Origin of the sequence: Rhodococcus sp. PML026 (assembly GCF_000963615.1) — a bacterium.
Taxonomy (GTDB): Bacteria; Actinomycetota; Actinomycetes; order Mycobacteriales; family Mycobacteriaceae; genus Rhodococcoides; species Rhodococcoides fascians.
In genome coordinates, this window is sequence record NZ_KQ031375.1 from 815,623 (window position 1) to 898,660 (window position 83,038).

80 protein-coding genes (1 of these 80 cut by a window edge) are annotated in these 83,038 nt (G+C 65.4%); 31 read left to right on the forward strand and 49 right to left on the reverse strand.

Annotated features, from left to right (window positions below; translation table 11 throughout):
• The 3 genes from nirB to VF34_RS19300 all read right to left on the reverse strand — a co-directional run.
• Positions 1-699, reverse strand: partial view of a nitrite reductase large subunit NirB gene (nirB, locus tag VF34_RS19290; protein ID WP_032366317.1) — the start only. The gene continues 1,797 nt to the left of window position 1, outside the view; the window shows 699 of its 2,496 coding nt (coding positions 1-699); the start codon lies at positions 697-699; its stop codon lies off the left edge, out of view.
• A 59-nt stretch (positions 700-758) separates the two neighbouring features.
• Positions 759-2,162 (reverse strand): nitrate/nitrite transporter, encoded by a 1,404-nt coding sequence (locus VF34_RS19295; RefSeq protein ID WP_032372878.1) that lies wholly within the window; start codon positions 2,160-2,162, stop codon positions 759-761.
• Positions 2,163-2,386: 224 nt separating this feature from the next.
• Positions 2,387-3,628 (reverse strand): MFS transporter, encoded by a 1,242-nt coding sequence (locus VF34_RS19300; RefSeq protein WP_027496539.1) that lies wholly within the window; start codon positions 3,626-3,628, stop codon positions 2,387-2,389.
• A 98-nt stretch (positions 3,629-3,726) separates the two neighbouring features.
• Between VF34_RS19300 and VF34_RS19305 the strand changes: the two genes are divergently transcribed.
• Entirely contained in the window at positions 3,727-4,419 is a 693-nt protein-coding gene (locus VF34_RS19305) for a FadR/GntR family transcriptional regulator (RefSeq protein WP_032372686.1), read from the forward strand.
• On the opposite strand, the gene VF34_RS19310 is transcribed toward VF34_RS19305, so the two are convergent.
• From VF34_RS19310 to VF34_RS19320, 3 genes are all read right to left on the reverse strand, one after another.
• Positions 4,409-5,263 (reverse strand): TIGR02569 family protein, encoded by an 855-nt coding sequence (locus VF34_RS19310; RefSeq protein WP_027496537.1) that lies wholly within the window; start codon positions 5,261-5,263, stop codon positions 4,409-4,411. The genes VF34_RS19305 and VF34_RS19310 overlap by 11 nt on opposite strands.
• Positions 5,264-5,331: 68 nt before the next feature.
• Positions 5,332-6,498: an adenylyltransferase/sulfurtransferase MoeZ gene (gene moeZ, locus VF34_RS19315; protein ID WP_080732074.1), complete on the reverse strand. Its 1,167-nt coding sequence runs from the start codon at positions 6,496-6,498 to the stop codon at positions 5,332-5,334.
• A gap of 76 nt (positions 6,499-6,574) precedes the next feature.
• Positions 6,575-7,603, reverse strand: coding sequence for a DUF3152 domain-containing protein (locus tag VF34_RS19320; RefSeq protein WP_370878773.1), 1,029 nt, complete (start codon positions 7,601-7,603; stop codon positions 6,575-6,577).
• A gap of 336 nt (positions 7,604-7,939) precedes the next feature.
• Here VF34_RS19320 and VF34_RS19325 point away from each other — a divergent pair, with 336 nt between their 5' ends.
• The gene (locus VF34_RS19325; protein ID WP_027496534.1) at positions 7,940-8,593 is read left to right on the forward strand and encodes an HTH-type transcriptional activator FasR; all 654 of its coding nucleotides are present in this window, start codon (positions 7,940-7,942) and stop codon (positions 8,591-8,593) included.
• 83 nt (positions 8,594-8,676) lie between these two features.
• Here VF34_RS19325 and VF34_RS19330 read toward each other — a convergent pair whose 3' ends face one another.
• Together VF34_RS19330 and VF34_RS19335 are read right to left on the reverse strand one after the other, a co-directional pair.
• On the reverse strand, positions 8,677-8,904 hold the full coding sequence (locus tag VF34_RS19330; protein ID WP_027496533.1) for a DUF3107 domain-containing protein: 228 nt from the start codon (positions 8,902-8,904) through the stop codon (positions 8,677-8,679).
• Between the two features lie 137 nt (positions 8,905-9,041).
• Positions 9,042-9,776, reverse strand: a complete 735-nt coding sequence (locus VF34_RS19335; RefSeq protein ID WP_032366312.1) for a ferritin-like fold-containing protein — start codon at positions 9,774-9,776, stop codon at positions 9,042-9,044.
• 413 nt (positions 9,777-10,189) lie between these two features.
• Here VF34_RS19335 and VF34_RS19340 point away from each other — a divergent pair, with 413 nt between their 5' ends.
• Both VF34_RS19340 and VF34_RS19345 read left to right on the forward strand, forming a co-directional pair.
• Positions 10,190-11,746 (forward strand): DEAD/DEAH box helicase, encoded by a 1,557-nt coding sequence (locus VF34_RS19340; RefSeq protein ID WP_230595127.1) that lies wholly within the window; start codon positions 10,190-10,192, stop codon positions 11,744-11,746.
• A 9-nt stretch (positions 11,747-11,755) separates the two neighbouring features.
• On the forward strand, positions 11,756-13,009 hold the full coding sequence (locus VF34_RS19345; protein WP_032372688.1) for an Rv3212 family protein: 1,254 nt from the start codon (positions 11,756-11,758) through the stop codon (positions 13,007-13,009).
• A 23-nt stretch (positions 13,010-13,032) separates the two neighbouring features.
• Here VF34_RS19345 and VF34_RS19350 read toward each other — a convergent pair whose 3' ends face one another.
• Entirely contained in the window at positions 13,033-13,827 is a 795-nt protein-coding gene (locus VF34_RS19350; RefSeq protein ID WP_027496529.1) for a ParA family protein, read from the reverse strand.
• Between the two features lie 56 nt (positions 13,828-13,883).
• Positions 13,884-15,350 carry a DHA2 family efflux MFS transporter permease subunit gene (locus tag VF34_RS19355; protein ID WP_032372689.1) on the reverse strand — a complete coding sequence of 489 codons (1,467 nt, stop codon included), beginning with the start codon at positions 15,348-15,350 and terminating at the stop codon, positions 13,884-13,886.
• A 196-nt stretch (positions 15,351-15,546) separates the two neighbouring features.
• Here VF34_RS19355 and VF34_RS19360 point away from each other — a divergent pair, with 196 nt between their 5' ends.
• Together VF34_RS19360 and VF34_RS19365 are read left to right on the forward strand one after the other, a co-directional pair.
• Positions 15,547-16,206 carry an acid phosphatase gene (locus tag VF34_RS19360; RefSeq protein WP_155288783.1) on the forward strand — a complete coding sequence of 220 codons (660 nt, stop codon included), beginning with the start codon at positions 15,547-15,549 and terminating at the stop codon, positions 16,204-16,206.
• Positions 16,203-16,679 carry a GNAT family N-acetyltransferase gene (locus VF34_RS19365; protein WP_032372690.1) on the forward strand — a complete coding sequence of 159 codons (477 nt, stop codon included), beginning with the start codon at positions 16,203-16,205 and terminating at the stop codon, positions 16,677-16,679. Before VF34_RS19360 ends, VF34_RS19365 begins: the two co-directional genes overlap by 4 nt.
• Here VF34_RS19365 and VF34_RS19370 read toward each other — a convergent pair.
• Positions 16,676-17,107, reverse strand: a complete 432-nt coding sequence (locus VF34_RS19370; protein ID WP_027496526.1) for a hypothetical protein — start codon at positions 17,105-17,107, stop codon at positions 16,676-16,678. The two genes, VF34_RS19365 and VF34_RS19370, sit on opposite strands and share 4 nt — an antisense overlap.
• 157 nt (positions 17,108-17,264) lie before the next feature.
• Between VF34_RS19370 and VF34_RS19375 the strand changes: the two genes are divergently transcribed.
• Together VF34_RS19375 and VF34_RS24765 are read left to right on the forward strand one after the other, a co-directional pair.
• Positions 17,265-18,218, forward strand: a complete 954-nt coding sequence (locus tag VF34_RS19375; RefSeq protein WP_032372691.1) for a diacylglycerol/lipid kinase family protein — start codon at positions 17,265-17,267, stop codon at positions 18,216-18,218.
• Between the two features lie 266 nt (positions 18,219-18,484).
• Entirely contained in the window at positions 18,485-18,739 is a 255-nt protein-coding gene (locus tag VF34_RS24765) for a WhiB family transcriptional regulator (RefSeq protein ID WP_032366305.1), read from the forward strand.
• Between the two features lie 151 nt (positions 18,740-18,890).
• On the opposite strand, the gene VF34_RS19385 is transcribed toward VF34_RS24765, so the two are convergent.
• Complete coding sequence (locus VF34_RS19385; RefSeq protein ID WP_027496524.1) at positions 18,891-20,369, reverse strand: sensor histidine kinase; 1,479 nt, start codon at positions 20,367-20,369, stop codon at positions 18,891-18,893.
• A gap of 21 nt (positions 20,370-20,390) precedes the next feature.
• Positions 20,391-20,606 carry a biotin/lipoyl-binding carrier protein gene (locus VF34_RS19390; RefSeq protein ID WP_027496523.1) on the reverse strand — a complete coding sequence of 72 codons (216 nt, stop codon included), beginning with the start codon at positions 20,604-20,606 and terminating at the stop codon, positions 20,391-20,393.
• Between the two features lie 119 nt (positions 20,607-20,725).
• Here VF34_RS19390 and VF34_RS25900 point away from each other — a divergent pair, with 119 nt between their 5' ends.
• The gene (locus tag VF34_RS25900; protein ID WP_370878772.1) at positions 20,726-20,800 is read left to right on the forward strand and encodes a 50S ribosomal protein bL37; all 75 of its coding nucleotides are present in this window, start codon (positions 20,726-20,728) and stop codon (positions 20,798-20,800) included.
• Between the two features lie 69 nt (positions 20,801-20,869).
• On the opposite strand, the gene rsrA is transcribed toward VF34_RS25900, so the two are convergent.
• Complete coding sequence (gene rsrA / locus VF34_RS19395) at positions 20,870-21,157, reverse strand: mycothiol system anti-sigma-R factor (protein ID WP_027496522.1); 288 nt, start codon at positions 21,155-21,157, stop codon at positions 20,870-20,872.
• A gap of 44 nt (positions 21,158-21,201) precedes the next feature.
• Positions 21,202-21,978 carry a sigma-70 family RNA polymerase sigma factor gene (locus VF34_RS19400; protein WP_027496521.1) on the reverse strand — a complete coding sequence of 259 codons (777 nt, stop codon included), beginning with the start codon at positions 21,976-21,978 and terminating at the stop codon, positions 21,202-21,204.
• 91 nt (positions 21,979-22,069) lie between these two features.
• On the opposite strand from VF34_RS19400, the gene ybaK reads away from it, so the two are divergent.
• The 3 genes from ybaK to rsgA are packed head-to-tail and all read left to right on the forward strand — an operon-like array spanning position 22,070 to position 24,870.
• Complete coding sequence (gene ybaK / locus VF34_RS19405) at positions 22,070-22,561, forward strand: Cys-tRNA(Pro) deacylase (protein WP_032372692.1); 492 nt, start codon at positions 22,070-22,072, stop codon at positions 22,559-22,561.
• A 6-nt stretch (positions 22,562-22,567) separates the two neighbouring features.
• Positions 22,568-23,884 (forward strand): 3-phosphoshikimate 1-carboxyvinyltransferase, encoded by a 1,317-nt coding sequence (gene aroA, locus VF34_RS19410; protein ID WP_032372693.1) that lies wholly within the window; start codon positions 22,568-22,570, stop codon positions 23,882-23,884.
• Positions 23,836-24,870, forward strand: a complete 1,035-nt coding sequence (gene rsgA, locus VF34_RS19415) for a ribosome small subunit-dependent GTPase A (RefSeq protein ID WP_176458534.1) — start codon at positions 23,836-23,838, stop codon at positions 24,868-24,870. The genes aroA and rsgA overlap by 49 nt, the downstream gene beginning before the upstream one ends.
• Before the next feature lie 48 nt (positions 24,871-24,918).
• Here the strand turns inward: rsgA and VF34_RS19420 are convergent, their stop codons facing one another.
• From VF34_RS19420 to VF34_RS19440, 5 genes are all read right to left on the reverse strand, one after another.
• Positions 24,919-26,169, reverse strand: a complete 1,251-nt coding sequence (locus tag VF34_RS19420) for a fatty acid desaturase family protein (protein WP_032372694.1) — start codon at positions 26,167-26,169, stop codon at positions 24,919-24,921.
• Positions 26,170-26,298: 129 nt separating this feature from the next.
• Entirely contained in the window at positions 26,299-27,594 is a 1,296-nt protein-coding gene (locus tag VF34_RS19425) for a fatty acid desaturase family protein (protein WP_027496516.1), read from the reverse strand.
• A 108-nt stretch (positions 27,595-27,702) separates the two neighbouring features.
• Positions 27,703-28,818, reverse strand: a complete 1,116-nt coding sequence (locus VF34_RS19430) for a ferredoxin reductase (protein WP_027496515.1) — start codon at positions 28,816-28,818, stop codon at positions 27,703-27,705.
• A 138-nt stretch (positions 28,819-28,956) separates the two neighbouring features.
• The gene (locus VF34_RS19435; RefSeq protein WP_032366300.1) at positions 28,957-29,481 is read right to left on the reverse strand and encodes a DUF6912 family protein; all 525 of its coding nucleotides are present in this window, start codon (positions 29,479-29,481) and stop codon (positions 28,957-28,959) included.
• An 11-nt stretch (positions 29,482-29,492) separates the two neighbouring features.
• Positions 29,493-30,938, reverse strand: coding sequence for a WS/DGAT/MGAT family O-acyltransferase (locus VF34_RS19440; RefSeq protein ID WP_032401426.1), 1,446 nt, complete (start codon positions 30,936-30,938; stop codon positions 29,493-29,495).
• A 174-nt stretch (positions 30,939-31,112) separates the two neighbouring features.
• Here VF34_RS19440 and VF34_RS25045 point away from each other — a divergent pair, with 174 nt between their 5' ends.
• Positions 31,113-31,709, forward strand: coding sequence for an Rv3235 family protein (locus VF34_RS25045; protein ID WP_141215098.1), 597 nt, complete (start codon positions 31,113-31,115; stop codon positions 31,707-31,709).
• Positions 31,710-31,754: 45 nt separating this feature from the next.
• Here VF34_RS25045 and secA read toward each other — a convergent pair whose 3' ends face one another.
• From secA to VF34_RS19515, 14 genes are all read right to left on the reverse strand, one after another.
• On the reverse strand, positions 31,755-34,658 hold the full coding sequence (gene secA, locus VF34_RS19450) for a preprotein translocase subunit SecA (protein ID WP_032372695.1): 2,904 nt from the start codon (positions 34,656-34,658) through the stop codon (positions 31,755-31,757).
• 320 nt (positions 34,659-34,978) lie between these two features.
• The gene (gene hpf / locus VF34_RS19455) at positions 34,979-35,647 is read right to left on the reverse strand and encodes a ribosome hibernation-promoting factor, HPF/YfiA family (RefSeq protein WP_027496511.1); all 669 of its coding nucleotides are present in this window, start codon (positions 35,645-35,647) and stop codon (positions 34,979-34,981) included.
• Positions 35,648-35,880: 233 nt separating this feature from the next.
• Positions 35,881-36,564: a ComF family protein gene (locus VF34_RS19460; protein WP_027496510.1), complete on the reverse strand. Its 684-nt coding sequence runs from the start codon at positions 36,562-36,564 to the stop codon at positions 35,881-35,883.
• Positions 36,565-36,605: 41 nt separating this feature from the next.
• The gene (lpqB, locus tag VF34_RS19465) at positions 36,606-38,387 is read right to left on the reverse strand and encodes an MtrAB system accessory lipoprotein LpqB (RefSeq protein WP_371828215.1); all 1,782 of its coding nucleotides are present in this window, start codon (positions 38,385-38,387) and stop codon (positions 36,606-36,608) included.
• Entirely contained in the window at positions 38,384-40,066 is a 1,683-nt protein-coding gene (gene mtrB / locus VF34_RS19470) for an MtrAB system histidine kinase MtrB (RefSeq protein WP_032366296.1), read from the reverse strand. The genes lpqB and mtrB overlap by 4 nt, the downstream gene beginning before the upstream one ends.
• Positions 40,063-40,740, reverse strand: a complete 678-nt coding sequence (gene mtrA, locus VF34_RS19475; RefSeq protein ID WP_027496508.1) for an MtrAB system response regulator MtrA — start codon at positions 40,738-40,740, stop codon at positions 40,063-40,065. Before mtrA ends, mtrB begins: the two co-directional genes overlap by 4 nt.
• Positions 40,741-40,744: 4 nt before the next feature.
• Complete coding sequence (locus VF34_RS19480; protein WP_032372696.1) at positions 40,745-41,410, reverse strand: dTMP kinase; 666 nt, start codon at positions 41,408-41,410, stop codon at positions 40,745-40,747.
• Between the two features lie 17 nt (positions 41,411-41,427).
• Entirely contained in the window at positions 41,428-42,912 is a 1,485-nt protein-coding gene (ahcY, locus tag VF34_RS19485; protein ID WP_027496506.1) for an adenosylhomocysteinase, read from the reverse strand.
• A 120-nt stretch (positions 42,913-43,032) separates the two neighbouring features.
• A complete protein-coding gene (locus VF34_RS19490; RefSeq protein WP_080729302.1) occupies positions 43,033-44,136 on the reverse strand; it encodes an alkane 1-monooxygenase in 1,104 nt (367 codons plus the stop codon).
• 299 nt (positions 44,137-44,435) lie between these two features.
• The gene (locus VF34_RS19495; protein ID WP_027496504.1) at positions 44,436-45,947 is read right to left on the reverse strand and encodes an amino acid permease; all 1,512 of its coding nucleotides are present in this window, start codon (positions 45,945-45,947) and stop codon (positions 44,436-44,438) included.
• Between the two features lie 137 nt (positions 45,948-46,084).
• Positions 46,085-47,320 (reverse strand): mannose-6-phosphate isomerase, class I, encoded by a 1,236-nt coding sequence (gene manA / locus VF34_RS19500; RefSeq protein ID WP_027496503.1) that lies wholly within the window; start codon positions 47,318-47,320, stop codon positions 46,085-46,087.
• Positions 47,320-48,462: a hypothetical protein gene (locus tag VF34_RS19505; RefSeq protein WP_032372697.1), complete on the reverse strand. Its 1,143-nt coding sequence runs from the start codon at positions 48,460-48,462 to the stop codon at positions 47,320-47,322. Before VF34_RS19505 ends, manA begins: the two co-directional genes overlap by 1 nt.
• Positions 48,463-48,533: 71 nt before the next feature.
• A complete protein-coding gene (locus VF34_RS19510; RefSeq protein ID WP_032372883.1) occupies positions 48,534-49,916 on the reverse strand; it encodes a phosphomannomutase/phosphoglucomutase in 1,383 nt (460 codons plus the stop codon).
• A gap of 205 nt (positions 49,917-50,121) precedes the next feature.
• Positions 50,122-50,532, reverse strand: a complete 411-nt coding sequence (locus VF34_RS19515) for a DUF3499 domain-containing protein (RefSeq protein WP_027496500.1) — start codon at positions 50,530-50,532, stop codon at positions 50,122-50,124.
• A 72-nt stretch (positions 50,533-50,604) separates the two neighbouring features.
• Between VF34_RS19515 and VF34_RS19520 the strand changes: the two genes are divergently transcribed.
• A complete protein-coding gene (locus VF34_RS19520; protein WP_027496499.1) occupies positions 50,605-51,090 on the forward strand; it encodes a metallopeptidase family protein in 486 nt (161 codons plus the stop codon).
• Between the two features lie 43 nt (positions 51,091-51,133).
• Here the strand turns inward: VF34_RS19520 and VF34_RS19525 are convergent, their stop codons facing one another.
• Positions 51,134-51,367, reverse strand: coding sequence for a WhiB family transcriptional regulator (locus tag VF34_RS19525; RefSeq protein WP_027496498.1), 234 nt, complete (start codon positions 51,365-51,367; stop codon positions 51,134-51,136).
• Between the two features lie 778 nt (positions 51,368-52,145).
• Here VF34_RS19525 and cofD point away from each other — a divergent pair.
• The 3 genes from cofD to VF34_RS19540 are packed head-to-tail and all read left to right on the forward strand — an operon-like array spanning position 52,146 to position 55,066.
• The gene (gene cofD / locus VF34_RS19530; protein WP_032372698.1) at positions 52,146-53,135 is read left to right on the forward strand and encodes a 2-phospho-L-lactate transferase; all 990 of its coding nucleotides are present in this window, start codon (positions 52,146-52,148) and stop codon (positions 53,133-53,135) included.
• A 23-nt stretch (positions 53,136-53,158) separates the two neighbouring features.
• Positions 53,159-54,511 (forward strand): coenzyme F420-0:L-glutamate ligase, encoded by a 1,353-nt coding sequence (locus VF34_RS19535; RefSeq protein WP_045841970.1) that lies wholly within the window; start codon positions 53,159-53,161, stop codon positions 54,509-54,511.
• 6 nt (positions 54,512-54,517) lie between these two features.
• A complete protein-coding gene (locus tag VF34_RS19540; protein WP_027496495.1) occupies positions 54,518-55,066 on the forward strand; it encodes an NUDIX hydrolase in 549 nt (182 codons plus the stop codon).
• 40 nt (positions 55,067-55,106) lie between these two features.
• On the opposite strand, the gene VF34_RS19545 is transcribed toward VF34_RS19540, so the two are convergent.
• The 4 genes from VF34_RS19545 to VF34_RS19560 form a co-directional block, all read right to left on the reverse strand.
• Complete coding sequence (locus tag VF34_RS19545; protein WP_027496494.1) at positions 55,107-56,201, reverse strand: mannose-1-phosphate guanylyltransferase; 1,095 nt, start codon at positions 56,199-56,201, stop codon at positions 55,107-55,109.
• Entirely contained in the window at positions 56,191-57,102 is a 912-nt protein-coding gene (locus VF34_RS19550) for a glycosyltransferase family 2 protein (protein ID WP_027496493.1), read from the reverse strand. The genes VF34_RS19545 and VF34_RS19550 overlap by 11 nt, the downstream gene beginning before the upstream one ends.
• A gap of 38 nt (positions 57,103-57,140) precedes the next feature.
• Positions 57,141-57,992, reverse strand: a complete 852-nt coding sequence (gene rfbD, locus VF34_RS19555; protein ID WP_032372886.1) for a dTDP-4-dehydrorhamnose reductase — start codon at positions 57,990-57,992, stop codon at positions 57,141-57,143.
• A 143-nt stretch (positions 57,993-58,135) separates the two neighbouring features.
• Entirely contained in the window at positions 58,136-58,276 is a 141-nt protein-coding gene (locus VF34_RS19560) for a hypothetical protein (RefSeq protein WP_155288785.1), read from the reverse strand.
• Between the two features lie 195 nt (positions 58,277-58,471).
• On the opposite strand from VF34_RS19560, the gene VF34_RS19565 reads away from it, so the two are divergent.
• Both VF34_RS19565 and VF34_RS19570 read left to right on the forward strand, forming a co-directional pair.
• On the forward strand, positions 58,472-59,902 hold the full coding sequence (locus VF34_RS19565) for an LCP family protein (protein ID WP_032372700.1): 1,431 nt from the start codon (positions 58,472-58,474) through the stop codon (positions 59,900-59,902).
• A gap of 55 nt (positions 59,903-59,957) precedes the next feature.
• The gene (locus VF34_RS19570) at positions 59,958-60,668 is read left to right on the forward strand and encodes a TIGR03089 family protein (RefSeq protein ID WP_032372701.1); all 711 of its coding nucleotides are present in this window, start codon (positions 59,958-59,960) and stop codon (positions 60,666-60,668) included.
• A gap of 9 nt (positions 60,669-60,677) precedes the next feature.
• Here VF34_RS19570 and VF34_RS19575 read toward each other — a convergent pair whose 3' ends face one another.
• The 3 genes from VF34_RS19575 to VF34_RS19585 are packed head-to-tail and all read right to left on the reverse strand — an operon-like array spanning position 60,678 to position 62,822.
• Complete coding sequence (locus VF34_RS19575; RefSeq protein WP_032372702.1) at positions 60,678-61,067, reverse strand: hypothetical protein; 390 nt, start codon at positions 61,065-61,067, stop codon at positions 60,678-60,680.
• Positions 61,064-61,576, reverse strand: a complete 513-nt coding sequence (purE, locus tag VF34_RS19580; RefSeq protein WP_027496487.1) for a 5-(carboxyamino)imidazole ribonucleotide mutase — start codon at positions 61,574-61,576, stop codon at positions 61,064-61,066. Before purE ends, VF34_RS19575 begins: the two co-directional genes overlap by 4 nt.
• On the reverse strand, positions 61,569-62,822 hold the full coding sequence (locus VF34_RS19585; RefSeq protein WP_027496486.1) for a 5-(carboxyamino)imidazole ribonucleotide synthase: 1,254 nt from the start codon (positions 62,820-62,822) through the stop codon (positions 61,569-61,571). Before VF34_RS19585 ends, purE begins: the two co-directional genes overlap by 8 nt.
• Positions 62,823-62,989: 167 nt before the next feature.
• On the opposite strand from VF34_RS19585, the gene VF34_RS19590 reads away from it, so the two are divergent.
• Positions 62,990-63,544: a GtrA family protein gene (locus tag VF34_RS19590; protein WP_032366285.1), complete on the forward strand. Its 555-nt coding sequence runs from the start codon at positions 62,990-62,992 to the stop codon at positions 63,542-63,544.
• A gap of 12 nt (positions 63,545-63,556) precedes the next feature.
• On the opposite strand, the gene VF34_RS19595 is transcribed toward VF34_RS19590, so the two are convergent.
• From VF34_RS19595 to VF34_RS19610, 4 genes are read right to left on the reverse strand one after another with little or no spacing between them, the layout of a single operon-like run.
• Complete coding sequence (locus tag VF34_RS19595) at positions 63,557-64,876, reverse strand: sensor histidine kinase (protein WP_027496485.1); 1,320 nt, start codon at positions 64,874-64,876, stop codon at positions 63,557-63,559.
• A 6-nt stretch (positions 64,877-64,882) separates the two neighbouring features.
• Positions 64,883-65,563, reverse strand: a complete 681-nt coding sequence (locus tag VF34_RS19600; RefSeq protein WP_027496484.1) for a response regulator transcription factor — start codon at positions 65,561-65,563, stop codon at positions 64,883-64,885.
• A gap of 39 nt (positions 65,564-65,602) precedes the next feature.
• Positions 65,603-66,202, reverse strand: coding sequence for a PH domain-containing protein (locus tag VF34_RS19605; protein WP_032372887.1), 600 nt, complete (start codon positions 66,200-66,202; stop codon positions 65,603-65,605).
• A 47-nt stretch (positions 66,203-66,249) separates the two neighbouring features.
• Positions 66,250-67,086 (reverse strand): biotin--[acetyl-CoA-carboxylase] ligase, encoded by an 837-nt coding sequence (locus tag VF34_RS19610; protein ID WP_032372888.1) that lies wholly within the window; start codon positions 67,084-67,086, stop codon positions 66,250-66,252.
• 95 nt (positions 67,087-67,181) lie between these two features.
• Between VF34_RS19610 and VF34_RS19615 the strand changes: the two genes are divergently transcribed.
• Genes VF34_RS19615 through VF34_RS19625 form a run of 3 tightly spaced genes read left to right on the forward strand, consistent with a single transcriptional unit; the run spans position 67,182 to position 69,792 of the window.
• The gene (locus tag VF34_RS19615) at positions 67,182-68,822 is read left to right on the forward strand and encodes an acyl-CoA carboxylase subunit beta (protein ID WP_032372703.1); all 1,641 of its coding nucleotides are present in this window, start codon (positions 67,182-67,184) and stop codon (positions 68,820-68,822) included.
• Positions 68,823-68,842: 20 nt separating this feature from the next.
• The gene (locus tag VF34_RS19620) at positions 68,843-69,112 is read left to right on the forward strand and encodes an acyl-CoA carboxylase epsilon subunit (protein ID WP_032372704.1); all 270 of its coding nucleotides are present in this window, start codon (positions 68,843-68,845) and stop codon (positions 69,110-69,112) included.
• A gap of 2 nt (positions 69,113-69,114) precedes the next feature.
• Positions 69,115-69,792 carry a Maf family protein gene (locus VF34_RS19625; protein WP_045841971.1) on the forward strand — a complete coding sequence of 226 codons (678 nt, stop codon included), beginning with the start codon at positions 69,115-69,117 and terminating at the stop codon, positions 69,790-69,792.
• A gap of 15 nt (positions 69,793-69,807) precedes the next feature.
• On the opposite strand, the gene VF34_RS19630 is transcribed toward VF34_RS19625, so the two are convergent.
• Both VF34_RS19630 and VF34_RS19635 read right to left on the reverse strand, forming a co-directional pair.
• Positions 69,808-70,251 carry a flavodoxin domain-containing protein gene (locus tag VF34_RS19630; protein WP_027496480.1) on the reverse strand — a complete coding sequence of 148 codons (444 nt, stop codon included), beginning with the start codon at positions 70,249-70,251 and terminating at the stop codon, positions 69,808-69,810.
• A gap of 115 nt (positions 70,252-70,366) precedes the next feature.
• A complete protein-coding gene (locus VF34_RS19635; protein ID WP_032372891.1) occupies positions 70,367-71,740 on the reverse strand; it encodes a hypothetical protein in 1,374 nt (457 codons plus the stop codon).
• A 142-nt stretch (positions 71,741-71,882) separates the two neighbouring features.
• Here VF34_RS19635 and VF34_RS19640 point away from each other — a divergent pair, with 142 nt between their 5' ends.
• Positions 71,883-73,160: a glycosyltransferase gene (locus VF34_RS19640; RefSeq protein WP_032372705.1), complete on the forward strand. Its 1,278-nt coding sequence runs from the start codon at positions 71,883-71,885 to the stop codon at positions 73,158-73,160.
• A 5-nt stretch (positions 73,161-73,165) separates the two neighbouring features.
• Here the strand turns inward: VF34_RS19640 and VF34_RS19645 are convergent, their stop codons facing one another.
• Positions 73,166-74,512: a hypothetical protein gene (locus VF34_RS19645; protein WP_052061691.1), complete on the reverse strand. Its 1,347-nt coding sequence runs from the start codon at positions 74,510-74,512 to the stop codon at positions 73,166-73,168.
• Positions 74,513-75,062: 550 nt separating this feature from the next.
• Here VF34_RS19645 and VF34_RS19650 point away from each other — a divergent pair.
• From VF34_RS19650 to VF34_RS19680, 7 genes are all read left to right on the forward strand, one after another.
• Positions 75,063-76,511 carry a condensation domain-containing protein gene (locus VF34_RS19650; RefSeq protein WP_032372707.1) on the forward strand — a complete coding sequence of 483 codons (1,449 nt, stop codon included), beginning with the start codon at positions 75,063-75,065 and terminating at the stop codon, positions 76,509-76,511.
• A gap of 118 nt (positions 76,512-76,629) precedes the next feature.
• A complete protein-coding gene (locus VF34_RS19655) occupies positions 76,630-78,084 on the forward strand; it encodes a condensation domain-containing protein (RefSeq protein ID WP_032372708.1) in 1,455 nt (484 codons plus the stop codon).
• On the forward strand, positions 78,062-79,435 hold the full coding sequence (locus VF34_RS19660; protein ID WP_045841892.1) for a condensation domain-containing protein: 1,374 nt from the start codon (positions 78,062-78,064) through the stop codon (positions 79,433-79,435). Before VF34_RS19655 ends, VF34_RS19660 begins: the two co-directional genes overlap by 23 nt.
• A gap of 157 nt (positions 79,436-79,592) precedes the next feature.
• Positions 79,593-80,462 (forward strand): sulfurtransferase, encoded by an 870-nt coding sequence (locus VF34_RS19665; protein ID WP_371828127.1) that lies wholly within the window; start codon positions 79,593-79,595, stop codon positions 80,460-80,462.
• The gene (locus VF34_RS19670; RefSeq protein ID WP_027496472.1) at positions 80,459-80,872 is read left to right on the forward strand and encodes a SufE family protein; all 414 of its coding nucleotides are present in this window, start codon (positions 80,459-80,461) and stop codon (positions 80,870-80,872) included. The genes VF34_RS19665 and VF34_RS19670 overlap by 4 nt, the downstream gene beginning before the upstream one ends.
• 134 nt (positions 80,873-81,006) lie before the next feature.
• Positions 81,007-82,476: a condensation domain-containing protein gene (locus VF34_RS19675; RefSeq protein WP_032372711.1), complete on the forward strand. Its 1,470-nt coding sequence runs from the start codon at positions 81,007-81,009 to the stop codon at positions 82,474-82,476.
• A gap of 127 nt (positions 82,477-82,603) precedes the next feature.
• Positions 82,604-83,038 (forward strand): biotin carboxylase N-terminal domain-containing protein (locus tag VF34_RS19680; protein WP_331386608.1); only part of this gene is annotated, 435 nt, incomplete at its 3' end.

The following is an 83,038-nucleotide window of genomic DNA, read 5'->3' on the forward strand; positions in this document are numbered from 1 at the left end:
GTCGATCGTATCGCCGTTGCTCAGCTCGACCGTCAATCCGGCGCTGTCGTTCTCGGTGATCGACGACGTGCCCACTCCCACATGCACGTTCAACCCCAGATCGGTGACGAGGCGGGCCAGTAGCGCACCGCCGCCTTCGTCCACCTGAAGCGGCATCAATCGCGGCGCGAACTCGATGACGTGCGGCGTCATGCCCATCTTCTTCAACGCGTTCGCCGCTTCGAGGCCGAGCAGGCCGCCACCGACGACCACGCCCACGGCTCCCGGTCCAGCGGCGTCGGCGCGTGCACGGATCCTGTCCAGGTCGTCGAGGGTGCGGTAGACGAAGCACGCGGGCAGGTCGTGTCCGGCGATCGGCGGGACGAACGGGTAGGAGCCGGTGGCGAGGACCAGCGCGTCGTATTCCACGGTGTCGCCGGCCGAGGTGACGACGGTTCGGTGGTCACGGTCGACGCGTTCGGCCCGCACCCCGGTACGCATCTCGACGAGGGAGTCGCCCGGATAGTCGTTGCCCGCCAACGCAAGTTCCTTGTGGTCCCAGGCACCGACGTAGGACGACAGACCCACCCGGTCGTACGCAGGCAGAGCTTCCTCGCACAGGATCGTGATCTTCCACTCGGCACCCTCGTCGCGCGCCCGCAGCGCCTCGACGAACCTGTGCCCTACCATTCCGTGCCCTACCACTACCGCGTTCTTCATTGCGGGTCCTTCCGATTTCGTTGCCGTGCAGAGTGTTTTGAGTGCGCCTACACCGAGCGTCAGACGGCTACCGGTGCGTCGGCGTCGGCGGAATTTGTCCTGCGCAGGTAGATCGCCCACGTGACGATCGCGCAGACCACGTAGAAGCCGAGAAACACCCAGAACGCTGTGGTTGCCGACTTCGCACTACCGGAGTACGACGCCCGCAGCACCAAGTTGATGGCGACACCGCCGAGTGCGCCGATGGCACCGGCGATCCCGATCAGTGCGCCGGACATCTTGCGGGACCAGTGCTGCTGTTCCTCGACCGTCATGCCCTGCAGTGCAACAGATTTCGCAGCGAAGATCGCGGGAATCATCTTGTACACCGACCCGTTGCCGAGGCCCGAGAGCAAGAAGAGTGCGATGAATCCGATGACGAAGAGGACCATCACAGTGCCGCTGGCCGCCCCGGGCGTCGAGTCGTCCCAGGTGCTGGCCGCTACCAGAATTCCGGTGGAGAACGTCATGGCCACGAACGTGTACAGGGTGATCTTTCCGCCGCCGATCTTGTCGGCGAGCTTGCCGCCGAACGGACGCGACAGCGACCCCAGCAGTGGCCCGAGGAACGCGATCTGTGCAGCGTGCAGCGAGGCCTGGGCCTGCTGAGCCGCCGTGGCGGGTGCCCCGTCGGTCAATCCGGCCAGGAAGTTGATCTGGAGTACCTGCCCGAATGCGAAGCTGAAGCCGATGAACGATCCGAACGTACCGATGTAGAGGAAGGCGATCCACCATGCGTCGGAGAACTTCAACACGTCGATCATGGAGCGGCCGTTGGTCTTCTGGTTGTCGAGGTTGTCCATGTACAGCGCGGCACCGACGGCGGCGATCGCGATGAACACCAGGTACACGGCGCAGACGATCTCGGGTGCGGTGTTGCCGATGGTAGCGATGACCAGCAGACCGATGAGCTGGATGACCGGTACGCCGATGTTGCCTCCGCCGGCGTTCAGTCCGAGGGCCCATCCCTTTTCGCGCTGCGGATAGAAGGCGTTGATGTTCGTCATCGACGAGGCGAAGTTACCGCCGCCGACTCCGGCGAACGCCGCCACGATGATGTACGTGGTGTACGAGGCCGGGTTCAACATGAAGTACATCGTCAACAGCGTGGGAATCAACAACACCAGAGCGCTGAAGATGGTCCAGTTGCGCCCGCCGAATTTCGCCGTGGCGAACGTGTACGGAATACGCAGGACAGCACCGACGAGAGTGGGGACTGCCACCAGGAAGAATTTGCCCGCGGCATCGATGCCGTAAACCGACAACGGCATGAACAGCACCATCACCGACCAGATCGACCAGATCGAGAAGCCGACGTGTTCGGCGACGACCGACCAGATCAGGTTTCGTTTGGCGATCTGCTTACCGCCGCCTTCCCACGCCTGCACGTCCTCGGAATTCCAATGCGCGATCCGGTGATTCACCGAGACGGGAACGGTCCCGGGCGGAACGGGTGCGGTGGCAGCAGAGCCGGTTTCGGCTGAAGCGCTGCGAGAAAGGCTGGTCACGTATGGCCTCCTGGTTCGGTGAGTGACACCAAGATAGGAAAGCCATGTTGCAGCGGCGCTGCGTGCGGTGACCCGCTGATTAACTCGTTCTCACCCGCTCGTCGGCGCGTACGTGAGATCGAACGCGTCGACGAGCCGGGTCACCAGGAGTCTTCGAGCATCCGAGGTCGACAGCACAGATAGCCGCCGACCAGCAGAATCACAACGCATCCGGTGAGCAGCGTCAGCGGCAATCCCCAACCGCCGGACACGGTGTGCAGGAAGCCGAACAGTATCGGTCCGGTGGCCGACACCACGTAGCCCAGCCCCTGGGTGAAGCCCGAGAGCGAGGATGAGCCCACCGCGGTGCGGGTCCTGAGATTGATCAGCGTCAGCGACATCGGAAAGGTCATCGTGCCGAGGCCGATCAGGCACACCCAGATCACCGTTCCGGCGGCAGGCGAGAAGTGCAAGCCGGAGAACCCACAGAGGTAGCACACCGCGGCGACCAGGACGAGGCCGAACGGATTTCGCAGTTTTGCGCAGAGGGTCGGCGTGGCCAGCGACGTGACCAGGCCCATCGCTCCGAACGCGGCGACCGAGGCTCCGGCCAACCCCTCGCCGATACCCGAGTCGATCAACAGCGTCGGCAGCCACGTCAACATCGAATACGTGATCAGCGACGTCATCGCGAACATCATCACCATTCCCCACGCGAGCGAGGATCGATGGATGCGGCCGCCGGATCGGGTGTGCACGGCCGCCGAACCGGCCTCGGCAGAGACGTCCTTCTCGTCGCGACCACGTCGGGCGATCACGACACCGAGCCACGGCAATGCTGCGGCAACACCGACGATCGCCCAGACCCCGATGGAGAGCCGCCACCCGTGGGCATCGGCGACCGGAACCGCGAGCAGCGGCGGAATCATGGTGCTGATCTGGAGTGCACAGATGTAGATGGTGCTGACCACTGCGAGTCGATCCGAGAAGTACCGCTTGACCAGAGGTGGGATGACGACGTTTCCGATACCCATGCCGGCGAGGGCGATCGCGGACAGCGCCAGCAACGACGCCGTGTTCGGCGCGAATGCCCGGGTGGCCATCCCGATCGTGGTCAACGCCATGGCGAGCAGGGCGGCGCGCTCGAGACCGGTGCGCTTGGCGAGAAGCGGTGTCGCCAACCCGAACACGGCGAACATCGCCGGTGGCAGCATCCCGACGACGCCGATGACGGCATCCCCGAACTGCAGATCCGTTGCGATCCTGCCGAACAGAGGGCTGATGGACGTCACGGCGGCGCGCAGCGTCAGCGCAGAAAGAACGATGGCGGCGAACACCAGCAGTCGGCCGCGAACGAGTGATGTACCGGTCTGGGTGGTCTCGGAAACGGTAGGCGCACTCACCGCGTAATCATAGGATGACCGGATCATCGGGTGCAACGCAGTATCATCGTCGGCGCAGCACCCCGAGCACTGCACCGCCCCCAGAACGAGGAGCCTCCGTGCGCCAGGTCCACCGATCGAGCCTGATCACCCAGGTCACTGCAGCCCTGCGCGACGAGATCACGTCGAAACGATGGCCGGTCGGCAGCAGAATTCCCACCGAACCGGAGCTGTGCGAGATGACCGGCACCGGGCGAAACACGGTTCGTGAGGCCGTTCAGGCACTCGTCCACGCCGGCATGGTCGAGCGACGGCAGGGGTCGGGAACGTTCGTCATGACCTGCTCGGACCTCGGCGGCACCCTGGGCAAGTACTTCTCGGACGCCCGTTATCGCGACGTCACCGAGCTCCGGGAAACTCTCGAGGTGACCGCAGCAGCATTGGCTGCGGATCGACGCGACGAGCACGACATCCGAGAGATGAACGACGCCCTCGAGAACCGCAATGTCGCCTGGTCGAGCGGCGACGTGCCGTTGGCCGACGCCGTACGAATCGACGCGCGCCTGCATCGGAGCATCGTCGCCGCCAGCCACAACGCGATCTACCTGGAGTTCTACGACTCGTTGCTACCGGTGATCCACGAGACGATCAGAGAACACGCCACCGCTCACGACGACGACTACGTCGCCGAGCACACAGCCCTCGTCGACGCGATCGTGGACGGTGATTCGGCCCGGGCAATCGCCTCCGCCCGGTCGCTGTTCCGCGAACTCTCCGCCGCTCCGGGCCACGCGCCCGAACCTACAGAATGAGACGCACCAGATCTGCCGTGCGCGCGAGGCCGGGAAATGCCTCCGACGTCGACCGCGGATGAAGTGCGTGCACAGCCAGACGAAACATCAACGCGCGCAACAGCATCTGCGGCCATTCCGGTAGATCGTCCCACCGGCCCACCAGACCGTCGTCGGCGTCTCCCCACGAGAGCGCGTCCACCACGGCGACGCCGGCAGCCCACGACGCCGGACGCCAGTACGGGGTGATATCGCTGATCCCCGGAGCATCGCTGCCGGAGAACAACACCGTCCCGAACAGGTCGCCGTGTACCAATTGGTCCGGCGATTCGACGGGCTTACGCAGTGTCGCAAGCTGTTTGACCAATTCGAGGCTGCTCTTGCCGTCACTCGACGACGGCTCCGGCGCACCCGCACCGCGAGCGGTCCGTAGCGGAACGGCCTCCCAGGCGGCCCGGTCGGCCGCGACGAACACGTCGACGTCGGCCCACGGGGCGACGGGTGGCTGCACCAAGAAGCGGGGACGTTCCAACTGCGCGGTCGCTGCGTGCAACCGCATGGACAACGAGACCACTTCGTCGTGGCGAGGCTCGGGTTCGCCTGCGACGAACGTATCTGCACGCCAACCGGACACGACGTATCGACCATCGGTCGAGCGCACCGGTCGAGCGAGGCGCACACCGTCCACAGTCAGTGTTTCTCGCACCTTCGCAGACCAGGCTGCGCGAGCGTGATCGGCGACGGGCGAGAGCACGACGTCACCCAGACGCCACCCTCCGTCCCAGTCCGCACCCAGTGGCGCAGGTTCGACATCGCGCAGCCCGAACGTAGAGATCACGTGCTGAGGAGGTTCGACAGAGCTCACGAACGCCACGGTACCGCCGATCGGGCAGAGCTCTGCGGACGACGCGCGCATGCGGCCCAGCCGCCACGTCAGTAGATGGGCAGGCCGGGCTCGATCTGCTTGGCCCACTCCACGATTCCGCCGTCGAGATGGGTTGCGTCGGTGAAACCGGCACCGACGAGAGCGTCGAGAACCTCCGCGGACCTGATGCCGGTTTTGCAGTACAGAACGATCGGTACCTGCTGTGGCAGTTCGGCCAACGCCGCCCCGGACAGAATTCGCCCGCGCGGTATCAGCCGAGCGCCCTCGATCCGCACGATGTCCCACTCCACCGGCTCACGCACGTCGATCAAGGCGACCTCGCGTCCGGAATCCAACATCGCCCGTAGCTGCTCGGGGCTGATCGAGGCGTCGTCGGATTCGACGGCCGGCACCACCCCGCAGAAGGCGTCGTAATCGATCAGTTCCGTGATCGGGGTTCGGTGCGGATCACGGGCCAGTCCGACGGTTCGGTAGCTCATGGCCAACGCGTCGTAGATCATCAGCCGTCCCAGCAGCGTCTCGCCTATTCCGGTGATCAACTTGATGGCTTCCGTCACCATCACCGACCCGATCGAGGCGCAGAGCACGCCCAGGACGCCACCCTCGGCGCAAGAGGGCACCATTCCCGGCGGCGGAGCCTCGGGGTACAGATCTCGATAGTTGATCCCGACGCCGCCCGGAGCTGCATCCCAGAACACCGAGACCTGCCCCTCGAACCGGTAGATCGAACCCCACACGTACGGGATACCGACCAGTGCGGCCGCGTCGTTGACGAGGTATCGGGTGGCGAAGTTGTCGGTGCCGTCGAGAACGAGATCGTAATCGCCGAAGATATCGATCGCGTTGGACGAGTCGAGGCGGACCCTGTGCAGCACCACCGTGACGCCGTCGTTGAGTTCGAGGATCGAGTCCCGTGCGCTGTCGGCCTTCGGTCGTCCGACGTCGGACCGCCCATGGATGACTTGTCGCTGGAGGTTGGACAGCTCGACGTCGTCGAATTCCACGATGCCCAGAGTTCCGATGCCGGCGGCCGCGAGGTACAGCAGCGCAGGCGAACCCAGTCCGCCGGCTCCGACCACGAGCACGCGGGCGTTCCGCAACCGCTTCTGGCCGTCCGTTCCGACGTCCGGAATGATCAGGTGACGGCTGTACCTGGCAACCTCCTCGGAGGTCAGTTCACCGGTGGCTTCGACCAGTGGCGGTAGGTGGACCACGCTCAGCGACTCTCCTCGACTCGACGGGGCGACCACATAACTGCGTTCGCCGCCTTCGAATCTAATCCGCGATTGCTCACCCGCGTGGATAGGGCCACGGGTTGAACCGGCAGGTCTTGCCGTCCATGGGCACGACGCCCTCGGGGTCGAGCCGCGCGATGTCGTCGTTGGCCGTTCCGAACGTCTGCTGCATCATCACCGGTGCCAGCCCGCCGTCGGTTTCGCACGGCTGATGCTGCTGGTAGCCGATGGCGTGCCCGACCTCGTGGTTGATCTGATATTGACGGTACGAACCGATGTCTCCCTGGAAGGAGATCGCTCCGCGTACCCATCTGGGTTCGTTGAGCACGACCCGTTCGATGCCGGGGTTGTAGCAGGACACCTCGAGTTGGATGTCGTATCCACACGCCTGCCGAATGGACATCTGCGACGTCAGGGAAATCCGGAAATCCGGGTCACCCTGATCGATACGGCGGAACGCGAAACGCGGGTCGTTGGTCCAGCTCTTGGGGTTGGCCAACGTCTGATCCACCAGACGGCCGAACGACTCGTCGCCGCCGAAACCGACGGTGTCCACACCGTCCTCGACCTCGACGGTGTAGGTGAACACCCGCTCGGTTCCCTGGCCGACCTGCTCGGTGCTCCCGGCGACGGTGTGCCAGGTGCCTGCCCCCTGCACCGCGAACGGTCCACCGTCGGGCAGCTCACCGGACGAGATCGTTTCCGCGAAATTGCCGTCGGCCTGCGGCGGGACCCCGATGATTCCGGTTCCGGACGTATCGGAGCTCAGCGTGCCGAACCCTGGGTCCTGCGAGGTGCCCTGAGAGGCGGTGCCGACAACCGGGTCACCGGCCCGAACGGCATCGACGACCACGAGCGCGGTGACGGCGATCAGAATCGGTACCGCGTACGCCCGCCAGCCGTAGGTGGCGGCGAACTTTCCCAACTTGGTCTGTTTACGCACGTCACGCTCGGGGCGGCGACTGCGGTCCTTGACCTCGCGCTGCGTCGGGTCCCACTGCGCGCGCAAGGGCTGATGCGACCCACGACCACCCACGCCTCGTGGAAGATCGTCCGACCGCTCGTCGAACCCGCCGGACTGCACACCGCCGCGAATTCGCGGCTCGCCTCGGTCAGTCACTCGCTCACGATCTCACAATCCTGCTCGCTCGCCGCTCGGCACGCCGATACCGGGGACGGATCTATCGGGCTCTCGGTACGACAAACATCGTACAAACAAACCATCCGATGTGATTCGAGATCGACCGTTTCCGACAAGGATCCCCCAGGATCCCAGCGGTGCCGACGGCCACGAGTATCGTTGCCCGTGATCTGCGCTACGAGCGGTCCGAACCGAAGGCCACCCGCCGAAAGTTCACGCCGGACCGCACGTTGTCGAACCAAGACGAGCGCAGCTGTCGACGCGATGGGAACATATTTGATGACAGATCTCGACGACCGGAGGTCCTCCGACCGTCCGGCCACCACCGGCAACCGCCGCAGCGCCAGGCTGCCGCGTGATGCCCGTCGGGCGCAACTGCTGGCTGCTGCGAGCGAAATCTTCGTAACCCGCGGCTATCACGCGTCGGGAATGGACGAGATCGCCGAATGCGCCGGAGTCAGCAAGCCGGTTCTCTACCAGCACTTCCCCGGCAAACTCGAGCTGTACCTGGCGGTACTGCAGAGCTACGTCGACACCCTCATCGCCGGGGTTCGTCAGGCTCTGCGTTCGACGACGGACAACAAGCAACGCGTCCGCGCCGCGGTTCTGGCGTTCTACGATTTCGTCGACACCGACACCCAGGGTTTCCGTCTGGTCTTCGAGTCGGATCTGATGGGTGACCCTCAGGTCAACGCCCGCGTGGAGCAGGCGACCGAAGCATGCGTCGACGCCGTCTTCGACCTGGTCGCCCACGATTCCGGACTCGATCCGTACCGAGCACGAGTGCTGGCCGTCGGCCTAGTCGGTGCCAGCCAGTTCACCGCGCGCTACTGGCTCGAAGCAGATCGGCCGATCTCCAAGGAAGACGCCGTCGACACCACGGTCTCACTGGCCTGGGGCGGCTTGTCGCACGTTCCGCTGCAGTCTCCGTAACCAGCCGGTCGGGCATCCCTCCCACATACGCCACACGCCCCTCGTTCGAGTAGAACGAGGGGCGTGTGGTGTTACCGGCCGTCTCAGGTGGTTGCGAACCCGACCTTGCGAGGATCGGACGGGCCGATCTCGACGTACGACACCTTGGCGGTCTGGATCAAGAACTTGCGTCCCTTCTCGTCCTCCAACGACAGCACTCCGTCCTTACCTGCGAAGGCGGTCGATACGAGCGCTTCGACCTCGGCCGGGGACTGCGCACTGTTCACGACGAGCTCACGGGAACTCTCCGACACACCGATCTTGACCTCCACGGTCAACCTCCGAACTCTCGACAACTGACGCTGTTCTCGCCAGGCTAGTGCAGCCCGCGTGCCGCAGCCGCTTCCAGGCCTGTGCTGTCAGCGAACACCGGCGGGGACCCGCCCCGCCCGGTGCCCGATCGAGCCGATCAGTCCAACCCGAGCGAGGACATCCGTTCGGCATGCTGCTCCTGCATGCGATCGAACAGAGCGACGACCCCGTTGAGGTCGCCCGACGCGGTGATGACGAGATCGGTCAGCGACTCGCGCTGCGCGAGCACGAACTGGGCCTGCGTGATCGCCTCGCCGAGCAGTCGACGCCCCCACAACATCAGGCGTGCCTTGTCCTGGGAGCTCGCCCGGACCCGTTCGGACACCTCGTGGACGACGAACTCCGAGTGCCCGGTCTCGGCAAGGACATCGCGGACGATCTCCGCGACGTCGGGGGCGAGGCTGTGCGCGATCTGCCGGTAGAAATCAGCGGCGATTCCGTCACCCACGTATGCCTTGACCAACGACTCCAACCAGGTCGACGGCGTGGTGGAGGCGTGGTACTCGTCCAGAGCCCGCACGAACGGATCCATCGACGAATACACGTCGAGGCCACGGTTGGACAAAGCCTGTTCCAACGTCTCGAAGTGACTCATCTCGGCGGCGGCCATACTCGCCAGCGCCACCCGGCCTTCCATGGACGGAGCCATTCGAGCGTCCTCCGCCAACCGGTAGAACGCAGAGATCTCGCCGTAGGCGAGCACGGCGAACAAGTCGGGAACGCCCGGGTGATCGTGTGCGATCGCGGGCTCCCCTCTGTCCGGATCGCTCGACCCGACGAGGGCGGTGGATGCAACTGCGGGCGACGACGACTCCGACGAATGGGCTCCCATTCCACGAATCGTAGACCCGTGTCCGACGCCCCGTCGCGGGGCGCGTCACACCTGCCGCGACCCGTCGACCGTGGAGAATCGGGCCGGGCAAGCTACCATGGTGTCGATCGTTGCTCGCGGACCTGTCACACGGACCGAAAGCCGATGCGGCGATCATCGATAATGTGTGCGCACCTGATCCGGGTCGCCTCTAGAGCTTCGCCGCAGCGAACGTCACAGTTCGCGGCCGCGCTGAGGCTGACGGCGACATCACATCGGATTGAGGGCATCGACTTCGGCCGGCAATAGGCCTGTGCCCTTCCTTGTGCGTACGTTCGACCACGAGGAAGGCCAGTCCCCTGAGCAAGATAGTCGTAGACCAAGAATCCGAGACCGGCGACACCACCCTGTCGGCCCAACTGGACGACACGCATGTGCCACCGACGTTCGCCGAGTTGAACGTCGACGCCGACATCGTTCGCGCACTTGCCGACATGGGTATCGAGCGCACCTTCGCCATCCAGGAGCTCACTCTTCCGCTGGCCATCGCGGGCGACGACCTCATCGGGCAGGCCAGGACCGGAATGGGCAAGACCTTCGGTTTCGGCGTGCCCCTTCTGCATCGTCTCGCCACGGAGAATTCCGGAACGACCCCGCTCGACGGCACGCCACGCGCGCTGATCATCGTGCCGACCCGTGAGCTGTGTGTTCAGGTCAGCTCCGACCTCGAGAATGCATCGAAGTACCTCAGCGGCGCGAACGGCCCGGTGAAGGTTCTTTCCATCTACGGCGGTCGCCCGTACGAAGCTCAGATCAGCGCGCTCCAGAACGGCGTCGACGTCGTCGTCGGCACCCCCGGCCGTCTACTCGACCTCGCCAAGCAGAACCACCTGATCCTCGGCAAGGTCGGCGTCCTGGTTCTCGACGAGGCCGACGAGATGCTCGACCTCGGGTTCCTTCCCGACATCGAACGCATCCTGGGCATGGTCCCCGACAAGCGTCAGACGATGCTGTTCTCCGCGACGATGCCCGGCCCGATCATCACGCTGGCGCGCACGTTCCTGACGCAGCCGACGCACATCCGGGCCGAAGAGGCTGAGTCCTCCGCCGTGCACGATCGCACCGCCCAGCACGTCTACCGGGCGCATGCACTCGACAAGGTCGAGATGGTCGCCAAGGTCCTCAAGGCGGAAGGCCGCGGCGCGACGATGGTGTTCACCCGCACCAAGCGCACCGCGCAGAAGGTCTCCGACGAGCTCGCCGAGCGTGGCTACTCGGTCGGCGCGGTCCACGGAGATCTCGGGCAGGTCCAACGCGAGAAGGCTCTCAAGGCGTTCCGCACCGGCAAGATCGACGTGCTGATCGCCACCGACGTCGCGGCCCGGGGTATCGACATCGACGACGTCACCCACGTCATCAACTACCAGTGCCCCGAGGACGAGAAGACCTACGTCCACCGCATCGGCCGTACCGGCCGTGCAGGGCGCACCGGTATCGCCGTCACCCTCGTCGACTGGGACGATATCCCGCGCTGGCAGCTGATCGACAAGGCCCTGAATCTGGGTATGCCGGATCCGGTCGAGACCTACTCGAGCTCGCCGCATCTGTTCGCCGAGCTCGATATCCCCACCGATGCGACCGGCACCGTACGCAAGGCGGCACCCGCGCGAGCCGCGGAGCAGGCCGCTGACAAGGCCCCCGACACCGAGTCCGCAGCACCGTCGGCAGAGGCGTCCGCACCGAGCAAGCCGCGCCGCTCACGCAGCCGCCGTCGCACCCGCGCGGGACAGGACGGGGACCAGGCCTCGACCTCGACCGACTCGGTCAACGCCTCCGCATCGACCGCGAATCCTGTTGCAGCACAGTCGGATTCGACCGATTCGTCGACACCGGAAGCGTCGACCAAGACCGCTCCTCGTCGCCGACGCCGTCGCCGCACGAGCGGATCGTCCGCCGAGACCGGGCCGTCGACGGCGAGCGCGTCGGAGTAATCTCCAGCCGTGCTGGCTCCAGAACGTAGGTCGAGAACCGATCTCGTCGTCGCGGCAGTCATCGCGGTGACGGTGGTCGTGGCCGCGAGCGTCGCCTGGCTCACGGGTGACGCTCGGGGCACCACCTCTGTCACGGCCGACAATCCACTCGCGCCGTCCGAGGCGGCCGCCTCCGTGCCCGCCGCCCTGTCCGAGTTGTGGCGGGCACCGAGTTCGGCGACGGATTCGGCGCATACGCCGGTTCCGGTCGTGACCGGTTCGGCAGTCGTGACCGCCGATGGCGGTTCGGTCGTCGGCCACGACCCCCGTTCCGGCGACCCGGCGTGGTCGTACTCGCGAGACCTACCCCTGTGCTCGGTGATCGCCTCCTGGAACACTGCCGTCTCGGTCTACCGCGACGACCGCGGTTGCTCGCAGGTGACCACGCTCGACGGATCGACCGGCGTCCGCACAGCACAGCGCACGTCCGACGCAGACGACTCGGTGTACCTCTCTTCCGACGGCACCTACGTGACCTCGCGAGGTGACACTCGGATGGAACTGTGGCGCTCGGACATGGTGCGCACACTCGAATACGGGCGCGTCGATGCTCCGGTCAACCCGGGTACTCAGCCGAGAACCGGATGCACGCTCCTGTCCACCACGTCGTCCAATTCGCGGACGGCAGTGCTCGAACAGTGCCCGGGTGAGCCGGCCGCACGACTGTCTCTGCTCAACCCTGCCCCCAAGGATGCGAGCGAACCCGAGGAGTACGGATCCTCGGTGGTCCCGGATCTCGTCACCTCGGGGCAGGAGCCGACATCCGGACGCGTGCTGGCTCTGACGGGAAGCCTTGTCGCGCTGTATGTTCCGTCCGCAAAGGGTGTCCCTGCGCGCATCGCGCTCTACGACGACACCGCCACGGCCGTCTCCGAGTTCGCTCTCCCCGCGGGCCTCGGCCCAGCATCCGCACCGCCCGCCTCGCCGGCAGCGAAACAGGGTTCGGTGTTCACCTGGTTCACCGGCTCGGGAGTCCAGGCACTGAACTCCACCGACCTGACTCCGGCGTGGTCCATGCCCGGGGCCCTCGGCAGCGGTGCCGTCATGGCCGGCAGGCTACTGGTTCCCGTGCCCGACGCGATCGCGGTGGTCGAGCTCGCCACCGGCACGGTGATTGCCGAGATTCCGATCGATCGCGGCGACTACGACGGACCGGTGCAGACCTCCGTGATCGGCGATGTCGTCGTCGAGCAGCGCGGTTCCGACCTGGTCGCGCTGGGTTGATCGAGGACGGCCGATTGGAGGAGCTACTCCGCGGGGTCGTACGTCTTCAGTTCCGCTGTGCCCTCCCAGTGGGCCAACAAGTTCTCGGCCAGCTCGCGATACGCCTGCGCGCCCTTGTTCTTTCGCCCCGACAGCACCGTTGCGCCGGATGCACTCGCCTCCGCGAAACGCACCGTCCTGGGGATCGGCGGAGCGAGGACCGGCAGCGAGTACCGGTCGGAAACATCGCCGAGCACGTCACGGCTGTGGGTGGTACGGGCATCGAACAGGGTGGGCAGTGCACCCAGCAGTGCGAGGTCGGGGTTGGTGATCTGCTGCACCTCGGACACCGTCCGCAGTAGTTGTCCGACGCCGCGGTGAGCGAGCGTCTCACACTGGAGCGGGACCAGAACCGATTGCGCTGCCGTGAGACCGTTCAGCGTGAGAACACCGAGCGAGGGTGGGCAATCGATGACGACCACGTCGAAATCCTGCAGAATCGGTGCCAGAGCACGCTTGAGTGCGAACTCGCGACCGGCGCGCATGAGCAACAGCGCCTCCGCACCCGCGAGGTCGATCGTGGCGGGCAACAGCACGATCCCCTCCGCCGTCTCGATCAGCACGTCCTCGACCTGTGCGTCCCCGGTCAATACCTCGTGCACCGACGAGTCGAGCTTGTCCGGGTTGTGACCGAGCGAGAACGTCAGGCATCCCTGCGGGTCGAGATCGACCACCAGAACGCGTCGGTCGAGTGCGTGCAGCGCGGCTGCCAGCGAGGCGACCGTAGTGGTCTTGGCCACGCCGCCCTTCTGATTCGCTACCGCAAGAATTGTCGTCACGCCCTGATCCTTGCCTAGATTCGCCGCTCGAGCGAGGTTTGTCGGTTCCGGGCGCGTCAGTGCATCACGATCGGCGGCGCGGATTCCTGAGAAACGTGCTTGGTTCGGGGCAGGAAGAACGCGGGCACGAACGTGATGACGATGAGCACCAACGCGACCATGAAGGTGGTCCCGAACGCGCGCGCCGAGATGTCGAATGCTTCGAGCTGGCTCGAGGCCGTCAGCGCCGGCTTCTGCTGCGCGGTCAACACCACCGACATCAACGCGGTTCCGATCGATCCGGCGGCCTGCTGGACGATGTTCATCAATGTCGAACCGCGAGCGACTGTTTCGTTCGTCAACGTCTGCAGCGCAGCAGTCATGATGGGCATCATCGTCGAGCCGAGCCCCAGCCCCATGACGAACAAGGCTCCGATCAACAACGTGTACGACGTGCTGGTGCCGACCTGGGTGAACACCGCCATGCCTGCAGTGATCAGGACCATGCCCATCAGCACGATTCGTCCTGGACCGGTCTTGTCCGCGATCACTCCGGCGATCGGCATGGCTATCATCGCGCCGATACCCTGCGGTGCGAGAAGCAGCCCGGCCGACAGTGTGGACTCGCCGCGGAGCAGGAAGTAGCTGGGAAACAGCAACCCTGCGCCCATGAACGCGACCATGAAGAAGGTGGTCGTGATGACCGCGACGGTGAGTGAGCGGTTCCGGAAGAGCCTCAGGTCGATCAACGGATGCTCGACGCGCAGAGCGTGGAAGACGAACAACACGATCAGCACCAGGCCCACGATGACCGGAACCAGCACCTTGACGGCCAGCACGGTCTCGGTTTCGACGACCGACGACGCACCGTAGAGAAACAGGGCCAGACCGGGCGAGAGCATCAGCATGCCGCGGAAGTCGAACGATTCCGACGGGGTCGGATTGTCTCGCGGAAAGATCACGATTGCGGCGATCAGCGCGAGAATGCCGATCGGCAAGTTGATGAGGAAGATCCAGTGCCAGCTCGCGGCCTCGATCAGCCAACCGCCGAGGATGGGGCCCGCGATGGGCCCGATCAGCATCGGCACACCGAGCACGGCCATCACGCGGCCGATCCGTTCGGGGCCGGCGGCACGCGTCATGATCGTCATGCCCAGGGGCATCAACATGCCTCCGCCGAGGCCCTGCAGTACGCGGAACACGATCAACGACGTGATGTCCCAGGCGAAACTGCACAGCACCGAACCGAGAACGAACAGCACCAGTGCCGTGATGTAGAGACGCTTGGTGCCGAAACGGTCCGCAGCCCAGCCCGTCAACGGGATGACGGTGGCCAAGGCGAGGGTGTAACCGGTCATCGTCCAGGCCGCGTTGGCATACGTGGTCTCGAACACGTCGGTGAACGTCCTCAAGGCCACGCTGACGACGGTGACGTCGAGAATCGACATGATCGCGCCGAGAACGACGACACCGGCGATCTTCAGCAACGCTCCGTCGAGCTTCTCCGGGGCACCGGAGGGCGCGGGCTTCTGCAAGTCGGTCATTGTTCTCCAGATCGATGAGAAGAGCTACGAGGTCAATGCAGTGAGCACACTGACGGACAGGACTGCGTTGCCTGCGACGGTGAAGATCCAGAAGAGAATAACCGTCCGGTAGGTCTGGACTCAATCGCGTTTTCGGACACATCCACCGGTTCGGTATGACGAAGCCCACACCCGACCGGCAGGCATGATCGAGTGCATGACCAACCACGGAGCCGTCGAGGCCGGCCGAGTCGTTCTGCTCCGTCACGGGGAAACCGAATGGGCCCTCGCGGGTAAGCACACCGGAAACACCGATGTTCCACTCACCGCCCACGGTGAGCAGCAGGCAGTCGAGGCCGGCTCACTGCTGACTCTGCTGAAACTGCGCGACCCGGTGGTCATCAGCAGCCCGCGCGAACGGGCCCGTCGAACAGCCGATCTCGCGGGGCTCGAGGTCGATCGAACATGGGATGCGCTGTCGGAATGGGACTACGGCGACTACGAGGGCATCACGTCGTCGGAGATCCACGAGACAGTGCCGCACTGGACCGTCTGGACGCACCCGTGCCCGGGCGGAGAGTCGATCGGTGACATCGCTGTTCGCGTCGAACTGGTGTTGTCCGTTGTTCTTCCACTGCTCGAAGGCCGGGACGTGGTGCTGGTGGGACACGGCCATTTCTCGCGAGCACTGATCGCCGGCTGGACGGAAGCGTCCATCACCGAAGGGAAGCGCTTCGCATTGTCCCCGGCCGCCTACTCACTGCTCGGTTTCGAGCACTCCTTTCGACAGCTCATCGCCCACAATGTTCACCCCTCGATTCTCTCTGCAGCCACCGATCGCTCGATCGGCACCGACCCGACCGGAGGTCCACGATGATCCGCCGCGCCACCGAAGACGATGTATCCGCCATCTGCGGGTTGGTCCACGAACTGGCGGAGTACGAGAAGGCGTCCTCGTTGTGCACGGTCCGAGACGACCACCTTCGGTCGGCTCTGTTCGGTGAGAATCCGTCGGTGTTCGCGCACGTCGCCGAGCACGACGGCGTGGTGGTGGGGTGCGCTCTGTGGTTCTTGAACTTCTCCACCTGGGACGGGGTCAACGGAATCTATCTGGAGGACCTCTACGTGCAGCCGGACGCACGCGGCCATGGGTTCGGAACCGCACTGCTGGCAGCGTTGGCGGCCGAGTGCGAAGCCAACGGCTACACGCGACTGACCTGGTCGGTGTTGGACTGGAACACCCCGTCGATCGGGTTCTACCGAGCGTTGGGCGCGCAGGCTCAGGACGAGTGGACCACATTCCGATTGACCGACGGTGCCCTGAGGGACCTGGCAGCGAAAGCGTCCTAGAGACGCGGTTCGTCGTCGACGTCGCTGTACTCGGCCGCCATCCACTGCGACGAGGGTGGACTGAACAGCAGCACCAGCACGGCAACCACGACGATTCCCAGAACGATGCCGTAGACGGTCTGATGTGAACCGGTGAGCAGCGACCACACGACGGGAAGCAGCAGTAGCTGGACGACGGTTGCCAGTGCCCTCCCCCACCGTTTGCCGAGAATCAGGGCGACGCCTGCAGCCCCGACGCCGAGGCCCAGCACGCCGAACCACCCGGCCGTGCCGTACCCGTTGGCGACAGCGTTGTCGCCCTCTCCGGAGACCGCGCGCACGACGAGAACGAAGGCCGCGACCAGCGAGACGGCACCTTGTGCTGCGACGAGGACCCCGGCGGATCGAAAAGTGGCCGGTGGGGTGAGGTTCTCGGGTTGGGTGGACACGGGACCAGCCTAGGCAACCGGGAGTGGAGCCTGCGGAACGACCCAGGGGGCGCGAGTGGAGCCTGCGGAACGACCCAGGGGGCGCGAGTGGAGCCTGCGGAACGGCCCGGGTGGTGCCGGTGGAGTCCGCCGAGCCACCCGGTTAGTGTTTGTTCCTGTGCGTGCGCTGCTGATCGTCAATCCCAATGCGACTTCTACGACGGCTGCAGCTCGGGATCTATTGGCTCATGCATTGTCGAGTCGGTTGCGGGTGACGGTGGCGCAGACGACGCATCGTGATCATGCGTCGGAGTTGGCTCGGGGTGCCCGTGAGGACGGGGTGGGCCTGGTGATCGTTCACGGGGGTGACGGCACGGTGAACGAGGTCATCAACGGTCTGCTCGGGGTTCCGTTGCCGACGTCGATGCAGGCGGTGACGATCGGCGCGATTCCGCCCATTGCGGTCGTTCCCGGTGGTAGTGCGAATGTGTTCGCGCGCTCTCTCGGAATCGAGGCGGACCCGGTAGCGGCCACGAATCAGTTGATAGGCCTGCTGGACGCGCGGGCGCGGCGGACGGTCGGTCTGGGGCATTGCGACAACCGGTGGTTCACGTTCAATGCCGGGATGGGTTTGGACGCGGAAGTGTGTCGGGCCATCGATGCGAGCCGGAAGGACGGTACGCCGGTGTCGGCGACGCGTTATCTCCGGTTCTCGGTGCAGGAGTTCTTCAAGCACAAGCGTCGTCCGGCGCAGTTGACGGTGGAGGTTCCCGGGCGGGATCCGTTCGAGAACGTGCACTATGCGTTCGTGTCGAACTCGAGTCCGTGGACCTTCTTGAACGATCGTCCGGTCCATACCAATCCCGGGACCGCTTTCGATTCGGGTCTCGGTGTGTTCGCGATGCGCTCGACGGCACTGCTCCCCACGCTGCGGGTGTCGCGTCAGCTGTTGGCCAAAGGTGCAGAACCGAAGTCTCGCAAATTGATTCGAGTCGACGACGTCCCGAGTGTTCGAATCACGTCTACAGAACCGATGGGGCTGCAGATGGACGGGGACTACCTGGGTGAACGCACCGAGGCGGAGTTCTTCTCGACTCCCGACGCATTGGATGTTGTCGCGCCCGTCACGTGAGACCCACTGTGACCTGCGCGCGAAGATGCTCGATGGGCAATTTCCTGCGAAATCACGAGCAATATCTGCCGAGTCGGGGTACAAAGGAGCGCAGAAGGCTAAAGCGAGCCTAACAGAGTGAGCTTGACCACGGTCACGCGCGTATCCCTTGACTTCACCTGAGTTCGTGAAAGCATTCACAAGCAACAGTGCGGAAACATTGGTTACCCACTCGTGAAACAGAAGAGAAACGAAACGGCGCTTCGGCGCCCGGTAAGGAGCAGAGGATGGACTGGCGCCACAAGGCAATTTGTCGCGATGAAGATCCGGAACTATTTTTCCCGGTGGGAAACAGTGGTCCGGCGCTCGCGCAGATCGCCGATGCCAAAGTCGTCTGTACTCGGTGCCCCGTCACCGCAGAATGCCTGTCCTGGGCACTCGAATCCGGCCAGGACGCAGGAGTATGGGGCGCAATGAGCGAAGACGAGCGCCGTGCACTCAAGCGACGCAACGCACGTACGCGCGCACGTAGCTCCGTCTAGGACGCAGACACACAACACTCGGTAGGCCCGGTATCCGCTCAGCGGATACCGGGCCTTCTGCATGTCGAACTGCATAGCGGCGCTACCACAGATCGGGCGTTCTCACGTCACAGTGCGGCCGGTTCGTAACGCACTGTTCACGAGCGGCCCGTCAGGCTCGCGGCACCCGACGGCCCAGTGGCACTCGCAGCATGGCGTCGGTGCCACCTCCAGGAGCCGGATGCAGGCCCAGAGAACCGTTCAGTTCGACCGACACCAGAGTGCGCACGATCTGGAGCCCCAGTCCGTCCGAACGCTCCAACGAGAACCCTGCGGGCAATCCGCGGCCGTCGTCGTGGATGACGACGTCGAGCCATTTCGACGAACGGTCGGCACCGATGCGCACCACGCCGACCGATCCGGCGTCGAACCCGTGCTCCATCGCGTTCTGCACCAGCTCGGCCAACACCATCACCAGCGGCGTCGCCCGCTCGGCGGAGAAGACACCGAGTTGGCCGTCTCGGACCACCCGCACCCGAGGGTTGACGGTGGCGATGTCGAGCATGATCGGCACCAACCGGTCGACTATCTCGTCGAGATCCACTTCTTCGTCGACCGACATCGACAGCATCTCGTGCACCAGCGCGATGGACGTCACGCGGCGAACGGATTCGGACAACGCGGTGCGAGCTTCCTCGTTCTCGAGCCGACGCGACTGCAGTCTCAGCAGAGCCGCCACGGTCTGCAGGTTGTTCTTCACTCGATGGTGGATTTCGCGGATCGTCGCGTCCTTGCTGAGCAGCGCACGGTCGCGGCGCTTCACCTCGGTGACGTCTCGGACGAGTACGGCTGCGCCCGCGGATCGACCGTGCGGCTGCAGTGCCAACGTGCGCACCAGAACCGTCGCGCCGCGGGCGTCCACTTCCATTCGGTGCCCGACGTTGCCGGACAGTGACGACCGGATATGGTCGGCCACTTCTTGCGAATCGAACGGGTCGGTCACCAGAGACCGCGTCACCGACGCGAGGTCACGGCCCGACAGTTCCGTCGTCAAACCCATCCGGTGGTACGCCGACAGCGCATTGGGGCTCGCGTAATCCACCCGTCCCTCGGTATCGATGCGAATGAAGCCGTCGCCGGCCCGCGGCGACGAGTTGACGTCGGTTCGCTCCTCCGGCGTCGGAAACGTTCCCTCACTGATCATCAGGCACAGATCGTCCGCGCATTCCCGATACGCGACCTCGAGCGCACTCGGCGGACGAAGCTGGGCCGGATTGGTGTCGCGGGTCAGCACGGCGATGACGTGCTCTCCACACCGCACAGGAATGCTCTCGCTGCGGGTCAGAACACCACCCTGCACGATCTTTCGCTGTTGCAACGCGACGAGCACTTCGGGGTGCTCGGACTCGGAGATGGTCGTCCCCACGATGTCGTGGGTGAACACCGTCGGCGCGGTGGTGGGTCTGCACTGGGCGACACACAGCACGTCCGCCGACCCGTCCGAGACATCGTCGGTACCGACCCAGAGCAACACGTCCGCGAACGACAGGTCGGCCAGGAGCTGCCACTCCCCTACGACGCGCTGCAGATGGTCCACCGCGGCACCGGGCAGATCGGTGTGTTCGGCCAGCAGGTCACTGAGGGTCGACACGGGTTCTCACGCAGCCGTCGGTCAGGACACCACAGCGATGAGATCGCCCTGTTGAATGACATCCCCCACTGCGACGTCCACGGACGTGACGGTGCCTGCGGTCTCGGCGAGCACGGGAATCTCCATCTTCATCGACTCCAGCACGACCAACGTGTCACCGACCTCGACGGCATCACCGCGGGCCACGACCACCTGAAACACCGTCGACACCATCTCCGCACGAACATCCTCGGACACCGGCGAACCCCTCTCTCACGACACCTCGAACCGCGGCGGGCACACACCGGAGACCATGCCCGTCACAGTAAGCCAATCACACGTGGGAGACTGTAGTGAACAAACGAGAGGAGCCCATCATGGGAAAGCGTGGACGTAAGAAGCGTGCTCGTAAGGGCAACAAGGCCAACCACGGCAAACGTCCCAACAGCTGACGTTCTGCCACCAGCCACGAAGGGCCGAGAAGCACTGCTTCTCGGCCCTTCGTCGTCGGTACGATCAGGTTATTCGGAGTCGACGCTACGGGTCAGCACCGTACGTCGGATTTCCACGCTGAGTCGCTCGCGAAGCCCGGCGGGCGCTTGATCTCCGCCACATTTACGGGAGATCAGCCGCTTGACCTTCTCTTCGATGCCGTACGCCTCGAAGCACGATCCGCACTCGTCGATGTGCTTCTGCAACCGTTGCCTGCTGGCCTCGTCGCACTCGTTGTCCAACATGATCCATACGTCCGCGATCACGGCCGAGCAATCCAGTCGCTCGAATTCGGCGTCGGCTCCGCCGTCGCCCACAGAACCGCCGCCGATGATGTCATCGCCGGAATCACCGGTGCGCGTCACTGGACTACCTCCTGCTCGTGCCGGTCGACTGCGCCGTCCCGGTTGAATCCACGGTCGCGGGCCACACCCGCCAGCAAACCTCGAAGTTGCTTACGCCCACGATGCAAGCGCGACATCACCGTTCCGATGGGCGTTCCCATGATCTCCGCGATTTCCTTGTACGGGAAACCCTCGACGTCGGCGTAGTACACCGCCATCCGGAATTCCTCGGGCAACGACTGCAGAGCGGCCTTGATGTCGTCGTCCGGCAGTGCGTCCAGCGCCTCGACCTCGGCCGAGCGCAGTCCGGTGGACGTGTGTTCAGCGGTCGCGGCGAGCTGCCAGTCACTGATCTCGTCGGTCGGGTACTGCGCAGGCTGACGCTGCTTCTTGCGATAGGAGTTGATGTAGGTGTTGGTCAGGATTCGGTAGAGCCACGCCTTCAGGTTCGTGCCCTCACGGAACGACCGGAACGCCGAGTAGGCCTTCACGAACGTCTCCTGCACCAGGTCCTCGGCATCTGCGGGGTTGCGCGTCATCCGCAGCGCGGCACCGTACAGCTGGTCGAGCATCGGCAACGCGTCACGCTCGAAGCGTTCGGTCAGCTGGGCCTCGGTCTCGGCTGCCCGCTGCTCGGCGATCGCCTTCTCGTCCGCTTCGGTGGGAGTCCTGGCTTCTGTCACGCTGATCCCTTCGGTAGCTTCCACCACCCAGGCTACCGCGCCCGAAGTCGGCTTCTGCGACGAGATCACCCCCTTGATCGCCAAGGGACGTCCCGCGGTCAGCACTGCCATTCGTCATTCCTTCCGCCTGCATCCGTATCTGCCCTGTCACAACACTGCCGCGCGCCGCGGTGTTCCCGCCGCAGTCGATAGAGTCCGACGAATGGCTGCGTCGACTCCCGCTCTTGCGCTGCTCACCGCACGGAAGGTGGCGCATACCGTGCACACCTACGAGCACGATTCGCGCACGCAGTCGTTCGGCAGCGAGGCCGCCGAGATTCTGGGCGAGCGCCTCGGCGTGCGCCCGGAGCAGGTGTTCAAGACCCTGGTCGTCGAACGCGCAGATCGTTCGCTGGCCGTCGCGGTGGTCCCCGTCACCGGAATGCTCTCGTTGAAAGCGGCAGCAGCCGCTCTGGACACGCGGAAGGTCGCGATGGCCGACAGAGCTGCCGCCGAACGGTCGTCGGGCTACGTGTTCGGTGGAATTTCTCCGCTCGGCCAACGTAGATCCCTGCCCACCGTCATCGACGACTCGGCACTCGAGTTCGACCGTGTGCTGTGCAGCGGGGGTCGCCGTGGCCTGGAGATCGAACTCGCTCCAGCCGATCTCATTCGCCTCACGCGCGCCGTCACCGCGCCCATCGCCGCACACTGACCGCCGATGAGCGAAGATGGACCGGTGAGCACTTGGACAGCCCCCGCCGCCGATGGACCCATCGACGCGACAGTCACTCTGCCCGGATCGAAGTCGATCACCAATCGCGCGCTGATCATCGCCTCGCTCGCATCCGGCCCGTCGACCGTCACCGGCGCGCTTCGCAGCCGCGACACCGACTTGATGATCCATGCTCTGGAGACACTGGGCGTGCAGGTGGCCGCCGACCGCAACGATCCGACGTCTCTCCGTGTGACACCGGGAACGCTGCACGGTGGATCCGTCGAGTGCGGCCTGGCCGGAACGGTCATGCGTTTCGTCCCGCCCCTGGCCGCGCTCGCCGACGGCGTGGTGTCCTTCGACGGAGACGAGCAGGCTCGCATCCGGCCGCTCGACACCATCCTCGACGCGCTGCGCGCTGTGGGCGCCGACGTCGACGGCAGCGCGCTGCCGTTCACGATGCGCGGTACCGGTTCGCTGCGTGGTGGATCCGTCGAGATCGACGCCTCGGGGTCGTCGCAGTTCGTCTCGGGTCTGATGCTCTCGGCCGCGGCGTTCGACGAGGGAATCGAGATCCATCACATCGGTAAGCCCGTCCCGTCCATGCCGCACATCGACATGACCGTGGAGATGCTGCGCCGTGCGGGCGTCCGAGTCGACACCCCGGAATCGAGCGGAGACGCGAACACCTGGCGCGTGCATCCCGGTTCGGTCACCCCCGTGGACTGGAGCATCGAGCCGGACCTCTCGAACGCCACCCCGTTCCTCGCTGCCGCCGCTGTCACCGAAGGTGTTGTGCGAGTACCGAATTGGCCCGAGTCTACGACTCAACCCGGTGACGTGTTCCGCGAGATCCTCACGCAGATGGGCGCGGTGGTCGAACTACGCGCAGGGGTGCTGACCGTCGAAGGTCCGAACACGTTACGCGGCATCGACTTCGATCTGCACGACGTCGGCGAGCTGACCCCCACCGTCGCAGCGCTCGCCACCCTGGCCGAGGGGCCGTCCGTCCTGCGCGGCATCGCCCACCTACGCGGTCACGAGACCGACCGACTGGCCGCACTGACGACCGAGATAGTGCGCCTCGGCGGGCGAGCGGTGGAAACCGACGACGGCATTCGCATCGATCCCGCACCGCTGCACGGCGGCACCTGGCACTCCTACGCCGACCACCGCATGGCCACTGCCGGCGCGATCGTCGGACTCCGCGTCCCGGGCGTCGAGGTCGACGACATCGGCACCACCGCCAAGACTCTCCCCGGCTTCGAGAACCTGTGGGACACCATGTTGTCCGCTTCCACACCCAGCGGGGTCGGATCCTGACCGCGCGCCGCTACGACGAGTCCGACGTCCGCATCCGGCCGGGCAAGAGTTCTCGTCCGCGCACCAAGACTCGACCCGAACACAACGACGCCGAAGCCGGCATGGTGGTGTCCGTGGACCGCGGCCGCTGGGGCTGCGTACTCGACGGCGACCCGTCTCGGCCGGTCGTGACGATGCGGGCCCGCGAGCTGGGTCGAACCCCGATCGTGGTGGGCGACGAAGTCGGTATCGTCGGAGATCTGTCGGGCAAGGTCGATACTCTGGCCCGAATCGTGCGCGTGGCCGAGCGGCGAACGGTGCTGCGCCGCACCGCGGACGACACCGACCCGTTCGAACGCGTCGTGGTGGCCAACGCCGACCGACTGCTGATCGTCGCAGCGCTTGCCGATCCACCTCCCCGCACCGGCTTCGTCGAGCGCGCTCTCGTCGCGGCGTACGTCGGCGGACTCGAACCGGTGCTGTGCCTGACCAAGAGCGATCTCGCTGCACCCGACGAGTTCACCGCGTCGTTCGCCGATCTGGACGTCCCGGTGGTACTGGCGGGCCAGTCCGAGGACCTGACCGAACTGACCGCCATGCTGACGAACAAGGTCACCGCGCTCATCGGACACTCCGGTGTCGGCAAGTCGACACTCGTCAACAGACTGGTGCCCGACGCCTATCGCGCGACCGGGGTGGTCTCGGGCGTCGGCAAGGGCCGCCATACGTCGACGCAGTCGGTGGCGCTGCCGCTACCGGGCGGCGGATGGGTGGTCGACACTCCCGGCATCCGATCGTTCGGATTGGCGCACATCTCGCCGGAGAACGTCGTGGCCGCATTCTCCGACCTCGCCGAGACCATCGAGGACTGCCCCCGCGGCTGCACTCATCTGGGCCCCCCGGCAGATCCCGAGTGCGCCCTCGACACGCTCACCGGGGATGCAGCACGACGGGTGGCTGCCGTACGGCTCCTGCTGGAAGCGGTTCGAACGAACGAAGCCTGGTAGAGACCCACGGGGTCTGTACCAGGCTTCGTTGCTCGAAATCGGAGTCGGTCAGGCTGCTTTGCCGACCAGTCTGCGAATTCCCTTGCGCTTCTTGGTTTCTGCGATCGCGGTACGGAGGCCACGCCGCTTTCCGGTGTCGGGGTCGACGGCGAACAGACCTGCAGGCGCCTGTTCCCATTTACGCTCGGACGCGGTTTCCGGCGCGTCGTCGCTGGTCGCCTTCAAGTACTTGTTCGGAAGCGACAGCTTGGCGATCGTTCGCCACGACAGGAAGTACTGGTGCACGATCGAACCGGTCGTGTACGGCAGGTCGTACTTCTCCGCAAGCTCGAGAACCCGAACCTTGATCTCCCGCAGACGATTGCTGGGTAGATCGGGGAACAGGTGATGCTCGATCTGGTAGCAGAGATTGCCGCTCATGAACTCCATGACCGGGCCGGCGTTGAAGTTCGCGCTGCCCAGCATCTGACGCAGGTACCACTGCCCCTGCGTTTCGCCTTCCATGTCCGACTTGGTGAACTTCTCGGCACCGTCGGGGAAGTGCCCGCAGAAGATGACGGTGTTGGTCCACACGTTGCGCATCATGTTGGCGACGATGTTCGCCGTCAGCGTGCTCTTCCAGGCAGGTCCGGTGAGCAGCGGATGCAGGACATAGTCCTTGCCCATCTGCTTGCCGACCTTCTCGAGAACCTCGCGACGCTTCTGCTCGAATTCTTCACGTGGGACGCGGCCCTTGGCCACCTTGCCCAGTTCCAGGTGCTGCAGCGCCACGCCGTACTCGAAGAACAGCTGCAGCAACAGGTTGTAGACCGGGTTGCCGATGTTGAACGGCTTCCAACGCTGGTCGCGGGTGACGCGCAGCAGGCCGTAGCCCACGTCGTCGTCCATGCCCAACACGTTGGTGTACTTGTGGTGAATGTAGTTGTGCGTCTGCTTCCAGTGCGCCGAGGGCCCCGTGTTGTCCCACTCCCACGAGGTGGAGTGAATTTCCGGATCGTTCATCCAGTCCCACTGGCCGTGCATGACGTTGTGGCCGAGCTCCATGTTCTCGATGATCTTCGCGGCCCCGAGCATGGCGGTACCGACCAGCCATGCCGGGCGGCGGCGACTGGCGAACAGGACTGCACGTCCGCCGATGTCGAGCGAGCGTTGCAGCCGAATCGTGTTCTTCACGTACCGGGCGTCGCGTTCACCACGGGACGCCTCGATGTCTCGCCGAATCGCATCGAGCTCGTGGCCCAGTGCTTCGATGTCGGCGTCGGTCAGATGCGCGTATTCCTTGATGTCCGAAATCGCCATGGGAAACAGCCTCCTGGCAGTTGTGAACACACAGCGTGCGGTAGTGAGCCGTGTGCATTTCCGTCACCTACCGTACCGTAACTTACGGTCGCGTAGGTTACGGGCGCGAATCTGTGTGACGATTCACAATCAGGCGGTGACGTCCGATCGCCGGAGCGCCTTCGCCTGTCGTTTGGCTTCTTTCTTCGCGTTGCGCAGAGCTCCTCGCGCCTCCTGCATCGCCGAGCGCAGTCCACGGCGCTGGCCGGTGAGCGGGTCGATCCGAAGTGCGTGCACGGTCGGAGAATCGCCGACGCGCCAACGCCGCTCCGACGATGTCTCGGGCGCGTTGTCCGAGGTTGCGCGCAACCACTTGTCGGGCAGCGACAGCTTGTGGATGGTCCGCAGTGCCAACAGGTACTGCTTACCGAGCGACCCTGTCGTGTACGGCAGGTCGTACTTGTCGCACAGCGCGTGCACCTTCTCGGCGATCTCCGAGTACCGATTGCTCGGCAGATCCGGGAACATGTGGTGCTCGATCTGGTAGCAGAGGTTTCCGCTCATGAACGCCATGACGGGGCCGGCCTCGAAGTTGGCACTACCGAGCATCTGCCGCAGGTACCACTCGGGACGGGTCTCGTTCTCGAACTGACCGATCGTGAACTTCTCGGCACCGTCGGGAAAGTGACCGCAGAAGATCACGGCGTAGGCCCAGAGGTTTCGAACCAGGTTGGCCGTGGCGTTGGCGGTCAACGTGGACTTCCACGCCGGGCCGGACAGGGCCGGGAACAGGACGAAGTCCTTGCCGACCTGCTTGGCGATCTTGCGCGCGAAAGCGCGGGCCGCCGGTGACTTGAAGAGGCCTTTTTCGTGTTCCCCGTCGAGCTGCTTCTGAGCGTCGTAGTCGTGCAGTGCGATGCCCCACTCGAACGTCGTGGCCAGCACGATGTTGGCGAGCGGCTGAACGAGGTTGATCGGCTTCCACGGCTCGTCGCGGGTCATCCGCAGGATGCCGAAACCGATGTCGTCGTCCATTCCGACGATGTTGGTGTACGTGTGGTGCGAGTAGTTGTGCGCCCGCTTCCACTGCTCCGACGGTCCGGTCTGGTCCCACTCCCACGAGGTGGAGTGAATTTCCGGATCGTTCATCCAGTCCCACTGGCCGTGCATCACGTTGTGGCCGAGTTCCATGTTCTCGATGATCTTGGCGACGCTGAGCATCGCGGTCCCCACGAGCCATGCCGGCCGGTACTTGCTACCGAGCAGCACGGCGCGTCCACCGAGCTCGAGCATGCGCTGAGCTCGGATGGTCCGGCGGATGTATGCGGCATCGCGTTCACCGCGACTGTCCTCGACGTCGCGGCGAATGGCGTCCAGTTCGCGCCCGAACGCTTCCATGTCTTCTTCGGTCAGGTGAGCAAACTCTTTGATGTCGGTGATGGCCACCGGGTCCTCCAACAGTTGTGTGCGGCGCCCGAAATACCGGGGTTCAGCGTGGGCAACCTACGTGAGCGTAACCCAGCAGCCTGAGAAGGCAGTGTGCGAAAAACAGACCTACAGTTCCAATGTGCAGTCGCCCGCGGCCGCGGAAATGCACGTCTGGACGCGGTCACCCTCGCTGTGTTCCTTACCGGAACGCAGGTCGATCACATGCCCTGCGGTCAACGGCACCACACACGTCTGGCAGATACCCATACGGCAGCCGAACGGCATCCGAACACCCACATTTTCGCCCGCTTCGAGCAGCGTGGTCGCCCCGTCCGCCGCCGCTTTCTTGTCGGACTTGGAGAACGTGACGGTTCCGCCGGAACCGGACGTATCGGCGCGCGAGATCTCGAACCGCTCGAGGTGCAGCTTGTGCTCGATGCCCTCGCGCTTCCACGTCTTCTCGATTTCCTCGAGCAGTGCCGCGGGACCGCAGGCCCAGGTGTCGCGGGTACGCCAGTCGGGGTAGAGCTCGTCGAGCGAGGACAGAGCGAACTTGCCGTCGGAACGCGTCAGCTGCACGTGAGAGGTGAACTCGGGATGCGACTTCTCGAGGGCTGCAAGTTCGGCCGCGAACATCACCTCGTCCTCGGTGGGGGCCGAGTGGATATGCACGGTATCGGGCATGTCGCCGTGGCGATCGAGTGCTCTGAGCATCGAGATGACCGGGGTGATGCCGCTACCTGCGGTGACGAAGAGAATCTTGGCGGGCGGCGGAACGGGCAGTGCGAAATTGCCCTTCGGTGCCGCCAGTCGCACGATGGTCCCCTGCGGCACGCCGCCCACCAGATGTGACGACAGGAACCCTTCGGGCATCGCCTTGACGGTGATGGAGATCAGCTTGTCTTCCCAGTTCGGCGGCGAGGTCAGTGAATACGAGCGCCAGTGCCACCGACCGCCGAGATGCAGTCCGATTCCGATGTACTGACCCGGCTGATAATCGAAATTGAAGCCCCACCCGGGCTGGATCACCAGTGTCACCGCGGTAGCGGTTTCCTTCTCCACGCGTACGACGCGGCCGCGCAGTTCACGGGCCGACCACAACGGGTTGGCGAGGTGCAAGTAGTCGTCTGGCAGCAAGGGAGTGGTGATGCGGGTGAAAGCACCACGCAGCATGTTCAGCCTCGGCCGCTTGGGTGCCGAGACACCGGCCACCGGGGCCTCCAACCACTTCTTCAGATCCATCGGGTGTTCCCCATCCCCTCGATCGTCGTACCGAACCGCGTGCGGGCATCGAGGTTACGCTACCGTAGGTTGAGTCCCCTGGTCACCTCTGCAGGCAGCCCAACCGTGGATATCGCCAGGTCGTGGCCGAGAGCAGGATCACAGCAGATCGAGCAGAAACGGTAGTTCCTGGGGGGCGTACCACGCCAGCGTGTGGTCTTCGGCATCACCGAGAACGAATTCTGCATCGGCGTCGCCCATGTCCGCTGCGTCCACGGCGGAGACAGCCTTGGCAACTGCTTCCTCGGCCCCTTCCAGATCGACGTGCACCGACGCGACCTGATCCATTCGCAGCGGTTCCTTCAGCCGAACCACAGCGTCGTCGAGATCGGGACGCAGGGTGGGATCGTCGACGTCTGCGGCAATCACCGCCCGTCGGTAGACCACGCCGTCGGCCACCGTCCCCGTGTCCGCCTCGTCGTCGACGGCCGCGGCGATCAGGCGCAGCGAGGCACGCGCGGCCTCCCCCATCGCGACCTCGGACAACTCCTCGTCGTCGCCCGACGAGTACGCCTCACGCAAGGTGGGCGTCACCGCGAATGCGGTGCGCGAGACCGGACTGAACTCGCCCTCGGCTGCGAGCACTTTCAAGAATTCCAGTGTCGCCGGAACGTAGACACGCATTGCAGAAGACCTCACACTCTCGATTCGTTGCTGGCGTCGACCAACTCTTCCAGCGCCTCGTGCAGTAGCGCTGTCACCACATCCACATCGGGCATCGCTCCGCGGTCGGCGTTGAGCCCGAAGAACACGAAACCGTCGTACGACGTCAGCCCGATACTCAACGCCTGATTCTCGAACAGCGGCGACACCGGGTACATCTCGAGCATCCGGGCACCACCGACGTACAGCGGAAACTGCGGGCCCGGCGCGTTCGTGACGATCAGGTTGAACACTCGTTGCGAGAGTCGGCTACCCGCCCGCGCACCCATGGCATGCAGGCTCGCCGGAGCGAACCCACTGATCCGCATCAGCGTTTGAGCCGTCACACCGCGGCTCTGATGAGAATGGGCCTCGGTCGCGTGCGCGATGTGAGACAGCCGAACGACGGCGTTCGACTCCCCCACCGGGAGGTCGACGAGGAACGAGGACACCTCGCTGCGATCGTCCTCGGCCGGCCCACCGGACATGTCACTGCCCTCACCGAAGCCGACGCGATCGGACGAGACGTACACCGACATCGGCACCATGGCCCGCACCGTGGACGATGCCGTGACGGGTTCGCCGCGCGAGAGCAACCAATTTCGCAGCGCGCCGGTGACGACTGCGAGCACGACGTCGTTGATCGAGCAGTCGAATCTGTCGTGGATCCTGCGGTAATCGGCCAGCTCGGTCTTGGCCACGGCGAACCGACGATTTCGTGAGATCGGCGCGTTCAGTGGGCTGGACGGGGCGCTCTGTGTCGCGGTACGCAGCACGGCCGCGACCTTGCCCGCGGCGCGCAATGCGTCGCCCGCGAGACCGGCAACCCCGTTGACCGCGCCGCGCAACGTCTCGATGCTCTCGCCCGGACGCACCACCAGTTCGGTGAGCGCGTCGAGCACCAACACCGAGTCCTTGGGCTCACGGGCAGGCATCCACAGCTCCTCGGCCATCGGCGCGGGGTTCTTGCTCGCGTCCAGAATGACCTGACCGATGTCGAGCGCATTTTCGCCGTCGACGAGGGCCGAATGAGACTTGGTGAAGATGGCGAAACGATTCTTCGCGAGGCCCTCGACCAGGTACATCTCCCACAACGGTCGGGTGCGATCGAGCGGCCGTGAGGTCAGTCGCGCGATCAGGTCGTGCAACTGATCGTCCGTCCCCGGCTTGGGTAGTGCCGAACGACGGATGTGATAGGTGATGTCGAAATCCGCGTCGTCCACCCAGACCGGCCGCGCCAAACCGAACGCGACTTCGCGGACCTTCTGCCGGTAGCGCGGAACCAGCATCAGTCGCTGTTCGACCAACGACAGCAGTCGGTCGTAACTGAAACCGCTCCGCGGGGTCCGAAAGACGGCGAGCGAGCCGAGGTGCATGGGACTGCTGCCGGCCTCGAGAAAGTAGAACGACGCATCCTGCGCCGTCAGTCTGGTCGCCATCGCGTGTCTCGGTCCCCGTCCTCGCACGTGGTGCGCCCCGATCGATACCGCCTGTTGCACGGTGTGCTCGAACTCAGAGTACGTGGGTTCGCGACGTGAGTCCCAGTGCCGGGTGGGCACCGACGTGTCGCCGATCTCGGGAACCGAAATTCGATCGCGACCGTCAATGTCGGTGTGAGCGTCATCGAATCCAACGATCCGCCGGACACCGGGGACGACAGCCCGATACCGTCGCCGGCGGACTCTCGGCTGCGCGCCGAGCACCATTGCTTTCTGTCGCGGCCGACCCAGTTCGAGCCGCCACTCTCGGCAGGCGCGGTGCACACCTGGGGACGGGGTGAGAGCCCGCAAAGGCCACCGGAACGCCATCCGGCATCGGTACGCAGCACTCGCCCCCGCCGCCGGGCCGAGGCACCCCATCGACCGATCGTGCAAGTGGTGCCCGCCGATGCGCGGGCGAGCGCCGAACGCGCCATGCGGTTGCTCATAGAGGTGATCGACCGCAGGCGCAGTGCCGAGCAACTGTCCTCGTTGTTCACTGCGCCCGTGATCGACCTGATTCGCACCATCGTCCGCACGCCCCCACCGGGACGGCGACTCGGATTCGCCGCGGTGCGTCGCGTGCACGTCGCCTATAGATCGGACACGTCGGCCGAGATATTCGGCTCGTACACCCGCGGCCCACGCACCTTCGCCTTCGCGGGCCGAATCGAGCAGGCGGTCGACCCACGGCGGCCAGGATGGACGGTCACCTCGTTGCGAGTGGGTTGAGGACACGGGTCGCCCGGCTAGGTCGCGCCGGATCGACCCGGCCGACTACTTCTTGCGCTTGGAGCGCGCCGACTTCTTCGGTGCTTTGCTCTGCGCTCGCGCTGCTTCGCGACGCTCGCGTCGGGTTCCCTCGGCCGCCGACTCCGCGCTCGCTGCAGCATCCGACCGCTGCACAGCCGTACCGCCCCCCTCGGCCGGGCCGGAGAACGTCAATCTCTGTTCGTCCCGCTCGTCGAGTCCTTTGGCACGCAGAGCTGTGGGAGCTGCCTGAGCTGGAGCGGCAGGGGCCGGGGCCGCCTTGGCCGCAGGCCGATCGCCCGTGGTTGCAGGTGCCGACGTTGCCGCAGCTGCCGGGCGACCGGATCCGACGGGTGAGGCCAACCCGGGGGCAACCGCGAGACCGGCGGACGCGGCCGGACCTGCCGGGGCAGGGGTCGCCTCGACCTGGAGGTTGAACAGAAAGCCCACCGACTCCTCTTTGAGGCCGTCGAGCATGCCCTGGAACATGTCGTAGCCCTCCCGCTGGTACTCGACCAGTGGATCTCGCTGGGCCATCGCACGCAGTCCGATGCCCTCCTTGAGGTAGTCCATCTCGTAGAGATGCTCGCGCCACTTGCGATCGAGGACGGACAGCAGAACCCGACGTTCGAGCTCCCGCATTCCGTTCTCGCCTGCGATGCCGTCGATCTCGGCCTCGCGAGCGGCGTAGGCCGAGCGGGCGTCCTCGAGCAGCGCCTCGCGCAGCTCGTCGCGGCTCAGGTCACCCTTCTCGCCGTCCTCGTTCTCGCCCGAGAGAACCTTGTGGTCGATACCGACCGGATACAGAGTCTTCAGAGCCGTCCACAACTGCTCCAGATCCCAGTCCTCGACGTAGCCCTCGCTCGTCGCACCATCGACGTAGGCGGTGATCACGTCGGTGATCATGCCCTCGACCTGGCCCTCCATGTCGGCACCTTCGAGGATGCGCCTGCGCTCCTCGTAGATTACGGTGCGCTGCTGGTTCATCACCTCGTCGTACTTGAGGACGTTCTTGCGGATCTCGAAGTTCTGCTGCTCGACCTGGGTCTGTGCGCTCTTGATGGCCTTGGACACCATCTTGGCCTCGATCGGGACGTCGTCGGGCAAGTTGAGCCGAGTCATGATCGATTCGAGTGCGCCGCCGTTGAATCGACGCATCAACTCGTCGCCGAGCGAAAGGTAGAACCGCGATTCGCCCGGATCACCCTGACGACCGGAGCGCCCTCTGAGCTGGTTGTCGATACGACGTGAGTCGTGGCGCTCGGTTCCGAGAACGTACAGGCCACCGGCCTCGCGCACGGTGTCCGCGTCGGCCTTGACCTGTGCCTTGACCTCTTCCAGAGCAGGCTCCCAGGCGGCCTCGTACTCCTCGGGAGTCTCCACCGGGTCCAAGCCCTGCTTACGCAGCTTCAGGTCGGCGAGGATGTCCGGGTTGCCGCCGAGCACGACGTCGGTGCCACGGCCGGCCATGTTGGTCGCCACCGTCACCGCGCCCTGTCGCCCGGCCTCGGCGATGATCGTCGCTTCCTGCTCGTGGAACTTCGCATTGAGCACGTTGTGCGCGACGCCGCGCTTGGTGAACTGCTTCGACAGATACTCCGACCGTTCCACGCTCGTGGTGCCGATGAGAACCGGCTGGCCCTTCTCGTGCCGCTCGACGACATCGTCGACCACCGCGTCGAACTTGGCTTCTTCCGTCTTGTAGATCAGGTCGCCGTTGTCGACGCGGACCATCGGGCGGTTCGTCGGGATCGGAATGACGCCCAATCCGTAGATCTGATGCAGCTCCGCGGCCTCGGTCTCGGCCGTACCGGTCATGCCGGAGAGCTTGTCGTACAGGCGGAAGTAGTTCTGCAGAGTGATCGTGGCGAGGGTCTGGTTCTCGGCCTTGATCTCCACCTTCTCCTTGGCCTCGATCGCCTGGTGCATGCCCTCGTTGTAGCGGCGTCCCACCAGGATGCGACCGGTGAACTCGTCGACGATGATGACCTCGCCGTCGCGGACGATGTAGTCCTTGTCCTTGGTGTAGAGCTCTTTGGCCTTGATAGCGTTGTTCAGGTAGTTCACCAGAGGCGAGTTGGCCGCCTCGTACAGGTTGTCGATACCGAGCTGATCCTCGACCAGCTCGACGCCGGCCTCGTGCACACCGATGGTGCGCTTGCGGATATCGACCTCGTAGTGGGTGTCGACCTTCAGCATGGGGGCGATCCGGGCGAACTCGCCGTACCACTTGCTCGACGCGTCGGCGGGGCCCGAGATGATCAGTGGGGTTCGCGCCTCGTCGATGAGGATCGAGTCGACCTCGTCGACCACGGCGAAGTTGTGTCCGCGCTGCACCAGATCGTCGAGCGAGTGCGTCATGTTGTCGCGTAGGTAGTCGAACCCGAACTCGTTGTTGGTGCCGTAGGTGATGTCGGCGGCATACGCTGCACGGCGCTCGACCGGCGTCATCCCGGACAGGATGACGTCCACCGACAGACCCAGGAAGCGGTGCACACGGCCCATCCACTCCGAGTCACGCTTGGCGAGGTAATCGTTGACCGTCACCACGTGCACACCGTCGCCGGAGATGGCGTTGAGATAAGCAGGCAGAACACACGTCAGGGTCTTGCCCTCGCCGGTCTTCATCTCGGCGATGTTGCCGAAGTGCAGGGCGGCTCCGCCCATCACCTGCACGTCGAAGTGCCGCTGGGACAGCACCCGCCACGATGCCTCACGGGCGACCGCGAATGCCTCGGGCAGCAACTGATCCAAGGTCTCCCCGGACGAATACCTCTCCTTGAACTCGGCGGTCTTACCCCGCAGTTCGTCGTCGGAGAGACTCTCGACGTCCGAAGACAGGGTCGAGACGTGGTCAGCGATGTTCTTGAGCCGCTTGACCATGCGACCTTCACCAACACGGAGCAGCTTGGAAAACGACAGCGACGGCACGGGTTTTCTCGTCCTCGATCCTCGGTTCACGGGTACTGACACGAACAAATCTGTTAGTCGACGCGTTACTGCTACCTGCACGAGCGCACGGGTTCGTCACCGTGACGTCCGCGCGGCAGTAACCCGAACGCGTCCATGGTAGGCGGTCTCGCTGTGGGTACGGCAGTCCCACTGTCGGTCCCGAGCGACACCACGCCACCATTCGGACAACCCCGACACAGCACTGCAGGCTCGACGTGGGGATCGTGTCTTCCGGCGTCGAGCCTGCAGTGGTCGGATATTTCACGGACGGCGAACGACCCGTTCGCCGTCACGCTCGGTCAGGTGAGCCTGATCAGGCCATAGTCAAAGGCGTGCCGTCGATACACCACGGAAGGCCGGTCGGTGGCGCTGTCGTGAAACAGGAAGAAGTCGTGGCCGACCAGTTCCATCTCGTACAGCGCATCGTCGACGCTCATCGGTGCCGCCGAGTGAACCTTCGTGCGAACGATGTGCCCGGGGCCGGTCTGATCGTCCTCGAACGAATCCAGCTTGGTCTCGGGATCGAGCGCAAGTGTGTCGTCTTCGGCAAGTTCTGCGGTGGCCTCGGCGACGGATACGGGTCTCTTCTCGCCGTAGTGGACCTTGCGCCGATCCTTGGTACGCCTGAGTCTGCTTTCGAGTTTCGAGGTCACTGCTTCGAGTGCGGCATAGAAACTGTCTGCGCACGCTTCGGCACGAACGACCGGGCCTTTGCCCTTCGCGGTGATCTCCACGCGTTGACATGCTTTGGCCTGACGGCGATTTCGTTCGTGCTGCAGTTCGACATCGAACAGGTAGATGGAGGGGTCGAAGCGCTCGAGGCGAGCCAGTTTCTCGGACACGTATATCCGAAAATGGTCCGGTATCTCGACGTTGCGGCCCTTGACCACAACGTCGGCATTGCTCTTGGCGGGTTCTTCCGAAGGCTTCTCGTCGAAGAAAACCGAGGCTTGTGAAGGGGTCGTCACGTGTACCTCCCGATATCGGCCACGCCCACTGTTGGACGTGGCAGGTGTGCATGCCGAATGGGGAACCTTCCGGCATCTCGAGTCCGGGGCATCACCTCACGTCCGTGTTTCTACGGGTCGTTCTACCGGTCCGCTCCGTCGTGATGGAGCGTGTCCGCGACGTTAGTCGGTCATCGACGCGTGTGCCACCGTTCACCCCGAATTGGTTGTCGGCGTGTCTCGTCGACTCGCGTTCACGCGCTGGCCACCACGATCGCACCGGCCAACGAGATCCCGAAATCGGTAAGCACTCTTGCACATTCGGCCAGGGTCGCCCCGGTGGTCACCACGTCGTCGACGAGAAGAACGGTCAGTTCGTCGGTTCGCGGCCGCGGCCGGCCGATACCCTGGCGCGACTGTCCGATCAGTTCGATCCGGCCCGCCACGTTGTGTTGACGCTGACCTGCCGAGAGCCCGACCGAATCCCGCACTCCCCCGGCCATCTTCAGCAGCTGGGGAACCGATACTCGCTCCGGTGCCAACTCGGTCGCTGCGTTCCTCGCACACCGCAGCACCGGATCACCCCCTCGGACTCGCGCTGCGCGCGCCCGGGACGGAGCGCACACCAGAACGAGGTGACTCAGCTCGGGTGGATCGATCTCGCCCGCAGCACGCAGTTGGTGCACCGCACCGGCCAGCGCCCGCCCGAACGGCACGGACACGGCCCGTCGGCCCCGTTCCTTCAGTGCGATCACCCCGTTGCGCCGAGGACCGGTGTACGTGCCCAGCGCCCAGCAGGGCACCCCCGGATCGACCCGCGGACGCACCCGGACAGGCGGCACCGACAGCGCCTGTTCACAACGGCGACACCACTGCTCCCCCGGCACCCCACACCCGGCACATTCGAGGGGCAGGACGAGGTCGAGAAGCGTTCTCATGATCGTGAAGTGTGCCGGTAGCCACCGACACCCGCCGGACGTCAGCCGGGCAGGATCGGGACGGCCTTCACCCCGGCCAGGCCGGTGACCTCGCGCCAGTACCTGTCGCCGACCGGATCGGCGTTGTTGAGTGCGAACACGGCGCGAGCGTCGGCAACGTACTCGGTCTCCGGCGACGCATCGACCGCCAGAACAGGATTGGTGAGATTGCGCGACGGCAGGGCGTCCATCCTCGAGCCGTCGACCGTCACCTGGACCACCGGTGTATCGGTGGCAACCCGTGCGATCACGATGGCCTCGCCGGTGCTCCAGTCCAGGCTGGTGGCGTCACTGCCGAGTCCGATCGCAACCGCGCGCGGGGCCGTCAGCGAATAGACGCCCGACGGATCGCGTACCACGGTGGCCACGTACACCACGCCGTCGACGATGAGTGCGGCCCGAACGCCGTCGCGGGCCAGCCGGAGTTCGGTGATGCGAGTTCCCAGGGTGGTGACCGCGCGGGCATCGACCGGTATGACCGATACCTGACCGGTCGAGGGGTCACGGGCAGCGCGAATGACGTTGGTGCCGTCGATGACCGCCCAGGCGGCGTTGTCATCGGCTCCCCATGTCGGACGCGTGATCGACTGCCCCTCGGCCACCGGGAACGCGCCACCGTCGTAGCTACCGACCATCAATGTGCTCGACGGTGCCGGAGCGGGTCTACCGGTGTCCGCGACGCCGGCCACGAGTGTTCCGTCGTTCGACAAGGCCACCGAGCGCAGATTCCGTGCCTGCCCGAAGTACCCGGGGGCGGGTGTGGTCGCGGATTCCTCGACGTGGAGCAGTCGACCGGAGGCCAGTGCGTGCAGGCCGACCGATTCGTTGGTGGAGCTCTGTGGATCGAAGGAGTCGACCCCAGCCGTCGTCCACCCGTCCGGCTTGGTCGTGTCGATGGGTTGTCCGTCGGCGAGCAGCACGTAGGGCCCGGCCACCTCTGCCGAGGCCAGAGTCCAGATCACCTGTGCGGCAAGCAATTCTCGGTCGCGGTCGCCCTTGTTCTGCAAACCACCGAAGTCGATTCTGATGCCGCCGAGACCGACTCCGACCTGTGTGGTCTGTCCGTCGGCCTTGGTGATGGGCCCCCGGATACTGACGTCGTCGGACAATTCGTTGCTCACCGCTGCGGACAGCGCGGACTTGGGTCCATCGATCAACAGCTGCACGAGCTGGTTTGCGAGCTGATCCTGCGATCCGCTCGTCCACCGAACATCCGGCACCAACACCCCACCGAGCGGATCGACGAAGTAGATGGATCGCTGCTGATAGGTGTCCATGAACGCCGAGCGATCGATGACCACACCCGGTGGCAGCTTCGAGATGCGCCATTGGCCGTCGACGCGCGTCATGTCGATCGCGATGTCGAAGGTGTCCGATCCGGCCTGATATTCCCCGCCGGGAGCCAGGATTCCCGCTGTCGTCGACCGAATCGTGAACTGCGCAGAGTCTGCAGTTCGGGGCCCCGACAGGGTGTCGATCCGATCTGCGACGACGGTACGAGCGCCGTCGTCCCACGTGTTCGACGCGTCCTCGGTCAGGAACTGTCGGGCGGCCTGGTGGCGGTTGGCCGACACTGCGCTGGCCTCGAAGAAGTCGTCGAGCAGCCGGTCCGGCTCACGTCCGGGTTCGGGGGCCGGGGCGCTGGTCGGCGCGGCACCGTCGGTCAACGTGCCGATGGCCTGGGGGCTCGAGGACTCGGGCAGGCTGGCACAACCGGAGACGAGGGCGGCGATCAGGGCGCACACTGCAACCGAGCGAGACAGCCGACGAGACGAGCGAATCACGTCGACGACTCCGACGCGGCCCGCTGCGCACCGATAGCCGGGATCGGTTGTCCCTGAGCGTATTTCTTGGTGCTCGGCTTCAACGGCAGAGGTGAGCCGATCACCTTGTGACCACGGACCAGTGGCACCGTGAGCCGGAAACATGCGCCTTCGCCGACTGCACCCCACGCCTCGAGCTTACCGTCGTGCAGCCGGGCGTCCTCGACACTGATCGCCAACCCGAGGCCGGTACCGCCGGAGCGCCGGACGCGGGAGGGGTCCGAGCGCCAGAACCGATTGAACACCAGCTTCTCCTCGCCGGGGCGCAGACCGATTCCTTGGTCGCGCACCACGAAGGCTGCCGCGTCGGCATCCGATCTCAGGCGCAGCAGCACCGGCTTGCCTTCCCCGTGATCGAGGGCGTTGGCCAGAAGGTTGCGCAGGATACGTTCGACACGCCGCGGGTCCACCTCGGCGATGACCGCCGTCTCGGGCATGTCGACGATCACCTCGGTGCCGGTTTCACGGGCGAGGTGACGCACCGTGGAAACCGCCGCGCGTGCACACATCCGCAGGTCGAGTTGCTCGGCGGCCAATTCGGCGACACCGGCGTCGTGGCGACTGATCTCGAGCAGATCACCGAGCAACGTCTCGAAGCGGTCCAGCTCGTTGACCAACAGCTCGGAGGAACGCTTGAGGGCAGGTTCGAGATCGTCACTGGCGTCGTGAATGAGATCCGCGGCCATCCGCACGGTGGTGAGCGGCGTCCGTAGTTCGTGGCTGACGTCGGAGGTGAACCGGCGCTGCAGGTTTCCGAATTCCTCGAGCTGGGTGATCTGTTTGGACAGACTTTCGGCCATCTCGTTGAACGACATCGCCAGCCTCGCCATGTCGTCCTCACCGCGAACCGGCATTCGCTCCTTGAGCCTGCCGTCGGCGAAGCGTACTGCGATGCGGGACGCGGATCGAATGGGTAGCACCACCTGCCGCGCGACGAGCATCGCGATCGCCGCGAGTAGTACCAGCAGCACCACGGCCCCGATGAACAGCGTGCCGCGGACCAGGGAGAGCGTCCGGTCTTCGCTGGCGAGCGGGAAGATGAGATACAGCTGCAGCGCCGATATGTCGGAACCGGTGGGCGACCCCATGATGAGCGCCGACCCGGAATATCCGCCGTCACTGTCGGTCACGGTGGCGTACTGCGAGCTGATCAGGCCCTTCTTGACGAAGTCGCGCAAGCTGGCCGGTATCTGGTCGACCGGACCGACCGACGCTTCCGCGCGGGTCGCGTCGCCCTCGACGATCAGAACAGGATCGAAGGACCCTGCCGACCCGGTGGTCGACGCGGCGTCGAGGTCCTGGTTCGTCAACGCAGCTCTCGCCCGTTCGAGACGAGTGGACAGGCCGCTAGAATCATCGGCACCGGCGAGGTTGCCCTCCACCGTGGTGCGCGAGCGGTCGAGTTCCTCGGTGGCTGCGGACAGCTTCGCTTCGAGCAACCGATCGGTGATCTGGCTGGTCAGAACGACGCCGAGAATCAGGATCACCACGAGCGACAACGTCAGGGTCGAGACGACCACGCGCAGTTGCAGTGACCTTCGCCAGGCATGACCCAGCGATGTGCTCAGCGACCTGAACCAACGCAGGAGCGGGGAGAACTTGCCGTTGATTCGTCGCCGAGAGTGGGAAAAACCGATCACGGCGGTCCGGCCTTGTACCCGACCCCCCTCACGGTCAACACCACCTCCGGGTTCTCCGGATCCTTCTCGACCTTGGCGCGTAGACGCTGAACGTGGACGTTGACCAGGCGGGTGTCGGCGGCGTGCCGGTAGCCCCACACCTGTTCGAGCAGAACCTCACGGGTGAACACCTGACGCGGCTTGCGAGCCAAGGCGACCAGCAGATCGAATTCGAGCGGAGTGAGCGAGACCAGCTCGTCGCCGCGGCTGACCTTGTGGGCGGGGACGTCGATGACGATGTCGGCGATCGACAACAGCTCGGCCGGCTCGTCCTCGGTTCGACGCAGTCGTGCCCGGACGCGTGCCACCAGCTCCTTCGGCTTGAAGGGCTTCATGATGTAGTCGTCGGCCCCGGATTCGAGACCGAGCACCACATCGACGGTGTCGGTCTTGGCCGTCAGCATGACGATCGGGACGCCCGAGTCGGCTCGCAGCACGCGACAGACGTCGATGCCGTTCATTCCGGGAAGCATCAGGTCGAGCAACACCAGATCGGGTCGATTCTCGCGGACGGCCGCCAGCGCTTGGGTGCCGTCTCCGACGACGAACGGCTCGAATCCCTCACCGCGCAACACGATGGTGAGCATCTCCGCCAGAGCCGAATCGTCGTCCACAACCAGAATCCGAGGCTTCATGGCTCTATCGTGTCACTTTCGGCTCGGCGGATGGCTGATTGAACATGTCGGCGGCGAGTCGATCGGGGTCGACGTCGGCGCGCACGACTCGCCAGGGCGACGCCCAGTTCGTTTCTGCGAGACGGCCGTAGACGGCCGAGGTCCGGGTCTGCAGCGAGCCGTCGCGTTCGTAGGCATCCCGGGTGCGCGCGGCGTCCGCACTCTCACGCGCGGCGGCGCGCTCCGCAGCGAGAGCCACCGGTACGTCCAGCAGCACCTGCACGTCCGGAACGGGCGCACCGAACCGCTCGAATTCGAGTGACCGGATCCACTCGACGGCCGCTCCGTCGAGGGACTGCTCCAACCGCGCCGCGGTGTAGGCGGCGTTGGACGCCACGTACCGGTCCAGCAACACGATATCGTTGCGGGACAACAAGTTTCGGATCTCGTCGGCCGCATCCTTGCGGTCGAGTGCGAACAGCAGCGCCATGGCGTGCACGCTGCCCGCGGTGTCTCCGTGTTCCCCCTGCAGCGCCTCGGCCGCCAGATCGGCATGAACCGACCTGCCGTACCGGGGAAACCCGACCCTGACGACGGCCAGGCCGTCGCGTTCCCACGCCGAGACGAGCCGACGGGCGAGCGTGTTCTTGCCCGCTCCGTCGACTCCCTCGATGACGAAGAGCTTTCCCAACGACCGAACTCTCTCGGTCAGTAGCGGTAGTGCTCGGGCTTGTACGGGCCCTCGACGTCGACGCCGATGTACTCGGCCTGCTCCTTGGTGAGCTTGGTGATCGAGCCGCCCAGCGCTTCGACGTGGATGCGAGCAACCTTCTCGTCGAGGTGCTTGGGCAACCGGTAGACCTCGTTGTCGTACTCACTCGGCTTGGTCCACAGTTCGATCTGCGCGATGACCTGGTTGGAGAAGCTGTTGCTCATGACGAACGACGGGTGACCGGTGGCGTTGCCGAGGTTCAGCAGACGGCCCTCGGACAGCACGATGATCGAGTGCCCGTCCTTGAACTGGAACTCGTCGACCTGCGGCTTGATGTTGATCCGCGTGACGTCGGCAGCCTTCTCGAGGCCGGCCATGTCGATCTCGTTGTCGAAGTGGCCGATGTTGCCCAGGATCGCCTGGTGCTTCATCTTGCGCATGTGCTCGAACGTGATGATCTTCAGGTTGCCCGTCGAGGTGATCACGATGTCGGCCTGCTCGATGAACTCGTCGACCGTGCGCACGTCGAAGCCGTCCATCAGTGCCTGCAGGGCGTTGATGGGATCTGCTTCGGTGACCGTCACGCGAGCGCCCTGGCCCTTGAGTGCCTCGGCGCAGCCCTTGCCCACATCTCCGTAGCCACAGACCAGCACGGCCTTGCCGCCGATGAGAACGTCGGTGCCACGGTTGATGCCGTCGATCAGCGAATGGCGAGTGCCGTACTTGTTGTCGAACTTGCTCTTGGTGACCGAGTCGTTGACGTTGATGGCCGGGAACGACAGCTCGCCGGCAGCAGCGAACTGGTACAACCGCAGCACACCGGTCGTGGTCTCCTCGGTGACACCCTGCACGGATGCGGCAATCTCGGTCCACTTGGTCGTCGACGCCTCGAGGGAGCGACGCAGCAGGCCGAGGAACACCTTGTACTCGTCGGAATCCTGGTCGTCGTCGGTCGGCGGAACGACGCCTGCCTTCTCGAACTGAGCGCCGCGCAGCACCAGCATCGTGGCGTCACCGCCGTCGTCGAGGATCATGTTGGCAGGCTGCTCGGGCCAGGTGAGCATCTGCTCGGCGGCCCACCAGTACTCCTCGAGGGTCTCACCCTTCCAGGCGAACACCGGAACGCCCTTGGGCTCTTCGACGGTGCCGTACGGGCCTACGACGACGGCCGCGGCAGCGTGATCCTGGGTGGAGAAGATGTTGCACGAGGCCCAACGCACCTCGGCACCGAGTGCCACCAGCGTCTCGATCAACACGGCGGTCTGCACAGTCATGTGCAGCGATCCGGATACTCGTGCGCCCTTGAGCGGCTGAACGTCGGCGTACTCGCGACGAAGCGCGATCAGGCCGGGCATCTCGTGCTCTGCCAGCCGTATTTCCTTGCGGCCGAATTCTGCGAGTGACAGGTCTGCGACCTTGAAGTCGATTCCACCGCGGTGTTCCACGGTGAGTGCCGATCCTGACGTAACTGAGGTCGTCATCTTGCCTCTCCTGTTGACTTGAATGTCTTCGTCCAGGCTATCGGGTCGCGGCGCGCGGCGACCGTCTGCCCGGCGAATCGGTCCGATGCCCTTCGGACGGCTCGTCGAGTGGTCCCGCGGTCACCCGTGTTGCTGGGCTCGCGCCAGAATCCGATCGCGCTTTCGGGGCAGAATGTTGGCCCGGACGAGATCACCGTCGTAGTGGTCGAGCACCCGCGGGTCCATCACCCGACGCCACAGCGGCGGTACCGCTGCCAGTAGAACCATCGTCGCGTACCCGGCGGGCAATTGCGGGGCCTCGTCGCACGAGAGCAGAGTCTGGTATCGCTTCCCCGGATTGGCATGATGATCGCTGTGTCGCTGCAGGTGGTAGAGAAAGATGTTGGTGCACAGCCGGTCGCTGTTCCAACTGTGCCGCGGTGCGCATCGCACGTATCTGCCTCGCTCGTTCGTCTCGCGCAGCAGTGCGTAGTGCTCCACGTAGTTCACCATCTCCAGGAGCACGAATCCCACGACGGCTTGTATCAGCAGATACGGCGCGATCGCCCAGCCGAAGACGACCATCAGCGTGACGAAGAGAACGGCGCTGAGCAGCCACGTGTGCAACAGGGCGTTCGACGGGTGAAACACGGAGTGGCCTTTGCGGCGCAGCCGCCGAGCCTCGAGCTTCCAGGCCGAGGCCAGCCCGAGAACAGCGCTGCGCGGCACGAACGTCCACACGCTCTCTCCCAACCGGGCACTGGCCGGATCCTCCGGAGTGGCCACCCGCACGTGATGGCCGCGGTTGTGCTCGACGAAGAAGTGTCCGTACAGGGTTTGCGACAAGGCCACCTTCGCCAACCAGCGTTCGTGCTGCTCGACGCGGTGGCCCAGCTCGTGGGCGGCGTTGATTCCGGTTCCCGCGACCAGGCCCACCGTCACAGCGAGCCCGATCTTGTCCACCACGCTCAGGCCCCCGTACGCCCACATCCAGCAGGCGACGATCAGACCGATGAATTGGATGGGCAGGAACAGATAGGTGCACCAGCGGTAATAGCGGTCGTTCTGCAGCTTGTCGGCCGCAGACGCGTCCGGGTTGTGACCGTCCTCGCCCGCGAGCAGATCGATGATCGGAATGATCACGAAGAACACCAGGACGCCGCTCCACCAGAACACCGGCATGCCGGTCCAGTACACCAATTGGGACGGCAACAGTGCCGATGCCGGTGCCAGCAGACCCAGCATCCACAGGTAGCGCTTGTTGTCCCACCGCCGAACCGCAGGTGCAGCCCCGGCCGAATTCCGCTCCCCGAAAGCGACACCCGAATCGTCCGATGGGGTGATTCGGCCGTCCACGCGCACAGTTGCCACACCCTCTCACCGAATGTTTGCGGTCCTATCAGTTTGTTTTCGAGGGTATAACATGCCGGGCGTTCGGACCGAGGGGTGTGACGGATACCCCGGACACGTCGGATCCGAGAAAACCGGCCCCGCCCGCACGATCGACGGTCGGGGCCGGCCTCGCAAGACGACTCGGCCGCGTCTCACTCGGGTCGCGACTCGACTTTCTTCGCCTCGCGCAGACCCATCACCGAATGACGGCGGCCGTACAGCACGTAGATGACGACACCCGCTGCCATCCACACCAGGAACCGCAACCAGGTCTCGACCGACAGGTTGAGCATCAGCCACAGGCACGCGGCCACTGCCAGGATCGGAACCAGCGGAACCCAGGGCACGCGGAACCCGCGCTCGAGATCGGGACGCGTCTTGCGGAGGACGAGCACACCGGCCGACACCAGAACGAAGGCGAACAGCGTGCCGATGTTGACCATCTCCTCGAGCGTGCCGAGAGGGACGAACGCGGCGAGCAGTCCGACCACCACACCGACCAGGATCGTCGTCCGAACCGGCGTGCCCTTCTTTCCGGTGTGGGCCAGACCGCGCGGCACCAGGCCGTCTCGCGACATGGCGAACAGGACGCGAGTCTGCCCCAGCATGAGAACCATGACCACCGTCGTCAGACCGGCCAGTGCGCCGAACGAAATGATGTTCTTGGCCCACGTCAGCCCGTTCAGCTCGAAAGCCGTTGCCAGCGTGGCACTGTCGCCGGCCAGATCCGTGTACTTGACCATCCCGGTCAGCACCAGGGTCACCGCCACGTAGAGCACGGTCACGATGGCCAAGGATCCGAGGATGCCGCGCGGCAATGCCTTCTGCGGCTCCTTCGTCTCCTCGGCCGTGGTCGCGACCACGTCGAAGCCGATGAACGCGAAGAACACCAGCGACGCCGCCGCCAGCAGTCCGTACCAACCGAAGGTGCTACCGCCCGCACCGGTGACGAAGGAGAACAGGGACTGATGAAGCCCCTCACCCGTGGACGCGGGCTCGGACGGCGGAATGTACGGGTCGTAGTTGGCGACCTTGATGTAGAACGCACCGAGCACGACGACGAACAGCACGACGATCACCTTGATGGCTGTGATCACCAACGACACGCGCGAGGACAACTTGGTTCCCGAGGCGATGAGAACCGTCAACACCACCACGATGAGAAGTGCGCCCCAGTCGAAATTCAGCGAACCGATCTGCAGTACCGGGGCCGACGTGCCGAGCAGGTCTCCCAGGTAGAGCGACCAGGCCTTCGCCACCACCGCCGCGGCGAGTCCGAATTCCAGGATCAGATCCCAGCCGATGATCCAGGCGATGAACTCACCGAATGCGGCGTAGGAGAACGTGTAGGCACTACCGGCGACCGGAACCGTGGAGGCGAACTCGGCGTAACAGAGGGCAGCGAGCCCGCAGGCGATGGCCGCCAACACGAACGCCACCGAAACAGCCGGTCCGGCAACGTTTCCGGCAGTCCTCGCCGTCAGCGTGAAAATGCCGGCTCCGACCGCCACCGCGACACCGAACACGGTCAGATCCCACGAACCGAGCTCCTTGCGCAACTTGGTGTCCGGTTCGTCGGTGTCCTTGATCGATTGTTCGATCGACTTGGTCCGGAACCACCCCGTCGTACGCGGGGGCTTCCTGGGCCGGTCTGCCTTGGTCATCGGACCTCCGTATCGCCACGTCGCTTCTGCAGACGGCCGATCCGATCGGACCCACCCGTCCCAGAATTCACTGTGACATCACCTTATTGGTAGCGGGCACCCGTGTCGGACACTTCGGCCACTCGACTTGCCGCGCCTTACGACTGCAATGATCCGACCGCCGCCACGAACACTTCGGCACCGTCGGAGTCCGCGGTGACGGTGACCGATCGGTCGGCAGCGGGAATCCACGCCGAACTACCTTGGGGCACGGTGAGCCCCGCGTGTGTGTCACCGGTCGTCGCCAGCACCGAACCGCTGGTGCACAACAGAATTCGCGGACCGGTTCCAGGAATCTCGACGGTCTCCCCCGGACCGACCGCCGTCCGGCTGAGGACGAATTCAGGGGCCGGCGTCGGGTATCGGTAGGTGGGCCGATCGTTCTCACCCGGCGTGATCGGAGAGATGTCGGCGGGCTCGAAGTCCAGCACGCGCAACAACTCCGGCACGTCGACGTGCTTGGGCGTCAACCCTCCACGCAGAACGTTGTCGGAGTTGGCCATGATCTCCACACCGGTTCCGCGCAGGTACGCATGGAGATTGCCCGCATCCAGGTACAGGCCCTGGCCGGGAGTCAGGGTGACCCGATTGAGCAGTAAGGCCGCCAGTACTCCAGCATCACCGGGATACGACTCCCCCAGCTCGAGCAACGTCCGTGCCTCGGCGGCGAATCGACCGCCGTCGGCGCGGGCAGGCCCCGACAGATAATCGATGCAGCCCTGGGCGACCGCAGGCAACAGGTCGTCCAGGGACTGCCCGGGCAACGTGATCCACGAGGTGAACACCGTCCGGAGGCCCGACGCGTCGGGCTGAGCGGCGAGCAACGTGCGATACCCCGCGAGGGACGGCACGGCCAACGCATCGAGAAACTCGACCGTCTCGGCCGGTTGCCGAAACCCTGCCAGTGCTTCGAATTCGGTGAGTGCCACGATCAGCTCGGGCTTGTGATTGGCGTCCCGGTAATTGCGCACCGGGGAATCGATCGCAACACCTGCGGCATTCTCCCGCGCGAAGCCCTCACGCGCCTGCGCGCTGCTCGGATGTGCCTGCAACGACAGAGGTTCTTCTGCGGCAAGCAATTTCAGCAAGTACGGCAGCCGCGACGAGAAGTCCTCTGCAGAGCCGCCCAACTGTGTTTCCGGATCCCCGTCGATGAGGGTGAGCAACGGCGTGCTGCCACCCTCGTGAACCACGTGCGCAGAATCGGCCGGGTGTGCACCCAGCCAGATCTCCGCCTCGGGATGATCGGACGGTACCGGCCTACCCTGGATACGAGCCAGAGCAGTGCGCGAACCCCAAGCGTAGGACCGGACTGCGCCTCGCAGGAGTTGCACTAGCTACCGCCCATCAACGACAAGTACGCGGCAGTGGTGTCCAACCGCGTTGCCAACACCGACATCGTGTCGAGCATCGAGAGTGTAACCGGATCGGGTGACGCCGCGCGGGCCTCGAAACCCGAACTCACGAACTCCCCGCCGGACGTCGCCTCACCGGACTCGGTCAGTACCAGTTCGGAATTCGGAACACCGGCAATGCGTCGTTCGGTCAGCGCGCGATCGGATTCGGACGCCAGGACGAATACCCGCATCGGCTGTTCGGGAGCCGGTCCGTCGAGCTCCTCGTCGTGGAAGATCGAGTCGAAGGTGCTGACCGGCCCCGATGACTCGACCATGGACGCACGGATGGACGCAGCAATGACATCGCCGAGCTCACCCGCAGCCACGATCAGACCGGCCACCCGCAGCAACACCTCGCTACCGTGCCGCGCCACCTCGACGGCAGCCGGCCCGGCACCGCTGAGCACCACACGTTTGCCGCTGAACCCACTGGCAAGCGCTTTGGCAGGGTTGTGGAACACCTCGTTGGACGGGCTGTTGCGCACAGCCTCGGCATCGAGCAGATCTGCGAGCCGAGAAAGGTTGGGCAGCAGCGCCTTCCACGAACCACCGGCAACCGCGCCGAGGACGGCCACGAACGCCGCAAGATAGCGCATCAGCGCATTGTGGTCACGCACCGCTATGCGCGGCGGCAACCACATGACCCTGGCACCGCGCACGGCACGCAAGGGACCCTCTTCCGGTGCCACGACGACGACCTCCGCGCCCCGCCGTGCTGCCGCGTCGACCGATTCGGCCAGACGAGGATCGCCTGCATCGTCGCCGGCCACCACGACGACATCCAGTGGCCCGATCCACGGCGGAGTTCCGGTACTACGAACCAGGGGAACGCCCAAATGGTTTCCGAGAGCAGCGACAAGCAGAGACGCGGCACGGCTGCTGCGGCCGTCGCCGGTCACGATCACCACGCTGCGAGGTCGCAGGTCGGCCAGTCGCGCCAGCACCGACTCATCGACCGCAGTGGCGACGGCGCGTACTTGAGCACCCGCGAGCGCGGCGCTGCGGAGCGCGCCCTCCCGATCGGCGGCCACGATCGCGCCGGCGTCGTCGAGATCGACCAGAGACGTCACTGCCCTCATGACCTCGGCACCTTCCCTTACGTCACCGACTCGAAATGCCTGCATACCCACTTGTGAACTCTAGGTAACCACTATTCCAGTCCGGAGCGAACGATGCTCAATATCTCGGTCGACAACGCGTCGACCTCGGTGCGGGTGCGCGCCTCGACATTGAGTCTCAACAGGGGCTCGGTGTTGGACGCACGCAAGTTGAACCATGCACCACCCTCGAGGTCGACGGTCACGCCGTCGAGACGGTCGATTCCGGTGGTCCGATCGGCGAACGCGTCGAGCACGGCCTGGGTGCGTTCGGCTGCGTCGTCGACCGTCGAGTTGATCTCACCCGACGCGCTGTACGTCTCGTACGAGGCCATCATCTCCGAGAGCGGTCGATCCTGGGCGCCGAGGGCAGCGAGAACGTGCAGCGCGGCGAGCATGCCGGAATCGGCACCCCAGAAATCGCGGAAGTAGTAGTGCGCGGAATGTTCTCCGCCGAAGATCGCACCGGTATCGGCCATCTGCTGCTTGATGAACGAGTGCCCCACTCGGGTGCGGACAGGCTTGCCGCCGAGCTCGGTGACCAGCTCCGGCACCGCACGCGAGGTGATGAGATTGTGAATGATCGACGCACCGGGCTCCTTGGCCAGCTCGCGTTCTGCCACCAAGCAGGTCACGGCCGACGGCGAGACCGGATCGCCCTTCTCGTCGACGACGAAGCACCGGTCGGCGTCTCCGTCGAACGCGAGCCCGATGTCGGCACCGGTCTCGACGACGAAGCGCTGCAGATCCACCAGGTTCGCCGGATCCAGTGGGTTGGCCTCGTGATTGGGGAAGCTGCCGTCGAGTTCGAAGAACAACGGTTCGATCGTCACCGGGAGCGGAGCGAACACCGCGGGGACCGTGTGCCCGCCCATGCCGTTACCCGCGTCGACGGCGATCTTCATGGATCCGATGCCGGATAGATCGACCAGATCGCGGACGAACCCGGCGTAGTCGGTCAACACGTCTCGCGACGTTGCCGTACCGGCCGGGCCGTCGAAGTCCGGCACCCCGTCGATCAGTTCCGACTTGATCGTGGCCAACCCGGTGTCCTGTCCCACCGGCTTGGCACCGGCGCGGCACAGCTTGATTCCGTTGTACTTCGCCGGATTGTGGCTTGCGGTGAACATGGCACCCGGGCATTCGAGCAGGCCCGACGCGAAGTAGAGCTGATCGGTCGAGGCGAGACCGATGTGCACGACGTCGAGTCCCTGCGCGGTGACGCCGTCCGCGAAAGCGCGGGACAGGCCCGGCGAGGAGTCGCGCATGTCGTGTCCGATGACGACGGTCCGCGCCGCGCCCTCCTCGTCGCGTACCAACCGGGCGAACGATGCACCGACGTCTCGGACGAACGCCTCGTCGATCTGCTCACCTACGACGCCACGGACGTCGTAGGCCTTGATGACGGCTTTGACGGACTCTGCGGTTCGGGCCACGAAGATTCTCCTGATTGTCGGTCGTCCGGCGTCGGACATCCAGCGTTGGGTACGGGGCGATCAACACCGAAGCTCGGCAGACCGGCTTGTCCGTTTCGGTACTGGTGCAAACCTTGCCAGACGCCCGGTGGGCGGGCCAGTCGACCCGTCGTTCGTTCGGGCGGACGCAGCGCATAGCCCCGCCGCGGCGTTCTTCGCAGGGGGTCTAGGACGTGGGATCGGGTAGAACTCTGAGGTGTCCGCGTCGGCCGGTTCGGACGGCAGGCGTGGCCCGTCGCTCGGTGTCCTGGTGGCGGGCGGGCGACCGGTCACCGCTGTCTCGCTCCTCGGAGCGCGTCCGGTCTCCCCGGCCGGCTTCGCGTACGGCCTCGGCCAGCGCGGTCAGATCGTCCTCGTCGGGGGTCGATGTCGAGTAACCACCCTCGTACCGCACGAGCTCCCAGCCCTTGGGTGCCGTGGTCGTCGAGGCATGGACCTCGCACAGGTCCCAGGAGTGCGGCTCGTCCACGGTGGCCAGCGGACCGACGACCGCAGTGGAGTCGGAGTAGACATATGTGAGCGTCGCAACGGCAGAACGGTTGCAACCAGGCCTGCAGCAGCCACGCAGTGATCTCACGAGTGCAGAGTATCCGGTACGTGCAACCGACCGAACGACCGACACACCGGACAGTCGCGATAACCTGCCCCCATGCCTCAGTTCTCTTCCGCGCGCAGGATCACGTCGCGGTCCGTTGCGCGGCACGGCCGCGGCATCCGCGGACCGGTGCTGCCCGAGGACCTACCTGCCCGGCGATCACGTGCAGAGAAGTTCGACCGGCTGGTACTCGACGCGTTCGCGCGCATCGACCACCGGTGGCACGACAAGCTCTCGAAGCTCGACATCGCCGTCGACGACGTGCCCAAGATCAGGGCGTTGGACCCCGAATCGGTCACGTGGCCGCCCGAGGTGGTCGCAGAAGGACCGGTACCCCTGTCGCGACTGGTCCCCGCAGGGATCGACAAGCGCGGAGAGACGACACGCGCCCGTGTGGTGCTGTTCCGGCGTCCGCTCGAGCGGCGCGCCAAGCATCCGGAAGATTTGGAGGACCTACTGTTCGAGGTCCTGGTCGAGCAGGTAGCGACGTATTTGGGGATCGATCCCGACGAGGTGGACCCCGCCAGCGCCGAGCCGTGATGTAGCGTCGGCTCGTGGGTGGATCCCCCTGAGCGCGTTCGGCTCAGCCGATCCCGCGCTTGAGCCGACGACGCTCACGCTCGGACAGTCCGCCCCAGATTCCGAATCGCTCGTCGTTGGCGAGAGCATATTCGAGGCACTCGTCCTTGACCTCGCAGCCGAGGCAGATTCGCTTCGCTTCGCGGGTGGAGCCGCCCTTTTCGGGAAAGAAGGCTTCGGGATCGGTCTGAGCGCACAGGGCGCGCTCCTGCCACTGATCCTCGATCTCCTCGAACATCTCGTCGAAACCCGCCACAAGACTGAGGAACGGCTTGGCGGGTGGAACCGATTCGGCCACGAACGGCATCGAATCGGCGTCGTTGTCCGAGTCGTCGTTATCGACGTCGTCGACATCCGGGCTGTCGACATCAGGGCTGTCGATGTCCTGATCGATTTGCACGGCGTCACTCGAGGGTTCTCCGTCGACTGCATCGTTCGACGGGGTCACGTACGCAGAACCGGCGTCGACGGAGACGCTCGAATCCACGCCGGAATCGGACTCGGTTTGCGGCGCGTCGTCGACAGCGCTGAGGTGTGCAGTGGGTCCGCCCCGCTGATCACGTGTCACGTGCTGGTCATACATCGCTTCCGCCTCCTCACCTGTGGTAGCGCAGATACTTTCGGTCCTCGTAATCTCGAATACCTTGCCCCGCGCCGGTATTCGATCGAGCTGGTACGTCCGAGCCGGCTCTCCACCCGTCCAACTCTCGACCTCTACTCCACGTCCACTCAGGGACGAACAGGAAGGGAACGAGTGTTCGAAACCAGGTTCGCTGCAGTCGAACTCGTGCCGCGAACGCTGAATGACATACCTGTGATTAGACACGTACAGGTGTGTCGCGGTCAAGCCGATCGCACAAATCCAATACCATCCCATGCCCGAAATCGGCTGTCTCCCCGAATCGGAGCGCGTCCCGTGCGTGTCGCGGCGGTTCTCGGGCTCGGATCCCGGCCCCGCGGACGGTCCGGGTGGGCGCTCACCCGGGCGGGCGGCAACCGCACTAGGCTCGCATGTTGTGAAAGTTACTGTTCTGGTCGGTGGCGTCGGTGGCGCGCGGTTCCTCCAGGGGCTCAAATCCCTGTTCGGCGACTCCCTTCTCGGCGACGAACCCGAGAACGAGATCACGGCGGTGGTCAACGTCGGCGACGACGTCTGGATGCACGGCCTTCGCATCTGCCCGGATCTCGACACGTGCATGTACACCCTCGGAAACGGAATCGACACCGAGCGAGGCTGGGGCCGGGTCGCGGAGACATGGAACGCCCGCGACGAGTTGGCCGCCTACGGAGCAGATCCCGACTGGTTCGGCCTCGGCGACAGGGACATCGCCACGCACTTGATCCGCAGTCGCATGCTGCGCACCGGATTTCCGCTGTCGGCCGTCACCGAGGCACTGTGCAACCGATGGCAGCCCGGGGTCCGATTGCTGCCGGTCACCGACGACCGCTCGGAAACACACGTCGTGGTCACCGACCCCGACGACCCCAGCGGCGAGCAGCAACGTGCAATCCACTTCCAGGAGTGGTGGGTTCGCTACCGCGCGCAGATTCCCACGCACAGTTTCGCTCATATCGGTGCCGAACAGGCCACTGCCGCACCGGGAGTCGCCGAAGCGATCGCCGAGGCCGACGCGGTGATCCTGGCCCCGTCCAACCCGGTGGTCAGTGTCGGCGCAATTCTTGCCGTACCCGGCATCCGCGGCGCACTGCGCACCACCGCCGCCAAGGTCGTCGGCCTGTCCCCGGTGGTGGACGGTAAACCGTTGCGCGGCATGGCAGACGAGTGCCTGTCGGTCATCGGCGTCGACACGACGGCCGAGGCCGTCGGCCGCCTCTACGGAAGCCGAAGCGGCACCGGCATTCTCGACGCCTGGCTGGTGCACAGCACCGACTCGGCGGTGGTCGACGGAGTCGACGTGCAGTCGATTCCGTTGCTGATGACCGACCCGGAGACCACAGCGGTGATGGCCCGCACCGCCCTGCGCGCAGCCGGACTCGAACTGTGACCGCCCCACGCGAGGTGGCATCGATGCCGGAGGCTCCCGGTGACCACGCACCGGGCGGATCGATCGAAATCCTGCCGGTCACGGGACTTCCCGAGTTTCGTCCGGGCGACGATCTCGCCGCAGCAATCGTCGACCGAGCGCCCTGGCTGCGCGACGGAGACGTCCTCGTGGTCACCAGCAAGATCGTCTCCAAGGTCGAGGGACGTCTGGTGCCCGCACCGCAGGACCCCGAGGAGCGGGACGCAGCCCGCCGGGTCCTCGTCGATCAGGAGGCCGTTCGCGTCGTCGCCCGAAAAGGCCGGACACTCATCACCGAGAACCGCCTCGGCATCGTGCAAGCCGCGTCGGGTATCGACGGGTCCAACGTCGACGGCAGCGAACTGGCGCTGCTCCCGGAGAATCCCGACGCCAGCGCGGCGACTCTTCGGCGAGCACTGCACGAGTCGGCCGGAGTCACCGTGGCTGTCGTGATCACCGACACGATGGGCCGGGCCTGGCGGATCGGTCAGACCGATGCCGCGATCGGGTCTGCCGGCCTGGCGGTCGTCCATCGATACGCCGGGGCAGAAGACGGCCAGGGCAACGAACTGATCGTCACCGAAGTCGCCATCGCCGACGAGCTCGCTGCGGCAGGCGATCTCGTGAAGGGCAAGCTGGGTGGCGTTCCGATAGCCGTCGTCCGCGGCCTGTCACCGGTCGACGACGGCTCCACCGCCGCCACCCTGCTGCGCGGCGGCGAAGACGATCTGTTCTGGCTGGGAACCGCCGAGGCGCTCGAACGTGGTCGACGCGAGGCCCTGCTCCGCCGGCGGTCGGTTCGATCGTTCTCCCCCGACGCAGTCGACCCGGATTCGATTCGTGACGCCGTCGCGGACGCCCTCACCGCCCCCGCCCCGCATCACACCCACCCCGTCAGATTCGTCTGGATCAGAACGCCCGCGGTGCGTCGACGACTGCTCGAGACCATGCGGGAGCAGTGGCGAGCCGATCTGGCCGGCGACGGACTGACCGAGGACCGCATCGCCGCCAGGCTGAGCCGCGGTGACATTCTGTTCGATGCGCCGGAAATCGTGATTCCGTTCTGTGTGCCGGACGGGGCGCACACCTATCCCGACGAGAGGCGTCGGGCAGCGGAGGACACCATATTCACCGTGGCGGTCGGTGCCGCCGTTCAGGGTTTGCTCGTCGCCCTGGCCGTTCGCGATCTCGGTAGCTGCTGGATCGGTTCGACGATCTTCGCCGCCGATACCGTCCGCGCCGAGCTCGGCTTGCGTGCGGACTGGAAAGCATTGGGGGCCATCGCAATCGGACACCCCAGCGAACCGCTGACGGTACGAGATCCGGCCGCGCCCGGGTCTTCGCTGGTGGAGCTCTGACCGACGATGTCCGCTTCCTCACTGTGGCAGTCCGCGGCCGAGACACTCGATCGTTGGGCACCGACCGACTCCAGGGACGAATCCCTTCGGCACACCGTGATCGCCTTTCTGCACAGCAATCCCGACGCGTGTCTTCGCGCCAACGAGGCCGGCCACATCACGGCGTCGTCGCTGGTACTCGACGCGTCGGGACGGCACGTTCTGTTGACCCTGCATCCCCGGGTGGGCCGGTGGATTCAGCTGGGCGGTCACTGCGAACCCGAGGACGAGACGGTCGTCGCCGCAGCGCTGCGCGAGGCGACCGAAGAATCCGGAATTGCCGATCTGTCGATCGATCCCGAGTTGCTCTCGGCGCACACTCACCCGATCACGTGCTCGCTGGGTAAGCCGACCCGGCACCTGGACCTGCGGTTCCTGGTGCGCGCCCCGGACGGCGCGCGCGCCGTGCGCAGCGAGGAATCGACGGACCTGCGTTGGTGGCCGGTGGACGAACTACCCGATTCGGCCGAGCGCGAGACCATCGACCATCTCGTCGCGCTCGCCGCGCATCGCTGATCGGCCCGGGTCGGCCCCGCTCGGCCCCTCGGGACGGCGATCAGACGTCGGTGGAGAAGCGCACTCCCCCGTCGGGCAGCTTCACTCCGGGCCATACCCGTGCCCCACGCAGCAACTCGCACCGAGCTCCGATATCGGCACCGTCACCGATGACGGCGTCACGCACGAGTGCGCGCGGTCCGATGCGGGCTCCGAATCCCAGGATGGACCGTTCGACCACGGCCCCTGCTTCGACGATCGCACCGTCGAACACCACCGCGCCGTCGAGACGAGCGCCTGCGCCGATCTCGGCACCACGCCCGACGACGGTTCCACCGATCAGCAGTGCGCCCGGCGCGACGCCCGCTCCGGGGTGAACCAAGGACTCACCGCGATCTCCGTGCAGTGCGGGCGACGGCGCAATCCCGCGAACCAGGTCGGCCGATCCCTTGACGAAATCCTCCGGCGTACCCATGTCGCGCCAGTACGCACTGTCGACGTGCCCGTAGACCTTCTTGTTCTCGGCGAGCAAGGCGGGGAACACCTCTCGCTCCACCGACACCGGCCGGTCGGCTGCGATGGACTCGATGATCTCACGCTTGAACACGTAGCAACCGGCGTTGATCTGGTCAGTGGGCGGATCCTGGGTCTTCTCCAGAAATGCGGTGACTCGGCCGTTCTCGTCGGTCGGGACACAACCGAACGCTCGGGGATCGCCGACCCGAACGAGATGCAACGTCACGTCCGCGTCGGTCGTGCGGTGCGTATCGAGCACTGCTGTCAGATCGGTACCACCCAACACGTCACCGTTGAACACCATGACGTTGTCCGCCCGCAGTCGCGGCAACACGTTTCGGATTCCGCCGCCGGTGCCCATGGGCTCGGTCTCGAACACGTACTCGAGTTCGATGCCCAACGCCGACCCGTCGCCGAAATGTTGCTCGAACACTTCGGCTTTGAACGACGTTCCGAGAACCACGTGTTCGATGCCCGCAGCCTTGATCCTGGCCAGCAGGTGGGTGAGAAACGGGAGTCCTGCAGTCGGGAGCATCGGCTTCGGTGCCGACAGAGTCAACGGGCGCAGTCGAGTTCCCTTGCCGCCGACCAAGATCACTGCATCCGTCCGTGCGGCGACCGATGGGGAACTATCCGACATGTCCAGCCTCTGTTCTCTCGTCCGACGGTCGTTCTTCACGAGCTCGGGCCCGAAGCGCCGAGGTCACAACGACCTTCGAGCGAAGACCGAGACCCGCGCGCAGCGCCCATCGTAGTGGAGCCTGCCACACCCGGTCGTGTCTGTCGGCCTGGAATCGGTAGGCGCTGGTGTGGTGTGCGGGCAGCATCACTTCCGGATGCCGTCCTGCCGCATGGCCTTTCGAGTGCGTGACCTCGACCTCGGGTACGTAGACGTTCTGCCAACCCGCCCTACCGAGCCGGTCGCCGAGGTCCACGTCCTCCATGTACATGAAGTAGCGCGAATCGAACCCGTCGATGGAGTCGAACGCCGCGCGGCGAAGCAACAGGCATGATCCCGACAGCCATCCCACCGGCCGCTCGGACACCGTCTCGTTCTCCTGGCGGTATCGCCGAGTCCACGGATTGGTCGGCCAGAGCTTGCCCAGAATTGCGTGGCCGGCCCCGGACGTCAGATCGGGCACCGATCGCGCGGACGGGTATCGCGACCCGTCCGGCTCACGAATGAGTGGGCCCAGCGAACCTGCGCGCGGCCATCGCGCCGCGGCGTCGAGCAATCCGTCCAGGGACCCGGGGTGCCACCTGACATCCGGGTTGGCGACCACGACGAATTCGACCTCGGGGTCGACCGCGGCGATCGCCCGATTGACGGCAGCGCCGTAGCCGATGTTGGCGCCGGTACGCAGCAATTCTGCTTCCGCGAACGCCGCCTCGGCAGCTTCCGGAGTGCCGTCGACCGACCCGTTGTCGGCCATGATGACTCGCACGGGCCGAGTCGTGGCCTCGCGTAGAGACGTCAGAAATTGCTCGAGGTATTCGCCGGGGGAATAGGTCACCGTCACCACGGCCAGGTCGGAACTCACGCGGGCAAGACTAGCCCGAGGCGAGCATCGATCCCGCATCACGACCGAGCAAGAGCCGCCGTCAGAGCCTCGGACCAGGGGCGGGGCGCACCGAGCCCGGCTGCCGACCACGCATTCGGTGACAGCACCGAGTATGCGGGCCGAGGTGCCGGGACGACGTACTCCGCGCTCGAACACGGTCGCACCCGGTCGGGGTCGGCACCGATTCCCGAGAACACTGCCCGCGCGAGGTCGTACCAGCTCGCCTGCCCGGCGTTGGTGAAGTGAAGAGTCCGGCCGGTCACCGTCCCGTCGGCTTCGATCTCGAGCAGACCGGCGGCCAGGTCCAGGGCGAAGGTGGGCGATCCGATCTGGTCGTCGACCACCGAGACGGTCTCCCGCTCGCCTTCGAGTCTTCGCATCGTGGTGACGAAGTTCTTGCCGGTGTTGTCGTAGACCCATGCGGTGCGCACGATGACGGCCTCGGGGAGTTCCTCACGCACCGCCGTTTCCCCGGCCAACTTGGTGCGTCCGTACACGGACTTCGGCGCGGTCGCCGCGTCGACGTCGTACGGCTCGGCCGCTGTGCCGTCGAACACATAGTCGGTGGAAATGTGAATCAGTCGGGCACCGACACGCCCGCACGCCCGCGCGAGATTTCGAGGACCGTCGGCATTGACGGCCATCGCCCTGGACTCGTCGGTTTCGGCGGCATCGACGGCGGTGTACGCGGCGCAGTTGACGACGGTCGCACCCGCAGTCACCACGGCGTCGACGGCATCGGGGTCGGTGATGTCCAGGTCGGCGGACGAATAGCCGTGCACCTCGACGTCGGAATAACGCTCGGCGGCGAGCGAGACCACCCTTCGGCCCAACTGGCCGTGTGCACCGGTCACCACGATCGCATTCACGGTTGCCAAGTGTGGCACGCCGCGGTCGGTTCGGCGAGAGCGCGGCCGATCGCCAGTAACCTTCGAGTCGGGGGGAGTGAACGTCTGTCGGTGGGTGTCCATGCCTGCCGGAAACGAGGAAAGGGTCGAAGGTGCCACGAGATTCAGGCACGCACGGAGGTGAGCGCACGCCCCCACCACACCGGCGCACCTCGCGGCGAGCCGACGGCGACGGCCTGCGCGGCGAGCGACGCGGCCGTGACACCGACCCTCGTGCATCCCGCGGGCGCGACTCCCAGGATCACCCTGTACGTCCCTCCGCAGACGGCGAACCGGACGTGCATCGCCGAGGCGGCGCGGCCGGCGACGCACGACGAACCACGGCCGGCCGTACACGACGACCGCAGCGTGGGCCCCGAGGCGACGACCGACGACCGGACTCAGGCGAGGCACCCCGCCGACCGGGCGCAGGCGGTCGCTGGCCGGCGACGCACGTTGCGGTGGCCGTGTTGTCGGTACTCGTCCTGTTGGTGACCGGCTTCGCGTGGCGCAGTGTGGACAGTCTGCGGTCGAACATCGCCACTGCGGGTGGCCTCGGTCTGGGCGGCGCAGCGGACGGCGCGGTCGACATCCTGATGGTCGGCACCGACAGCCGCACCGACGCCCACGGCAACGCGCTCTCACCGGAAGAACTCGCCTCGCTCAACGCAGGTGAGGAAGTTGCGTCGAACACGGACACGATCGTGTTGATCCGCGTCCCGAACGACGGCTCGTCGGCCACTGCCATCTCCATCCCGCGCGACTCGTACGTCGAGGTGCCCGGGATCGGAATGTCCAAGATCAACGCCGCGTACGGAGCGACCAAGGAGAACAAACGGCTCGAACTGGTCGAGCAGGGAGTCTCCGATGCCGACGCCGAACCGCAGGCCACCGAGGCCGGACGCGAAGCGCTGATCGATTCGGTTGCCAATCTCACCGGTATCACGGTCGATCACTACGCAGAGGTCGGTCTGCTCGGTTTCGTTCTGCTGACCGACGCCGTCGGCGGAGTAGCGGTATGCCTGAACAATCCGGTGCAGGAGCCGCTGTCGGGTGCGAACTTCGCCGCCGGTGAGCAGAACCTGTCCGGTTCGCAGGCGCTGAGTTTCGTCCGGCAACGACACGATCTGCCCCGCGGTGACCTGGACCGGATCGTGCGCCAGCAAGTCTTCATGGCCTCCCTCGTACGCAGTGTGCTCAGCGCCAGGACGTTGAGCAATCCGAGCAAGCTCGGTCAGCTCAGTACCGCGGTGCAGCGGTCGGTCACCCTCGATTCGGACTGGGACATCCTGCAGTTCGCCACTCGCCTGCAGGATCTCGCCGGTGGCAAGGTCAAGTTCGAGACCATTCCCGCGGTCGACATCAATGCGACGACCGACTACGGCGAATCCATCGTGCAGGTCGACCCGGCAGCAGTGAAGAAATACGTCGCCGGGTTACTCGAGGACGGGAACTCCGCCGAGACCAACGCCGAGAATTCGGATGCGCCGGCCGTCGATCCGTCGACGGTGACGGTGGACGTCGCGAACGACAGCGGTATCGAAGGTCTGGCCAACGGTGTGGCCGGATCATTGACGGCCCTCGGGTACGTCGGTGGCGCCATCGGCAACTACGAGGGCTCGTCCATCTCCACGAGCCGCATCCAGACCGCCGACGTGGACAGCGACGCCGCTCGCGCCGTGTCGGCAGCACTCGGTGGCCTGCAGATCACCGCCGACGACACCATGCCGGCCGATGCCGTCCGGGTCGTCCTCGCCGACGACTACGCCGGCCCCGGCTCGGGACAGGCCGCGACGGCCGAAACCGTGGCGCCCGAAGCAGGTACAGCAGTCCCCGAGGAACCTGCGGCACCGATCGACGCGGGTTCCACCGGCCCCATGTGCGTGAACTGACAGTACGAACGCCGCGCGGAGGTCGGGGCGGGTCGGCGTCGACTAGGGTCGTGGTGTGGCTTCGAACCTGACTCAAACCCTGCTCGAGCCGATCCTGGCGGCAGACCCGGCCGGTCCCCGCATCACGTACTACGACGATGCCACCGGCGAGCGGGTCGAGGTGTCCGCCGTGACACTGGCGAATTGGGCGGCCAAGACTGCCAACCTGCTCCGTGACGAGTTCGCACTCGATCAGGGCGCGCGCGTGTGCGTGCTGTTGCCGGCGCACTGGCAGACCGCTGCCGTACTTCTGGGAATCTGGTGGACCGGCGGCGAGGTGGTGCTCGGTGCCGACGACTCCGCGGATCTCGCGCTGGTGTACGGCGACCGCCTCGACGACGCGCCCGACGTCGACGAAGTTCTGGCGCTCTCGCTCGATGCCTTCGGCAAGGCAGTCCCCGATCTGCCCCTCGGGATGACCGACTACGCCACCTCGGTTCGCGTACACGGTGACCAATTCAGGGCAACGGGATCCGGGGCCGCGGCATTGGACGGCCGCTCAGTGGACGACGTACTCGCCGCAGCGAGAGAACGCGCCGAGGCCCGTTCTCTTTCGGCCGCGGATCGAGTGTTGTCCAGTGCATCCTGGACCAACGCCGACGAGTTGATCGACGGACTGCTCTCGGTGCTCGCGGCCGGAGCGTCGTTGGTACAGGTGGCCAACTCCGACGAGAGCAAGAAGGAACGACGCATCGACACCGAAAAGGTCACGACGACCCTCGACTGACTTGTCTCCTCATCCGGTCGGGCGGTAGCCGCCGTCCGCGAGTCCCGCTTCGATCTCGAACCGATTGGCGCTGCCGCGGTGACGCGCTTCCTCGACGAGGTAGCGGAACGGAAAGGTCAGCCCGAACCTCGCCCACTGGTCGGCGTGAATCGCCTCGTGCCGCAGCACCCGACGGGCGGTGTTGTTCGCCGTCAGGTAGGCCCCACCGAATGTGGTTCCGCCGCGGCCGAATCCGCCGCGCAGGCCGGAACACACGAAGATCGAGAACTCGTCGTCGAAACGCGCCGTTCCGCCCCACAGCTGCGCGTAGCGCAGTGCCAGCCGGGTCACCGACACCGACTGCCACTTGCCGCGGCCGGCTCGTCGAATCTGCTCGCGCCGCGACGCCGCGGCACTCATCCCAGCAGCGTGGTTCGCAGTGCTGCGTCCTTGTCCAGCACCATGGCCTCGAGAGAGGCCTGGAAGGCCGACATCCGCTGCTGCAGAACAGGATCGGACGCACCCAGAATCCGTACAGCGAGCAGCCCCGCGTTGCGGGCACCGCCGATGGACACCGTGGCCACGGGAACGCCGGCGGGCATCTGCACTATCGAGAGCAGCGAATCCATACCGTCGAGGTACTTCAGCGGTACCGGCACCCCGATGACCGGCAATGGCGTCGCCGACGCCACCATGCCGGGCAGGTGCGCCGCTCCCCCGGCACCGGCGATGATCACCTTGATGCCACGACCGGCGGCCTCGCGGGCATAGTCGAGCATCCGCTGCGGGGTTCGGTGGGCCGAGACGACACCGACCTCGAACCGAATACCGAACTCGGCCAAGGCTTCTGCAGCGGCCTCCATCGTCGGCCAGTCGGAATCGCTGCCCATGATCAGGCCTACGACGGCGGTACCGGATTCGTCAGTCATGATGCGGGTCCCATCCGTCGGTCCATTCGGCGTGCGACATCCAATGCGCTGCACGTTCGGCTCGTTCACGTACGGCCGCCACGTAGGCCGGGTCGCCGAGCGATCCGGACCTCGCGCCCAGAATGTTCACGTGGCCGATCTTTCGGTCTTTCCGCTCGGTCTTGCCGTACAGGTGCACCTTGGCGTCGGGCATGCGCGCGAACAGGTGATGCAGGCGTTCGTCCATCGTCATCTCCGGCGCTTCGGGCGCACCCAGGATGTTCGCCATCACCGTCAACGGTGCCAGTGGATCGGTGTCACCCAGCGGGTAGTCCAGCACCGCACGCAGATGCTGCTCGAACTGCGAGGTGCGGCAGCCGTCCATGGTCCAGTGACCGGAGTTGTGCGGCCGCATGGCCAGCTCGTTCACCAGAAGCTTGCCCGAGGTGGTCTCGAACAGCTCGACCGCGAGGTCTCCGACGACGCCGAGGGCACCCGCGATATCGAGCGCCAGCCGACCGGCGTACGTGGCGACGTCCTCGTCCAGGTCGGGAGCCGGGGCCAGAACCACCGCGCATTGTCCGTGTCGTTGCACGGTCTGTACGACGGGCCACGCAGCACCCTGACCGAACGGCGATCGCGCGACCATCGCCGACAACTCGCGGCGCATGGCGACCTTCTCCTCGACCATGAGCGGCACACCGAGGTCGAGCTGGGCAGTGACGATCTCCTCGGCTTCCTCGGCGTCGGCGGGCATCCAGACACCGCGGCCGTCGTAGCCGCCGCGGACCGCTTTGAGGACAACCGGCCACCCGTGTTCGTCACCGAACGCAATGGCGTCCTGCGCCCACGACACCTCCGCGTACGCCGGTCCGGGTGCCCCCAGCTCTTCGAGCTTTCGACGCATGCGCAGTTTGTCCTGCGCGAAGATCAGCGCGCTCGGTGGCGGCTGGACGTTGACGCCCTCGGCGACCAGGGTCTCGAGGTGCTCGGTCGGCACGTGCTCGTGGTCGAAGGTCAGGGCGTTGGATCCGGTCGCGGCCGTGCGCAGCGCATCGAGGTCGTCGTGCAGCCCGAACACGACGTCGGGGCTCACCTGAGCCGCCGGCTCGTCTGCGCCCGCGGCGAGCACGCGCAGCGTTTGGCCGAGTTCGATGGCCGACTGATGGGTCATGCGGGCCAGCTGACCTCCGCCGATCATCGTCACGACGGGCATTCCGGTCGACGACGGGCGCGCAGCGGTGGGGCGCGGTTCGGTACCTGTCACGGCTCACCATGGTGTCATGTCCTGCCGGTTCGGGCCGAACCGGCAGTCGCACGGCGGTCGTCGTTGTCGCGAAGAACGTGGAAACACTGTCGTCGAGACTGTGGAAACGCTGATGAACAGAGCGTCGGTTCGCCGGATCGGGCGTTCGTTTCGTAGACTTCACCGTTGTGCCGACGATCGACAGCGTGCTTCAGCGCTTACCCAAGCCCATCAGGGACCTTGCGATCCGGCACAGCGAGTTGATCAAGTTCGCCATCGTGGGCGGTACGACGATGGTGTTCGACCTCGTCATCTTCTACTCGCTGAGCCTGACGGTGCTCGAGCAGAAGCCGGTGATCGCGAAGATCATCTCGGGCGTGCTCGCCACCCTGCTCAGCTATTTCCTCAACCGTGAGTGGGCCTTCAAGCACCGCGGCGGGCGCGAACGCCACCACGAAGCGCTTCTCTTCTTCGCCATCAGCGGCATTGGAGTGCTCATCGCCGCCGGTCCGCTGTGGATCGCGAACAACATCTTCGACATCCGCGACACCAACGAGTCGCTGACGATGGTGGTCGTCATCGACTTCGTGCTGAACTACATCATCGGCAACCTGCTCCAGATGGCGTTCCGCTTCTGGGCGCTGCGTCGCTTCGCTTTTCCCGAGGACAACGCGCGCACCATCCTGGAAGTGGACGCCGAGCGCAACGGGGATCCGACCGACGCATCGAACGCGCTCGACTGACCCCCAGTTCGGTCAGCGTGGTTCGCGCCGCGAGAGCGCGGGCGACGATTCGCGCCGAGCGGGCAGGAACACCGAGAACAGTGCCGGTCGTCTGCGCTGTAGTTCCAACCGTCCGCCGTCGGCCTCGATCAGGGCCCGGGCCAGCGCGAGACCGACTCCGGTCGAACCGGCTCCGGAGAATCCGCGGTCGAAGATGTGGGGTGCCAGTTCGTTGCTCACCCCTGGACCCTCGTCGGACACCTCGACACAGACCAGTTTCTCTCGCCGCCGGTCGGTCCCCTCGGCGGCGGACACGGCGCGCACTGCAACCGTGCAGGCACCGTCGCCGTGCACCAGAGAGTTGTCGACCAGTACCGACACGGCCTCGCGCAGACGCGAGCCGGTCACCGACGCCTGGAGGTCGGCGTCGCCCTTGAGCACCAGACTCCGACCTGCATCGTCGAAATTTCGCTGCCATTCGACCACCGTGCCGGTCAGTTCCTCGATGACCGATACCTCGTGCGCATCGGCGGCGCCGTCGCTGCGGGAGGAGCGGACGAGTTCGTCGATGGCCAGGGTCAACCGATCGACCTGATCCATCGCCTCGTTCGCCTCGTCGACCACCGCGGGGTCCGGATGGGTGGAGATCTCGTCCAATCGCAGCCGAACGGCGGTCAGGCGGCTACGAAGTTGATGCGAGACGTCGGCAACCAACGTGTGTTCGCGCTGCAGCCGCCCGGCGATCTCGACTGTGGCCGAGTCGAGAACCTCCGACACCCGGTCCAGCTCGGCAATGCCGTGCCGACGCGGATCCGGCCGAAAGTCGCCCTCGGCCAGTCGGGCGGCCCGCCGCGCGACGTCCTGCAACGGATCGGCCAGTCGCTTGGCGGTGAGCACGGCCACCACGGTTCCTGCCAGCGCGGACGCCAGGACCACCAGAGTCACCGCGCCGAGAGCCTGCCGCTGCAGTGAACGCATGTCGTCGGACGGTACTTCTAGTCGCAGTGATCCCGAGGTCCCCATCGACAACGATTCGACGAGTGGCCGGGGGACGGATGCCTGGCCGATGTCGGCACGGGACGCGGCGTCCTCCGGCGTCGGATAGATGACGACGAGGCGGCCACCCTGCGGAATCGCCAGACGCAGCGAACCGATGTCGAGTTGACCCTCGATCAGGCCGGCCGACCCCTCTTGCGAGATGATCTCCGCGGCCATTCGGTCGAGGCGCGCCTGCAGATCGTTTCGAGTGAAGTCCTCGACCCACAGCCAGGCCGTGTACATCAGCGGCAGCCCGAGCAGCAGGGCCGTCATGATGACGACAGCGAGAATGGAGACCAGGATTCGACGCCGCATCGACGACTAGTCGCTGTTGATGCGGAATCCGACACCGCGAACGGTCGCGATGCGACGCTCCGCCACCGGTCCTTCGTCGCCGATCTTGCGGCGCAACCAGGACATGTGCATGTCGAGTGTCTTGGATCCGCGCAACTCCGCGTCGCCCCACACCTCGCGCAGGATCACCTCCCGCGAGACCACCTGACCGGCGTGATCGAGCAGCACCTTGAGCAACTCGTATTCCTTGTTGGCCAGCGAGATCTCGGTACCTCCGACGAGCACCCGTCGGGCGGCCGGTTCGAGGCGAATGGCACCGACCTCGATCGGAACGTCCTCGCCGGCACCGCGTCGACGCAGGAGCGCTCGAACCCGAGCCATCAGCTCGGCGAGCCGGAACGGCTTGCCCACATAGTCGTCGGCACCGGCGTCGAGGCCGACGACGAAGTCGACCTCGTCCGTGCGCGCGGTGAGCATCAACACGGCCACCTCGGACCGGTTGGCGCGGACCTGACGGCACACTTCGAGGCCGTCCATTCCGGGCAGCCCCAGGTCCAGGATCAGCAAGTCGAATTTGCCGTCGAGAGCACGCTGTAGCGTGGCCGGCCCGGTCTGTTCGACGGTCACGGTGTAGCCCTCGCGCCCGAGGGCACGGGAGAGGGGTGCGGCGATAGCTTCGTCGTCTTCGGCAAGCAGAACATCGGTCACGTCGGCAACCCTACGGTTCGAATATGAGAACAGCCTGTGTTACCTGCGTTTCCCCGCGCGCCAACCGGGCTTGGACTCGGCCGGTGCATCGTCGGCCATCGGCTCGAATGCTCGGTCCCGATCGTGAACGGACTCGCGACGAAAGTCCATGGAGTCGAATACTTGCTGGTAGAGCAACGAATGGACGCGTTGCACCTGCGGAATGTCGTCGAACTCGAGTGGGTCGTCCGACGCCGACGCGATGATCAGGGTGCCGGTACCGAGCATCCTGTCCAGCAGCCCGTGTCGAAATTGCACGTTGCTGATGCGGCTCATGGGGATGTCGATTCCGGAATGCGTGAGCACACCCTGCCGAACGAGGACCCGACGATCGGTGACGATGAAGTGAGTGCACTTCCAGCTCACGAACGGAACCAGGCATCGCCACCCGACGATCGCTGCCCACACCACCAGCGCGGCGATCGTGGCCACATCGGCGGCCGTGGATTCGAGTCGGGCACCTGCGACACCGAGGGCGACGCCGGCGAGACCCGTGGCGAGCACGAACGTGATCGACGGCAGGATCAACATCTTCCAATGCGGGTGACGGTGAAGCAATAGCTCTTCCTCGTCGGCCAACGCATCCTGTGGGTAACCCACGTGCACTCCTGACTATTCGCGCCGGATCTGCCCGGGTGAAGATGGTCTCACGAGACAGGTCGGAGATGAGTGACGTCGCCGGCGGCCACCGCGAGAACCGAGGGCGATGCGGAGCCTGCACGTTCGACCTCGATCACGATCCGGCCGTGTTCGTCCACATCGACAGCGGTTCCCACTTCGTGCTCGCCGCCGGGCAGGTCGACACGCACTCGCTGTCCGATGGTGCCGCACCGATCTCTGTATCGGTGCGCCAGCGCCTCGGTATCCCAGTGCGCATCCCGCCACGAATCCACCTCGGCGGCCACCCCGCGCAGAATCGCACGCACCAGGGTGTCTCGATCGAGCACCGCGGCCTGTTCGAGCGCGAGTGACGTCGCCGTGGGCACCGGGAGCTCGGCCTCGGTCATCGAGACGTTCACTCCCAGGCCGATGACCACCGTCGGACTCGGCCCATGGGCGGCTACTTCGGCCAGAATGCCCGAGACCTTCCTACCGCCGATCAGAACGTCGTTCGGCCACTTCAACCGCGCATCGACCTCGGCCACGGTACGCAGCGCATCGACCAGAGCCACGCCGGTCATCAGCGGCAGCCAACCCAGCACCGCCGGGTCGATCCCCGGGAACTTCAGCAGCATCGACAGCAATATCTGCGATCGCGGAGCACCGGAGAACGGACGCGAGTGCCTACCCCGCCCGCTTCCCTGATGTTCGGCGATCAAGGCCGTCCGGTCCGCACGGTCTGCCGCCGCAGCGACGAGGTCAGCATTGGTCGAACCGGTCTCGGTCACCACGTCCACCCGAGACCACGAGGCCTGCGGTCCGTCCACCAAGGCTCGACGGAGTGCGCGGACGTCGAGCGGTGGGCGATCCAGATTGGTCCACATGACCACCAGCATATGGGTTCGGCGCCAACCGACGTCGGCTCGTGAACCACCCTCGGTCGGGGCGCAGATCACACTCGCAGTTAAAGTGTTGCCCCATGACCAGCGTCCAGGATTCCACTGCACCCGGGTCGGCAGATGCACCCGATATCCATACCACTGCGGGTAAATTGGCCGATCTTCGTAAACGTCTGGGGGCTGCGGAGATGCCGTCGGGTGAGGCGGCGGTGGAGCGGGTCCACGCGAAGGGCAAGTTGACCGCGCGGGAGCGGATCACCGCCCTGCTCGACGAGGGCTCGTTCGTCGAACTCGATGCGTTGGCGCGGCACCGATCACAGAATTTCGGGTTGGGGGACAATCGCCCCTTCGGTGACGGTGTCGTCACCGGCTACGGCACCGTCGACGGCCGTGATGTGTGCGTGTTCTCCCAGGACGCGACCGTCTTCGGCGGCAGTTTGGGGGAGATCTACGGCGAGAAGATCGTCAAGGTGATGGACCTGGCGATCAAGACCGGACGGCCGTTGGTGGGCATCAACGAAGGCGCCGGGGCCCGCATCCAGGAAGGGGTGGTCTCCCTCGGGTTGTACGGGGAGATCTTCCACCGCAACGTCCGCGCATCCGGGGTGATCCCACAGATCTCGCTGATCATGGGCCCCGCCGCCGGCGGACACGTCTACTCACCCGCCCTGACCGATTTCGTGGTCATGGTCGATGGCACCAGTCAGATGTTCGTCACCGGCCCCGATGTCATCAAGACCGTCACCGGGGAGAACGTGACGATGGAAGAGCTCGGTGGCGCGCACACCCACATGGAGAAGTCCGGTGTCGCGCACTACGTCGCGTCCGGGGAGCAGGACGCCCTCGACTACGTCCGCGACCTCCTGTCGTATTTGCCGTCGAACAATCGGGCCGATGCCCCGCGGACGGTGGCGTCGGATCCGATCGTCGGGGCGATCGAGGATTCGTTGACGGCGGAGGACCTCGAACTCGACACTCTGATTCCGGATTCGCCGAACACTCCGTACGACATGCACGAGGTGATCCGCCGGATCCTCGACGACGACGAATTCCTCGAAGTCCAGGAGGGTCGGGCCCGCAACATCATCGTCGGGTTCGGGCGGATCGACGGCCGGTCGGTGGGGATCGTGGCCAATCAGCCCACACAGTTCGCCGGCACGTTGGATATCGATGCCTCGGAGAAAGCAGCCCGGTTCGTCCGCACCTGTGATTGTTTCAACGTTCCGATCATCACGTTGGTCGATGTGCCGGGGTTCCTGCCCGGGACGGGCCAGGAATACAACGGCATCATCCGGCGTGGAGCGAAGTTGTTGTATGCCTACGGGGAGGCGACGGTCGGGAAGATCACCGTCATCACCCGTAAAGCCTATGGCGGGGCGTACGACGTGATGGGCTCCAAGCACATGGGTGCCGACGTCAATTTGGCGTGGCCGACGGCGCAGATCGCGGTGATGGGGGCCTCGGGTGCGGTCGGGTTCGTCTACCGCAAGCAGTTGCTCGAGGCCGCGAAGAACGGTGAGGACGTCGATGCGTTGCGGCTGACGTTGCAGCAGCAGTACGAGGACACGCTGGTCAACCCGTACGTCGCTGCCGAACGTGGATATCTCGATGCGGTCATCCCGCCCAGTCACACCCGCGGGCAGATCGTGACCGCGTTGCGGCTGCTCGAACGCAAACAAGTGACCCTGCCCCCGAAGAAACACGGAAACATCCCACTATGAGCGAAGCGAAGCATGACGCAGTGAGCGGCGAATCAAAGCATGACGTCGTGAACGACGGTCAGGCCGTTGCCGATTCAGGCATGTCCGCGGCAATTCGGGTCGTCAAGGGCAATCCGGACGACGAGGACGTGGCGGCTTTGGTGGCGGTGTTGACTGCGGCGCAGAACGATTCGGCATCGAGCGCGGATTCCCGGCCTCGGGAATTGTGGGGTGCACCGTCGTCGATGCATCGCGGCTTCGCGGCGCAGTCGGCGTATTCGTACGCCGCGTCGGGCCGATACTCGCGGTGACGGTGCCGCCCGGGACGACCCGGGCCGATTCGGTACGACTCGTTCTGGCGTCGGCGTCACCTGCTCGCCTCGGGGTTCTTCGTAGTGCCGGCGTGGAGCCGATCGTCCGGGTGTCGGGAGTCGACGAGGACGCGGTGACGGCCGAACTGGGGCCGTCCGCGTCCGCCGCCACCGTGGTCACCGAACTTGCGCGGGCCAAGGCCGCCGCAGTCGCCGAGACGTTCTCGGATTCTTCGGCGGATCTGGTGATCGTCGGGTGTGATTCGATGCTGTCGATTGCCGGTGAGCTGCACGGTAAACCGCACACCGTCGAGGTGGCCCGTGAGCGTTGGCGGACCATGGCCGGGTCGACCGGGGCGCTGTTGACCGGTCATGCCGTTCTGCGAGTGACCGCCGGAGTCGTGGTGGCGCAGGCTGCAGCGCACAGCTCGACGACGATTCGTTTCGCAACCCCGTCTGCAGTCGATCTCGACGCGTATCTGGCGTCCGGCGAACCTCTGCAGGTTGCGGGAGCTTTCACGCTCGACGGTCTCGGCGGCTGGTTCGTCGACAGCATCGAGGGTGATCCCTCGTCGGTGATCGGCATCGGCTTGCCGCTGGTTCGTACTCTTCTCGAGCGGGTGGGTACGTCGCTTGCCGACCTCTGGGACGGCTCGCCGGACGACCCGATCGGGATCTGACCGGCGAGACCTACCTCAGGGCAACAGATCGATCAGCTCGCGAGCCCAGTCCTCGGCCATTGCCTTGGGCTTGATGTTCGACGAGCTGTCGTGCCGAGCGTGGGTGCCGACCTGCTTCGCACCGAGCTCGGTGAGCTTTTCGGCGATGATCTCGCCGCCGCGGTTGAAGGTGTCCTCGTATACCTTGTCTCCCAGACCGAAGACTGCGAACTGCAGTCCTGCGAGGTCGGGGGCATCCTCGACGAGTGCCTCGTAGAACGGCTCCGCGCCGGTGGGGAGCTCTCCGTCACCGTAGGTGGAGCAGATGACGACGTGGAAGTCGTCCGTGTCGATGTCGGAGACCTCGTACTCGAGCATGTCTCGCACCTCGGCATCGTGATCACCGAGCACGTCCGCGATCTTGTCGGCGACCTCCTCGGCCGTACCGGTCTCGGACCCGAACAACACGACCACTGCCATGGATCGCTCCCCTTTCTCACATGCGCTCGAACACTCGAACAGTCGCAAAAGCATAGCCGTACCGGGGATCCCGCCGAAAATCCGCGTACGCCCGATGTTGTGATTTGTCTCGAGGTCACCAGAATTCGGGAGTCAGGCCCCAGTTCGTGTACTCGGCCTCGACCAGCCCACGCAGGTGCTCCTTGCTGGGGAACGCGTCCGGGTCGAGACCGGTGACGCACAGCGTCGCGCGGTCACCCGAGTCGTTCCACCAGGCACTGACCCCGCCGGCGGTGCGACGGAGCAACGCCACATCGGTGTTCTGGGTGATCGACCGCATCGCCACTGCCGCGGCGTCGACGCCTCCGATGGTGCGCAGTCGCGTGCCCCGATCGCCGAGGTTCGAGCACAGGCACAGCGGTGCCGAGCCCGATGCCGCCAGCTTGGCGACGACGACGTCGGGCAACACCTGCATCAGTGGTTTGAGCAGCTCGAACACCGATGTCATCGTACTGTCGGCCTGGTCGGTGAACGCCTGCTTGCTCGATGCGCGGATGGCCGTCAGATCGTCGCGGTAGCCCTGTCCCCCGTCGACGTGAATGGACACCCCGGACGTCGCGTTGGCGCGACTGTCTCCGGGTGTTCGGGTGCTGACAGGAAGGGCCACCCTTACCCGGTCCTGCGGACCGACGCGTCCACTCGCGGTGAGAATGCCGAGCACGACCGCGACAAGGAGACTGTTCGAGCTCCCGCCCCTGCTCGCTGCGGCCGCGGCCCAGTCCCCCGATGCGCAGTCGACGACCACCGTGCTCGGTACCCACTTGCCTTCTCGCGCCGCGGTGACGGCCCGAGCACGGCTCGGCGTCGGGCCGGGTGCCGTGGAGCCCGCTGCTACCTCGTCGGACGAGGTTCGCGAACGTACCGCGTCCACTGCCGTACGTCCGAGCGCTCGCGCCACCCCGGACAATGCCGCACCGATCTGTCCGACGCCGTCCGCGATGTCGGCACGTACCGACGACCGCGGGGGAACGTGGTCGAGCCCGCCGCGAACGAAGTCGTCCGGAGTCGCCCGACCGGCGAGAGCTGCCGCCGCCGCAGAGGTCAGGGCACCGCCGTCACCGACCACGTGCGATCCGACGAGAGAGACCACCATGCCGCCGCCGTCGACCGAGGTCGCCGACAAACGCCACGCAGGTCCGTCGATGGGGTCCAGCGTCACCGCTGCCTCGTTCTCGATCCACAGATCGATGCCGTCCCGGGCGATCGCGTGTCCGATGACGACCGGGTCGGCGGGCGTGCGCGCCGTGATCCAGCCGTCCCGGGCACCGGGCACCGCCGAGCGTCGTACGGAGCGATCCAACGGGCCGGTAGCAAGCAACTGCCACATGGATCCGAGTGCGTCGAGCGGGACGTCCGAGTCGAACCGCCACACGATCTGATTGACCACCGGCACTCCGAGTACGCACTCCATGCGCAGGAACAGGTCGTCGTCGTACGTCAATCTCTCCACCACGAGAGACTATCCCTGCCCGCCCACGTAGGTGGAACGGCCGCAAATGTGTTTCTCGCCATATGTTTTCGTATCGGCTCGGTTCGGCCGGTGCTGATAGGTTGGGGCTCTTCCCCACGCCGACACGTCTGCGAGTGCGCCTGTGAAGTTCGTGATGCCGTTCAACGGAAGCCGAGGCGACGTGACCCCCGGTATCGCTCTCGGGCTCGAACTCGCAGAGCGCGGGCACGACGTGCTGTTCGGTGCCCCACCCAATCTCACCGATGTCGTGTCTGCTGCCACGGCATCCTCCGAACGCATCGAGGTTCAGCCGTTCGGGCCCGACACGCAGCAGCTGTTGGAGTCCGATCTGGTCAGAGTGCGTATCAAGTCTCGAAACCCGCGGACCCGCTTTGCTGCGCTGTCCGAGCTGGCTCATCACGGCTGGGACGACATGACGTCCGAGCTGAACCGAATGGCGGCAGGGTGCGACGGAATCGTCACCGGCTCGCTCGGTCAGGAGATGGCTCTGAACGTGGCCGAAGCGCACGGCACAGCGTTTGTGTCCCTGCACTACTGCCCCCTCAGGCGCAACGATGCAGTGTCGATCACACCGGGCGTGAACCTACCTGCCGTCGTCAATCGGTCGATGTGGGCGGCCCTCGAGGCACTGCGCTGGAAGTCGATGAAGAAGCGCGACAACGCGCAGAGGGCATCACTGGGTTTGCCTCCCACCACGGAGTCGACGCCCGTGAGGTCGGCGCGCTACGGCGGTATCGAGATTCAGGCCTACGAATCGGCGCTGTTCCCCGGGCTTGCCCGACAGTGGGGCCCGCTACGCCCGTTCGTCGGCTTCATCGGCCTGGTCGACGGAGTCACCGAGACGGATCCCGCGTTGCGCCGATGGCTCGACGCAGATACTGCGCCAGTGTATTTCGGCTTCGGCAGCATGCCGGTGCCCGAACCGGCTGCACTGATGCGCATGATCGACAACGTCACCGATCGACTGGGCGTGCGCGCCCTGGTCTGCGCGGGCTGGAGCGATCTGCTGGAGTCCGATTCAGCCGTCCATCGATCGAACCCGAACGTCTTCGTCGTGAAATCGGTCGATCACGCGACGGTCTTTCCGCGCTGCCTGGCCGCGGTTCATCACGGCGGCGCCGGGACGACTGCAGCCTCGGCACGAGCCGGGCTGCCGACCCTGGTGTGCTGGTTCAGCGCCGACCAACCGTTCTGGGGATCGGCGCTGCGGCGCGTAGGAGCCGGGTCGAGCACGAAGTTCTCGACGTTGACCGAATCCGTTCTACAGCAGGGCATTTCCGATCTCATGACCGAAGACGCCCGGCTGGCCGCGCGAGCGCTTGCCGATACGATGACGCCTGCTCGAACGGCGACGGCCGCTGCCGCCGACATCACCGAAGCAGCAGCGCGCGACCGCTGACCCACTCACCAGAAGCGTGCCGAGAGTCCCCATCTCCGAAGCGCCTCGGTCAGGTGTTCACGCAGTATGTGCTCGTCCGGGCATCGGTCGGGGTCCATGGCGTGGACGGTCACGGTCACACTGGTGCCGGTCTCGCTCGACCATGCGGTCAGACCGCCGTCGAGCGAACGAGCGAAGTCGGCGTCGGCTCCGGCGAACGTCGCTCGACCGGACACCGCTCGGGCAGCGATCCCCGCCACCGTCGTGAAGTCGTCGGGAAGAGAACCGAGGTTCGACGCCAGCCCTTCGGCACCGTCGCGGGGCTGCGGCACTCGTGCGACCACCGCGTCGGGCAGCATTTGAACCAGTGCCTGGGACAGGCCGCCCGGAGCGGCACCGGCGGCCTGAGCAGCGGCGAAAGCCGTGAAGGCCGATTTACTGGCGGCGCGGATCGGGCGGAGGTCCAGATCGGTCGGGTCGGCGATCGGCACGTCGATCTTGACGATCTTGGTGGCGTTGGACCGTGTGTCGGATGCGTCGCCGCGATCACTGACGGGCAGGGACCACTGCACCGTGTCTCCCACCGAAGCACGGCCGGCGAGTCCGGACGCAGCAGTCAGGACCGCCACGAACAGCGAATTGGATGTTCCTCCCCAGCGTTCCGCGGTCGATCGCCATGCATCGGCGTCCACCTCGGCAACCACGTGCGGGGATGTCCAGTCCGCCGCAGCCGCTCGCTCGGGTGCTGCCCGGTGTGGTTTCGGCCTCGACTGGGTGGCACCGGCAGGCTCGGAGCGTCCGGACAGAGGCAGAGCCTGCACCGCCGCGTTCACCAGCCATCCACCCGCGGACCGAATTTGCTCGACGGCGTCACCGAAGTCGGAAGCGAGGGCCTCGAGGCCGCCCGGGGCGGAGGAGACACGGGACGCGACGGAGTCGGAGTTCGCCGCACGGAATGCAGCGATCAAGGCGCCACCGTCGGCGACCATGTGCGAGGCGACCAACGACAGCACCATGCCGCCGTCGCTCAGTCTCGTCGCCGCGAGTTGCCAACCCAATCCGGTCTCGGGGTCGATATCGGGATCGATCCGGCCGTCCGCCCATTGCCGCACCATCGAGGGGTCTGTGAATTCTGGATGAAAATCCAGTGAATGAGAGGCGGCCGACGGCACCCACCGATCTCGGGCCGTCGGAATTGCCGATGCCACCACCCTGCGTGCAAGCAGACCGTCGGACAGGTTGTCACGCAGTCTTTCCAGGTCTTCTCGCTGCACGACATCATCGAACCACCACAGGAACTGGTTGTAGACGGGAAATCCGATGCCGTGGTGCATTCGCAAGAAAAGGTGATCGGCAAATCCAATTCGAGTCACGCGCCGAACCTACTACATCGAAAGAAACGGGAAGGTGGTGCTGTTTCTCGTCGGGCGATTCATTCAATGTTTGCAATAGGTGCCATTCCACCGAGCGGACGCGCGAATGTGACTCCGGTCTCGGGGTGCCGGTCCGGCCCGAGGTCTGGGTTCCGAGCCCGTCACCCGGATCGGCTCTCTCGAATCATCGGGCCCTGACGTGCGGTTACGCCGGAATCGCAATGCAGATGTGTGCGAGAATCAGTTTTCCGACCGATGTTCCACCCGTCGGTCAACCCCCTCGACAGTGACAAGAATTACTTTTACGCGTCGCGAAATAGTTTCGCTTTCGCCCTATTGTGAGTGCCGTACTCACGTCGACCGGACGGCGACTCCACGGTCCGTCGAATAGTTGTTCTTTCAATGTCGAAAGCATTGCGAGTGCACCCGATAAAAGCGAGCCGGACCGACGACTTCCGCCGTTACATCCACCACTCGACCGTAATCGAATGCCGATAGACACCACTACTGCCGAATACCGCTGGCCGAGCCCGGAACGGAAGAGGACACCATGGAATACACCGAACTCGCCGACTATCCACTTCCCGCCGGACGCTTGACCGAGTGGGTTCCCCGCGTCGACGACGATCAGTGGGCTCTCGATTCCCGCGGGCTGTCGTTCACGCACGAGGACCATTGCGAGCGCAGCGCGCCGGGCTCCTGGATCGGCACGGTATTCGAGATCCATCGTCGCTACGACGTCGAGGCCGTACGCCGCACCATCGCCGCGTACATGGGTCGGCACGAGGCGTTCCGAACCAAGGTTCGTCGTGACGACCAGTCCGGTTCGTGGCAGCGCTTCACCGCACCGGTCGACGCCGTGCAGGTGACATATCGCCCACACGCGGAGTCGCGATCGGAAACTCAGGTGTTCGGCCATCTGCAGTCGTGGTTCGGCGACACCGTGTCTCCGACGGCATGGCCGCATTTCGTTCTCGCCACCATCGAACCCGACGACGCGTCCCGCACTCTCGCCGGTGGGCCCGAGGAATCGTTCCTGCTCGCCTTCGCGGCCGATCATTCGGTCATGGACGCATACAGCCAGATCTATGCGATCAACGAGATCGACCGGCTGTACGCGCAGGCCCTCGACGGCATCGACCCGGAATTGCCCGAGGTGGGTAGTTACGTCGACTTCAGTCAGTCCGAACGGGCACTCGGCGACACCCTGACGGCGGATCACGGTGCCGTGCGAACGTGGCAGGACTTCCTCGCTGTCGAGGACGGCCGCTTCCCGGCTTTCCCGCTTCCGTTGGCGGGCGACCGGCCCCGCGCCGACACCGGCCCTGCGCCCCAGAGCAGCATCTCGTCGTGGCTTCTGACCTCCGAACAGTCGGACGGCTTCAATGCGGCGTGCCGCGCTGCCGGATACAACATGCAGGCCGGAATTCTTGCGGCGCTCGCATTGACGAATGCTCGCCTGTCCGGCAGTCGGTCTCTGCGCACGGTGATGCCGATGCACACCCGCGATGAGCAGAAGTGGGCCGCGTCGGTGGGGTGGTACGTCGGCATTCTTCCGATGGGAATCCAGCTCGACAACGCCTGCACCTTCGTCGAGGCACTCGAGGCCGCGGCTACCGCGGGCGCTGCGAACAAGGGCCTGGCCCGTATGCCGTACTCGAAGATCGCCAAGATCCTCGACTCCACCGAAATTCCCCGGTTCGTGGTCTCGTACATCGACCTGCGGTTCCTGCCCGACGCCGCCCAGTGGCAGGGGCGCAAGGGGCGGGCGCTCAGGAGCAACTGCCACGCCGACGACGAGGTCTACTTCTGGGTCAATCGCACGCTCGAAGGGCTCAACATCTCGGCCCGCTTCCCCAGTTCGGATGTCGCGTCGACCAATGTCCATCGGTTCATCACCGAGTTCGTCGCGGTTCTGACGGCGGTCATCGACTCCGACGGCGGTAGCGATACGGTGCTCGCGGCGGCCCCGCCGTCGGTCGTTGTCGCCGCAGAATGAGCGTAGACGCAGAATAGGCGTGGACGCAGGAGAAGTGGATGCGCAGAGGACGGAGACGGCGGCGTAGGCAGCCGGTACGTTCCGTCCACTGCGCCCCGACCGGAAGAGTGAAGCGAACATGATCATCACCGCAATGGGCCGCTGGAACCCCGCGCCCGGCCGACTGCTCGAGTGGCATCCCACCGCGGCCGCACAGGCGAGCGCCGCTGCGGCACCGATCGATTCGACTCCACCGTCGTTTCTTCAGGAAGACCACCTGAAGGCAGCGTGGGCAGCTCGCGCACGTGGCGACGTGCACACGGCGTACACCGGGGTGGCCACCGAGATCGACGGCGACATCGACACCGAGGCGATGAGCCGTGCGCTGACTGCGTACGTGCTGCGGCACGAGGGTCTGCGGTGCTGGTTCGAGGTGGACGGCACCGACGTGGTTCGACACCTCGGCGGCCCGGAAGTTGCTCGTTTCGATACCGTCGACGCAGGTGAGACATCCGACGACGAGCAGTTCCAACACTATGTGCGGCAGCGCTTCTCGACCGAGGCCACCGCCGACATCTGGCCGGGGTTCGTCGTCGGAGTGGTATCGAGGCCGGGCAGCTTCACGTTGTACTACGGTGCCGATCACGCGTTCACCGATGGTGGTTCACAGGCTCTGGTCATCAGCGAACTGGCCGATCTGTACGCGATCGAGATCGGGGCGGATGTTCCGCAACCGGCTTCGGCGGGAAGTCACCTCGAGTACGCCGCCGACGAGCGCGCCCGCGCTGCGACGTTCGGTGCAGACTCCCCCGAGATCGCCGCGTGGCGTGACATCTTCACCAGGCACGAGGGCCGTATGCCTCGGTTCCCCCTCGATCTGGGGCTTGCACCCGGCGAACGCGCCCCGGTCCGAATCGTCGAACGCCACCTGTTGGACCGAGAACTGACGGCAGCGTTCGATGCCGCGTGCAAGGCCGCCGGCGCACGGATGAGCAGTGGAATCTTCGCCGCCGTCGGCATCACCGACTTCGAGCTCGCGGGGAACGCGGAGTACTTCGGAATCACGGTGCTGAGCACTCGCCACCACGGTGACTACGGACAATCCCAGGGTTGGTTCGTCAACTTCGCGCCGGTCGCGTTCGACATCGCCGGTCACGAGCGCTTCTCCGACGTCGCCGGCCCGGCGCACGAGGGTTTCGAGCGGGCCAAGCAGATCGCCGAAGCACCGGTCCATGCGGTACTCGGCGCTCTCGCCGCAGACGGCACGCTCGGAAGCGAACTCGCCGTGAGCCCGAACATGCTCTCGTACATCGACTTTCGCTGGTTCCCCGGCGTCGGGCGAGATGCGGACACTCGTGCCAAGCATTTCACCGGCGAGGGCGCGACCTCCAACGCGTCGATGTGGATCAACCGCGACGGTGAGCATCTGTATCTGGTGGCGCAGACCCCCGACACGGCCGTCGCTGCCGAATCGGTCGAGCGGTACCACGCACACCTGGCATCGGTACTGGAAAAGATCGCGCGCACAGGCGATTACGTACTGACGCCCGGTTCGGTTCAGGAGCGGGTCGGTGCGGGTCACCTCGATCACTGAGTACCATCCCGCGGCCGGTGTCGTCGTCGAATTCACTGCCGACGTCACCGGGGATGCACAACGGTCCCCGATTCCACCGTCGTTCAATCAACGGTTTCATCTGGGCGATCTGGGCGAGGCTCGGCGAGTATGGATCGCGGGCACGTTCGACGTGCCCGGCCGCATCGATGTCGACGCTCTCGCGTGGGCGTTCACTCGACTGATCGACCGACACGACACTCTGCGCAGCTCGTTCGTCCAGGCGACCGACGGCCTGGACAGGATGCTTCATCGCCCCGGTTCGGTCGAGATCGCGGCGTCGAACCGGACCGAATTCGATTGCCCGACCGAGCTACGTGAGCATCTCCGCCGAATACTCGAGTTACGTTGCGACGCACGACGGTTCCCGTCGTACACGTGCGTCGCGATCGACCGGCCGGACGTCTCGACGGTGGTCTGCGCATTCGACCACTCGAACGTCGACGCGCTGTCGATCGCGGTGACCGTGGACGAGGTTCGTGCCTGGTACGACGCGTACCGGCGCTGCCCGTCGAGTCCGAACATCGAGCTGAGTCCGGTGGGAGGATTCGTCGACTACTGCCGTATCGAAGCAACCGAGCCGGCAGTGGATCGCCATGACGAGCGCATGGTGCGGTGGTCGGAATTCCTTGTTCGGTGCGGTGGTACGACGCCGAGTTTTCCGTTCGACCTGGGACTGGCGGACGGTGAGACTGCTACGCAGGCAACCCTTGTCGCGCCGATCCTCGGTGCCGACCGCACTGCCGAGTTCGAGCGCCTGTGTACTCGGTCGGGCGGCGGGATGTTCGCCGGGGTCGTGGCTGCGATCGGTCAGGCCTGCGCCGCCATCGGCGGACCGCGGCAGATACCGTTCCTGTTCCCTCTGCACACCCGTCACGAGGATCGGTTCCGGCGGGCACTGGGCTGGTTCACCACCAACGCCCCGATGACCGTGGACGTCGGCGACGTGCTCGTCGACACGATCGCCGCGGCCCAACGGGAGTTTCGTGCTGCGCTACCGCTGAGCACAGTGCCCATCCCCCAGGTGTTGGCATCCCTCGGAGACACGTTCACCCTCTCGCGAAACGACGTGTTCATGGTGTCGTACATCGACTACACCAGAATCGAGGGCCACCGCGGACTCGAAGAATCCAACGCACACCACGTCAGCAACGCGACGGTGTCCGACGACGCGCAGTTCTGGGTGTCGCGGACAACCTCGGGTCTGGCTCTGCGGGCACGTTTTCCCGACACCGTCCTCGCGCACTCGGTCATGACTGCGTTCAGCGGCGCGCTGGTCGCGCTGCTGGCCGAGGCGACCGACCAGGCCACCACAACGGCCCTGACACGCTGAGACAGTACCGACGCAGCGCTCTGTGCCTGCGGCTCCCGCCACTCGGTGGCGGTACGGCATAGGATTGTCGACGGAGACCGTTCACCCCCGAGCGGGCCGCCAGCCGAATATCTTCCGTAGGAGCCGATACGTGCCTGTACCAACCGATTCCAACGCAATGTTCGCCGACTACGCGCATCCGGATCGTCTCGTATCCACCGAATGGCTGTCCGCTCATCTCGGTACGCCCGGGCTCCGTGTCGTCGAATCCGACGAGGACGTGTTGCTCTACGACGTCGGCCACATTCCCGGCGCGGTCAAGATCGACTGGCACCTCGACCTGAACGACCCAGTCACGCGCGACTACATCGACGGCGAACAGTTCTCGAAACTGATGAGCCGCAAGGGCATTTCACGTGACGACACAATCGTCGTGTACGGCGACAAGAGCAATTGGTGGGCCGCCTACGCACTGTGGGTGTTCACCCTGTTCGGACACCAGGACGTGCGGCTGCTCGACGGCGGACGTGATGCCTGGTTGTCCGAGAATCGCGACACCACACTCGATGTCCCTGAGTTTCCGGCGACCGACTACCCCGTCGTCGAGCGGAACGATGCACCGATCCGCGCATTCGCCTCGGACGTGCTCGGAGTTCTCGGCTCCGTGCCTCTGATCGACGTACGCTCCCCCGCGGAGTACACCGGCGAACGCACCCACATGCCCGACTACCCGGAGGAAGGTGCGCTGCGCGGCGGCCACATCCCCACCGCCGTCAGCATCCCGTGGGCCAAGGCAGCAGCACCGGACGGTCGATTCCGCTCACGCGCAGAACTGGACGAGATCTACGCCGAGACTTCGGCAACCGACGAGGTCATCGCGTACTGCCGCATCGGCGAGCGGTCGAGCCATACCTGGTTCGTGCTGACGCATCTGCTCGGGTACGAGTCCGTCCGCAACTACGACGGCTCGTGGACCGAGTGGGGCAATGCTGTGCGCGTTCCGATCGCCCGGGGCGAGGAGCCCGGATCGGCACCGGCCGCTCGATGAGTTCCCTTCCAGAATCGTTGGCCGAGATCGTCGAGGATTTCGCCGCAGTCGAGGGCCAGGACAAACTGCAGCTCCTGCTCGAATTCAGCCGGGAACTACCCCCGTTGCCGGATCACCTGGCCCAGGATGCGATGGAGCCGGTCCCCGAATGTCAGTCGCCGTTGTTCCTGTCGGTCGATGCATCCGATCCCGCCCGGATCGAGCTGTACTTCAGCGCGCCGCCGGAGGCTCCGACGACTCGCGGGTTCGCCTCGATCCTGGCGCAGGGGCTCGACGGTCTCAGCGCACAGGAAATCCTCGACGTTCCGGACGATTTCTACTCGGCTCTCGGATTGAGCGATGCGGTGAGCCCCCTGCGCCTCCGAGGGATGTCGGCGATGCTTGCACGTATCAAGAGGCACCTGCGCTGACCTCGTGTTCGGCAGCGCCCGGCCTTCGTCTTGATCGATACACGCCGCCGTCGGTAGACTTCGGTAGTGGGCATCGTCGCCCGCTGTCCGAACAATCCCCCGAATGCGTCTGACGAAGGCTGGTTGCTGCCGATATGGAGTTCACCGAGTTGGCGGACTACGCGGTTCCCGCGGGCACGCTCACCGAATGGATTCCCAGTGTCGGCCCACACGCCCACACTCCCGAAGCCGCCGGGTGGCAGCCCGACCCTCGCCCGACGTCCTACGTCCACGAGGCGCACCTGCGTACCAGCCTGAGCAGCCCTCGCCGCGGACGCGAGTCGTGGCTCGGCGCGGCGTTCGAGATTGCCGGTCCCCTGGACAAGCACGCTTTCCGGCGGGCGGTGCTGAACTGGATCGACAGACACGAAGCCATGCGGTCGAGCGCATCGATCGACGAGGCCACCGGTGAGATGACCCGGGTGACCGCCGCGCAGGGAGCCGTCGACATCTGGCAGGTCGAGCAGGAACGGTGTGCGCAGTCGAGTGAGGTCTTCGAGCATCTGCAATATCTCTTCGACGAGTTCACCTCGCCCCTGATCTGGCCCGCCTACGCGTTCGTCACTCTCGAACCACTGGACGAGACGCGGCCGATCACCGTCTTCTTCGCAGCAGATCACTCGATCATCGACGGCTTGTCCACTGTCCTGGTCGCCCACGAGATCGCGGCCCTGTACGGCGAGGAGCTGGGCGGGGCACCGGCCGCCCTGTTCGAGGCCGGCAGCTATCTCGACTTCGGGTCCTCCGAACGCGAGCGAAACGCCGAGTTGGAACATTCGCACGAGGCCGTCGCGATCTGGCGCGATCTGCTGATCGACGGGGACGGCCAGCTGCCCGACTTCCCGCTCGACATCGGTGATCCCAGCCCGGACGACGTACCTCAGGGCGGGCTCTCTGCTTGGGTGCTCGACCCCGAGCAAGCCGATTCGTTCTCGGTCGCGTGCCGAAAGACCGGGAACAGTCTGTTCGCCGGATTACTGGGGGTCCTGGCCATCACCGGTGCCGAGCTGGGCGGGGGCACCCAATTTCGGACTGTCACCCCGGTACACACCCGGGACGAGCCGCAGTGGGCGTCGGCACTGGGGTGGTTCGTCGGACTGTGTCCCATCTCGTTCGACATCGCCGGCGCGGAGTCGTTCGGCTCGGTCGTGGCCGCAGCATCGGCCGAGGTGAAGAAGACCAAGCCGATTGCGCGGGTTCCGCTCGATCGGGTGTTCACCACCCTCGGCTACTCGGCCAGGCCACGTTTCGTCGTCTCGTTCATGGATGTGCGGTTCGCGCCGGCAGCAGAGCACTGGCCGGATTGGAACGCGCGTGCGCTGCGCAGCAAGCAGTACCAACACGACGTGTACATCTGGATCAACCGCACACCTCAGGGAATCAACATCGCGGCTCGCTATCCCAACACCGAGCTCGCAACTGCCCGGGTACACGAATACATAGGCACCTTTCGCGCCCTGCTGACCGAGGTGGCCGACACCGGTACCGCCTCCTTCTCTGCCGCAACGTCCCAGCATCCCGATCCCGGGCACTCCGATACCGGGCGGATCGCTACCAGCCAGTAGTCCCATCCTGTCGCCCTGGACGCGCCGCAGCGGCCTGGACCGATTGCAGCGACGACCGAGTCGGTGCTTAGACTCCGACGTGACGTTCGTGACGATGGATGCGAAAAACACATCTGTAGGAGGCTCAGTGCCCAGCCATGCCAGTGCTCAGATCACCAAGGTTCTTGTTGCCAATCGTGGTGAGATCGCGGTTCGGGTGATCCGGGCGGCCGCTGATGCCGGGCTGGCCAGTGTCGCTGTGTACGCCGAACCCGACGCCGACGCCCCGTTCGTCCGCCTGGCCGACGAAGCATTCGCACTCGGCGGACAAACCTCCGCGGAGTCGTACCTGGTCATCGACAAAATCCTCGATGCCGCCGCCAAATCCGGAGCCGACGCCATCCACCCCGGCTACGGATTCCTCTCCGAGAACGCCGACTTCGCCCAAGCTGTCATCGATGCAGGACTGATCTGGATCGGACCGTCCCCGCAGTCCATCCGCGATCTCGGCGACAAGGTCACCGCCCGCCACATCGCCGCCCGCGCCAAAGCCCCCTCGGTCCCCGGCACCTCCGAACCGGTC

Excerpts from the sequence above, each read along its gene's own strand:
- VF34_RS19360 (WP_155288783.1), top strand. The coding sequence starts at position 15,547 with ATGACCAACCACGGAGCCGTCGAGGCCGGCCGAGTCGTTCTGCTCCGT.
- VF34_RS19650 (WP_032372707.1), top strand. The coding sequence starts at position 75,063 with ATGGAATACACCGAACTCGCCGACTATCCACTTCCCGCCGGACGCTTG.
- VF34_RS19520 (WP_027496499.1), top strand. The coding sequence starts at position 50,605 with ATGCCTCAGTTCTCTTCCGCGCGCAGGATCACGTCGCGGTCCGTTGCG.
- VF34_RS19535 (WP_045841970.1), top strand. The coding sequence starts at position 53,159 with ATGCCGGAGGCTCCCGGTGACCACGCACCGGGCGGATCGATCGAAATC.
- aroA (WP_032372693.1), top strand. The coding sequence starts at position 22,568 with ATGAGCGAAGATGGACCGGTGAGCACTTGGACAGCCCCCGCCGCCGAT.
- VF34_RS19490 (WP_080729302.1), bottom strand. The coding sequence starts at position 44,136 with ATGCTGGGTCTGCTGGCACCGGCATCGGCACTGTTGCCGTCCCAATTG.
- purE (WP_027496487.1), bottom strand. The coding sequence starts at position 61,576 with ATGACTGACGAATCCGGTACCGCCGTCGTAGGCCTGATCATGGGCAGC.
- VF34_RS19545 (WP_027496494.1), bottom strand. The coding sequence starts at position 56,201 with ATGTCGGATAGTTCCCCATCGGTCGCCGCACGGACGGATGCAGTGATC.
- VF34_RS19495 (WP_027496504.1), bottom strand. The coding sequence starts at position 45,947 with ATGACCAAGGCAGACCGGCCCAGGAAGCCCCCGCGTACGACGGGGTGG.
- ahcY (WP_027496506.1), bottom strand. The coding sequence starts at position 42,912 with ATGACGACCTCAGTTACGTCAGGATCGGCACTCACCGTGGAACACCGC.
- ybaK (WP_032372692.1), top strand. The coding sequence starts at position 22,070 with ATGGCTGCGTCGACTCCCGCTCTTGCGCTGCTCACCGCACGGAAGGTG.
- VF34_RS19525 (WP_027496498.1), bottom strand. The coding sequence starts at position 51,367 with ATGTTCGAGGAGATCGAGGATCAGTGGCAGGAGCGCGCCCTGTGCGCT.
- VF34_RS19575 (WP_032372702.1), bottom strand. The coding sequence starts at position 61,067 with ATGAGTGCCGCGGCGTCGCGGCGCGAGCAGATTCGACGAGCCGGCCGC.
- VF34_RS19655 (WP_032372708.1), top strand. The coding sequence starts at position 76,630 with ATGATCATCACCGCAATGGGCCGCTGGAACCCCGCGCCCGGCCGACTG.
- VF34_RS24765 (WP_032366305.1), top strand. The coding sequence starts at position 18,485 with ATGGACTGGCGCCACAAGGCAATTTGTCGCGATGAAGATCCGGAACTA.
- VF34_RS19670 (WP_027496472.1), top strand. The coding sequence starts at position 80,459 with ATGAGTTCCCTTCCAGAATCGTTGGCCGAGATCGTCGAGGATTTCGCC.
- VF34_RS19335 (WP_032366312.1), bottom strand. The coding sequence starts at position 9,776 with ATGGGAGCCCATTCGTCGGAGTCGTCGTCGCCCGCAGTTGCATCCACC.
- VF34_RS19430 (WP_027496515.1), bottom strand. The coding sequence starts at position 28,818 with ATGGATCTGAAGAAGTGGTTGGAGGCCCCGGTGGCCGGTGTCTCGGCA.
- VF34_RS19595 (WP_027496485.1), bottom strand. The coding sequence starts at position 64,876 with ATGCGGCGTCGAATCCTGGTCTCCATTCTCGCTGTCGTCATCATGACG.
- VF34_RS19665 (WP_371828127.1), top strand. The coding sequence starts at position 79,593 with ATGTTCGCCGACTACGCGCATCCGGATCGTCTCGTATCCACCGAATGG.
- VF34_RS19630 (WP_027496480.1), bottom strand. The coding sequence starts at position 70,251 with ATGGCAGTGGTCGTGTTGTTCGGGTCCGAGACCGGTACGGCCGAGGAG.
- VF34_RS19420 (WP_032372694.1), bottom strand. The coding sequence starts at position 26,169 with ATGGCGATTTCGGACATCAAGGAATACGCGCATCTGACCGACGCCGAC.
- VF34_RS19325 (WP_027496534.1), top strand. The coding sequence starts at position 7,940 with ATGACAGATCTCGACGACCGGAGGTCCTCCGACCGTCCGGCCACCACC.
- VF34_RS19355 (WP_032372689.1), bottom strand. The coding sequence starts at position 15,350 with ATGACCGACTTGCAGAAGCCCGCGCCCTCCGGTGCCCCGGAGAAGCTC.
- VF34_RS19460 (WP_027496510.1), bottom strand. The coding sequence starts at position 36,564 with ATGAGAACGCTTCTCGACCTCGTCCTGCCCCTCGAATGTGCCGGGTGT.
- VF34_RS19505 (WP_032372697.1), bottom strand. The coding sequence starts at position 48,462 with ATGAGGGCAGTGACGTCTCTGGTCGATCTCGACGACGCCGGCGCGATC.
- VF34_RS19435 (WP_032366300.1), bottom strand. The coding sequence starts at position 29,481 with ATGCGTGTCTACGTTCCGGCGACACTGGAATTCTTGAAAGTGCTCGCA.
- VF34_RS19400 (WP_027496521.1), bottom strand. The coding sequence starts at position 21,978 with ATGGCAGTGCTGACCGCGGGACGTCCCTTGGCGATCAAGGGGGTGATC.
- VF34_RS19440 (WP_032401426.1), bottom strand. The coding sequence starts at position 30,938 with ATGGCGACCAGACTGACGGCGCAGGATGCGTCGTTCTACTTTCTCGAG.
- mtrA (WP_027496508.1), bottom strand. The coding sequence starts at position 40,740 with ATGAAGCCTCGGATTCTGGTTGTGGACGACGATTCGGCTCTGGCGGAG.
- VF34_RS19365 (WP_032372690.1), top strand. The coding sequence starts at position 16,203 with ATGATCCGCCGCGCCACCGAAGACGATGTATCCGCCATCTGCGGGTTG.
- VF34_RS19540 (WP_027496495.1), top strand. The coding sequence starts at position 54,518 with ATGTCCGCTTCCTCACTGTGGCAGTCCGCGGCCGAGACACTCGATCGT.
- VF34_RS19610 (WP_032372888.1), bottom strand. The coding sequence starts at position 67,086 with ATGTGGACCAATCTGGATCGCCCACCGCTCGACGTCCGCGCACTCCGT.
- VF34_RS19615 (WP_032372703.1), top strand. The coding sequence starts at position 67,182 with ATGACCAGCGTCCAGGATTCCACTGCACCCGGGTCGGCAGATGCACCC.
- VF34_RS19675 (WP_032372711.1), top strand. The coding sequence starts at position 81,007 with ATGGAGTTCACCGAGTTGGCGGACTACGCGGTTCCCGCGGGCACGCTC.